108 protein-coding genes and 4 pseudogenes (1 of these 112 running past the window's edge) are annotated in these 115044 nt (G+C 68.8%); 42 read left to right on the top strand and 70 right to left on the bottom strand.

What is annotated here, in order from left to right; genetic code table 11:
- From ACIP94_RS14760 to ACIP94_RS14745, 4 genes and pseudogenes are all read left to right on the top strand, one after another.
- Positions 1 to 152, top strand: a pseudogene (locus ACIP94_RS14760) (MFS transporter) (its annotated part extends 64 nt beyond the left edge of the window); the annotation flags it as partial.
- Positions 153 to 566: 414 nt separating this feature from the next.
- Positions 567 to 758, top strand: coding sequence for a hypothetical protein (locus ACIP94_RS14755; RefSeq protein WP_037949248.1), 192 nt, complete (start codon positions 567 to 569; stop codon positions 756 to 758).
- A 525-nt stretch (positions 759 to 1283) separates the two neighbouring features.
- Positions 1284 to 1547 carry a hypothetical protein gene (locus tag ACIP94_RS14750; protein WP_402424629.1) on the top strand — a complete coding sequence of 88 codons (264 nt, stop codon included), beginning with the start codon at positions 1284 to 1286 and terminating at the stop codon, positions 1545 to 1547.
- Between the two features lie 100 nt (positions 1548 to 1647).
- Complete coding sequence (locus ACIP94_RS14745) at positions 1648 to 2238, top strand: hypothetical protein (RefSeq protein WP_402424627.1); 591 nt, start codon at positions 1648 to 1650, stop codon at positions 2236 to 2238.
- 166 nt (positions 2239 to 2404) lie between these two features.
- Here the strand turns inward: ACIP94_RS14745 and ACIP94_RS14740 are convergent, their stop codons facing one another.
- A complete protein-coding gene (locus ACIP94_RS14740; RefSeq protein WP_402424624.1) occupies positions 2405 to 3346 on the bottom strand; it encodes a PIN domain-containing protein in 942 nt (313 codons plus the stop codon).
- A gap of 197 nt (positions 3347 to 3543) precedes the next feature.
- On the opposite strand from ACIP94_RS14740, the gene ACIP94_RS14735 reads away from it, so the two are divergent.
- Positions 3544 to 3675: a hypothetical protein gene (locus ACIP94_RS14735; RefSeq protein ID WP_402424621.1), complete on the top strand. Its 132-nt coding sequence runs from the start codon at positions 3544 to 3546 to the stop codon at positions 3673 to 3675.
- Here the strand turns inward: ACIP94_RS14735 and ACIP94_RS14730 are convergent.
- The 8 genes from ACIP94_RS14730 to ACIP94_RS14695 form a co-directional block, all read right to left on the bottom strand.
- Positions 3672 to 4331 carry a hypothetical protein gene (locus ACIP94_RS14730; protein ID WP_402424618.1) on the bottom strand — a complete coding sequence of 220 codons (660 nt, stop codon included), beginning with the start codon at positions 4329 to 4331 and terminating at the stop codon, positions 3672 to 3674. The genes ACIP94_RS14735 and ACIP94_RS14730 overlap by 4 nt on opposite strands.
- A gap of 219 nt (positions 4332 to 4550) precedes the next feature.
- On the bottom strand, positions 4551 to 4697 hold the full coding sequence (locus ACIP94_RS14725; RefSeq protein ID WP_402424615.1) for a hypothetical protein: 147 nt from the start codon (positions 4695 to 4697) through the stop codon (positions 4551 to 4553).
- Between the two features lie 146 nt (positions 4698 to 4843).
- On the bottom strand, positions 4844 to 5827 hold the full coding sequence (locus tag ACIP94_RS14720; protein WP_402424612.1) for a hypothetical protein: 984 nt from the start codon (positions 5825 to 5827) through the stop codon (positions 4844 to 4846).
- A gap of 346 nt (positions 5828 to 6173) precedes the next feature.
- A complete protein-coding gene (locus tag ACIP94_RS14715) occupies positions 6174 to 6437 on the bottom strand; it encodes a hypothetical protein (RefSeq protein WP_402424609.1) in 264 nt (87 codons plus the stop codon).
- 479 nt (positions 6438 to 6916) lie between these two features.
- A complete protein-coding gene (locus tag ACIP94_RS14710) occupies positions 6917 to 8077 on the bottom strand; it encodes an SAVED domain-containing protein (RefSeq protein WP_402424606.1) in 1161 nt (386 codons plus the stop codon).
- 133 nt (positions 8078 to 8210) lie between these two features.
- Positions 8211 to 9956 (bottom strand): ThiF family adenylyltransferase, encoded by a 1746-nt coding sequence (locus ACIP94_RS14705; RefSeq protein WP_402424604.1) that lies wholly within the window; start codon positions 9954 to 9956, stop codon positions 8211 to 8213.
- A complete protein-coding gene (locus ACIP94_RS14700; protein WP_402424601.1) occupies positions 9953 to 10963 on the bottom strand; it encodes a cyclic GMP-AMP synthase DncV-like nucleotidyltransferase in 1011 nt (336 codons plus the stop codon). The genes ACIP94_RS14705 and ACIP94_RS14700 overlap by 4 nt, the downstream gene beginning before the upstream one ends.
- Before the next feature lie 157 nt (positions 10964 to 11120).
- Positions 11121 to 11396 carry a helix-turn-helix transcriptional regulator gene (locus tag ACIP94_RS14695; RefSeq protein ID WP_402424598.1) on the bottom strand — a complete coding sequence of 92 codons (276 nt, stop codon included), beginning with the start codon at positions 11394 to 11396 and terminating at the stop codon, positions 11121 to 11123.
- Positions 11397 to 11984: 588 nt separating this feature from the next.
- On the opposite strand from ACIP94_RS14695, the gene ACIP94_RS14690 reads away from it, so the two are divergent.
- Entirely contained in the window at positions 11985 to 12881 is an 897-nt protein-coding gene (locus ACIP94_RS14690; RefSeq protein ID WP_402424961.1) for a DUF5655 domain-containing protein, read from the top strand.
- A gap of 281 nt (positions 12882 to 13162) precedes the next feature.
- On the opposite strand, the gene ACIP94_RS14685 is transcribed toward ACIP94_RS14690, so the two are convergent.
- The 29 genes from ACIP94_RS14685 to ACIP94_RS14545 all read right to left on the bottom strand — a co-directional run bounded on the left by ACIP94_RS14685 (position 13163) and on the right by ACIP94_RS14545 (position 57630).
- Complete coding sequence (locus ACIP94_RS14685; RefSeq protein ID WP_402424595.1) at positions 13163 to 16327, bottom strand: RNaseH domain-containing protein; 3165 nt, start codon at positions 16325 to 16327, stop codon at positions 13163 to 13165.
- Between the two features lie 201 nt (positions 16328 to 16528).
- Positions 16529 to 19822, bottom strand: coding sequence for a hypothetical protein (locus ACIP94_RS14680; RefSeq protein ID WP_402424592.1), 3294 nt, complete (start codon positions 19820 to 19822; stop codon positions 16529 to 16531).
- Positions 19813 to 21018: a hypothetical protein gene (locus tag ACIP94_RS14675; protein WP_402424589.1), complete on the bottom strand. Its 1206-nt coding sequence runs from the start codon at positions 21016 to 21018 to the stop codon at positions 19813 to 19815. The genes ACIP94_RS14680 and ACIP94_RS14675 overlap by 10 nt, the downstream gene beginning before the upstream one ends.
- 146 nt (positions 21019 to 21164) lie before the next feature.
- Positions 21165 to 21956, bottom strand: a complete 792-nt coding sequence (locus ACIP94_RS14670) for a hypothetical protein (protein ID WP_402424586.1) — start codon at positions 21954 to 21956, stop codon at positions 21165 to 21167.
- Between the two features lie 11 nt (positions 21957 to 21967).
- Positions 21968 to 22138: a hypothetical protein gene (locus ACIP94_RS14665; RefSeq protein WP_402424583.1), complete on the bottom strand. Its 171-nt coding sequence runs from the start codon at positions 22136 to 22138 to the stop codon at positions 21968 to 21970.
- A 430-nt stretch (positions 22139 to 22568) separates the two neighbouring features.
- Entirely contained in the window at positions 22569 to 23300 is a 732-nt protein-coding gene (gene drmC, locus ACIP94_RS14660) for a DISARM system phospholipase D-like protein DrmC (protein ID WP_402424580.1), read from the bottom strand.
- Positions 23293 to 25326, bottom strand: coding sequence for a DrmB family protein (gene drmB, locus ACIP94_RS14655; protein ID WP_402424577.1), 2034 nt, complete (start codon positions 25324 to 25326; stop codon positions 23293 to 23295). The genes drmC and drmB overlap by 8 nt, the downstream gene beginning before the upstream one ends.
- Positions 25323 to 29081, bottom strand: a complete 3759-nt coding sequence (gene drmA, locus ACIP94_RS14650) for a DISARM system helicase DrmA (RefSeq protein ID WP_402424574.1) — start codon at positions 29079 to 29081, stop codon at positions 25323 to 25325. The genes drmB and drmA overlap by 4 nt, the downstream gene beginning before the upstream one ends.
- Entirely contained in the window at positions 29078 to 33109 is a 4032-nt protein-coding gene (locus tag ACIP94_RS14645; RefSeq protein WP_402424571.1) for an Eco57I restriction-modification methylase domain-containing protein, read from the bottom strand. Before ACIP94_RS14645 ends, drmA begins: the two co-directional genes overlap by 4 nt.
- A complete protein-coding gene (gene drmD / locus ACIP94_RS14640) occupies positions 33106 to 36339 on the bottom strand; it encodes a DISARM system SNF2-like helicase DrmD (RefSeq protein WP_402424568.1) in 3234 nt (1077 codons plus the stop codon). Before drmD ends, ACIP94_RS14645 begins: the two co-directional genes overlap by 4 nt.
- A gap of 334 nt (positions 36340 to 36673) precedes the next feature.
- A complete protein-coding gene (locus ACIP94_RS14635) occupies positions 36674 to 37735 on the bottom strand; it encodes a Wadjet anti-phage system protein JetD domain-containing protein (RefSeq protein WP_402424565.1) in 1062 nt (353 codons plus the stop codon).
- The gene (locus ACIP94_RS14630) at positions 37732 to 42192 is read right to left on the bottom strand and encodes a hypothetical protein (RefSeq protein WP_402424562.1); all 4461 of its coding nucleotides are present in this window, start codon (positions 42190 to 42192) and stop codon (positions 37732 to 37734) included. Before ACIP94_RS14630 ends, ACIP94_RS14635 begins: the two co-directional genes overlap by 4 nt.
- Before the next feature lie 11 nt (positions 42193 to 42203).
- Positions 42204 to 43028 (bottom strand): hypothetical protein, encoded by an 825-nt coding sequence (locus ACIP94_RS14625; protein WP_402424559.1) that lies wholly within the window; start codon positions 43026 to 43028, stop codon positions 42204 to 42206.
- Positions 43025 to 44572: a hypothetical protein gene (locus ACIP94_RS14620; protein WP_402424557.1), complete on the bottom strand. Its 1548-nt coding sequence runs from the start codon at positions 44570 to 44572 to the stop codon at positions 43025 to 43027. The genes ACIP94_RS14625 and ACIP94_RS14620 overlap by 4 nt, the downstream gene beginning before the upstream one ends.
- Positions 44573 to 44882: 310 nt before the next feature.
- Entirely contained in the window at positions 44883 to 46010 is a 1128-nt protein-coding gene (locus tag ACIP94_RS14615) for a DnaB-like helicase N-terminal domain-containing protein (RefSeq protein ID WP_402424554.1), read from the bottom strand.
- Positions 46010 to 47281 carry a DNA cytosine methyltransferase gene (locus ACIP94_RS14610; RefSeq protein WP_402424551.1) on the bottom strand — a complete coding sequence of 424 codons (1272 nt, stop codon included), beginning with the start codon at positions 47279 to 47281 and terminating at the stop codon, positions 46010 to 46012. Before ACIP94_RS14610 ends, ACIP94_RS14615 begins: the two co-directional genes overlap by 1 nt.
- A gap of 130 nt (positions 47282 to 47411) precedes the next feature.
- On the bottom strand, positions 47412 to 49205 hold the full coding sequence (locus tag ACIP94_RS14605) for a type IV secretory system conjugative DNA transfer family protein (protein ID WP_402424549.1): 1794 nt from the start codon (positions 49203 to 49205) through the stop codon (positions 47412 to 47414).
- Positions 49206 to 49239: 34 nt separating this feature from the next.
- Positions 49240 to 50025, bottom strand: coding sequence for a DUF317 domain-containing protein (locus ACIP94_RS14600; protein ID WP_402424546.1), 786 nt, complete (start codon positions 50023 to 50025; stop codon positions 49240 to 49242).
- Positions 50026 to 50027: 2 nt separating this feature from the next.
- Complete coding sequence (locus ACIP94_RS14595; RefSeq protein ID WP_402424543.1) at positions 50028 to 50552, bottom strand: hypothetical protein; 525 nt, start codon at positions 50550 to 50552, stop codon at positions 50028 to 50030.
- A gap of 71 nt (positions 50553 to 50623) precedes the next feature.
- A complete protein-coding gene (locus ACIP94_RS14590; RefSeq protein ID WP_402424541.1) occupies positions 50624 to 51445 on the bottom strand; it encodes a DUF317 domain-containing protein in 822 nt (273 codons plus the stop codon).
- Positions 51436 to 51792, bottom strand: a complete 357-nt coding sequence (locus tag ACIP94_RS14585) for a hypothetical protein (protein WP_366841944.1) — start codon at positions 51790 to 51792, stop codon at positions 51436 to 51438. Before ACIP94_RS14585 ends, ACIP94_RS14590 begins: the two co-directional genes overlap by 10 nt.
- Before the next feature lie 29 nt (positions 51793 to 51821).
- A complete protein-coding gene (locus ACIP94_RS14580; protein WP_402424535.1) occupies positions 51822 to 52622 on the bottom strand; it encodes a DUF317 domain-containing protein in 801 nt (266 codons plus the stop codon).
- Complete coding sequence (locus ACIP94_RS14575) at positions 52619 to 53002, bottom strand: hypothetical protein (protein ID WP_402424532.1); 384 nt, start codon at positions 53000 to 53002, stop codon at positions 52619 to 52621. The genes ACIP94_RS14580 and ACIP94_RS14575 overlap by 4 nt, the downstream gene beginning before the upstream one ends.
- 476 nt (positions 53003 to 53478) lie before the next feature.
- Positions 53479 to 54234: a hypothetical protein gene (locus ACIP94_RS14570; RefSeq protein WP_402424529.1), complete on the bottom strand. Its 756-nt coding sequence runs from the start codon at positions 54232 to 54234 to the stop codon at positions 53479 to 53481.
- Between the two features lie 25 nt (positions 54235 to 54259).
- On the bottom strand, positions 54260 to 54961 hold the full coding sequence (locus tag ACIP94_RS14565) for a hypothetical protein (RefSeq protein ID WP_402424526.1): 702 nt from the start codon (positions 54959 to 54961) through the stop codon (positions 54260 to 54262).
- Between the two features lie 13 nt (positions 54962 to 54974).
- Positions 54975 to 55826, bottom strand: a complete 852-nt coding sequence (locus tag ACIP94_RS14560) for a relaxase/mobilization nuclease (protein ID WP_402424523.1) — start codon at positions 55824 to 55826, stop codon at positions 54975 to 54977.
- The gene (locus ACIP94_RS14555) at positions 55823 to 56611 is read right to left on the bottom strand and encodes a hypothetical protein (protein ID WP_402424520.1); all 789 of its coding nucleotides are present in this window, start codon (positions 56609 to 56611) and stop codon (positions 55823 to 55825) included. The genes ACIP94_RS14560 and ACIP94_RS14555 overlap by 4 nt, the downstream gene beginning before the upstream one ends.
- Complete coding sequence (locus ACIP94_RS14550; RefSeq protein ID WP_189925631.1) at positions 56608 to 57033, bottom strand: hypothetical protein; 426 nt, start codon at positions 57031 to 57033, stop codon at positions 56608 to 56610. The genes ACIP94_RS14555 and ACIP94_RS14550 overlap by 4 nt, the downstream gene beginning before the upstream one ends.
- Positions 57034 to 57132: 99 nt before the next feature.
- A complete protein-coding gene (locus tag ACIP94_RS14545; protein WP_189925632.1) occupies positions 57133 to 57630 on the bottom strand; it encodes a hypothetical protein in 498 nt (165 codons plus the stop codon).
- 951 nt (positions 57631 to 58581) lie between these two features.
- Between ACIP94_RS14545 and ACIP94_RS14540 the strand changes: the two genes are divergently transcribed.
- Positions 58582 to 58971 carry a hypothetical protein gene (locus ACIP94_RS14540; protein ID WP_366841935.1) on the top strand — a complete coding sequence of 130 codons (390 nt, stop codon included), beginning with the start codon at positions 58582 to 58584 and terminating at the stop codon, positions 58969 to 58971.
- Positions 58972 to 59534: 563 nt separating this feature from the next.
- On the opposite strand, the gene ACIP94_RS14535 is transcribed toward ACIP94_RS14540, so the two are convergent.
- The 16 genes from ACIP94_RS14535 to ACIP94_RS14460 form a co-directional block, all read right to left on the bottom strand.
- Entirely contained in the window at positions 59535 to 59993 is a 459-nt protein-coding gene (locus ACIP94_RS14535) for a hypothetical protein (protein ID WP_402424516.1), read from the bottom strand.
- Between the two features lie 44 nt (positions 59994 to 60037).
- On the bottom strand, positions 60038 to 61144 hold the full coding sequence (locus ACIP94_RS14530) for a hypothetical protein (RefSeq protein WP_402424515.1): 1107 nt from the start codon (positions 61142 to 61144) through the stop codon (positions 60038 to 60040).
- Positions 61137 to 61880 (bottom strand): glycosyltransferase family 2 protein, encoded by a 744-nt coding sequence (locus tag ACIP94_RS14525; protein ID WP_402424512.1) that lies wholly within the window; start codon positions 61878 to 61880, stop codon positions 61137 to 61139. The genes ACIP94_RS14530 and ACIP94_RS14525 overlap by 8 nt, the downstream gene beginning before the upstream one ends.
- 48 nt (positions 61881 to 61928) lie before the next feature.
- Positions 61929 to 62444 (bottom strand): hypothetical protein, encoded by a 516-nt coding sequence (locus tag ACIP94_RS14520; protein WP_402424958.1) that lies wholly within the window; start codon positions 62442 to 62444, stop codon positions 61929 to 61931.
- Between the two features lie 140 nt (positions 62445 to 62584).
- A complete protein-coding gene (locus tag ACIP94_RS14515) occupies positions 62585 to 63379 on the bottom strand; it encodes a hypothetical protein (RefSeq protein WP_402424509.1) in 795 nt (264 codons plus the stop codon).
- 291 nt (positions 63380 to 63670) lie between these two features.
- Positions 63671 to 64444 (bottom strand): hypothetical protein, encoded by a 774-nt coding sequence (locus tag ACIP94_RS14510; RefSeq protein ID WP_402424507.1) that lies wholly within the window; start codon positions 64442 to 64444, stop codon positions 63671 to 63673.
- A 30-nt stretch (positions 64445 to 64474) separates the two neighbouring features.
- The gene (locus ACIP94_RS14505) at positions 64475 to 65329 is read right to left on the bottom strand and encodes a hypothetical protein (RefSeq protein ID WP_402424505.1); all 855 of its coding nucleotides are present in this window, start codon (positions 65327 to 65329) and stop codon (positions 64475 to 64477) included.
- Positions 65319 to 65567, bottom strand: a complete 249-nt coding sequence (locus ACIP94_RS14500; protein WP_402424502.1) for a hypothetical protein — start codon at positions 65565 to 65567, stop codon at positions 65319 to 65321. Before ACIP94_RS14500 ends, ACIP94_RS14505 begins: the two co-directional genes overlap by 11 nt.
- A gap of 104 nt (positions 65568 to 65671) precedes the next feature.
- The gene (locus tag ACIP94_RS14495; protein ID WP_402424499.1) at positions 65672 to 66361 is read right to left on the bottom strand and encodes a hypothetical protein; all 690 of its coding nucleotides are present in this window, start codon (positions 66359 to 66361) and stop codon (positions 65672 to 65674) included.
- The gene (locus tag ACIP94_RS14490; protein WP_402424497.1) at positions 66264 to 67778 is read right to left on the bottom strand and encodes an ATP-binding protein; all 1515 of its coding nucleotides are present in this window, start codon (positions 67776 to 67778) and stop codon (positions 66264 to 66266) included. The genes ACIP94_RS14495 and ACIP94_RS14490 overlap by 98 nt, the downstream gene beginning before the upstream one ends.
- A gap of 28 nt (positions 67779 to 67806) precedes the next feature.
- On the bottom strand, positions 67807 to 68259 hold the full coding sequence (locus ACIP94_RS14485; RefSeq protein ID WP_402424494.1) for a DUF6238 family protein: 453 nt from the start codon (positions 68257 to 68259) through the stop codon (positions 67807 to 67809).
- A gap of 55 nt (positions 68260 to 68314) precedes the next feature.
- Entirely contained in the window at positions 68315 to 69787 is a 1473-nt protein-coding gene (locus tag ACIP94_RS14480) for an SCO6880 family protein (protein ID WP_402424491.1), read from the bottom strand.
- Between the two features lie 81 nt (positions 69788 to 69868).
- The gene (locus tag ACIP94_RS14475; protein WP_189925650.1) at positions 69869 to 71251 is read right to left on the bottom strand and encodes an ATP-binding protein; all 1383 of its coding nucleotides are present in this window, start codon (positions 71249 to 71251) and stop codon (positions 69869 to 69871) included.
- Positions 71252 to 71288: 37 nt separating this feature from the next.
- Complete coding sequence (locus ACIP94_RS14470) at positions 71289 to 71984, bottom strand: hypothetical protein (protein ID WP_402424488.1); 696 nt, start codon at positions 71982 to 71984, stop codon at positions 71289 to 71291.
- A complete protein-coding gene (locus ACIP94_RS14465; protein WP_006143162.1) occupies positions 71984 to 72298 on the bottom strand; it encodes a DUF6112 family protein in 315 nt (104 codons plus the stop codon). The genes ACIP94_RS14470 and ACIP94_RS14465 overlap by 1 nt, the downstream gene beginning before the upstream one ends.
- A gap of 144 nt (positions 72299 to 72442) precedes the next feature.
- A complete protein-coding gene (locus tag ACIP94_RS14460) occupies positions 72443 to 73576 on the bottom strand; it encodes a C40 family peptidase (RefSeq protein ID WP_402424485.1) in 1134 nt (377 codons plus the stop codon).
- Between the two features lie 515 nt (positions 73577 to 74091).
- On the opposite strand from ACIP94_RS14460, the gene ACIP94_RS14455 reads away from it, so the two are divergent.
- The 19 genes and pseudogenes from ACIP94_RS14455 (at position 74092) to ACIP94_RS14365 (ending at position 88174) form a co-directional block, all read left to right on the top strand.
- Positions 74092 to 74847, top strand: coding sequence for a site-specific DNA-methyltransferase (locus ACIP94_RS14455; RefSeq protein ID WP_093721462.1), 756 nt, complete (start codon positions 74092 to 74094; stop codon positions 74845 to 74847).
- 253 nt (positions 74848 to 75100) lie between these two features.
- On the top strand, positions 75101 to 75643 hold the full coding sequence (locus tag ACIP94_RS14450) for a DUF4913 domain-containing protein (RefSeq protein WP_402424955.1): 543 nt from the start codon (positions 75101 to 75103) through the stop codon (positions 75641 to 75643).
- Positions 75640 to 76125: a hypothetical protein gene (locus ACIP94_RS14445; protein ID WP_402424482.1), complete on the top strand. Its 486-nt coding sequence runs from the start codon at positions 75640 to 75642 to the stop codon at positions 76123 to 76125. Before ACIP94_RS14450 ends, ACIP94_RS14445 begins: the two co-directional genes overlap by 4 nt.
- A gap of 18 nt (positions 76126 to 76143) precedes the next feature.
- Positions 76144 to 76840: pseudogene (locus ACIP94_RS14440) on the top strand (hypothetical protein).
- 16 nt (positions 76841 to 76856) lie between these two features.
- Positions 76857 to 77597 (top strand): hypothetical protein, encoded by a 741-nt coding sequence (locus ACIP94_RS14435; protein WP_402424480.1) that lies wholly within the window; start codon positions 76857 to 76859, stop codon positions 77595 to 77597.
- A gap of 180 nt (positions 77598 to 77777) precedes the next feature.
- A complete protein-coding gene (locus tag ACIP94_RS14430) occupies positions 77778 to 78071 on the top strand; it encodes an SH3 domain-containing protein (protein WP_061915846.1) in 294 nt (97 codons plus the stop codon).
- Between the two features lie 95 nt (positions 78072 to 78166).
- A complete protein-coding gene (locus tag ACIP94_RS14425) occupies positions 78167 to 78649 on the top strand; it encodes a hypothetical protein (protein WP_402424478.1) in 483 nt (160 codons plus the stop codon).
- On the top strand, positions 78646 to 79089 hold the full coding sequence (locus tag ACIP94_RS14420; RefSeq protein ID WP_402424475.1) for a hypothetical protein: 444 nt from the start codon (positions 78646 to 78648) through the stop codon (positions 79087 to 79089). Before ACIP94_RS14425 ends, ACIP94_RS14420 begins: the two co-directional genes overlap by 4 nt.
- A 10-nt stretch (positions 79090 to 79099) precedes the next feature.
- Entirely contained in the window at positions 79100 to 79513 is a 414-nt protein-coding gene (locus ACIP94_RS14415) for a hypothetical protein (protein ID WP_006143149.1), read from the top strand.
- A 42-nt stretch (positions 79514 to 79555) separates the two neighbouring features.
- Positions 79556 to 80398 (top strand): winged helix-turn-helix transcriptional regulator, encoded by an 843-nt coding sequence (locus ACIP94_RS14410; protein ID WP_189925663.1) that lies wholly within the window; start codon positions 79556 to 79558, stop codon positions 80396 to 80398.
- On the top strand, positions 80395 to 80898 hold the full coding sequence (locus tag ACIP94_RS14405; protein ID WP_334540751.1) for a regulator: 504 nt from the start codon (positions 80395 to 80397) through the stop codon (positions 80896 to 80898). Before ACIP94_RS14410 ends, ACIP94_RS14405 begins: the two co-directional genes overlap by 4 nt.
- Positions 80895 to 82130 (top strand): MFS transporter, encoded by a 1236-nt coding sequence (locus ACIP94_RS14400; protein ID WP_402424472.1) that lies wholly within the window; start codon positions 80895 to 80897, stop codon positions 82128 to 82130. The genes ACIP94_RS14405 and ACIP94_RS14400 overlap by 4 nt, the downstream gene beginning before the upstream one ends.
- Positions 82131 to 82162: 32 nt before the next feature.
- Entirely contained in the window at positions 82163 to 82465 is a 303-nt protein-coding gene (locus ACIP94_RS14395; protein WP_040896681.1) for a hypothetical protein, read from the top strand.
- 213 nt (positions 82466 to 82678) lie between these two features.
- Positions 82679 to 83905 (top strand): ATP-grasp domain-containing protein, encoded by a 1227-nt coding sequence (locus ACIP94_RS14390; RefSeq protein ID WP_402424951.1) that lies wholly within the window; start codon positions 82679 to 82681, stop codon positions 83903 to 83905.
- On the top strand, positions 83902 to 85047 hold the full coding sequence (locus ACIP94_RS14385) for an MFS transporter (RefSeq protein WP_402424469.1): 1146 nt from the start codon (positions 83902 to 83904) through the stop codon (positions 85045 to 85047). The genes ACIP94_RS14390 and ACIP94_RS14385 overlap by 4 nt, the downstream gene beginning before the upstream one ends.
- Positions 85044 to 85664: an HAD-IA family hydrolase gene (locus ACIP94_RS14380; RefSeq protein ID WP_402424466.1), complete on the top strand. Its 621-nt coding sequence runs from the start codon at positions 85044 to 85046 to the stop codon at positions 85662 to 85664. The genes ACIP94_RS14385 and ACIP94_RS14380 overlap by 4 nt, the downstream gene beginning before the upstream one ends.
- A gap of 30 nt (positions 85665 to 85694) precedes the next feature.
- The gene (locus ACIP94_RS14375) at positions 85695 to 86564 is read left to right on the top strand and encodes a DUF317 domain-containing protein (RefSeq protein WP_402424463.1); all 870 of its coding nucleotides are present in this window, start codon (positions 85695 to 85697) and stop codon (positions 86562 to 86564) included.
- Positions 86565 to 86594: 30 nt separating this feature from the next.
- Positions 86595 to 87080: a hypothetical protein gene (locus ACIP94_RS14370; protein ID WP_402424461.1), complete on the top strand. Its 486-nt coding sequence runs from the start codon at positions 86595 to 86597 to the stop codon at positions 87078 to 87080.
- A 53-nt stretch (positions 87081 to 87133) separates the two neighbouring features.
- The gene (locus ACIP94_RS14365; protein ID WP_402424459.1) at positions 87134 to 88174 is read left to right on the top strand and encodes a SpaA isopeptide-forming pilin-related protein; all 1041 of its coding nucleotides are present in this window, start codon (positions 87134 to 87136) and stop codon (positions 88172 to 88174) included.
- Positions 88175 to 88455: 281 nt separating this feature from the next.
- Here the strand turns inward: ACIP94_RS14365 and ACIP94_RS14360 are convergent, their stop codons facing one another.
- Complete coding sequence (locus ACIP94_RS14360; RefSeq protein WP_402424456.1) at positions 88456 to 91032, bottom strand: GIY-YIG nuclease family protein; 2577 nt, start codon at positions 91030 to 91032, stop codon at positions 88456 to 88458.
- A gap of 492 nt (positions 91033 to 91524) precedes the next feature.
- Here ACIP94_RS14360 and ACIP94_RS14355 point away from each other — a divergent pair, with 492 nt between their 5' ends.
- The 5 genes from ACIP94_RS14355 (at position 91525) to ACIP94_RS14335 (ending at position 94004) form a co-directional block, all read left to right on the top strand.
- The gene (locus ACIP94_RS14355; RefSeq protein WP_073947923.1) at positions 91525 to 91878 is read left to right on the top strand and encodes a DUF317 domain-containing protein; all 354 of its coding nucleotides are present in this window, start codon (positions 91525 to 91527) and stop codon (positions 91876 to 91878) included.
- A gap of 106 nt (positions 91879 to 91984) precedes the next feature.
- Entirely contained in the window at positions 91985 to 92275 is a 291-nt protein-coding gene (locus tag ACIP94_RS14350; protein WP_402424452.1) for a hypothetical protein, read from the top strand.
- A gap of 15 nt (positions 92276 to 92290) precedes the next feature.
- Positions 92291 to 93112 carry a DUF317 domain-containing protein gene (locus tag ACIP94_RS14345; protein WP_402424449.1) on the top strand — a complete coding sequence of 274 codons (822 nt, stop codon included), beginning with the start codon at positions 92291 to 92293 and terminating at the stop codon, positions 93110 to 93112.
- A gap of 261 nt (positions 93113 to 93373) precedes the next feature.
- The gene (locus tag ACIP94_RS14340; protein WP_402424446.1) at positions 93374 to 93529 is read left to right on the top strand and encodes a hypothetical protein; all 156 of its coding nucleotides are present in this window, start codon (positions 93374 to 93376) and stop codon (positions 93527 to 93529) included.
- 7 nt (positions 93530 to 93536) lie between these two features.
- A complete protein-coding gene (locus ACIP94_RS14335) occupies positions 93537 to 94004 on the top strand; it encodes an NUDIX hydrolase (protein ID WP_402424443.1) in 468 nt (155 codons plus the stop codon).
- A gap of 10 nt (positions 94005 to 94014) precedes the next feature.
- On the opposite strand, the gene ACIP94_RS14330 is transcribed toward ACIP94_RS14335, so the two are convergent.
- Positions 94015 to 94626: an HD domain-containing protein gene (locus tag ACIP94_RS14330; protein ID WP_386360055.1), complete on the bottom strand. Its 612-nt coding sequence runs from the start codon at positions 94624 to 94626 to the stop codon at positions 94015 to 94017.
- A 347-nt stretch (positions 94627 to 94973) separates the two neighbouring features.
- Between ACIP94_RS14330 and serS the strand changes: the two genes are divergently transcribed.
- Positions 94974 to 96290, top strand: a complete 1317-nt coding sequence (gene serS / locus ACIP94_RS14325) for a serine--tRNA ligase (protein WP_402424440.1) — start codon at positions 94974 to 94976, stop codon at positions 96288 to 96290.
- Between the two features lie 45 nt (positions 96291 to 96335).
- Here the strand turns inward: serS and ACIP94_RS14320 are convergent, their stop codons facing one another.
- A complete protein-coding gene (locus ACIP94_RS14320; protein ID WP_402424437.1) occupies positions 96336 to 96854 on the bottom strand; it encodes a hypothetical protein in 519 nt (172 codons plus the stop codon).
- Positions 96855 to 97841: 987 nt separating this feature from the next.
- Here ACIP94_RS14320 and aspS point away from each other — a divergent pair.
- Complete coding sequence (gene aspS, locus ACIP94_RS14315; protein WP_402424434.1) at positions 97842 to 99164, top strand: aspartate--tRNA(Asn) ligase; 1323 nt, start codon at positions 97842 to 97844, stop codon at positions 99162 to 99164.
- 128 nt (positions 99165 to 99292) lie between these two features.
- Positions 99293 to 99862 (top strand): nucleotidyltransferase domain-containing protein, encoded by a 570-nt coding sequence (locus ACIP94_RS14310; RefSeq protein ID WP_402424431.1) that lies wholly within the window; start codon positions 99293 to 99295, stop codon positions 99860 to 99862.
- Between the two features lie 240 nt (positions 99863 to 100102).
- Here ACIP94_RS14310 and ACIP94_RS14305 read toward each other — a convergent pair whose 3' ends face one another.
- The 4 genes and pseudogenes from ACIP94_RS14305 to ACIP94_RS14290 all read right to left on the bottom strand — a co-directional run bounded on the left by ACIP94_RS14305 (position 100103) and on the right by ACIP94_RS14290 (position 102824).
- Positions 100103 to 100516, bottom strand: a complete 414-nt coding sequence (locus ACIP94_RS14305; RefSeq protein WP_402424428.1) for an NUDIX hydrolase — start codon at positions 100514 to 100516, stop codon at positions 100103 to 100105.
- Between the two features lie 155 nt (positions 100517 to 100671).
- Positions 100672 to 101559 (bottom strand): annotated as a pseudogene (locus ACIP94_RS14300) (hypothetical protein); the annotation flags it as partial.
- Between the two features lie 4 nt (positions 101560 to 101563).
- A protein-coding gene (locus ACIP94_RS14295; protein WP_402424425.1) for an IS5 family transposase occupies positions 101564 to 102390 on the bottom strand; the annotation gives its coding sequence in 2 pieces (ribosomal slippage) (positions 101564 to 102030 and positions 102030 to 102390; 828 coding nt in all).
- A gap of 65 nt (positions 102391 to 102455) precedes the next feature.
- Entirely contained in the window at positions 102456 to 102824 is a 369-nt protein-coding gene (locus ACIP94_RS14290) for a hypothetical protein (RefSeq protein ID WP_402424423.1), read from the bottom strand.
- A 737-nt stretch (positions 102825 to 103561) separates the two neighbouring features.
- Here ACIP94_RS14290 and ACIP94_RS14285 point away from each other — a divergent pair.
- The gene (locus ACIP94_RS14285; protein WP_402424421.1) at positions 103562 to 104416 is read left to right on the top strand and encodes a hypothetical protein; all 855 of its coding nucleotides are present in this window, start codon (positions 103562 to 103564) and stop codon (positions 104414 to 104416) included.
- Here the strand turns inward: ACIP94_RS14285 and ACIP94_RS14280 are convergent.
- Entirely contained in the window at positions 104407 to 104634 is a 228-nt protein-coding gene (locus ACIP94_RS14280) for a hypothetical protein (protein ID WP_061915924.1), read from the bottom strand. The two genes, ACIP94_RS14285 and ACIP94_RS14280, sit on opposite strands and share 10 nt — an antisense overlap.
- A 157-nt stretch (positions 104635 to 104791) precedes the next feature.
- Here ACIP94_RS14280 and ACIP94_RS14275 point away from each other — a divergent pair, with 157 nt between their 5' ends.
- From ACIP94_RS14275 to ACIP94_RS14245, 7 genes are all read left to right on the top strand, one after another.
- A complete protein-coding gene (locus ACIP94_RS14275) occupies positions 104792 to 105001 on the top strand; it encodes a hypothetical protein (RefSeq protein ID WP_055493664.1) in 210 nt (69 codons plus the stop codon).
- Positions 104985 to 105500 (top strand): DUF6879 family protein, encoded by a 516-nt coding sequence (locus tag ACIP94_RS14270; protein ID WP_055493665.1) that lies wholly within the window; start codon positions 104985 to 104987, stop codon positions 105498 to 105500. Before ACIP94_RS14275 ends, ACIP94_RS14270 begins: the two co-directional genes overlap by 17 nt.
- Positions 105497 to 106330: a helix-turn-helix domain-containing protein gene (locus ACIP94_RS14265; protein ID WP_402424416.1), complete on the top strand. Its 834-nt coding sequence runs from the start codon at positions 105497 to 105499 to the stop codon at positions 106328 to 106330. Before ACIP94_RS14270 ends, ACIP94_RS14265 begins: the two co-directional genes overlap by 4 nt.
- Before the next feature lie 412 nt (positions 106331 to 106742).
- A complete protein-coding gene (locus tag ACIP94_RS14260) occupies positions 106743 to 106880 on the top strand; it encodes a hypothetical protein (RefSeq protein WP_006143122.1) in 138 nt (45 codons plus the stop codon).
- Positions 106881 to 106894: 14 nt separating this feature from the next.
- Positions 106895 to 108082 (top strand): JmjC domain-containing protein, encoded by a 1188-nt coding sequence (locus ACIP94_RS14255; RefSeq protein ID WP_365730567.1) that lies wholly within the window; start codon positions 106895 to 106897, stop codon positions 108080 to 108082.
- Positions 108079 to 108984: an aldo/keto reductase gene (locus tag ACIP94_RS14250; protein WP_402424411.1), complete on the top strand. Its 906-nt coding sequence runs from the start codon at positions 108079 to 108081 to the stop codon at positions 108982 to 108984. The genes ACIP94_RS14255 and ACIP94_RS14250 overlap by 4 nt, the downstream gene beginning before the upstream one ends.
- Complete coding sequence (locus tag ACIP94_RS14245; RefSeq protein WP_402424409.1) at positions 108965 to 109819, top strand: hypothetical protein; 855 nt, start codon at positions 108965 to 108967, stop codon at positions 109817 to 109819. The genes ACIP94_RS14250 and ACIP94_RS14245 overlap by 20 nt, the downstream gene beginning before the upstream one ends.
- Before the next feature lie 21 nt (positions 109820 to 109840).
- Here ACIP94_RS14245 and ACIP94_RS14240 read toward each other — a convergent pair whose 3' ends face one another.
- The 8 genes and pseudogenes from ACIP94_RS14240 to ACIP94_RS14205 form a co-directional block, all read right to left on the bottom strand.
- Positions 109841 to 110191: a helix-turn-helix domain-containing protein gene (locus ACIP94_RS14240; RefSeq protein WP_402424406.1), complete on the bottom strand. Its 351-nt coding sequence runs from the start codon at positions 110189 to 110191 to the stop codon at positions 109841 to 109843.
- A gap of 152 nt (positions 110192 to 110343) precedes the next feature.
- A complete protein-coding gene (locus tag ACIP94_RS14235) occupies positions 110344 to 111042 on the bottom strand; it encodes a hypothetical protein (RefSeq protein WP_402424403.1) in 699 nt (232 codons plus the stop codon).
- 82 nt (positions 111043 to 111124) lie between these two features.
- The gene (locus ACIP94_RS14230; RefSeq protein ID WP_399878982.1) at positions 111125 to 111580 is read right to left on the bottom strand and encodes a hypothetical protein; all 456 of its coding nucleotides are present in this window, start codon (positions 111578 to 111580) and stop codon (positions 111125 to 111127) included.
- 83 nt (positions 111581 to 111663) lie between these two features.
- Positions 111664 to 113385, bottom strand: a complete 1722-nt coding sequence (locus ACIP94_RS14225; RefSeq protein WP_402424400.1) for a relaxase/mobilization nuclease domain-containing protein — start codon at positions 113383 to 113385, stop codon at positions 111664 to 111666.
- 59 nt (positions 113386 to 113444) lie between these two features.
- Positions 113445 to 113963 carry a plasmid mobilization relaxosome protein MobC gene (mobC, locus tag ACIP94_RS14220; protein WP_234377038.1) on the bottom strand — a complete coding sequence of 173 codons (519 nt, stop codon included), beginning with the start codon at positions 113961 to 113963 and terminating at the stop codon, positions 113445 to 113447.
- Positions 113964 to 114169: 206 nt separating this feature from the next.
- A complete protein-coding gene (locus ACIP94_RS14215; protein WP_234377039.1) occupies positions 114170 to 114310 on the bottom strand; it encodes a hypothetical protein in 141 nt (46 codons plus the stop codon).
- Between the two features lie 88 nt (positions 114311 to 114398).
- Complete coding sequence (locus ACIP94_RS14210) at positions 114399 to 114590, bottom strand: hypothetical protein (RefSeq protein ID WP_073946777.1); 192 nt, start codon at positions 114588 to 114590, stop codon at positions 114399 to 114401.
- Positions 114587 to 115044: pseudogene (locus ACIP94_RS14205) on the bottom strand (hypothetical protein); the annotation flags it as partial. The pseudogene ACIP94_RS14205 and the gene ACIP94_RS14210, both read right to left, overlap by 4 nt.

Raw genomic sequence — 115044 nt, 5'->3', positions numbered from 1 at the left:
CGCTGCCCGCGCTCTGCGCCACGCAGATCACCAGCTGGGGGATCGTCTACTACGCATTCCCCGTCCTGAACCCCCAGATCGCCGCCGCCACCGGATGGTCGACGACCGCAACAACCGCTGCTTTCTCCGGCGCCCTCCTCATTTCTGCCCTCACTGAGACCGCCCCGCCCCAGCGTCGTTCCCCGTGGCGCTCGGGCGGGGGCACAACTGCACAAAGCCCCCGGTCAGTTGGCCGGGGGCTACTTGCTTGCGATCAACAGCGGCGCGGCCTTACTCTGTCGGCACTACGAGGCCCCGCTAGCGTGGGGCCTTGAACCCCCGGATGTGGTCCAGCCGGGGCTCTTGAGTGTCGCGCTAGGCAGCAACCCGGCTCGACGCAAATGGCAAAACCCAAGGGTAATTTCCGGGTTTGTTGCGACGCGGACCAACGCGACTGACTCGACCGTGACTCCTCTGGAGGAAGTGCGTCTTCGTGACGTGCTTGCTGGAGGGGTTGACATCTACGACGTAGGTGGCCGGTCGAGCGTCGCAGGGCTCACCGACCGGTCCCAGAACTGGAGGAATTGGTGAGCGCCAACCAGAAGAGGGTCTTCGCTTACGCCCTCTGCTTCCCTGTCGCGTTTGTCGTCGGGGGATGCTGCGCGGGCGTGGCCGCCCTGTTCGATGCCTCGCCCTTGGGCATCGTCTCGGCCGGCATCGCGGGCTTCATGGCCGTCATGGGTACCGCGATCAAGCTGATCGGCCCGTTCGACTTCTGAGCAACAACGAAGAGACCCCCTGTCCAGCGCGGACAGGGGGGTCTTCGTGCGTCAGGTCAGCCTCCGAGCTTCTTCTGGAGCTTGCCTGCTGCTTCATCAGCTTCGTCTGCTTCTTCGTCTGCTTCTTCGTGGCTTTCGCGTAGGCCGCAGTGCGCTCCTTGTCCGAGCGGAAGTCGATGGCGCCGAGAGTGCTACTTTGGATGTGCCCCACGGCTTACCGGCCGTTTGGGGCCACCCTCGCCGCGAAGTGGGGGTGTTGAAAGCGATCGAGGTCTTAGTCCAGCCGACGACGCTTTAGGGCACTCCTGCCCGACACGGGAGGTTTACCGAGGTTAAGCGGCGCCAGTGCAGCCGCTGTGTTAACCGAGTACCGGCGCTTGAGGACTGAAGCGGCAGGGCTCGACCCGCTCCTAAAGTGCTGCGTCCAGTGACGTGGCAGCTACAGGGAGCGCTACGTCACTTGTCTTGGGGCAGGTGGCTGGTCGAGGCCGTCGCGCGCTCACCAGCCACCGGAAGGGAAGTACGGTGAGCGCCAACCACAAGAGGCTCATCGCGGTCGCGTTCTGTCTGCTCATCTCCGCCTTCATCGGCGTCGTCTGGGGCGTGCTCATGCGAGTTCTCGGTGACCCGGTTATCGACTGCGTCAAGAGCGGCGGAGGCTCGTTCGGCACCAGCGCCATGCTGGGGACTGCGGTTATCCTGCTGTTCCCGTTCAAGGACGACGTTTCGGGCGGCATCGCCAGGCAGGCACCCCCGACCACGGATCGGGAGGGGGCGCCTGGTGCCTGAACTACCGTGATGGGGATTCTTGAAGGCTCTGGCCGCGGTTTCGTGAATCCCCAGGTCAGCAGTGGGAACGCGGGATCGTTTCGGCAGCGTACTTCCTGCCGTGGCGAGCAAGGCGGTTGAGGATGTGCTGTTTCCCGGGATCGATGTGCGGGTGGAGGGGGTGTACGACTCCTCCGGCATCCTGGTGGTGGAGGCGGTGTCGACGGCCCGTCCAGGCCGGTGCCTGAACTGTCGCAAGCAGGTCCGTCGCCTGCACAGCACGTATCTACGCACCCTGGATGAGCGGCCGTTGGGCTCACGCCGGGTCATCGTCCGGCTGCGGGTGCGCCGGTACTTCTGCGACCGGAAGAGCTGTTCCCGTACGACGTTCGTCGAGCAGGTGCCGGGGCTGTCCACGCGCTACCACCGTTCCAGTACCGGGCTTGCGGACTGGCTGCGGTCGATCGCGATCGAGCTCGGCGGCCGTCCCGCCGCACGGCTGTGCCGTCGACTGCGGCTGACCGCGGGCCGGACCCGGCTGCTCAGGCTGCTGACGGCGCCGGCGGTGCCGGACCGTGCCCCGAGGGTGCTGCGGACTGCATCCTGGAACGACGAGTGCTATGCCGTGGCCACCAGTCTGCGCCACTTCCTTGAGCAACTTCGCGATGTCATACGTCAGTTCGCCGCCACAGGGAACCCCGGGACTTTCTGAACTTCATGCACCGCCTGTCCACACACGTCTTCCGTGGCTTCGCGGAACCGCGGCCAGAGCCTCGAAAAACGGTTCTGACCGCGGCGCCGTGAACGGTCCACTCGGAGGCGTGGGCCGATGAAGCACCGGTCGTAGCCGTCACGGAAGGCCGCGGTCCCGGGCGGGACTACGTGTCGTCACCGTCCTCAGGGACGTCGACGCTGATACTCGCGAGATTCGCCTCTCGGTGCTTCGCACCGAAGCCGTCCTCGGGGATCAGGTACTTGTCCGGTGGGAAGCCCCAGGGCAGGCACCAGGTCATGGCCTTGCCGCGCATCCCGTTGTCGCGCGTGATGACGGTGATCTGACGCGGTGCGATGGCCTGCTGCAGGTGGGCCGCCCGGGCCACGGCTTCGTCGTCGTTGTTCGGCAGGCGTAGGTGCCCAAGCTCGTCGCGTAGGACCTGGACCTCGGTGCCGTCGTGCAATTCGAAGCGACCTTCGGTGGATAGCCCCTTGAGGACGTCGCCCAGCAGCTCGTAGACCCCGCGCGCCCGTTTCCTGATCTTTTCGCTGCCCTCGGAGTAGGACTTGGTGTCGATCTCTTCCACCACCACGTGCGGGATCACCAGCGTCGCTGGGCCCTTCCCGCACACCCGAGACCACGGGATTTTGTCGAAGCGCTGACAGTGCAGCAGGGTGTTCGCGTCCACGACCAGCACACGCTGCCGGTAGCTGCGGTACTCCTCCACGGTCTGCCGCATCTGGTTCTGCAGTTCCATGAAGTACGTCGCCAGCTCGTCCAACTCCCAGTGCAGCAGCAGCGCGGTTCGGTAGGGCGTCAGGGGGCTGTGCACGATGTGGCTGTAGTGCTCGCCGCGCAGCCGCGCTGGCACCGCCGGGTCGGCGAAGACATCCGCCAGTTGCCGGGCGGTCGTCGCGGTCCACTCGGTGTACTGCCGTAGCGTCACCACCAGGTCGGGCCCGGCCAGCTTCGAGGGTTCCACGCCCGCCAGCATCGGCTGGGCGAAGTTCGGGACGGAGCTGCGGACGTCGTTGAGGCCGCCCTGGACCAGGTCGTCCAGGAACCTGATCGCCTTCTCGCAGGTGACCCCGGGCCGCAGCAACATGGACGACTCCCTTGCTTTTCGGGCTGCCGCACCGTTGCGGGCGACTTCGCCAGCCACATCGTGGCAGCCGAGCCCGGCAGACGGCCACCGAGATCCGCGAGCCTTGAGAGCGATCAGGGCTGAGTTGGTTCGCTGGCCGAGCCTCTAGCCCCTCGCGCACCAAGGCTCTGCAGCGCGACGTCCTCTGCCGGCATGGTGTGAGTGCCAGTGAGGTCTTCGACCACGACGAGGTCGAGTTCGGCGGCACGCTCCCACATGTACATCTGCTGCTCAGGGGTCAGGCCCAGCGCCTTGTCAGAAGCGATGAGTTGGAGAGCGGCGGCGGCTAGTCCTGGCGCAGCCGCAGCCGCAGCCATGGCCTGGCGCATGGCCTCGTCGGCGGCATCGGCCGCAGGCAGGTCAGCGGCGTAGCGCGCGGCCATCCCGTGGACCTCGACCGCCCGAGCGCTGATCCGCTCCAGGGCGGCGTTCGCGCAGGCATCGCCTTGGTCGGCGCGCAGCACGGGTCCACCCGGTGGTGGCCCGCGGTCGCGGCGGCCGGTCGCGGCGGTACGTGCTCGGGACCGGATTCCTGGGCGGGCTTGGGGTGGGTGGCTGCAGCGACCCTCGGGGAGCGGCTGCGCAGCTTGTCCACGCGTTGGCGCACCCAGGCGTTGACGCGAGGGCGGGCGGTGGCGAAGCCGCGGGCTGCCGCGTCATAAGCGAGGTCCCCCAACAACTGGACCACCTCGCGGGCGAGCAGATCCGCGAGGTAACGGAGGAACTCGTCGTCGTGGGATCGGTGGTCGTAGCCGTCGTGGTAGCCGTCGGCGTACCGGTCGGGGGCGTCGAAGAGTTCGGCCTGGCCGATGAGCGAGTTGTCCCGGTCGTCGCGTACGTTGCCGCGCATCGCATTGGAGGAGGCGCGGGAGTAGTCGAGGTGGGTGCCGGCGGGATACACGGCCACCACCAGCCTGCGGTTGGGCGGCCGTTCGTTGTCAGACATGCAAGCACTGTAGGAGGCGGCACTGACAGCACGGGGGGGCGAAGCCACCATCGCGTGAGTGACGCCGAAGGCGCCCTTGGCGGGGAGCCCCGGCTGGACACGGGGGAGGCGGGCGACTCCGCCACCTCAGAACACTGCCGTCTTCCGATCGGGAGCAAGGGCTCGGCAGGCCAAGCCAGAAGTCCAAGATCATTCACGAAATCGCGGCCAGAACCAAATTCAAATAGCCCCATCAACCCGAACCGGGCAGGCGCCGGTCGCGCAGTCCTCGTCCGTGGAGTCCTCGATCGAGGTCAGCTCGTAGGCCGCGAACTCCTCGGCGGAGATCCGCTCGTACGGCGCCAGGGGTCGGGTGCCGTCGACCATGATCGTGGTGCCCTTCAGGGTACCGGCGCGTCGCCGGGTCGGTTAGCGCTCCTCGGTGGCCCGCTCGGTATGGAGACCTCGTGGGCGGGCGCCCAGTCGAGCAGACTGGACGCCCGTTCCAGCAATGGCTTGGGTTCGGGCGACCGTCAGCAGCAGAACCCGCGGGTCGTGGCCCGGGGCTCGACGTCCGTGTAAGGCTTGAACCACTCGTCCCACAGGTCTTCTTCGGCCACGTCTGCTTCCAGGAAGTCGTGCGCCCTGTCGCTGACGTCGAGCAGCCCGCTCTCATTAGCGAGGAACTCCCAGTCATAGTCGAACCGAGAGGTCGGAAGGGTCTGATAGACCTCGTCCGCGTGGACGGACTCGATACTGAACCCGCCGATGCCATCCACGGCGTAGCCGAATAGCACGCTCTCGGCCAGACAGCGCGGCTCCGGGATACCGCCGGCAAGTAGATCGGCCGCGAGGTCGTCGTACGCGCGAGCGCAGTGAAGAAGGAACCAGTCCGACTGAGTCCCCGCGCTGACCGGAACGCTGTGCTCCCAGAAGTCGGGGTCATAAGCGGCACGGTACGTCTTGTCCGCAAGGTCCCTCAGCTGCCGATGGAGAACGAATGCGGTCCTGGGCGTTACCCCAACGCCGCCGCAGTCCCCACAGCCGCGGCCCCGGGGGGACGAGCCGCAGACGGCGCACTTCGCGCAGTCCTCGGCAACATTGCAGCCGCAGCTTAGGCAGCTCCCGCAGTCGGATGCGCTGAAAAGCGAGAACACGGCCGCGTTGAGCCGTCCCAGGTTCTCCGTGACGGCCCGCGCGGCCCTGCGCGCAGCCCGGGCTCGTGGAGCGTCACGATGTGTGTCCTCGATCTCATCCGCGATGTCAGTGATCGCCTTCCTGAGGGGGCCAGGCAGGGAAGCTGAGCACCCGTGAACCTTCGCGAGGGCACCTGCTCCTCCCTGGAGAACCGCGTTGAGCGTGGCGGCGAGCAGCTGGGATTCGTCGTGATCCTCGAACGTGCCGATCTTCGAGAGTTCCGGTCCGCGGGGCGTCCCCTGCATGCTGAAGAGGATGGCACCGTTGCCCTTGGGCTGGGTCAGGAAGAAGAGATGCGACGGTGCGGAATGTGCCGGCATGGCTGAGCCTCCGTGTGGTGCGCGGGCAACGAGTGCGGGCACGGTAGGGAACACCGCCGCAGACTCGTGCCTGCTACGTGAAAGATGAGGTGAGAGACAAGCCGGTGGCCCGGGTGCGTCCGCAGACTCCTTGGCGAAAGCGCAGCTGGTGATCTGGCTACGAGCGAGATCCCGTTGCTGGCACGCGGAAGCCTGCCACAGAAGGTGTCGGGGATTCCAGTGAGTTCGCGAAATCCTGAAGTCGGGGCGGGGGTTGCCCGGCCCCTCAACTCCTGCCCCTGCCTACCTGATGTCCTGGTTCCAGGCGCATCTCCGTCCGTTCAGCCTCGTATTGCAGACCGTGTGTTCACAACGCCAATATGAGCTGCCGTTCTCTAGGCGGCGCAGTTCGATGCTGGTGCCGCGCCGCCGCGCCGCCGCGCCGCCGCGCCGCCGCGCCGCCGCGCCGCCGCGCCGCCGCGCCGCCGCGCCGCCGCGCCGCCGCGCCGCCGCGCCGCCGCAGCGGCCGCACTCGGACGGCCTGGGCCTGGTCCGTGCCGTCGCGGATGAAGACGGTCACGCGCACGCTGCGTCCGACCCGCTCGCGCAGCAGCGGCGGGATGCTGCGCACCCGGTTCAAGACCAACGCCCACAGCCAGACCGACCTGCGGGCCGCGCGGAGTCGGGGGCGTCAAGAGGTCTCGGTGCCGCGGTCTGTTCGCCGCCCTGCAGGTCTTCAACCTGATCAGAACGGTACCCAGCAGTCTCTCGCTATAGGGGTGTCTGTGAGAGCGGAGTGCGACGAGAAGCCCCGCAGGTGCGGCCGGCGGGGCTTCTGAGTAGGTGGGTTTCCGTGTCCGCCGCGAGCACCGTTGACTCGGGCCCTCCTCTCTCGAGCACCCGAAGCAAGGCCACGGAGACGACACGCGTGTTATGGCCGATGCGCAGCATGCGGCCCGGGAACTTTCTCGACCAACCAGGCCGTATCCTTCACCCCTGCAAATCTCAACGCCTTTGGAGATGTCTGCAGCATCGGAGCGCCCGCCGGGCATTGGCGGAGACGGCGGTCGCCAACCTCTCAAGCAGATTTTGCCGCCTTGTGCGTGATCGTCAAGAGATGCGCAACGCTGCCGTGTACTGGCCGGCGGTGCGGTCATAGATGACCAGGTCGGGGTGAACGTTGGCATCGTGGACACGGCCGAGCGTCACCGCAGCTGACACGGGGATAGCTGCCAGTATGTGCAGTCGTCGTAGGTTCTTGTGGTTGGCCTCCAGCTCGGAGAGCAGTTGCCGGAGCACCGAGGTGAACTCGTTGAGCGTGGGAACGGAATTGATTACGTCGACGGACGGGATGACGTCGTGCGGGTGAATCGTCCAGCGCGGAAGCAAGGCAAGCTGTTGGGGTAGCTCTTCTGCCTGGATCGATCCGGAGATGTTCAATATCAGCACTCCGTCAGAGGCGTCAGGGGCAGGAGAGAGAGGCGGCTCGGTGACGAAGCGCACCATCCGGTCCGTCGTGTCGGGCCAGGACCAGGATTCCGTGCTGCGGTGCCGTTGGTAGATGGAGACGGTGAATGTGTCGTCCAAGCGGGAGCCGAAATAGGCAAGCAGTGGCAAGCGGGCGAAGGCGAAGGCACTCACGTGGTGCACTGAGTCCTCACGCAGCGCTTCCGCCAGCTTGTGTTCCAGGACCCGATCGATTTGCTGCTGGCACTGTTCCCAGTACGCTGGCCCGCCGGCCTTCTCACCGGGTATACGTCGTAGATCGATCTCGAAGCCGTCGCCGTGCAGGCTGAGGGGGAAGTCGGGGAATCGCTCTTCGGAGCGGATGACGGCCTCGGCGGCAGTGGGCTTGGTGAGTTCGACTTCCTGGCCGCGGACTTGTCCGATCAGCCGGATTACCACGGTGCCGGTTTCCGGGTTAAGAGCGGTCAGCCGCCGGATCCACTCCTCCCGATCGCGCTTGATGCGCCGGAGCCGTTCGACCGTCATGACGTCGAGAGAGCCCTTGCGGTCGATTTCGTTATGCTCGCCGCGGCACAGCAGCATGAGGTTGTCAGCCAGGTCGCGCTGGTCCTTCGGGAGGGGGTCCATGCCGCGCGGTGACTTCGGCGTTGCGTCCTGCCCCACGATGTGGGCGAGCTCTCCGAGGGTGAAGTCCTGATAGGTGAGCTTTCCCTCGAGAAGGTAGGTTCCGCAAAGTTCACATCGTCCGCCGGCGCGGACCCAGACCTTGAGCCGCTCGACGTCGGGGATGGACTTGCGTGCCACAGGTCGACTCCTCTTGGCGCAGGCGGGGGTTGAGTGTGTCGTGGGCCTTGGTGCGGGGACACCGGTCTGTTGCTGTGGTGCCGTGCAGCGGAAGTATGGGGTATGGGCGCTCGGTCTGGCCGCATCGGCCGGGCTAGGGGACATGGGGAACGTAGTGATGATGCGGTCCGCTGCGGGCGTGTGGAAGAGCGACCAGGTGGGTTCCCGACTTCGACGCGGCCAGCTGCATGCCGAGAAACGTGGTGAGCGTGGCGGCGACGGCGGCGAGGTCGGCTGAGGATCCGTGGAAGGTGGGAACGGAGCAGCCGCGGGTCGGTATGAGTTCGTCGTCGGGCTCTGCTTCTTGCCACAGGGCGTGGTACAGCTCGAGTTGGTGGTCGTCGAGTACCGAAAGGCCAGCCAGGGAGTCCAAGCTGTGGGGGCCTTGGAGGGTTCCCGGTGCGCAGACGGTGAGGATGCCAAGTGTCCCGGTGCGGGTGTCTGTGGCGATCTGGGCGAGGGTTGCCTTGCGGTTGGGTGTGCGGGCGAGGACATCGAGGCATTGCCCGATGGCCAGGCTGACCGTGGCGTCGATCACGAGGTCGGCGTGGTTCATGATCTGTTCGGCGTCCTCGGGGACGAGGCCCTCAGCGATCTCGACGGTCAGGCGGTCGTCGATGTTACGCAGTCGGTCAGCCAGTGCGGCGGCCTTGGCCGCGCCGAGGTCGGTCTCGAGGAAGTTCTGCCGGACGAGCAGCCCGCCGGTGACGACGCTGGGGTCGCACAGCGTGATGCGTGCTGCTCCTGCGCGTGCGATGAACTCGGCGGTCCAGGATCCGATGCCTCCGCAGCCCCAGATGTGGATGTGCTTGTTCTGGTAGCTGTTGACGGGGCGGTTGTCGTCGCGGCGGGTTGTGACGGTATGCCGTTCGTCGGACACTCGGCACCACTCGATCGGGAGGGCCGGGTTGACCGCGCTGGGTGTGAGAGTGCTCAGGCAACCGGGCTGGCGCCTTGCGAGGCTGCGGAGTTCGTTGGCGGCGCTTGCGGGGATTCGGCCCGCGAGCAGATGGGGTGGGCCGCCGACGGGGTGGGGTACGGCCAGGAGGAGGTATTGGGGTGTGTCCTCAGCGTTTCTCACCACGCTGGTCGCGAGGGAGGTCAGCACGGCCGGCGCGAACGGCCTGGCGGTGGGGGCACGGCTGGCGAGTGGCGCATCGATCTGCCGGAGGAGTTCGACGAGTGTGGTGCCGGCTCCCATTGGCAGGGGCGCGGGGAGGATGATGACCGGCAGGCGTGCCGTGGGAGGTTCTTGTGGAGTGAAGGTGAGGTCCAGGCGCTGAGCGGTCCTTGGGATCAGGTATGCGGCCTGGACGCACTTTCCGAGCACGGGTTCACGCACAACGATGGTGGGTGTTCCTGCGGACTGATGCAGGACCCCGCCGACCGCGTGATAGAGGGCGGTTGAGGCGTTGAACCGGTTGCCGGCGGCATCGCCGAGCCAGGCCCACAGGCGGTTTAGGCTGGAGCGGATGCCGCCTGCCGGGTTCCATTCTCGTGCCGGGTCCAGGTACAGGCACAGCCGGTGGCCCTGCAGGACGTGGGGGTATCCAATGAACCGGGTGTGCGTGACGTCGACCTGCGGGGGGAGCAGCGGGGAGGACGGGACGCGGAGAACGAACCGCTCGTGCGGCTGAAGCCGAATCCCTCCCTCCACCGAGACGGTCCCCCTCGTGTCGATCTCGATCGTGATTGCCAGGGCGCCGTCGTCCGTACGGTCAGGCACTCCCACCACGCGCAGGGTGTCCGGCTGCTCGGCGCCGATCGCGCGGAGATCCGCGAGCGCCTGTCTCTGCCACGGTGTGGGAGCGCCGAACCGCCCGGGCTTTCGCTTGCTCATCCAGCGCGCCCCGACCGCCCCGTCGTCGTCACGGCGGCCACGGACGCGGCCGCGGCGGGGAACTTCGCGCTGCTCTGCTGGGCGTCGGGCTCCTTGAAGCCCGTGCCGAACAGACCCTGCCACAGCTCGATGCTGGTCTCCTTGTCCGCATGGTGGTAGGCAGCCTCGATCTCCTCCGTGTGCACGCTGATCCGCTCGCGGAAGTAGGCGTAGGTGTCCTGGGTCCAGCGGTGGTCAAACGTGACGCCCGACCCGGAGGGGTCGGCGATGGACGGCTTGTTGGGGTTGGCCTGCAGGTAGGTGTTGAGGTCCTGGACCAGGTGGAGCAGGGTCGTGGGGACGTTGGCGTAGTAGCCCGGATCGATCAGCGTCTTGGCGTCGCTGACCTGGTTTCCGAGCAGAGTCGTGAGGATGATCGACCGGGTTCCGGTGAAGGAGTTCTTGTGGTCGCGCAGGTACTTCAGCAGCCGGATGACCCTGCGTAGGTTCCCTCCGGTGATGTCGTCCTGATTGCGCATCCAGGCTGTGAAGCCCTCGGGGTCCGTCGCCTCCCAGCAGTTGTCGTCCCGGTTGACGATGACGTCGCGGCCGTCGCTGAGCTGGACGTACGGGACGATGTCCACGTGCATCAGGTTCTTGTATTCCAGACGCACGCAACGGCACTTGCGCGAGTGCGGCATCTGGCGGTAGCGGCTGTGGCGGTCCAGTGCCGCGTAGACCTTGTCGATGTAGGTCTTGGGGTTGCCGTGCCAGTCCGGGTTCTCCTCCATCAGAAGGAGGAAGTCGGCATCGAACTCCTTGTCGCCGACCGGGTTGATGATGGTCCTCTGCGCCCACGAACCTTGAGGGATCTTGTCGAGGACGAGGTGTCCGATCTCCTCATCCGACTTGAGGGCTCGGTAGACGCTGTCCACTCGGTCGTCGAGCATGTCGAGCTTGGGCCGGCTCAGGTTGACCGCGTCCGTGAGGAGCGTGTTGAAACAGGTGGTGAGCTGCACTGGCGCCATCCCGTAAATCGTCTTCACTGAAGATGATGACACCGTAGCGTGGGGGTACGACAGCGACGGTGACACGGCGGGCCAGTCTGCCTTCAGAGCGGGGTAGTGAAAGGGCGCGCTTGGAACGACGAAGCCCCGCCGGAAGCGGAGCCTCGTCGAAGCTGGCTTAGGGCGTGGGGCGGCATCCGGCGCGGGCATCGTTATACTCCGGATCTCCGCTTTCGAGGACGCGGAGTAGGGACGCCGTGACAACACGGGTCTTACGGCCGATGCGTAGCACACGGCACGGAAACTGCCCGTTGCGAATCAGATCGTATCCCTTGGCCCGTGAGAATCCCAGCGCCTTTGAGGCGTCCTCCACGCTCCCCGTTCCGCCCCAGGCGGCGCGGATGTGAGCGGGGCTATAGCGAGGGCCCAGAGTCTCTTCGATGTGCGTGTGCATTTCGATTACTTTCGTCTTGGCGGGTAGCCCGTGCCGGACCTACGGACACCGCATGCGTCCGTCATCGCGGTGACCGCCAATACTCCGCGTTATCGCCGGTTTGGCTAACCGGCGATTTGGGGCTATGTTGCCTCGCTCGCCGTGGAGGAGTTCCCTCTGACAGCGTGAGGCACGATGCCGGCGAGGAGTCGGCAGAGTCCAGCACTTCACTGCAGTGCCCAGCACTGTGACGAACGGTTACCACGGATGAGTTTGGTGTTGCATGGGCCGCAGTTCGCCCTGTTGCATCACTGCAGGTCAATTGAGGTCTGGCCCTTCGGGGTCAGGCCCCCCTAAGTTTCACCGTGCTGGATGGGGCTGGATTTTCTGATTCCTCGTCACCTGCCGCCAACGCCGCATCTCCTGTACTGTGCTGAATTCGTGCTGGACGCCGACGAATCACGGGTACCACCGGCCTGCGTGCTGCGCGCCGGGGCAGCCGAACCAGTCGATCGGGCCTCCGGCACACGTTCTTCACGTGACTCGCGCCGGTTGCGGAAACAAATCTCTGCCTGTCTGACGTTGTCGATCTCCTATGCGATAACGGGGGTGGTCGGCTTGAAGTTGTTCCGGACGGATGCATCGCAATGCGGAGTGAGCGAGGTCATGCCGCGTCTTGCTGAGGTCGAGGCAGATGTGCAGGGTCTCGTCGAGGCGCACATGGAGACGCTGCTAGGCGTCCGATTCCTGGCGAGCGAGTACGGCACCGGGCCGGTCCACAAGGGCCGGATCGATTCCCTCGGGCTGGACGAGAACGGATCGCCGGTCATCGTCGAGTACAAGCGCGGCGTCGACGCCGGCGTCATCAACCAGGGCCTCTTCTACCTGGCGTGGCTAATGGACCACCGTGCCGAGTTCGAGTACATGGTCCGCGACCGGCTCGGGATGAGGGCCGCGTCCCATGTCCTGTGGAGCAGCCCTCGCCTGATCTGTATCGCCGGCGACTTCACGCGTTACGACGTGCACGCCGTGCACGAGCACCGGCGGTCGATCGACCTGGTTCGCTACCGACTCTTCGGGAGTGACCTGCTCGGGCTTGAGACCGTGGCGTCCGGGAGCGGCGGCATGCAGGTGGCACGCCGAGTCCGCCGCCAGGCGGTTGCCCGGGCGACAGCCGACGTCCAGGATGCGTCGATGGTTGAGCTGGCGAGCGCGGTCGATGAGGCACTGCTCGGGCTCGGGGGCGGTGTGAACCGCGTCGAGCGCAAGACGTACCGGGCGTACCAGCGGCTGCGGAACTTCGCCTGCCTCTGTCCGCCGCAGCGGAGCAAGCTGCTGGTCTACCTGAAGGTGGACCCGAAGGACGTCGACCTTGTCCCGGGATTCACCCGGGATGTCTCCGGTCTCGGTCACCACGGAACGGGTGATCTGGAGGTGCAGTTGCGTACGCCGAGGGATGTGGAGCGGGCGCAAGATCTGTTCCTGGCGAGTTACGCGGCGGCGTGATCGCTGGCGGTTTCCTCGGTCGGGCCTGCTCGTGTGGGCGGTCGGGACCTCGTCGCGTGATGGACGCGGGGACAGGACGTGGCGGTGGATTACCAATGATGCGCGGGGTCGCCGGTTTGGCTAACCGGCGATCCCTCGCTATGTTGTGCCGCCGCCTCGGCCTCCTGGAGTGAGACGCTCTGAGCGATCGTCGCCACGCCTAGCAAGGTTGCCGCCGAGGCGTATTTCACTACGCTGGCATCCCCACGATTGGGTGCCGGGCTTCCGCCAAGGTGGCTGAACTACTCCTGGTCGGCGGTCGCTTCCGCCTCGTTGTCCTCCTGGGGGGCGGTGCGGCGGTACTGGGGGTGGTCGAGGTCCATCTGCTGGGCAGCGTGGAGATGGACGGGGTATCGGGTTCGGTTGCTCCATGCCAGGGGGCGGTTGCACAGGCGCGCGGTGAGGTTGGCGAGCACCTCCTGGTCCACCCCCGGTGCCAGGGGCAAGGGGTAGATCTCGGTGCCGTTCATCGTGTACCAGTTGGCGGCGACCTCGTTCTTCGAGATGTTGCCTTTCTCCTTGGAGCCGTGGTCGGCGGTCCAGCGGGTTTTGTCTCCGCCAAGACGGCCCGCGCCGTTCCCGTCGTACTGGTGAGGGACGTTCGACAGAATCCAGGTGGCGGGGCCGAGGTCGGTGTCGAGCCGGTACAGCGACGTCGTGGTGCTGTTCGTGCCGATTAGGTTCCCGTCCGCGTCGAACCGGCTGACGCTGATCGGCTGCGGTACCTCGTCCGCGCTCTTGTTGATCCGGATGACGGCGATGGGCCGGTCCTGGTGGCGCAGCGTGCTGCCGGGAAGCCAGGTGTCTCCAGGTTCTCCGGGCAAGCCCTGCTTGTTGTTGTGGAGGCCGCCCCACAGTCTGCGGGTTCCGACTCCGTCCACTGTGACGGTGTAGGGGAGGCGGCCGATGTGGATGGTCAGGTCGGATAGGGCCTGGTCGATCTGCTCGGCGACCTTCTTGTAACCCTGGTTGTCGTCAACCAGCTCGGTCATCTTGCCGGTCGGGTAGTCCAGGGCGTGGAAGGCGGCGATGGCGTCGTTGTAGTGCTGCCACTTCGGGCTGGTGTAGCTCCAGCCGTGGAGGGTCCAGGCACCTCCCTCTGCGGCAGGAGGTACCAGGGCGACTGCGGTGATGCAGATCTTCGCCTTCTCCTTGGGGTGCTGCTTGCTCTGCCGGCGTACGTGGATCCCGACGTGTGCGACGCCATGAGGGGCGAAGGCGCCGATGGGGTCGATCAGGGCCGTGTCGATGCGCTCGTCAAGGATTCCGATGTTGCGGTGCAGGTCAACGAGGGAGTAGAGCGCCTGGTGGTCCTTGCCGTGGTCTCGCTTGCGCTTGGTCGGCTTCATGTCGGCGATGTACTGCGACACGATGCCCTTCTGGGCGATGATCCGGCGTCCCTGGTACTTGGCGTCTGTCTCGTCGTTCTTCGGCCGCTGGCGCCGGTCTCGCCGGCTCTCGGCAGCCTCCTCCTCGGTGGTGTCCTCGATGGACTCGGCCGTGTACTCGGTCTCCGCCCAGACCGCTACGAGCGTTCCCGGTTCTCGGCGAAGGAAGGGGAGTTCGTCGACCAGCCCGGCCCGGCCTTTGGCGGGGCCGTGCGCGAGGAAGGCGGGGGCGTGGTGGAACACGACGCTGACAGTGTCGTCGTGCAGCGGGACGGGGACGCCGTCGGCGGGGTCGATGCTCGTGGCGGGCAGGCTGTAGGCGTCACACAACCCGTTGATCATGCGGGTGCGGTTCTCGTCCTTGGTCCACAGGCAGACGATCCGCAGGTGTTCGTACCCCATGGACGTGAGGGAGCGGGTCACCTCGGTCGGGGCGGGGAGGGGGTTCTTCGGGTCGTTGCGGGGGAACCCGCGGGTGCTTAGGTGAATGTCGAGGCTGCTCGCGGCGTCGCCGAAGATGTCGCGGATGTGCCGGTCCAGCTCGCGCATGTGGTGCATGCCGACGCCGCGTCCGATGGGGAACTTGTAGCTCTTGCCCTGAACGGGGCGGATCTTGCTGTCCGGGCCGATCGGGGGGAGTGCTTCTCGGATCTCGCCCTCGCCGCTTTCGGTGTCGTGCGTGGCGGCGTCGTGGTCGGCCTCGGCCTGGGCCCGGTTCTGGATGAGGCTCAGGGTGGTGTAGTCCATGCCGAGCTTGGAAAGGATCTGGAGCGCCATCCGGTTGATCCGACGGATCTTGCCGCGGCCGTCCAGCTCGACCTCGATCAGCGGGAGTTCGGGGTCAGCCTGCTCGACCAGCACCTTCCGCGCGTAGGCCATGTTGGACTTGAGGCGTGTCACCTGGGAGGAGGCCAGGATCACGGGGTGGGAGAGGTTGGGGAGGGTCTTCATGGACAGTCGGATGCGTGCCACGGCGTGCGCGGTGCCGTTCTTGTTCGACCAGGGGTGGCCCCAGGCGATCAGGCCGCCCTCGCTGTCCGGGCGGAGTGTGATCTCCTGCCCGTCAACCTTCCATGGACGTGCGGCCAGGCGGATCGACAGGTCCCACGTCACCGTCCGGTACACCCAGCCTGGTGCGTCCGGCTGGCCGTTCTCGTTGGTGATGAGGTAGTCGGCGAGAAGGCGGTGTTCCTGCGGGGTGTTGGCGACCTTCACGGCCAGCGGGTCGGGATTGTTGAGGCTGATCTGGTCGATGTGGGTGCCCATGGCCATGCCGACCATGAGGGTGAAGGCGTCGCGGAGAGTGTCGTCGTCGATCTCGACTCGGGTGACGAGGACGCCCGCCCAGGGATCGAAGTGGACGTAGCCACCGGTCAGGCAGCGCAGCGCGGTCGTGACGATGGAATGGGGGGCCTGGACCTCTTCTCGGCCGGCGAGGTCCTTATACGCGCGGTCGAAGCCTCTCCAGAGGTTCTTGAACCCGTTGTCGAACTCGCGGACCACGACGGTGGCGCCGCCGAGGAGTCGCGGGGTGCACAGGTACGCGGCGACGTTCAGCCGCTGCTTCTTGTTGACCTTGGATGGTTGTCCCGTAAGGGGCTGAGCGGTCATCGGGGTGCGTGCTCCGTTTCTGGCCGTACGGCGGTACGCCTGGATGGGGGAGTGTGAGGCAGAGGGGGGACTCTCGTCATTGGGCGGCGCGTCGGCCGCCGGCCGTGATTTGCGGCCGATCAGGCAGTCGTCTTTGGTGAGGTAGCTGCCGAGATGATGGATCCCCATGAAGTAGTGGAAGCGCAGCTTGCCGGCCATCGCCGGGGGAAGAGCGCCGTAGACAGGGCAGAGGTGTACCTGATCCTGACCGGCGAGAAGAGCTTCGGCTACAGAGGTGAGTTCCTGCGGCGATCGTGCTGCGGGCTTCTGGAGCAGGCGAATGATGTCCAGGGCCTGCGTGTAGGTGTAGTCCGTGCGCCGCTGGAGCTTTCGGGCATCCTTCTGCAGCGGGTTTTGCCGCTTGGGCATGTCTGTTCCCTCGCGCGGTATCCCATGCTTCCCGCCGAGACGTTGACGATGCCTGGCAGTGATGTGCGTGCCCGAAAACGGGACTTCATCGCGCGGGTCCAACGGGGCCTTTGGCCAACGGTCGCTGCATGGGAGCTTCCGTCATTCGCCTGGGCAGTGCGCGTCCAGCCGTGCGCCACCATAGCACGGCTGGACGCGCGATCAATGCCCTTCCGATTCCTCGGAGTTGATTCCGGCGTACGCGAGGAAGGCGGCGAGCGCTTCGCGATAGATCGCATCCATTCTCTGCCGGACGTCCGGAGTCCACTTTTCGTGCATCCGGCGCAGGATGTTCTTCAGGTCGGACTTCCACGAGTCGTTATGGAAGGCGTAGTCCACAAGGTGCAGCGTCATGTCCGTGCCGCCGCGGCGGGCCCGGCCGGCGAGCTGGATCATGTCGACGATCATGCCGGCGACGATCTCCTCCTGAAGGGTCTTGTGGGCACTGACGAACCCGGGCGCGGAGCGCATGATCAGACGGAGCCGGGACCAGGCTGCCTCTCGTGCCTTCCGCAGTACTTCCAAAGGGTCGCCCGCGGGAGTGACGGCGTTGATCCCGGCAGCGTTGATGGAGGCGTACATCTCCGGCGGGTCGGTGAGCAGCGCGAGAGGCCGCGTGCACAGGTAGACGCTGGTGATCGCTGACCGGCGGCCGATGACGATGTTCAGGCCGCGCGCGATCCTCGCCATAGGGACGACGAGGATCTTCCCGCGCTTGGGGAACGTGGTGAATTCCTCTGGTGTCAGCTCGATGACGCCAGGAGGGAGCTTGATGGCCTCCCGGAGCCGGTCACGCCGGTACTTGTCCGGGGGGACAGCGACGCACAGGCCGTCGCGGTAATCGCCGGCCGCGTAGATGCCGGCGGCGATGTGACGGCAGTGCTCGTAGGAGTTGACGACGACCGCCACGTGCGCCCGGTCGGGGTCGCTTTCGAGGAGTTCGGTGAGCTCGGGGTGAATCCTGTCGGTGTAGAGCTTCTCCCCTAGCGCGTTGAGAGCCTTGTTCTTAAGGTGCTGGGGGAGTCCGGAGATCTGGATGTCGCGGTTGAGCGCGTCCTTGAGTGGCGCCTGCATGGCGCTGATGCTCTCCGGGTCGGCGTCGGTCATCCACCACTTCACACGGCCGTGGACGTGTTCACGTACGGCCTGGGGGAAGTACGCGGTTGCCGACAAGCCCATGACCGGACGCTCGACGCCGGCCAGCACGAGAGACACGATGCCGCCGAGCTGTGCGGTGTAGGCGTGGGGATCGCCGGAGATGCTCTGCGAGGTGAGTTCGGCGGACTTCTCCGGGTCGTCCAGGCCGGTGACCCGGTAGCCGAAGACGCCTTTGCCGAGCATGCCGTAGGGCAGGATGCCGGACGCCACGCCGGTCTCCAGCTTCTCTCCGAGCTTCTGCGCGGAGGGGAGTCCCGCGGCCTTGAACTGAGCGGTCTTCCCTCGGAGGCGCTCAAGGGTCATGTCCAGTTCGGCCAGCCATACGCGGATGATCAGAAGCTCGATGGCCTCGCCCCGGTCATAGCCGTTGGGGACGGCGTCCTTGAGGATCTTGTCCATCTCTGATCGGGCCTGGGTGAGGAGGTCTTCTCCCCGTGACGCGAGGAGGTTCCCCAGCACCTCCCGAACCTCTTCCAGGTGCGGTTCCAAGGGGGTGTCGTGGATGCGGTCCGGGGGAAGCGTGTCCTCGGACGATTCCGGGTGGACGGGGTGCAGGGCGTTCAGTTTGTCGAACAGCTCGGTCGGGATCTCCTGGGCGTCGGTGACGTCCTCCTCGGGGAACAAGAGCGTGATCAGTCGCCGGTCCCGTGACCCAGACAGGTGCCACATGCTGCTGTTCGAGCCGTGGGTGTCCTTCGCCTCGTCCCGTCCCTCGTAGTAGCGCAGGTGAAGTTCGTCGGTACACAGCGCGGCGAGGAGGAATTCCGCCAGGTAGCGGGCGTGGCTGATGGTGGGACACAGTTCCTTGATCGCTTCGGACGACATGATCCGCTGATCGTCGTCCAGGTCGCGAAGTGGAACGCCCTTGCGCTGGCGGGAGTCAAGGATCAGCTCGCTGGAGCACATATCGACCGCTACCGACTGGAACTGGTCGACCTCGTCGATCAGGACCGCGTGTGAGCGGCGGAACGCGAACTCGGCCACGGACAGGTCGCCCGCCTTCCTGCCGTCGAGCATGACGCCGATGTGGAACCGCCCGGCCATGAAGTTGTGGTGGTTGGTCACCACGACCGCGGCTTCGCACGCCTGGCGTTGCTGCTCGTATTTTCCGCAGGTCTGCATCCACGAGCAGGACCGACTCCCCGTCATCGGGGGGATAGGGCCCAGGTACCGGCACGACTCGCTGCCCGGAGGGTACGGGTGAGTGCTGGTCGTCGCGTGCTTGAGAGCGCACCCGTAGGAGAGGGTGTCGATACGCCACAGCGTCTCGTCGTCCTGGCCGATGAGAGGGCCTTCGATGCGGGAGACCAGCTTCATGGCCCGGTCGTGGAGCCGGGAGGGCGACATCAGAGGAGCGCAGGTCTTTGTACTGCCGAGTGCCCTGAGGTCCTCCTTGATCTCCCACGCGGCGGACAGGGTCGCCTCGACGGTCGGAAGGACCAGGGTGATCGCGTACCCGTTGACGGCAAGCCAGGACGCCGCGACCCTCACAAGGACGCTCTTCCCGGTTCCGGTAGGGGCGTTGAAGATCTCAATGGGCCCGGCGAGGAGCACCAGGGCGTCACCGACGCTGATGTCGTCGGTCGTGTGCAGCTCGTCGAAGAGCTTGGACAGGACGTCGAAGAGGTACCCCTCCTTGCCGTGCTCCTTGTAGCGGACCCGGTCGACCTTCCTCGCGTGCTCCAGAAGATCAGGGGTGGCGATCTTCAGATCCGGCTCGTAGGGGAGAGTGTTCACCTCGGGGAGGTCATCTAGATCCTTTCCGCTCGTGAAGGTGCCGGTTGCCGGGATGACCGCCCGGCCGACGATCTCACCCTTCCCTGATGCGTACCGCTTGGCCGTCAGCCACGTCCCCGGGCCGGCCGGGGGATGAGCCCTTCTGCGTCCGTACGACTTCGACAGCCTCTCCAGCATGCGGTCGACGTGGGCGAGGAGATCGCCGCCGACCCGCGGCCTCGCGAACACGGCGCTGCCGGGATCCCCCACCGCCTCGAATGGGATACCGCCGTCCGGAGACTGCTCCGTCAAGCAGCCACGCACGAACCGGGTGAAAACCCCCGATGAGGCGAAGTCCTGCCGCCCGTACCGGATGACGCCGGCGATCCGCTGCTTGTCCGCGAGCGGCATCTCCCGCCACTGGTCCCACAGGTCCAGGTGGCCGGTGAAGAAAAACGACGCGTGACGGAACGACGCCACCAAGTGGCCTTCATCGTCCTTCTCCGGGAAGTAGTGCGCGGCCAGGGCCAGCGCGGCGGACGCCGAACCGACACCCTTCGACAGCTTCCTCGTCACGCCCACGTCGCACCCGCTTCCTTGCACACCCGCGCGCCGAAGTCCCCAGCGGTCGCCACCCGCATCCACTTCCGGCTGACGTCCTCCAGCATCGGGACTGTGTCGTACCGGAAGTCCGGAACGACCAGCCAGTCAGCGCCGCCCCCGTCACCCCGGTCGGCGGTGATCTTGTCGGCGAGGAGTGTCGCGTACGTGTAGTCCTTCACATCGACCTTGAACTCAGTCCTCGCCCCGGGCTTCCCTGTCACCGTGACGAGCAGGTCGTAGGTGTCCATATCCGGCCACAGTGCCACGGCCACCCCGTTCTTCTTCAGGGCCGGCGTCGACAACGCGTCATACAGGCCCAGCTCGGGAATGCCCGGGATCGTGGTGCACCGCCACACCCCCCGCACCAGGGCCCTGTGCCCCTTCTCCGGGGTCGGCTCGGGGATCCGGTCCGTAATGTCCTTGAACAGGACGCTCGCATTCCCCTCGGGCTTCAACGGCCTGCCCACGGGCCGCAGCTCCGGCGCCTTGCCGCTGTCCGGAACTGTGAACTCGTACCGCGCCCCCTGCCGAGCGTGGGGCCGGTGGAAGCAACGGACCTTCCCCACAGCGCCCCGCTTCTCGCCATGCAGCGTGCTCTTCATAGGCCACGAGCAGAACGGGCACGCGAACCACCACCGTTGGTCATAGAGCGCGTCGAACCGGATAGGTTCGTAGAACTCGTCGAGCTTCGCGGGGAGATCGAGACGGCGGAGTTCGCCGGCAGGCCCAGCCGGAGTCTTGATCAGAGCGGACCGCCATGCGCAGTAGGACTCTTGCGAGCGGCCCTTCAGCAGCTCCCGGTGCACCAGTGTCTGATGCAGCTCGTCGCTGACCCGATCACCCATCGCTGACCGGCCGTTCCACGACGCCTTCTCGAGCGCCTCCAGGACGGTCCGCTGCTCCATCTCCAGATCGTAGGAGTCCTCCTCGAACTCACCGTCCTCGGTGATGGCGTAGAAGCCCGACATCTCGCCGGCGTCCACGCCGTCAGGCAGGAGCGCCGACAGGTCTTCCGTCAGCATCTCCCGGAACTTGGTGAAGGTCAGGGGCTTTCCGGGACCCCACGCCCAGAGGATTCTCGCGTGGGCGTCCATCATCTCCTTGAGGCGGACTTCGGGGTCTGTGCTGCTGTCGCACCCGGTCAGTGCCCTCGCGGCCATGGCAGCAGCGGTCATGACGACATGCCGGACCTCGAAGTCATGCAATGAACTGACGGAAGTAGAGCGTGTGTTCACGTCATCGACCTTAGGTGTGCACCAACGCCCCGCAGTCATCTGAGTGATGATTCATCAGTTCGAGTGACGGAGTGTGCAGCAGCCTCCTATGCAAGGTCCACAATGGGGACGTTTGGGTACATGCCTCGATAGGTGTCCCGATATTCGGTGATGTGCTGGCGTCCGGCGTCAGTCAGGTACCACCGGTACTCTCGTACGAACGCCTCCTCGCCTTCCCCTTCAGTCACCGGGAACTCGTCGATCAAACCCCGGCTTCTGCCTCCGCGAGGCCCGTGCGGTCGGTACCCCGTTCCCAGGTAGAACTTCGACCTCCCCCACATATCATCATCTGAAAGGCCGTCCGGTTCGGCAGAAGCCACTTTCAGCAGACTGGACCACAGCCATTCTGAAAGCAGGTGCGCCGGCCGCCGTGCCGAAGGTGCCTCACCGAGACCCGCTCGCGCGCAGGCTCGGCCCAAGCGGGTGAGTTCCACGAGGACCCGTGGAACGAAGCCCAGGGGGAACACCTCGACCTGGTCCTCCGAGACCACGACAAGCCCGCGCGTGGCCAGAGCCTTGAACGTCTGGCCGGCACCAGAGTCATGTTCCCCCAGTACCCGTAGGCGGTCCTGAAGGGCCGTGTACCCCGTGAACTCCGGGTCGGCTTTGATCGTGAACGGGACCTTTCGCCACTCCGCCGCGGGAATCCGCCTTCCCGAACCGGCCGCCCGCCCGGCCGTCACCTGACGCTCAACTTCCTGGTCCTCCTGGTAGCAGGCCGTCAGATAGATGCGCTGCCGCTCATTGAGGTCCTCCCAGATCCCCGCTGCCCGTACGGATGGGCGTTTCCTTCCCTTGGAAGGGGGCTTCGGAGGCACGTCATCCGGTCGGCTCCGCATCCACGCGTCCATCAGAACCCGGGGCGGCCGTACATCCGGGCCAGGGCGCCGGCAAGCAGCCCCGAGGTTTCCGGGTCCCGCAACATCTTCCCTGCCACCTTCCACCCCTCCTCCAGGTCCCGGATCTTGTGGTAGCCGAGTTGTCCGTGGCTCGCCGGGTCTCCCCGTAGACGAGCTGCCACGCTCGCTGCTGTGAGGCCGGCCGACCACCGAAGATCAACCAGGGACGCTCTTCCGTGTGGGCTGGCGATCAAGTGGTCCGGGGCGTACCCCAAGGCCAGGGTCAGATCCCCCAGACGAGACACCGAGGGTGAATGCACGGCCGCCAAATGTAGTGGATCATCCGGGCAGACACCCCCATCCGTTCTGCCATGTCCTCCGGGGACAAGCCACGCTCCTTCCACATCTTGGCCAGTTTCGTCGCGTCGATCTTCCATACCGGCTATGGGACGCACCCAGGGAACCGCGATGAAGCCTTCGCCGCAACCGTCCTCAACACCCATCGGCGGAGGCGAGCCCGTCGTGGGCGACGGTCCCGACGGAGCTCGCCGCCATGCTTCGCGGCCCAGGCTGATACGGCGAGCACGTCGGCCGACTGGCGGGAAGCCGACGTCACACGCGTTCGTACAGGGAATCCTCCGCCTCCCTCAGCTCGCGTTCGACGGCCTCGGTGAGGTTCGGGTTGTCGATGAGGACGCCGAACTCGACGTTGTTGTTCTCTGCGCTCCAGGAGAAGTTCGCGCTGGTGACTAGGAGGAGGTGGTGGTCGATGGCGAGGAACTTGGCGTGGTTGCGGACGTAGCCGCCGTCGAATTCCTTGGTGCGCCAGACCTCTGCCGGGGCCAGGTGCTCAGCTACCTCCGAGGTCGTTGGTGACCAGTGTTGTCCGCTGCCGTCGGCGGCCCGAGTGTCCATGTAGACGCGGACGGCAACGCCGTCGCGCTGCGCGGACGTTCGAAGTGACGTCCAGAGTGCCGAGCTGCGCTGGAAGTTGAAGGTCGAGCAGGTGATCGCGTGGCGGGCGCTATCGATGAGGCGGGTGACCGAGGTGGTAAGCGGTCCGCTCTGGGCGAGGTGTCCGGGCATGGTCCACAGCGGTGACAGTGCGGTCGGAAGTGCTCGTGCCCCCTCGATCGCCCTCAGGACCAGAATCTGTTGGGCTGCCGTTCCGGGACCGCCGCCGACGGCCTCCAGTAGCCGCCGGACTTCTGCTCGCTGGCCGACCGCGACGACCTTGAGTGCGGTCGTCAAGGTGTCGCCGTCGGCCAGGCGGTCGGCTATGTCCTTGGCCTCGGTTCCGGTCAGGAGCCGGCCGAGCCGGCGTGGCGCGTCCGCGTCACTCATGGGCCTGGAAGAAACCGAGGTAGCTGCCGGGCAGGTCGAGCAGGAACCGGCGGTCGAGGAAGCGGTTAGCGCGCTCGCAGGAGGTCTCCGAGGCCATGACGCAGCAGTGGCAGGCGGCGCCGTGGAGGAAGTCCTCGGGATCCTGGGGAGTGCGCTTGGAGCAGATGGGGTCGGAGGAGCAGCGTGTGGCCTTGCGCAGTGCGCTGTTGACGACCCGCTGGAGGCGTGTTGGCTCGCTGAGCTGGACGAGGCCGCCGAGGGTGCCGTCGCTGTCGGAGGCGGTGGTGCAGATGAGAAGGCCGGCCGCGGGGTCGCGGCCTTCGGCGGCGGGCCAGGCGTAGAGGCGTTCGCTGAGGCTGGCAGCCGAGTAGCCGCAGGTGAGGGCGAGTTCGCGGATGAGGATGTGGGCGAAGGTGTGGACGAGCCAGTAGCGCGGGGGCTTCAGGCGGCTGTCGGGGTCGATTTGGCCAGCGGTGTCGGAGAAGCGGCGCTCGAAGTTTCTGCGGTGTGCCTCTCGATGGAGTTTCCAGAGGTCGGTGTCCAGGACGTGCTTCTCCCATGCGGCGACGGCGTTCTCGTCGAGCTGGAGGAAGATGCCTTCGCCGCGGTCCTCGGTGGCCACGGTCCAGCTCGGCCGGGATGTGCGCGTCAGTGGGGCCAAGCGGCGCGGGAGGTCGCCGACGCGGTCCATGTCGTCGATGCGGGTGAAGCCGACCAGGGCATTCACCTTGCGGAGGCGTTCGACCGCGAGTACACGGGTGATCTCAGGCTGCAGGGCGTCGCCCCGATTACGGGTGGCGAGGGTGAGTCCGCTCTTGGGGTCTTCGACGCGGGTGCCGACGATGTCACGCAGCAGGTAGCGCCATTCGGGGACGAGGAGGTCGACCGGGTCCCAGTCGCGGAGCTTCTCCTCCTGTTCCTCCGGGGTGTCGGTGGGGGCGGAGGCGGCCTGCAGGACCTGCTCCAGGTCGTGGTCGGACAGGCCGGTGACGTCGACGCCGCCGTCCATGCCGAGCAGGTCCCGGATCATGCCCAGGTTGTCGCGGTATTTGGCGAGCTTGTCACCCAGCGCGGTGCGGACCCGGTCGGCCAGGTCGCTGGCCTTCTCCTCCTGAGACTCCGGCATCACGATGATCGACTGGGTGGCGGGGAACCACAGGTTGGAGGCGCCGACGAGCATCAGCCGGGTCTCGTTGCGGCAGCCCTTGGGCTCGAAGGCGTCCAAGTGGGGGTGGCGTCCGCGGCACTGCGGGAGTTTCGCCCTGCCAGCCTCGCCCTGGGCCTCATTCATGGGCCGCCGCATGTCGCAGGACGCGCAGTGGATGACTGCCGAGGCTCCCTTGCCAGCGGTCCGGTCGACCATCTTCAGGGCGGGCAGCTCCGCCTTGCTGCACGGCTGTCCGCGGTGCACCCACAGGTCGTACGGAAACTCGTCCAGGTGCCCGTCGACACAGGCCAACAGATACCGGGCCGGGATGGCGGTGCGGCGCATCGGCTTACGAGCGCCGGCGCCCGCGCGGCCCGTGCACTTGGCGTGCTCGAAGACGGCCAGGTCGGTGCGGAAGGGGTGCGTGTTGCGGTAGTCGAACTGGGTGAGTAGTCCGAGCATGTCGCAGCCCGTGCAGCGCAGCCATTGCGGGAAGACCCGGGAGGGGACTCCGAGGTCGTTGCCTTCGGCGGACCGGCTGTGCTTCTTCGGCTGCCAGGGATACGGCCGTAGCTGCACGTCGGGCGAACGCAGCATCATGCGGACCACGTCACGCAGGCGTGGAGCGTGGATCTGCGGGGGTGCGGAGTCGCGGCGCCGCCAGATGCGATCCCAGTCGTCCAAGCCGGTGGGCATGATCGTGAACTGCGGCAAGTCCATGATCGCGCCGGGGCCGTAGGTGTACAGCAGGGAGGAGGGGCGGGCCGAGCCGACCTTGGCACGGTTGTGCTTGGTGGCCTTCTCCGCCTCCTGCTCCAGGTCGCCCAGCGGGTCGACGGCGTGGGCGACGTCGTAGACGAAGCGCGTCTCGTCACTCACGAGTTGTCCTCCGGCATCTTCCACTGAGGGGCATGGTCGGGTGCGCGGTACACCAGTCGCTCCTTGATCGGGCTCACCAGTAGGTTGATCTCCGGCTGCACCTCGCGCATCGAGTTCGCCACGATGAACGGCGCGGCGTCACGTGTGTCGATGCCCGCCTTGGCGTTCTCCGCGCTCATCATCAGCGCGTCGTGTCGACCGTCGTCCAGAACCCTCTCGTACACCAGCGACTTGCGGTCCTCCATGAGGCTCTTGCGGCGCTTGCCCCATTGGTCCAGCCGGTTTTCCAGGCGCAGGCGGGCACGGGTGGCGGCGTCCTCGTCGCCGGCCCGCGTTACGCGACGGACGAGGGCGTCTACGAGTTCGCCCGCGAAGTGCTGCTCGGCTTCAATACGGGCCGCCCCGTCCTCCGGGGACAGCCCTTGGTCGGCCTTGGCGGCCTGCAGGACGCGGGCGGCGCTGACCAGCACGCCGTCCAGGCCGCGCTCTAGGGAGGTCACCGAGAACGGGGTCACCGACAGCGCCTCCACCTGGGCGTAGAACGTCTCGTGGTAGTGGCGGAACTGCTCGAAATGGGCGAGGTCCCTCGGCCGCGCCCAGTTCCCGAGTGCGACCACTAGACCCGGCCGGTCCGCGGTACGGCCGACGCGGGAGGACGCCTGGATGTACTCCGCGGTGTTCTTCGGCTGCCCGACCACGAGCATCAGGCCGAGGCGGGTCACGTCCACACCCACCTGGAGCATGGAGGTGGCCAGGACCACGTCGTACGGATTGACCTCACGCGTGGGCTCCGGCTTCTTCGCCTCCCGCAGCGCGCGCCGGTTGCGCTTGCCCGCGGTGGAGTCGAAGCCCGGGTCGAACGCTGCCGCCATCTGGTCCAGGGTCGCGGTGATGTCCGCGCTGGCCACGCGCGAGGTCAGCTCGGCGACGTGCAGCGAACCGTAGTCGGTGCCGGTGCGGCGGGGGAGCTTCGACCAGGGGCGGCCCTTGGCGAGCGCGGTCTGGATGTCGTCGCTCATGTATCGGGCCATGCCGGCGAGTTCACGGGTGGCGCTGAAGTAGCCGACCAGGGTCATGTACGGATCGGCCACGCGGCCGGAGCGGTCGAGAAGCAGCTGCCCGCCTGCCAGGAGTACCTCGGCGACCCGGATCTCCGCTGTGGTCAGGCGCACCCCGGTGGTGCTGATCCCGACGTACCGGCGTCCCGGGTGCTTCTGGGAGACCGGGATCTCCTTGGAGAAGTAGGTGTTCCCGGCGTCCAGGACCTGTGGCGGGAAGATGGTGACGTCGCGTCCGTACAGCGCGCGCACCTGCTCCGACGCGTTACGGGCGGTGGCCGTGGAGGCGACGAGCAGCGGACGCACCGGGCGCCCGTCCTTGGTCCGCCAGTCGGTCATCACGTCGATGGCCACCTCGAACAGGCCCACCGTCGTGCCGAGTGCCCCGGTGATCAGGTGCAACTCGTCTTGAATGACCAGATCCGGGGGCCGCAACCGCGTGGCCGGGTGAACGGGGGCCGCCGGCAAGCCGTCCTTCTTGGGATGCTTGCTGCCGTCCTTGATGCCGCACTGCTGATAGTCGGGATGCACAAATCCGTGCCGTTCACAGCGTCGCGAGACGTGCCCGAACAGCGAGGCGGCCTCGCCCTCTCGCGCCAGGCGGGCGAACTTGTCCACGGTGGCGATGACGAACGCCGGCGCGAGCCGGTAGATCTCCTCGTCCACGGTGAGCACCGGCAGCCCATCCGGGACCTCACCGCCGTCGGCGAACGGGCAGTCGGCCAGCTCGTCCCCGCAGTACACGTACACCCGGCGCAGCGCGGGTTCCGTGCGCACATCGCGCGCCTCAACGCGCGTCCCGCACCACGGGCAGCGCTGGATCTGCAGCACCGTCAGCCGGTAGCCACGGCCCCCGTGGGCCTTCTGCAACTGCTCGGCGGCCTCGTCGTACCGTTTCGGGCTCACATCGGTACCGACCCACAGCCCGATCCGGAACGGCTCCTCCCCCCACGTCGCCTCATCATCGCGCCGCGCCAGCTCCGCCGCGCACACCAGGGCGGTGGCGCGCTGGAACTGCTGGGCGGTGAGCAGGCGCAGCGTGTACCGCATGAGGACAGCGACCCCGGACCGCCCGTCCAACGGACCGTCGAAGGCATCCACGACGCCCTGGCGGCGACGGATCGCGAACGTGTACGCGGCCAGACCCAGATACGCCTCCGTCTTGCCACCACCAGTCGGGAAGAACAACAGCTGCGCCTTGGCTAGATCCCCCGACCGCTTCTCCGCCGCCGGGTCGGACAGCAACGGCAACTGCATGAGCACGAAGGCGAGCTGGAAGGTACGCCACGAATGCGCCAGGGCCCCCTTCTCCGCGAGGATCGCCTCACGAGCCTCGTCAATGCTCTCCTCCGGCCGACTCGCCCGCCGCTCCGCGACCTGCGACTGCACACGCTGATCAGCCATCACCCGGTTCATGAACCGGAAGCAGCGCAACGCCTCCTCGTCCCCGAGGAGATGCTTCAGACCCTCCTCAAGCTGGCGTTGCACCCGGCGCGCCTCGGTGACCGCGTCCAGACCCTCGGACCTCAGATGCTCCGGAAGAGCCTCGGCCCGCTGCTTCTCGCCGTCCAGCCAGGCCGTGTAACCCGCGACGATCGGCTCAAGACCCGTACGCAGCTCGTCGGTCGACGCCTCCTGGAGCTTGCGCATGTCCAGCAGGGCCGCGCCGATCTCCTCGGCGGCCGTCTGCGGCGTCTCGCTCACCGGCAACCACGTCGTCCAGACCTCACTGGCCCGGCGCGCTCCCTCGGCTACCTCCCAGTCCACCGAGCAGGTCCGGCCATGGGCGAACTCCAGACGATTGCGGTACTGAAGCCGAAGCCGCCGCAGCTCGTCGTCCGGCTCCTCACGCGTGTCCAGGAGTACATCATTGACCGGCAGGAACACCGCAGCTCCACCAGCCGACACCGACAGCTTGGTCTGATATAGCCACGCCTCGACCGGGATCTTGCGAGGCGTCTCCCGGTCATTGCACAACGCCACCTCGATCAGCCGGCAGCCACGCTCGGAGTCGTCATAACGATCCACCCGGAGCAAGACCTTGTCCTTGAGCACGATCTCGGTCGTACGGGACGGCTTCAGGGCGGCAACCTTGATCGCCTTCGCTATGGCGTGCGGAGTGCGCTGGAAACGACGGAGAGCCGGAGCGGGTGCCGCGCCCTCGCCCCCGCCGTCTTCGGTGCCCTCGCCACGCTTCTCCTTCACCGGCTCGTACGTGCCCCACGAGGCGGTCACCGTGAACTCGTCGAGACCGTCAGGGATCTGGAAGCGCAGCCCCATCGACGCCGGGATCATCAGCCCACGCTTCTGCGGCTGGTCCTCGACCTCGTCCTCATCCGAGCTCGCGCTGCTGTCGTCGACGGCGGTGAGCGGCACGCCCCGGCTCTCGGCAGCGTCCACGGCGTCGCCCACGTCAGTTGCAGCGTCGTCCGATCCAGCCTCGCCGGGGTCGTCGTCGCCAGCAGTGAGCCGCACGGGAGCGATCCGGCCGATCAGGTACGCCGAGTCAGGGACCCCGTCGAGGATCTCGTCCGGGCCGTTGGCCGGGCCGAGGAGCTCACGCTCCAGGATGTCGACCAGATTCTCGCGGGCCGTCCAGGAACGGTCGTCGGGGTCGAGAGCGAGCCGATAGGCCAGGGCCTGGGGAGTGCCCGGTGCCGCTGCGGGTTGGGCGCCGTCACGCCGGGGGGTGGTCACTCGTCGCCCTCCTCTTCCTCGGTTGCCTCATTGTTGTCGGTGGAACTGACAACACCCTGCGAGGCAGCGCGACGATGGTTTTCCTCGAGGAGGCGGTCGAGGATCTCCACCCGGGCAGTGGGGCTCACAGTCCAGCGCTCGATCTGGCGGTAAGTGTGGAAGCCGTGGCCCAGTGGGACGTCGTCCCAGCCGTAGGCGGCCATGACCGCATGGTCGAGCTCGACGTGAATCTCACGGAGACGAGCGACGTCGGCGTCCAGAGAGCCATCAATGTTTGAGTCGTTCACCAAATGGTAAAGCTTGGTCAATCCCAGGCCGCGACGGAGCATGATACTTCGCCGCTCCGAATCAAGCACCCTCCCCATTTCGGATAGCCTATCGCTACATACCGGGCGCGGAAAAGTTTCAAATACGTCCGACGGGGTGTAGCGAATGTCTGCCCGCATGGTCGACCCGTACATAATCGCCCACAACTGATGCAGACTCGAAGACAGAACCGCCTGATCAGAGAAGGACTCTGTGGCAAAGACGACGGTGGCCTCACTAGGGATGGGCCCCTTTGGGACCCTGCAAGGCATAACAGTCACGGAGTGCCTCGTCAGAACGAGCATTTCACTCAACTCCGAGATCGCCGCCCTCATGGCCGGACGCGCCCTGAAAAACAACCACCATGGTGCATCTCTCACCGCCTTGGACTTTCGTGCCCGCTCCCCCTTGACTTCTTCCAGGATCCGATTGAACGGTAGAGCGTATTTCTGGGCGGAAGACTCCGTGCGATCATTGAAGTCGATAATCCAGCGGGAGGGCGACGAATCTGGGCGAGAATTCAAGTCTTCGCCGTTAAGGTACGGGAACAGGACCTCGGCATTCTTGGCGTCCGCCTTCAGCCAGTCCGCAGCCTCCTCCTGCGTGATTACGAAACCGCCGCCATAAGGTTTGCATCCTTCAAATGTTACGCCTCGATTCTCGAGCAATTTAACAGGATGCCCCTCGACTCGACCGCTTGCCTCCAGTAGGGTCGAGATACGCCTGACCGGGACGCCATCCGCCATTCGCGGCACCTCTGCCGGGACCTCATTCATACTTCCCCATACTGCCGCATACTCCAAGTTGGCACTTACGGCAGGCCATGGACGACTCTGTGTTGCCCGGGTAATAGTGAACCCGTTGCTAACGATGAGGTCGAGACCCGTCTCTCGGGTGTCACCCTGAGCAATAGTATTGGTCGCAATTAGCCCGAGGTTGCCCTTCGAAGCCAAGATTTCCTTAGCGCGAAGGAAGAAATAAGCCACAATATCTGCGCGGCCGCCACCGCGTCCACCTGCCAGTACGTTGCTGAACCAATCCCGAACGTTTCCGCCCAGCGCTCCGGAAATCTTAGTCCCGCCCAGGAACGGCGGGTTTCCGATGACCGCGTCGAACCCACCCCGCTCCATCACATCTGGCACGGCCAGGATCCAGTGCAGTGGCTTCCACCGCTCGTAATCCGTCGCTACTGTCGGAGTGAGCCCGACCTCCTGGATGCTGTCGAGCATCATCCGGTCCGCGCCCCCGCCGTCTGCCGGGTACGCGGTCTCCACCGCGATGCGCAAGTTCTCGTATGCGGCTTTCAACTGCTTCCCTGGCTTTCCGCCCCACCGCAGCCCGGACGCGATCACCCCGTCCGCGACGTCAGCAAGCTGCGCCGTCAGTTCCTGGTACCGGCGGAACTGCCGTCGCTTCGTAGCGGCCGAACGCTGCGGGTCGTTGTCATCGACCTCGGTGGCCAGTTGGCGACGCAAACGACTGGCCTGGTCCAGGATGTCGTCCACGTCCAGGGCGAAGATGCTGAACTGGTTGCCGGCCGCGGCGGGGTCGATGTGAAGGCGGCGCAGCTGGTCGGCGTTGGTCAGGCCGAGCAGGGCGTTGCCGTGGAGCACCTTGTCGTCGACAAACGAGAACGGGAGCTTCGGGTCCAGCGACACCAGCCACAGCGACAGCTTGCACATCTCCACGGCCATGCCGTTGATGTCGGCGCCGTACAGGCAGGTGGCGACGACGGTCCTTATGGCGTGGACGTGCAGGTCGTGCGGTGTCCTTCCACGTGCTTCGCCTTGGCGCTGCCATGCCTCGACGAGCCGGTCGGCGAGGTAGCGGGCGGCTGCGACGAGGAAGGCGCCGGAGCCGCAGGCGATGTCGGCGATGCGCAGGTCGAGGATCTGGTCGGAGTCGATGGGCCGCCAGCCGTCCTGGTCGGCGGTCTGGTGTGGTCCGGGCGAGTAGACGAGAGGTTCCAGCGCGTACCGGACGACTTCCTCGGCCAGCGAGCGGGGCGTGTAGTGCGCGCCGGCCGAGGCGCGCGAGGGGGTCTCCACCAGCAGGACGCCGCCGGGCTCGACCACCAGCGGTCGGTTGCGCAGGTCTCGGCGGATGATTCCGATGTACGGGCGCAGTCGGTCGCGCAGTTCGGGGTCGTCGGTGACGTCGCGCAGGGCGATCTCGGTGTCGTCGAGGGTGTCGCCCGTCTTCAGTGCTTTGGTGAGGGCGGCTTTGCTGGACGGCTTCGCGGCTGGCTGGTGCTGCTTTATCCAGGCGAGGATCGCGTCGGCCAGCGCGGTCTCGGTGTGCTTGGTCTGGCTGAGTTCTTCGAGGGTGGCGAGGGGGATCTCGGGTTCGGATCCCGCGCTGCCGGTGAGTCCGACGATGATCTCTTCGGCGGGTTCGCAGGAGTAGCCGAGCAGGCCCTCGTAGATGTAGCCGATCTGTTCGACGTCGATGTCGCGGAAGGAGATCCGTCGTGCTCCGCCGGGCAGTTGGGCGATCTGGACGGCGCGCAGGACTTCGAGCATGACGCGGTCGCTGACCGTGATGGCCAGGGTGTCCTGGGAGTCGCAGGCGGTGAGGAAGGGGAAGCGGGCTGGGTCGAAGAGGGAGCCGCCGTACTCGGGCAGGCGCAGGTCTTCGAAGCTTGCGCCCCTGTACAGGGCCTGGGAGGTGGCCAGGAGCCGGTGCCAGGTCAGGAACGTGGCGTCGATGGCCTGTTCGCCCTCTTCCTTCTCACGGGCGTCGAGGCGGTCGAGTTCATCGCTGATGCCGTATCCCATGGCGAAGAGGCGGCTTTGGGGCAGCAGTCCGCGTTCTTCGGCGAAGAGGAGGAAGACGACGCGCATCATGACGGTGACGGCGGCCTCGTAGACCTCGCCTCTTGCCGCCGGCAGCGGGTCGGGCTCGCCGCGTCGCTGTGCGTCCAGGGCGCCTTCGGACAGGGCTTGGACGATGAGTTCGACAGCGCGGCGGACCTGGGTGCCGAGTGCTTCGGTGATCTTCTCGGCGGCGGTGACGGACTCGCCGAAGAGTTCCGTCAGTCGGTCCTGTTGTTTGCCGCCCACCAGGCGGCGGCGCTGGAGGAGTTCGATGAAGGCGTTGCGGGTCTGGGGCTCTTCGATCCAGGTCTGTGCGTCGACGATGCCGGAGGCGACCATGGTCTGGGGGCGGGCGCTGACGATCGCCCACCAGCGGCCGTCGGTAACGACGCCGATGGGGACGCCGGAGGCGCGCAGCAGCTCTTCCATGCGGTCGATGGGGCTGGCCGACCAGCCGTCGGTGAGCGGGTCGCGCAGGGAGTCCGTGGGGTCGGTGATCAGGACGAGGGCGCCGGTGGTGTCGCCGTGGACGAGGGCTCCGTCGGCGCGCACGGTGACGGTGTAGTCGGGTGAGCGGACCTCGGCGGCGGCTGGGGCGGGCACGGTGTACGAGGCGCCCCAGCGCAGGCCCTGGCGCAGGACGAGGTCGACCCAGGTGTCGCGGGCCTCGCGGTACAGGGCGAGAGCGGCTTCGTCGCCCGGGTGCTCGTCCCAGTTCTCCCATGCCTTCTCGAAGGCGGGCTTGGCGTCCTTGATGGCGTCGAGCGCCCGGGAGTCGGGCTGGGGGATGCCCTGAGGGTAGACGCGTTCCAGGGCGGGAACGGCGAGGAAGGGGCCGTCGGCGTCGACGAGTTCGAGCCAGGCGCGGTGCAGGGCGGCGGCGGTCGGGGGGTAGCGGCGGCTCATGCCTTGACCATTCCGTTCTTCGCGTCTTCGGGGGTGAGGGCGAACACGACCGCGGCGGCGGATACGTAGGGCTTGATGTCGCTGTAGCGTTCCAGGATCGAGGCGATCTCGCGTGCCTCCTCGTCGTCCAGGCTGTCGAGACGCTCGTTCATGTGGTGCAGGTCCCGGCGTCGCTGCTTCTGCTGGTCGTCGGTGAACAGCAGCTCTTCCTCGGCGCGGATCTCCTGCTCCAGGCGGTCACGGGACTCGCGCAGGTTGAGCCGGAAGGCGCCGAAGATCTCGTGGGCGCGCTTGATGTCGGCTTCCCGGCGCTGGGTGAGTGCCTCGGTGACCTTCTCCTGTCGGCTGGCGCTCTTGCGTTCCATTGCGGTCAGAAGGCGTGTGCGCAGCCGGGAGCCGTCGTCGTTCCACTGCTCGGCGAGGTGTGCACGTACCTTCTCATCGGCGAGGAGCAGATCGGCGGCGTCGAGGGTCTCGTCGAGGACCTGTTCGACCTTGGACTCGGCAAGGGCCTGACCGCGCAGCCGGACGCCCGTGAGGAACACCTCCTCGTGCAGACGCAACCCGCCGCGTCCGACCAGGACGAGCCGGGAGACGGCGGCGACACAGGACTCGGGAAGGCCGGGGGCGATGACGGCGGTGACCCGGTTCACCGGGGAGTCCGTGCTGAACAACGCGGAGCGTAGGGTGCGGGTGGCGCGCTGCATGAGGGCGTGCCCGAGGTGGATGTGGACCAGGTCGGTGCGGTGTTGCGCGGCCTGGTCGTCGAAGGTGATGGGGCGCGGGACGCCAGGCTCGAGGCGGGTGTCCAGGCCACGCAGGGCGGGCTGCCAGGAGCGGCTGAGGTTCGGGATCTCGAAGACCTGTGCTTCGGTGCGGTCGTCGCCGATCTCGATGAGCGGGGGCTGCGAGGTCAGCGTGAGTGCCGTGTCCACCACCCGGCGGGCGTTTGCGGGCGTGAGGTGCATGGCGGCCTTGCTCTCGTGGTACGTCTCTGAGAGCTTGGTGAGCTGGCGGTTCAGCTCCATTCCGCCGGCCAGCACGCGGGTGATTACCTCGTTGCCGTCGTCCGGCGCAGTCGGCCGGGCCTTGCGCTTTGTACGGGTGGGGGCGAAGTGTTCCTGCACCTCGGCGTCGATGACCTGGTTGACCTTGCCGAGGTCCTTGGTGGCCTGCCCGACCTTGGTCGCGATGATCCCCATGAATTTCATGTCCGCGTCGTACGTCGTGGAGCTGGAGACCGGCACAAAGTGGAAGATCTCCGGGTGTTTGGTCTGCCCGTACCGGTCGATGCGGCCGATGCGCTGCTCCAAGCGGGACGGGTTGAAGGGGATGTCGAAGTTGACCAGGCGGTGGCAGTGGGTCTGCAGGTCGATGCCCTCGCCTGCGGAGTCGGTGGCGAGCAGGATGCGGACCGGGTGCTTGTCCGGGCTCTCGGTGAACCGGGCGCGGATCTTCTCCCGCTCCTCGGTCGGGGTCGAGCCCTGGATGACCTCCAGTACGTCGTTGTAGCCGCGCTGCCGCAGGACGCGCTCGATCCATTCGAGGGTGGCCGCGTACTCCGTGAAAACCACGACACGTTCATTGGTCCAGTGGGTGCCGTCCGGCCGGCAGACCGCGGCGAGGAAGTTCAGGAGTTCTTCCAGCCGGGAGTCCGGCTTGTGCTCATAGCGGCGCCCCCACTCGATGAGCGAGGCGATCTCGCTGCTGGTGGCCGCGACCAGAGGGTCTGAGCCCTTGGAGTGGCGCAGCGCGGTGAACTCGGGGTGTTCGGCCGCGCCTTCTTCTTCGTCGGACTGGCCGCTGCCCAGCACCTCTGTGTAGTACTGGTCTTCGTCGTTCATCCGAAGCTGCCGGTCGCTCCCGTCCGCGCCCTCGTACAGCTCAAGGGTGCGGGCGAAGGACCAGGGGCTGGACAGGAAGCGCTTCTTCAGCAGCATCGCGACGATGTCGCCGCCCGAGCCCTTGCCGTTCGCCCGGGCACTGTCCGCCAGCAGCCGCTCCAACCTCGCGAACTGCTGCTGCTCCTCCTCCGACGGCGTGAACGGAAGGGGCTTCACCTGCCGGGTCTTGAACCCCTTGTCCGGCAGATCGGTCTTCAGCCACCGCACCATCACCTCCTTCAGTGCCTGCTCGTCGATGCTCGCGCCGCGGGTGAACCGGCGACCGTCGATCATCTCCAGGAGGGCGGTGAAGGACTCCGAATAGCCGTTGTGCGGTGTCGCGCTCAGGAACAGCCGGTGCTCGCACGCTTCCGCGAGCCGCATCGTCGCCGTCGTCCGCTTGCTGTCCACCGCGTATCCGCGCTGCCCCGGTGCCGTCGTCGGGCTGGCCGGCGCCACATGGTGCGCTTCGTCGACCACCAGCACGTCGAACGCGTACCGTTTGGCCGTGTTCGCGCTGCGTACATCGGCCAGCACGTCGCGCAGCAGGCGCTGTGCCCGCAGTGACGGCAGCCACGCCATGCTCACGATCACGCGCGGATAGAGCCGGAACGGGTTGGCGTTCAGCCCGTGGCTCCGCCGCACCTTCGCCATCAACTCGCTGTTGACGATGACGAAGTCGAGGCCGAACTTCTCCCGCATCTCGTCCTGCCACTTCAGCGACAGACTAGGCGGGCACACGATCACCACGGATCGTGCACGATGCCGCAGCAGCAGCTCCTGCACGACGAGCCCGGCCTCGATCGTCTTGCCCAGGCCGACGTCGTCCGCGAGCAGCAGGTTCGTACGCGAGGACTGCAAAGCCCGGCTCAGCGGTACCAGCTGGTATGCCTCCACGTTCGCGCCGCTGCGGAAGGGGGCCTGGTAGGAGTTGGCGTCCGCCGAGGTGACCGCACCCCAGCGGACCGCGTCCACGAACGCGGCGAGGGTGTTCGGGTCGTCGAACGCTTCCGCCCGCACAGTCTCCGGAAGGCCCTGGTTCGGGGCGAGGGTGTGCCCGACCTCCAGCTCCCAGACCACCGTCAGCTCTTGCCCGAGCCGGTCCTCGTCCAGCGACTGCAGGCTGACCACATGGGTAAGTCCCGGCATGCCCTCGTCTGCGGGGCTACGAGGAAGGCCCTGCTTCTGGATATCAGACACGGCCCAGGTGGAGCCCCGGACCTTGACGACCTGTCCCGGCTCCGGGACCGGCGGAACGGCCGCCGTGTTCGGGGTGCTGCTCGCCGATCCCTGCGGATACTCCGTCGCCGTCGCCACCTGGGCAGACTCCTTCACCAATGCCGTCACTGCCGGAGCGTAACCACCTAGGCACATGGGGATAGCATCAGGCCGCAGGGGGTCACAGAAACACCAGTATCTCCGACCTGGCTACGGCCCGCTGCAAGTCTTCAGGACTCGCGAACACCGTGGTCAGCGGATTACGGAAGGGTCGTCTTGGCGAGGGCTCGTCAGTGCGGGCTTCCGCCCGCACCCCCGCGCGATCTCGACCAAGACACTCGGGTTGGGTCCCCCTGCTGGAATAGATGCCGCCCTGCCCTCGATCGTCACTTTCTATCCCTCACCCATGGGGCGGGACCTCCGGTGGTGTACGCCGGGGTCGGCGGCGGCCGTCAACAAGACGTCAAGTGCGCCAACTGGAGTCGATTGAGAGCTGGTTGCGGTTGGTCGCTTCCTGCGCGAGGCGCTGGCCGGCGGTGAGTAGATCGTGGGCCTGTGTCGACAGGGGCGCGGGCAGCCAGGCAGTGAGCGTCTGGGCACGGTCGTCGGCAACGAGAGCGGAGGGCGTGGGGGTGTGGCCGAGGAGGAGTCGGTAGAGGTCAGTTGCCGGTTCAATCGGGGGCAGGCCGTGCTGGAGGGCGGTGAGGGATGCGCGAGCAGGGATGGCCAGGCCGTCGGCGTCGAGGTCGCCGTAGTAGAAAATGCGGTGGATGCCGGATAGTTCTGTGAGGCGGCTGACAGAGGCTTCGAAGGAACGTCCGGCCCCGAAGGCGATGAAACGGATGCGGCCGGGCTGCTTGGCGATCAGGTCGTGGAGGGTGGCATAGGTGTCGCTGTTCTCCACCACCAGAAGGGTGTCGCCGTCGCCGACTTGGTGGTGGGCGAGCGGGGGCGGCTGGCGGTAGGTGGCCAGCTGATCGAGGGTGAGGCGCCCGGGGGCGAACAGCGCGCCGGAGATGAGGGCGTCGAGACGTTTCTCGTCGCGGAAGATCTCGTAGGACCGCTCGCGCAGCGGGATCGGCGTACGCCGGTCGGGGGCGTTGCTGCTGTCCCGGAACCAGCGGTTGCACGCCAGGAGGTCCTCGGTCTGTGCGGCGGTGAGACGGGCGGTGTAGGCCCAGTCGAGTTCCGGGCGCCACGAGACGGGTTCACGCGGTGCACGCGGCGTCGCCTGGGTGGTGGCGGGCAGACGTACTTGTTCGGGCAGGCGTGGTCGGCCGGCGTCCCAGTGGGCTCTGCTGGTGGGCAGGTTGAGGAGGCGGTGGTCGGCGAGTTCGTGCAGGAGTGTGGCGAGCGCGGTGCGCGCGTGCTCGCCACTGGCCAGGCCGGGCAGGGCTGCGGTGAATGCTTCGACGAGGGTGGCGCGGGACACGGTGGCCTTCTCGGCCCGGGCCTGCAGCGCGGCGCTGAGGCTGGCCGCCGCGGGTGACAGTGGCGGGAGCGGAGGGGGAGAACCGGCGGTCATTGAGCGGGGGTCTCCTTCGTGTACAGGCGTGCGGAGTGGAGGTAGCCGGACGGGACGGCGGCGCTGTCGTCGGGGACGATGCGAGGGGAGGGGACGAGGGCGTGGCGGATGCGCTCGTCGAGGCGGATCAGGGACAGGCCGGCGCGGGCTTCGGCGTCGTTGCGCAGCGGGATGCACATCGGGAAGCGGGCGGTGACCTCCTCGTCGCTCAGGCCGGTGGTGTAGATGAGCTGGATGCCCAGGGCGGCGGCCATCTCGAACTGGAGGTCGACGAGGTAGGTGGCGTTGGCGCGGCCGATGGGGTTGTCCAGGAGCAGCAGTCCGCCGTTGCGGGTACGACTGCGGGGGCCGGGTGAGGTGCGCAGCGCAGCGAGGGCGCAGTAGAGGAGGATGGCGCCAGTGAGTTCCTGACCGCCGGAGAAGGTGGTGCCCATCTTCTCCACGGGCACGCGGGTGATCCGCTGGGCGGCGTTGGGCTTCATGACCTCGGCGGTGAATCCGCGCGGTACGGCCTCCTTGAGGCAGCGCAGGACGACGTCGATGCCTTTGAGTTTGCGGGTGCGGGGGTTTTGGGCGAGGGCATCGACGGTTTCGCGCATCGCGGCGGCGAGGGGCTGCTGGTCGGGTTTCTTGTAGCGGATGGTGAGGAATTTCTGTCCGGCCCAGGGTGCGTCGCCGTCGGGGAAGGCGGAGAAGCGGCTGGCCTGGTCGAGGCGGTGCAGGAGATCGGTGACGTGGGCGCCGAGCTGGGATGCGAGGGCATCGCGGGTCTTGGCCATGGCATCCAGGTCGCTGGTCAGTGCGGCGATGCGGGAGCCGAGCGCCTGGGTCCAGTTCTCAGCCAGGGCAGGAATCTTCGCGCCGCCCAGGGCGGAGATCTGCGTGCGCAGCGGGATGTCGAGTCCTTCGAAGCGGACGTCGGCGGCCTCCTCTTTGAGGCGGCTGACGCCGGTTTCCAGAGCGCGGTCGGCGTCGCGGGCAGCCTGGTGGCAGGTGCGGTATTCCTCGGTGGCCTGCCGGGCCTCTGTCTCGGCAGCCTCGGCGGTGCCCGGATAGGGCTCCGCGGCGGTGGGCAGGTCGAGACCGTGGGCGGCGCTTTCCAGGCGCGGCAGGACGGACCGGAACGCCGCAAGGTCGCGGCTGCTGTTGGTCTGGCTGCGGCGGGCGCCGTTGTAGCGTTCGGACGCGGCGCGCTCCGTGGTACGGGCTTCCTCCAGCTCCCGTGCCGCGCGGGCACTCAGGGCGGTGGCATCCTCCAGGGTGGCCGGCGTCCAGGCGGCGGCCTCCTCGCCGGTCAGCGGTGCTGCCGCGGCGGCGGACTTAAGGTGATCGGTGCGGACCTTCAGCTCGCTCTCCTTGTCACGCAGTGCGTTGAGCCGGCCGTCGAGGTCGGTGAGCTGTCCGGCCACGTCGCGCAGGATGGCGTGGCGTTGGACCTCGTCGGTGGCCCGCGGGTCCGCGCTGAACTTCTGGGCGAGCGCCTGAATCGGCCCGGGCACCTGGTTCCATTCCCTCTGGCACGTCAGAAGGTGTTCTTCGGCGCGGGCGGCGCGCTGCTGCTGGTCTTCCCCGACCTGGACGGCGCGCAGCTCGTCCAGGGCCTGCTCGTAGCGGTGCTTGAGCACGGGGAGAGGCTCGTGCGGTGCGTCGGGTTCGATAGCCGCGTCGCCGCGGGGCGGGGCGGGGACGGCCCGACGGCTCTCGGCATGGCTGTCGGCCTCCTGCCGGGCGGCTTCGATGGCCTGGGCGCGGCGCAGCAGCTCCGCTTCGGCCCGCTTGCACGCGGCACGCAAATCGTCGGCTTCGGTCCGCCACTCCTGGCACTGCGCGGTCAGGGCGGAGATGCGGTCGCGGGCCTGGCCGGCCTCGGTCTCGGCGCCGGCCAGTTGCCGGAGGACGTGCAGGGCGCGCTGGGCTTGACCGGCCCGGTCGACGAGGACCTCGTACGCCTGCTCCGCCTCGTGTAGGGCCGCGTCGTGACCCTCGGCCGCGTCGCGGGCCTCCTGGGTGGCGGTCTCGGACGCGGCGGCGGTGGTCTGCAAGTCGTTCAGCTGGGCGAGGCGGTCGGGGACGGGCATCTGCGCGCAGGCTTCTAGCCAGTTGGCGAGGTGGCGCTCCAGCTCCCGGGCCTCCGCCAGGCGCGCATCGAGGTCTTGCAGCTGGCGGGTGGCGGCCGTGATGCGCGCGGTGACCTCGCCTCGTTCGCGTTCGGCGGCGTCTTCGTCGTGCAGGGCGGGGGAGGGCTCGATTACGAAGCGGTCGTCGTCGCAGGAGCCCGGGCGCAGCAGGCGCTCGCCGGTGCCCACGGTCACAGCGGCGGCCGGGAGGGGACGGGTTTGTTCCATGTGGCGGCGAGCGGCGTCCAGGCCATCGGCGCCGCCCACGATGATCCCGCCGACCAGGTCGGGGTGCGCGCGGATGACCTGGGGATGGGCGTCGGCGGGCACGTTGTCGTGCATCCACCGCCAGCCGGGCCAGGCCGAGATGCCGTGCGTGACAAGGTCCTCACACAGGCGCCGCACGGCAGCGCTGGCCGGGTGCAGGCCCCCGCTCGTATCGAGCACGTCGAGCAGGTCCTGGTCCTCGCGCAGGCCGAGGCGGGTCCCGGTGAGCGTGGTCTCCAGGTTCGCGATGCGGCGTCCGGCGGCCTCCCCCAGCACGGTGGCATGCTCATGGAGCCATTCCAACGCGTCGACGGCGCGCAGCTCGTCGGGCGTGGCTTCGAGGAGGTCGGCGCACAGCGGCAGGGACTGGACCGCCGTGGCCTGCTTGCGCAGCCGGTCGGTCTGGGCGAGCGCCGCATCAGCCGCGGCACGGTCGGACAGCGCCTGCTGCTGCGTGTCGGCCAGGTGCCGGTGCGCATGGTCCCGCCCGGTGCGGGCAGTCTGACGTGCTTGTTTGGCCTCGTCCATGAGCTGGTCGAGGTGGCGGGTGTGCGCCTCGGCGCGGGCTGCGGCGTCCCCGGCTAGTTCGTCCGGCTCGACGAGCCGGTCATGGCGCGCCCGACCCAGCGTGGTGGTGAAGGAGTCGATCTGCTCGCGGAGCGTGCGGAGATCGGCCTGGGCCGCGCCGGTGTCTTCAAGGAGCTGTTCGCGGCGGTGCTGCCACTGCTCGATGTCGGTCTCGGTCTGCTGGTTGGCCTCGGCCAGTCGGCGGACCTTGTCCTGGGCGGCGGCCTCGGCGCGGGCGTACCCAGTACGGAGGTCGGCTGCTGCCTGGTGGACGGCCCGGAGGTAGGGCGCGGCGGTGCGCTCTGCCTGGCTGAGGGCTTCCTGAGCGCGGGTGTGATCGTCCACAGCATGCGCATGGCGTAGCGCCACCGGGACCGTCTCCCAGCCCGACTTTTCGGCTTCGGTCTCCTTCTTGTCCTGCTCGGCGCCGCGCTGCTTTGCCCGGACGGTGGCCAGTTCGAGGGCGCTGGCGTGATGGCGTACGTGGTGCACGCGCTGCTCGGCCCGCTCGGCTGCCCGCTTTGCCTCCTCGTGCGCTCGGTAGGTGTCCGTGATGGCGTCGGCGTGGACCGTGAGCGCGTCGGACAGTTGCTGCTCGCGGAGCTGGACAGTGGCGGTCAGGTGCACGAGCCGTTGCTGCGCGCTCTCGGCGGCGTGGGCGGTCTTCTGCCGGGTCTGGTGAAGGATGGCGACCTCCCCACAGGCTCGCTGCATGGTCAGGGCGAACTGTCGTTCCTTGTCCCATGCGGCGCGCTGGTCGTGGGCATGGGCGTAGGAGTGGAAGGCGGTGCCCAGCTCGGCGTACTGGTCGTCGTCGGTGGCCTTGCGCAGCAGCCAGTCCACAAAGGCGTCGGATGTGGTGGTGGTGAATGCCGCCGCCGCGTCGCTCTCCTTGGCGTTCATCCGGCGCTGCACGTCGAACAGATCGGGCTGCAGGCCCAGGGTGCGCTGGTGTTTCTCCCATCGTTCCTGGCCGTCCTCGATGCGCAGTTCCAGGGCGTCGACGCGGCGCTGTACGTCCCGCAACTCGGTGCAATAGTCCTCGAACGGCAGCCAGTGCCCGTCGCAGTGGAAGGGCAGACGGTCGGCGTCCAGGGCGGCGGCCGGGTGGAAGCTGTAAAAGCGGCGGTGCAGTTTCCCCTCGCGGTCCGGCGCCAGGATCTGGGCGGTGACCAGCAGGCGTCCGGTCCTCGCGTCGGCCCATTCGAGAACCACGTGAGAGGGCTGTGCCAGGGACACCGTGAAGTTGCGCAGGGTCTCCACATCCTGGTGGCGGTGCGGGATGGTGGTGCAGGTGATGCCGGTCAGCAGTACGCCCTTGCCGCCGCCGTTTTGCAGCATGATCAGGTTGGCCGGGGCCGGGCGGTGGGTGACATGGCCGGCGGCCGGGATCAGCGAAGCGGTTTCCACCTCCGGGCCGGCGCCGGAGAAGTCCAGGGCGACGTCTTCGTACCGTGCGTCGACCGGGCCGAAATTGCGCAGCAGAATCCGATTGAGTTCATACATGGCAGGCGTCCTTACGGCAGGTCAGTGGGCAGCGGCGAACCCGGCAGGGTGTCATCGGCACTCAGAGCGCTGTCTGCCGCCGACTCGGAGGTGGTGGCCTGGTCGCGGGAGGGCAGGGCGGCCACGCCCAGGGCCGCCAGTTCCCGCAGCATGTCGCCGGCGGCCTGGTCGCGGATCTGCAGCCGGTACTTGACGCTGGTGGCGTAGGTGCCGGCGTCCTCGTCGCTCACCTTGCGCACGAAGCCGTGCTCGGCCAGGTGGGTCAGGGCCCGGCGCACCAGGGAGTAGGTCACCGTCCTGGGAGTCTTGTCCGCCCGAGTGGTGCCGGTGGCGTTGCGCCGCAGATAGGCCCGCCATAGTCCCTCCAGGCCGGGCTGGTCCGCCGGGGGATCGGTGTCGGCGTCGGTTTGCGCAAGCCGGTGCTCGATGGCCCGGGCCAGGGAGCGGACCTCCTCGTCCACCTGCTTGACCGAGACTCGGGTGACGTACTCGTCGTCGTCGAGGTCCTCGGGCCGGGGGAAGGACAGGGCGGCGATGGCGAGCTGGGCCAGCAGATACAGCGGCCGGTCGGCGGTCTGAGGGACCAGGTCGGCCACCGAGACGGCGAAGTCGGTCTCCGGGGTGGTCCCCAGAACCAGGCCCGGCATGCGGTGGACCTCCAGCACCGTCAGGTCGAAGCCCTGGGCGATCTTCCGTACGATCTGGGCGAAGTCCGGTTCGGTCTCGAAGCGCCGGACCAGCCGCGCGTACTCCCCGGAGCGGGCCGGTGCCTTGCCACGGGCCAGGGCCAGGGCGACCATCCGGGCGGCGTCCGCAATGTCCTCGTGCTGGCTCACGCGCTCTCCTGGTCACGGTCGGGGATGGGCGTCACCGACGACAGCCGGTTGTCGTCGGTGGGGGCATCGGATGGTCCGGGTGGGACCGAGGGCTGCGATTGGGCGCGGATCAGCAGGAAGTCGCTGCCGCCGAAGCGTTCGTCCACCAGCTCGGTGCCGTCGTCGAGAGCCACGACGGCAGGCTCACCGACGGCCAGTTGACGCACCGGCACCCGCCGGAAGAGCTGCTGCACGCGCATCGCCAGGAGTGCGTCCGTGCCGGATTCAGGACCCATGCCGGAGCCGGGCAGGCGGGCGGAGCCCAGCAGCGCGGACAGCCGCACTCCCTGGTCGGTGGCCGTGTCCAGCAGGGCGTCCACCGCCTCGTGCTGCGCGTCGCTGAACAGGGCCGTGTGCTCGCTGTCGCCTGGGTCGTCGTCCTGTGCAACCGGTACCAGGTCCCCCGCGGCCGATTCGCTGACGCGGGCCAGGGCCTCGAAATAGTCCGGCAGATACATCACGCGGGGCTGCTGCGGGCCCAGGACGGCCCTGGTGAACGCCTCCAAGGGTTCCAGGCAGGCATCCAGGGAAAATTCCATCACCGGCTGCAGGAGCTGCTCGTGCATGTGCACCCGGGCGTGCAGCGTCGGGGCCACAAACACCTGGCGGTCCTGTTGGCGCCGGTACTCCGGGCCGACCTTCAACAACATGTCGATAAGCACCGAATGCCGTTGCATGCATTCGACGATCAGCGCCCCCAGCCCCTCCAACTGCCGACGCTTGTGCGCGTCGTCAGTGACCTCCAGCAGCTGGTCGACTCGCTCCTTGAGCTGCTGCTCAGTCGCGGAGCGGCTGCGGACGTGCTCCAGTGCATCGTCGACGGTCTCCTTGACCTCAGTATCCCAGTCCACCGCCCGCACGTTCCGCTTCATCGCCTCGATGCGCCCATGGATGTCCTTGGCGTAACGGATGCTCTGCAGACGGGCCGTGTGCGCGATCTGCCACGCCTCGCCGATACGGGCACGCTTGAGCAGCGCCTCCAACTTGGCCTCGGCAGCAATCTGTTCGGAAGCGATGTCCACGTCGATGGCATGCACCAGCACGGTGATCGCCGCATCCGTGGCAATCAGCGCCGCCTGCCCCACATGGTCAGGCACCTCCTTGAGGATCTGGAACGACGTCATACGGGTCTGGAACCCCTCGTCCATCACGCTGCCGATCGCGTGACGGAACGCCCGGTCGCGCTCCTCGGTGTTGATCAGCCGTTCGGTCACCCAGCGCGCGACGGCCCGGTACTCCTCAGCCGGGCGTCCCGGCAGCTGCAGCGCGGCGAACTCGGACACATGGTCCACCACCGTCTCCTGGCGGACCGCCGTGCGCATGTCCGTGCGCAGCGTGACGACATCGATCGCAGCCAGCGCCAGCTCAGCCAGGCGGTAGCCCTCCCACCCCCGCTCGGCCTTGGCCTTGCTGCTGTCGAGCGCCAGTAGCGGGCGGACCACCGCCAGCGCCTTCATGCGTGAGGTAATGCTCTCGTAGACCGCCCGTGGCTCCTCAAAGATCACCCCGAAGGCTCCAATCGCCCTTTTTCCACTTGGTGTTCACGCTAAAACGCGGCACTGACATTTGCGCTGGGACCGAACCAGAACGGCCGACAGTGAGAGGGGAGAGAGGCGCGCACCTCCCGTGCGCGCGCGGCGAGCATGGCTTGGGCGGTTCGGTGGTGGGTGCCCGTTAGGGAGGCGGTAACGGCGCTGGGGTGGGCGGGTGGGTGTCGAGGCGGACGTGGGCCTTGAGGGGGCTCTGGTGCATGGGGTGGGCTCGATTCGAGTCCGGGGCCCCTGCCCCTGGGTTGGCCGGGCCCGGAGGGTGAGGTCATCGGTGGGTGCGCGCGGTGGACAGGGCTGGCCGGTGTGGTGGGCCGGCCCGGGGAAGCGGCGCGGATCGTGCGGGTGCACTTGTGGCGGACGCGGGGGTGGGTGAGGTGGCGCGGTTCCAGCGGGTACGCAAGGCGTTGAGGTCGGCCAGGGCGCGGCGGCTGCCGGTGATGAGCTGGTGGGGGGTGTTGGCGGGGTCGTCGGTGTAGGCGGTGATCCGGTCGGCGACCGTGTGGGCGCGGGCGAGGAGGGCGCGCTGAAGGATCTTCTCGCCCCAGTACTCGGGGGAGCCGGCGGGCGTGGAGACCAGCGCCATCAGGTCGCGGGGGGTGAGGGAGTCGGTGAGGAGTCCGTGGTGCTGGGCCTCGCCGAGGACGGTGATCGGGTCGACCATGTCACCGCGGTGGACCAGCGCCGTGACGGACTGCCAGACGGCGGCGTGCAGCGGAAGGATGAGGTCCTCCGCGGCCAGCCACCGCATCTGCTGCACATTCGCCGGGTAGGCGGTGGCGGTGGCCAGGAGGAGACGTTCTTCGTCCAGTTCCTCCTCGCCAGCCTGCCGTGGGACATCCCCGCTGTGTGTGGTGCGGGGGAGGGAGCCGGGGTGTGGGGCGAACTGCCCGGCGAGGTCGTCCAGGGCCCGGCCGAGGGCGTCGGCCTGCATGAGGGTGGCGGCTGCCGGGTCGGGCCCGGCTGGGTCGGTGGCGGTATGGGCGAGGCGTTCGGCGTGCAGGCGCAGGGTTCGGCGGGCGTGGTCGGCGCGGATCATCCGGGTGTAGGCCGCGGCGTGCTTGGGCTGTGGGCAGAACTGGATGAGGGCGTGGAGGTAGGAGGCGTTCAGGCCGGGGGCGTGGGGGCGGGCACGCTCCAGGACTTGGTTGAGCCAGGCGGTGTCCTTGGCGTGGTCGTCGGGGTCGGGCGGTGGAAGGGTGCGGATCGCGGTGAACAGGTTGGCGTGGGCGTGGTTGTCGAAGTGGTCGGCGGCCAGGGTGCCGGTGTCGGCCAGACGTGCCGGTTCGAGGAGGAGGGCGCCGAGCAGGGCCTGTTCGGCGTAATGGACCGGCTTCGGCGCCGGGACGCGGTCGAGGTCGTCTTCCTCGTCGGGATCGGGGGTGGTGTAGGGCATCAGGCTGCGAGGGTGAAGTCGTCGGGGCTGAAGGGCTTGTCGAGGAGTGGAGCGAGCAGGTGCGCGGCCATCTGCGGGGGGACGGCGTTGCCGATCTGGGAGAACTGCTGGCCCTTGTTGCCCTGCCACGGGTAGTCGGCGGGAAAGGTCTGCAGGAGGCCGGCCTCCCGGGCAGTGATCCGGATCGGCTCCGGCACCGCCGGCGCGTCCGTGTCGTTGGCCAGAGCCGACGCCGGTTCGGCAACCCAGGTGCACTCGTTCGCTCGGTGTCCGAAGAACAGCGTGCCTGCCGGCTCGGACAGCGGGCGGACGGTGGCGTTGGCCTGGTTGTTGCTGCGTAGGGACCAAGACCATCGGTGTGCTTCGGCGGTGAAGGTCGGCACAGGGGCGCTGGCGGCGCGGTTTTCACGGGTGCCGTGCTTGGCAGCCCAACCGGCTTGTTCCCGGCGGGACTGCAGGACCACTCCGTCCGGCTGGGGTACCCAGGTGCCGCGCTCCCGGGCGTCAGACAGCGTCTTTCGCGAGCCGGAAGGGAACGGTTCGGGTCCGCCGCCGGGCCCGCCGCCAGCGCAGACGGTCGGGACGGGCCGGTCGGTCGCGCCCCATCCCAGGGCCTCGGCCATGCTGACCCAACGGGCACGACCCGGACCGAACAGGGATTCCGGCTCCTCGACCTGGGAGTGCGTCGGCGTGGGAGGCTGTGCCGTACGGACGCGGGAGGCGAGCAGGATCGCCCGCCTTCTCGTCTGCGGAACCCCGAAGTCGGCGGCGTTGAGGATCCCGCACCAGACCGAGAAACCCCATCCGCGCAGGACGGCCGCGTACTGCTTCCACAGCGGCAGGACGTCCGGCACCTCCTCCATAGCCACCCACTCAGGCTCGCCGACCGTGTTCAGCGCCTGGAGGTAGCGAATCGGCTCAGCCGCCAGCAGCGACCGCTCGTCACGGCACGCGGCGAGGAGGCGTTCGCGGGTGTCCCGCCCGGCGGCCAAGTCCTCGACCGCCGCGTGCACCAGCGGCTGATCCACCAGACCGAGGCGCTTGCCAGCCATACTCCACGCCTGGCACGGAGGGGAAGCGATCAGCCCACTCGTGCGGCCGATAAAGGGCCCCGTCGGATACATCGCCACGTCGGCCCGGATTGTCAACTGACCAGCGACCGCGCGCGTTTTGCAGGCCCACTCGTCCCACTCCAGGCCCACATCGCGCACTCCGAGGACACCCAGTGCTCGGCTCCAGCCGCCCGGCCCCGCGAAGAGGTCGAGTATCACGTGGCCAGCCCCAACTTGTCCCCCTTCGAAGCACCCGCATCCCCGCGGCAAGTGACGAGGCCGTGCTCGGGCCAACATCTGTCCTCGGCGCCCGTCTGCACTTCATCGGCTTCGTCCAGGCGTGTCCTGCTCATGCTGCCGATCCAAAGTTGGCTTGGCTGGGTGCGTGCTTCGTGATTGCACGGGCGGTGATCGCCGTGGAGGCACGGGCAGAGGCGGCGGCCAGTTCGCCGGCTCCGGGCTCGGCGTACCAGGGGCGCAGGTCGAGCATCGCGGCGCGCATGCCGGTGGCGAAGACCAGGGCGGTGCCCTTGGGCAGGGCGCGGATCGCATCGGCGGGCAGGATCCGCTCCTGCCGCATCGACACGGACGTCGACTTCCCGGACTCGGACGTTGAGGTGGAGGTGGTCTCGACGTCGTGGTCGCCGATCAGCCGGGACAGCTTGTCCGCGAAGTCCGGGTCGTCGATACCGGATCCGATGACCTTGACGGTCGCGGCTGACCACATGGCGTCCATGCCCGCGTCTCCCCAGACCTTCTGGCCCTGGCGGTAGGACTGCAGGATCGTGATCGGGATGATCCCGCGTGAGCCGAGGTGGGAGTACAGGTCCGGCAGATCGCTGATCTTGCAGACGTTGGCGGCCTCGTCCAGGATCGCCAGCATCGGCGGGTCGAGCCGACCGCCGGCCCGTTCGGCCTGGGCGGTCGCGGCCCGCATCACGGAGTCCGCGCACGCCGCGATCAGCGCTGACGCGCCTCCGCCGCCGTCCTTGGACAGGAGGTAGAGGGTGTCGGTGGAGGTGACGAACTCGGCGGGCCGGAACTCGGCGACGTCCTTCTGCGGGGTGACCCAGGCGGCGATCTCGCTGTTCAGCAGCGCGGCGGCGTACTGGCGGGCGGTCTCGTAGATGCCGTCCCGGGTTTCCGGCGGTCCTTCCACGGTGCCCTTGAGTTGGGCGGCGACGGCGGTGAATCCGTGGTCGCGGAGGATGTCGAGCGGGGTGCGGTCGGCGGGGAAGGCCAGCCACTGCATGACGTCGGTGATCGGCCGCTCGTCCAGGGCCGCGGCGAGGAAGAGCTGGGCGAGAATGTTGGATCCGGCCTTGGACCAGAAGTCGCCCTGCTGGCTGGCGTCCACGGAGGCGGCGAGGAAGTGGCCGGCCAGCCGCCCGGCGCCGTCGAGAGTTTTGGCGTCCGCCAAGGGGTTCCACCACATCTCGCGTGCTGCGTGCGCGATCTGCTGCGGGTCCATCGCCCACACCTGCCCGACGCGCGCGCGGGCGTCGTAGGTGGCGGTGAACGCATCGCCGGCGGCCTTGTTCGAGGTCAGCAGGACCGGGCCGGGCGCGGCGAGGATGGAGGGGATCGCGAGCGAGGTGGTCTTGCCCGAGCGGGGCGCCATGATGGCGACGGCCACGTCCTCGTAGCCCATGCGGATCTCGTGCTTGGTGCCCTGCAGGTTGCCGAGGAGGATGCCGGTGTCCCGGGCCTCGATGTGCTTGGCGTCCTTCAGGCTCGGGCGCAGGGAGCGGGCCTTGTCGGTGATCGCCTTGGCCATCAGCGGTTCGATGTCCCGGGCCTTGGCCATGCCGGTGATCTTCTTCTTCCGGCCGCCGCTGCGGTTCTTGTGCCGGGCCCACAAAATGCCCGCCGCTGTCCCGAGGGCCAGGAACAGGAGAACGGGCACGATGCGTGCCCCGATCAGCAGGGGCGTTTCTCCCGCGTGGGGCCAGAGGCGCTCGGGGTGGAGCAGGGCGTTGGTCGGTTGGTACGGCGCCCAGCCGGCTCCGGTGAGGGAGGCGGTGATGTTGCCGGACAGCCAGGCGAGGTGGGACAGGGGGACGACGACGGCTGCGGCGCCGATCAGGAGGCGCAGGACGATGTCGTATCCGTCGGTGGAACTGTTGGAGGAGGCGGGGGGCAAAGAGTTACGTGCCTTCCGGGCGGGGGCGGGGCATTCAGCGGCTGCGGCTCTTCCTGGCCGGCGGCTGGCGCGGCGAGCTTGGAGTCGTCGGCGGAAGGGTGCGGCGGGCCGCGAGGGCGTGGACGCGTTCTTCCAGGGCGGCGGCGACGTGCACGGCGAGGACGTCCGTTGTCCGGCGGGTGACGACGTCCGGGTCGCGGGTCGGAAGACTGCGCAAGCTGTCGGTACGCGCTGCGGGGTGGGGATCGGTGAGCGCGGTGGTGAACGCGGCGACCAGTCGTGCAGGGGTGTGTTCGCCGAAGCGGGCCTGCCACACCGGCTTTCGCTCCGGGCCGAGGGAGGCGGTGACGAACCAGGCTCCCGGCTCCTGCGCGGTTCCCAGGCGCTGCACGTAGGCCGTTCCGTCGGGCGACACGAGGCCGTCAGCCCCGATAGTGGGGGGCTGCCACGCGCTCTGCCGAAGCGGTTCGTACGGATCCGAGGGTGTGCTCGCGGCGGGGGCGGGGTCGGTGAGGGCGTCGGTGAAGGCGGCGATGAGTTCGACCGGGGTGCGGGCGCCGAAACTCGCGTACCAGGCCGCCCTGTCCGGTTCCGCAGCATGGTTGAGGGTCCACCACTGTCCGTCAGGGTCGGGTTCCAGGCGCAGGAGAGCCTTCTGGTCCGGGCTGGAGAGCATGACGCGGGGCATCAAGGGGTCGTTGCCGTGGCTCCAGCCGCAGGCGCGGTGCAGGGGGACGGTGATCCATGCGGGGTCACCACCGCCGGCCAGGTGGCGCGGCGTGACGAAGTCGACCTCGACGGTCTCGGGGGTCTGGGGCATGCTCACTTCCGTGCCGCAGCTCGCCGGTCGGGCGCGGTGGCCGGGACCGGGGTCGGTGTGGGAGCCAGGGGTGAAGGGGCTTTGCGGGCGGCTGTGTTGATCTCGCGGAGCGCCTTGCCGTGGGTGGCCCAGTCGTCGAGGTAGTTCCACGATTCGGCGCGATGTTCCGCGAGGGCGTCGTCGAAGTCGGCGGTGCCGGGCTTGGCGGTAGCGGGGAGGGCGTCGCGGGTGACCAGCCATTGATCGTGCAGTTCGTCGAGCCGGTCGATGGCGTCGCGCAGGACGCCCAACTGGTAGACCCAGCGGCTCTGCACGGCATCCTCCGGCAGGTCAGCCAGTTGAGTCTCGGCCGTGGCCAGCAGGTGACGGGCGCCGTACCGGAGCGGCTCGAACGCCTCGGCGGTGTCGGCGTCGCGCTGGCTCGCGCGCCTTCCGTAGGCGTGGTCGTCGTAGGGCCAGCCGTCGAGGTCGGTGTGCTCGTCGGAGTAGGTGTCCCAGGCGTCGAGGAACTTCTTGCTGTCGTTCACGTAGGCGTCGAGGTGGCGGAGGAAGGCGCGGTGGGCGCGGTGATCGGCGGGAATGGGAGGGTCCTGTCGGTTCAGCGGCGGGCGGCCGACTGGGCGGTGTGGGCCTGCGCCGGGGTCTGTGCGGGTTTCGTCTGCTGCCGCAGGGCGGAGCGTGCCCTGGCACGGAGCGACTCGATACGGGCGGTGTGGGCGTCGACCACCTGCTGTGGGCGCAGCGGGCTGGGCTCCTGCACGGCGTTGTAGTGGCCGGTGCGGTCGTACATGCCGCGCTGGAGCGGGCTGCGGTCGGCCAGCGCGGTGAGGAACGATCCGACGAGGTGGGCCGGGGCGTCCTCGTCGAAGTAGGCGTGCCAGATGCGCGGGCCGGGGAACTGCCCGTCGCCGGGCTCGCAGGTCTCAACGTGCCAGGACGACCGGCCACTGAATTCGCTTAGCGGACGCAGTTCGATGTGGCACATGGAGTCCGGCGACTTCGTCGTGCCGTCTGAGTCGCGGTGCCAGCCTGCCGAGGTCAACGGCTGCCACGGGTCTGACTGTTGGGGCGGCGGGGCGATGAGGGCGTCGGTGAAGCCGGCGAGGACCTCGGCGGGCACGAGTTCACCGAATTCGGCGTACCAGCCGGGCTCGGTGTCGGTGGGCTCGGCCCGCAGCCGCCACCATGCGGAGGTGGTGGACTGTGGGTCGAACTGGAGGCTGTGGCGAAGGTCGGGACTGCGCAGGACGATCTCGGCACTCAAAGGGTCGGAGACGGCGCTCCATCCGGCGGCGGCCAGGCCGTGGGTGACGTGGCGGGCATCCCCGGGGCCGGCGAGGTGGCGGGGGCTGGTGTCGAAGGGGATCTGCCAGGCGTGCTTTTCGGTGAACCCGGCGAGCTGCCGTTCGCTCAGCGGCACCGACCGCACCCCGGCTCACTCGAGGCGGCGCTGACGATCACCTTGCGCAGCTCGTCCAGGACGTAGTGGAGCATGTACTGGTCGGTCTGCACCCACGCTGCGGCACGCAGCTCGGTGACCAGATCGCTGATCTTCTCGCTGTGCGGTGTGTTCGGGTGGCTCTGTACGGCGCGGGCGAGGGCGCGCAGGGTGTCGCCGAGCTGGATGGGCAGGCCGGTGTATTCGTCGAGGAGGGGCTCGACGAGAGCGAGCGCCTCCTTGGGGTCGGGGTTCTCGCGCAGGTATTCGGTGAGACGGCAGAGGGTGTCGGTCGCGGCGCGGATGGTGTCCGGGGTGAGTGCGGGCATCGGGCTCCTTGGGGTGGTGGGTGTCGTGGTCAGCGGCGGGTTCGTGCGCCGGCGGCGGCGTGGGCGCGGGCGGTGGTGCGCGGTCCGGTGCTTCGGGCGCTGTTGCGGGCCCAGGTGGCGGCTCGGGCGGCCGTGATGCGGGCCTGCTGCCAGGCGCTGAGTTGGGAGGGCTTGACGGATACCGACCAGGTGCGGATCTGCGCGCTGTGTGGGACGCGTCCGCGCGGGCGCATCACGGGGTCGGGGCTGGCGAGTTCGGTGGAGAAGGCTTGCACGAGGTGCATCGGGGTGTTCGGCGTGAAGTTGGCCGTCCAGCCGTTGCCTTGTTTGTCCTGCGCTCCGGTCCACCACATCGCCGTGCCGTCGGGGTTCTGGCGGTACTGCAGCCAGGCGGTGCCGTCGGGGCTGGTCGCGATGTAGTTTTCGCCCTCGAAACGCGTGTGCCAGTTCTGCTCCTGCAGCGGGGCCCAGACGTTGGGGGCGTGTGCGGAGCGGGGACGTGTGAGGGCGTCGGTCAGGCCGGCGACGATCTCCACCGGGGCCTGCCGGCCCAGGTGAGCCGACCACTCGCCGTTCGCCCCGTCTGCCCGGCCGTGGATGGTCCAGCCGCCGGGAAGGACGTAGGGGTCGTAGGCGACGCGGACGGTGCGGTCCGGGCTCTCCATGTGCAGGGGGCCGCCCGGCTTGGACTTGTCCCGCCAGCCCGAGGCGCGCAGGAACTCCGAGACGTGCCGGACGTCGCCGCCGCCGGCCAGGGCACGGGGCTGGACGAGGTAGTGCTGCTCGGCCTGCTCGCCGGGCCCCCAGCCCTGCCACTGCTTCTTCTTCACCGACGCCGCCGGACGACGAGCGGTGCGGGCACTGGGGGCTTCGCCGCAGTGGTGGCGGGCTGGGTGCAGACGTGCTGCAGGGTGTCCTTGTGTTCGTCCAGGTCGAGGGTGATGTCGTGCAGTTCGTTCGAGGCACGGCCCAGAGCGAGCCACACCTCTGCGGGGAGCGCGCCGCGCTCTGCCTGGTCCTTGGTGAAAACGCTTCCGGTGGCGACGAGGTGGGTGACGCCCCTGAGGACTCCGCTGTCCGGGTCGAGAACGCGGGCGATGACTTGCGCGGCCTGGGGCGGAGGGAGCTGGGAGAGGTGGTCGGCGAGCTGGCCGAGCTGGCGGGTGATCTCGTCGGCGAGTCTCAACGGGTAGGGGGCGGGGTGGGACATGCTCCTCCGGGGCGGTGGACGGTCAGTGGTGGTGGCGCTGCCCGACGCGCTGTGCCTCGGTGAGGACGGCCTCCGGGCGGGCGCCGGCCAGAGGGGAGGTGTGGTCGGGGCCGCTCGGTATGCAGGCGCGCAGATAGCGGCGGAAGAGGGCGGTGGCGAGCCGGGGCTTGAGCCGGTTGCTGATCGGTGGGGGAGTGCGGGGTGCTACGGGTTTCTCCGGGAGTCGGGCTGTGTGCTGGGCGGCCCCGGTGGGGTGCCGGGGCCGCCCGGGCGTCTTACGGGGTACGGGGCGGGCCGGCGCGGAGTGCGACGGGGAGCCGGCCGGTGCCGGTTGCTGTGCGGCGGGACAGGGCCGCTCGGGTGCGGAGGCCGTGCATGGCCTACCGGTAGGTGGCTTCGTCGAAGACGTCGGGCGTGCTGTTGACGTCGTAACCGGTCAGGAGCAGGGCGGATGCCGACGTCGGCCTCCGCCTGGTTCATCGAGTCCTGGCGGTTGGCGTACGGGTGCTGGCCGGTACCGGCGGTATGGGTGGGGCGGAGGTGGGCGCGGTCCGTCCGGCGGGGTGCTGGAGGGCAGTGCCGATGCCGAGTGCGTCGAGCTGCGGGCCGATCTCGCGCAGGGCGCGGGCCTGGGCGTGGGTGTCGTCGCCCTCCAGGCGGTAGATGCCGCTGTGCGGGTCCTGGACGAAGCCGTGGGCGATGAGGATCGTGCCAGCACGGTCGTCGGCGGGGGCGGTGGCGACGCTGCCGTCCGGCTGCCAGGTCAGGACGATCCGGTCCGGCTGGGAGGGCTGGATGCCGCCGAGGGCGTTGTGCCGGACCTGTGCGAGCGCACGGTCGTAGCGGGCGAGCAGATCGTCGGCGACCTGCTCGGCACTCAGGAAGGGGTCGTCTGCCAGGGCGATGCCGTTGGGCTCGGGGACAGCGCGGTACGCCTCGTCGGGCAGGGCGCGCGGGGCGACGGCGGCGAGAAGGAAGCCGTCGCGTCCGTCGTGCCGGTCCAGGAGGGCGAGCTGGGCGCCGTCGGGGCGGCTGAGGACGGCTGCCTGCGTCAGCGGGTGCTCGGCGAGGGAGGCGGCGACCATGTCCAGGTCCCAGATCCGGTCGGCGAGTTCGGCGAGGTCGTCCTTGGCGTCGGCTGGCAGGTGGGTGCTGGTCCAGGTGTCGGGGAGTTCACCGGCGAGGACGTCGGCGTACGAGGCGAGGCGCTCGGAGGTGTCGTGGTCGTGCATGGTGTCCTTGGGCAGTTGCGGGGGCTCAGCGGCGCAGGCGGGTGGCACCGACGGGTGGCGGTGCCGGGGCCGGCAGTGCACGCGGCGGGGGTGGGCAGGCGCACACGGCGGAGCGTTCGGGCTCGTGGTCGGGAACCCGCTCGGCGCAGGCGCGGCGGCCGGGGTGAGGGGCGCGCCGGTCGGCCAGCCGTTCGCGGGTGTGCGCGAGGTCGGAGTGGATGACGCGGACGTATTCGTCGGCGAGGTAGCGCAGGCGCCGGGCGGTGTGCGGATCGGTCACGTTGCCGAGTTCGTCGAAGAACTCCGCCAGAGCGCCGAGGGTTTCCTCCAACCCGGCGAGGATGCCGTCGTGGGGCGCGGTGAGTTCGGTGAGGATGTCGGCTGCCTCGGCGGTGTCGGTGGCTTCGCGCAGGCGTTCGGCGAGGTGGGAGACCGAGGTACCGAGCGTGGGATAGCGCGCGGGGCGGGCGTCGGTGTCGAAAGGTTCGTCGCAGTCGACGTGGTACCCGGCAGCCCGCAGGCGCGCTACGGCATCGGTGGCGAGACGGGACTCGTCGTCCTCGGTGAGGCCGGCGGGGGCGCGGTGGTAGGTCTCGTGGAGGCGGACGACCGCGATGAATCCCGCGCGCTGGAGAATGCTGTGTGCCTCCAAGTCCCCGCTGCGCGCGAGGAGTTCGCTGGATTTCGAGTCGCGGCGGATGTCCATGAAGCGGCCGGTATGGGGCAAGAAGGCGTTGCTCCTACGGAGATCTGTGGGCGGTGTGCCGGGCTACGGGCGGTGCAGCGGCGATCCGGGACCGGCGGACCAGGTGGGCCGCGGTGGTGTCCAGGTCCTGCTGGATCGCGTGGAGCCGGCGGGCGATCAGCTCCAGACCGTGTGCTGCTTCGATGCTGGCGGCTCCGGGCTGGCGGGCGATGCGGTGAGCGGTGTGCTCAATCAGTCCGCGGACCGTGGCCAGCGGGCCGGCCTGCTCGTCGGCGAGCTGCGTAAGGACGCTCGCGAACTGCGCGGATGCGGTGGGCGCCGTACGGACAGCGGGGCGTGTCGCGGGTCCGGTGCGGGCGGGGATCAAGTTGAGGTCCTGTTCGATGCGGCGTGCCTCGTCCGCAAGGCGCCGCAGTATGTCTGAGGGCGGGGTGCGCCAGGTGCCGTCGAGGTGGATCAGGTTGGCGATCAGGTCCAGGCGCCCGGGCTGTGCCTGGACGGCGATCCACCGCCAGCCGTGCTCCGCGGCGCCGGGTATCTCGATACCGGCGGCTCGCGCGAACCGGTGAGCGGTTTCGGCCCACTCGGGACCGGTCAGCTCCCGGTCGTCCGGGTGGAGGTGGATGTCGAGATGGAGGATCGCCCGCCGGTCGTCGTCCGCACTGGCAGTGAACGGATGCTCCAGGTAGGGATCTTCGAGGTGCTCGGCCCACTGAACGGACGTCCAGGTTCTCTGCTCGTCATCCGGGGTGTAGTAGTCCAGGCCCGGCCAGTGGGCGACGATGGTGTACTCCGTCAGACCCTCGTTCGGGGAAAGGGGCCGCCCGAGTGCCTCGGCGAGCGGGTCGCGCGGCGAGTGGGTCCGCGCGTGCAGGCGGGGGATCATGACGGCACCCCGCTCGACGTGCGGGTGGGCGGCCGGTGCTGATGAAGGTCGCGGGCTGTGCAGAGCAGGGAGCGCTCGCGGACCAGGTCGGCGTGCACCGAGGTGTCCCCCGGCGGGAGACAGTCGATCGCCCTGTCGATGGCGCCCAGCCCTTCGTCGTACCGGCCCAGCCGCCGCAGGGCACCCGCCACGCGGAAGAGGACGATCGGGTCGCTGCCGGTGGCGAGGGCCGGTCGGGAGCTGAGGGCCAGGAGACGCTCCGCGCCGTGGTCCAGGTCCTGGCCGAGCCACAGCCCGTGCAGCAGGACGTGCAGGGTCTTGGTGTGCTGCCCGGCGTCCGCGAGGACCTCGTCCATGACCGCGAGGCCCTCCGGGCGGGACTGGCCCAGCAGCGCGAAGGCGTACAAGGCCCGCGTGTAGCAGTCCAGCGGCTGACGCGCGGTTTCCGCGAGTTGTTCGACGAGGCGTTGGAGGGTGGGGCAGCGGAAGTCGAACCGCAGGGCGCACAGGTACAGATGAGCCAAGGTGCGGGCGGTGATCGGGTTAAGGCCCATTGCGGTGACGTCCTGCGGGGACAGCAGGGCCAGGACGCTGTGTCCGGCCGACCGTGCCGCCCAGGCAGCATCCGCGCACACCTCGGCCGAAGTTCTCCAGTCGGCCTCGATGTCGCGGAGGTCTTCGGCCAGGTGAAGCGGCCAGGAAGAATCGACCGGAGATGCGGTGGCTCGGGCCCTGGCTCTGTCGAGCGCGGCGGAACGGCCGGGACGGTGCGTGGGGGAAGTCATCGACCACTCCGGATGTCCGCGATGTGCACGAGCTGGCCCAGGGCGGTGGTGGTGTACCAGCCGCAGTCGATCAGCTCGTCGCGGTCGGTGAACCGCGTAAAGAGGGCATCCTCCATGGCGCGCAGGTAGATCAGGCAGTCCGGGCAGCGGCGCGAGAGGTGCACGAGGTAGCGGGGGTGGGCGGTGACGTAGGACTGGGCGCCGCCGGTCGCATCACGCAGCCGCCAGCCGTCCTCGTCGGTCGGGGTGTGCCAGGACGGGGCCACGACGCGCATCGCATCGCCCCACAGTTCTCCGCCAGCCATCCCCTTCAGGACGACGACAGTGTCACCGGCCTGGAAGTGGGCGTGGGTGATATCCCGATCGGGGGTGAGCGGGTCGGGCGTCGGTGCGAACGCCGAGGTGGGCGGAAGCTGGGACATGAGTTCCTTCCACGCAGATGCTGGCGGGGTGGGAGCATCAATAGTCCGGAGGAACGCCGGTTTGGCTAACCGGCGTTATCCGGCTATGTTGCCCCGCCGTCAGCGGAACGGGTTCTCCGTCCCGCGGTCCGCCTCACTGGCTGCGTCGAGGAGTTCGAGCAGGTCGGTGCCTTCGGCGTCGCGCTGGTCGATCCACCATCCGGCACGGGTGATGGCGCGGGCCTTCTCCTCCAGCTCCGCCCAGTCCGCCTCGTCCCACGTGCCCTCGATGACGAGCTCGGTGTGCGCGGATGTCATCAGCTGGTGGCGGGAGCGTTCGCCCCAGTCCAGGGCCTTGGCCGGGCCCTCCAACTGCGGCATGTCGAACTGCTTCGCCCACGTGAGGGCTGCCTCCTGCTCCTCGGCCCGCTTGGCCGCGAGCCACTCCTCCTTGGACCCGGTGTCGGCGTCGCGCGCCACCTTCCAGCAGTCGGTGCAGTTCTTCGACGCGAGCCAGCGGGCGAAGCCTGCCCGCTTGTCGGCAGGGCGATTGGACAGGTCATGATCCACACGGTGGGAGCAGGCGTGCTCCACGGTCCAGTGCGTACGCACAGCCATAATTCGATCTCCTCAAAGGGGTTGCAAGGTGGGGGTTGCGCCCTGATCAGGGCGTCTTATGCCGGCCTCGAAGCAGGCACCGGCGCCAGCCGCACCGCGACTGCCCGCGGGGCCCAGACGTCGGCGCGCGGCGAGAAGGACGGTGAGAGCGAAGGCCGCGCCGGTGCCAGGGAGCGCCGGGTCGGCGAGCGGCTGCTTGGCGAGGTGTCCGGCGAGGGCGGTGCGGCGGGCGGGACGCTTGGCCAGGAGCACGGCCACCAGGAGAGGTGTGCCTGCAACGAGGCTTCGCGCGTGAAGACCAGGTAAGTGGGAGTCGCTGCAGATCGGCGCTTGGGCTCCCCCGAAGCGGTCACCAACTTGTCTGTGTGTCAGTGGGGTTGGCTACTATGGACGTGGTCGACGAGATCCTTGAAAGGCATGGTGCATCGGTGATGATGGCCAACCGCTACGGCGCTCCATCCGAGGAGCGATAGGCGCGCCTGGCCGGCGCTTCCCTATCGCGACGCCCGCTGGGCGGCGACGCTGTGACGTGAATCCAGCGCAGGATGCACCCTGCCCTGATTCAGGTGACGGCGCTCCGACGGAGTATGGGAGGGCCCTACTTGTCTGCCACCACTTCTACCTGTGACCACCGCGTGTATCACGTTGTCGTCGTTGCTCTGGTATCCGTCATCGCTGGGCTGGTTGCGGGGATCGGCTCCGCTGTTCTGGGGCAGCCTGCCCTCACCGCCGTCGCTTCTGGCGGGGCCGTCCTTGCCTTCACCTACGGCGCCGGCATGACCGCCGTGTCACACGTGAGTAAGCGTCAGCAGTAGCCGCTGCTCCGGGGCGGCTGGCATGGCCGCCCCTAGACGATCTATTCCAAGGGGTCAGTGATCGTAGGCGATGCTCTTTAAGCATGTCGTCGTTCGTCTCCGCAGGCACCCCTTGGAACACCACCAGGAGGAACCAGTGTCATACCCGCAACCGCTCACCCCCGAGGGGAAACTCGCCGACGCGAAGAAGCAGCTGGGCCTCCCGCGAATCGTCGTGATCTGCGGCTCCACCCGTTTCATGACCGAGATGACCGAGGCCGATCTGCGGGAGACGAAAGCCGGCAAGATTGTCGTCAAGCCGGGCTTTGACATGAAGTCGCCGCACGAACTTTGGTCCGATCCTGTCGAGGCCGAGGCGCTGAAGGTTCGACTCGACAATCTGCACCGAGCGAAGATCCGGCTCGCTGATGAGGTGCTCGTAGTCGGCGACTACATCGGAGACAGCACCCGAGCCGAAATCGCCTACGCCCGGTCGCTGGGCAAGCCCGTGCGGTTCACGCACCCCGAAGTCGATCCCGACGCCTGACCGCCCGCCCCCGCACCCTCAGCAGGCACACCTTGAATTGATCATCTAGGCGGTGGGCGCTCAAGGCAGCTCAAGATCGTGCTTGGTAGTTTGCGATGGCAAGGTTGATCGCGTATTGCTCCATGTGCTCGTCTTCGTAAAGACCAGGTAGGACATGGGCTTAGCGGTGTCGGGCGGTGGTGCTGGCACGGGTGGCGGCGTGGGCGGTGTGGTGTCCACGGCGGGGCGCGGACGGGCGCGCAGCACGGGGGTGCGGTGCGGGGCAGGACGGCGACGGTCGCGCCGAGGTCCTCGGCCGCCTCTTCGACTTCGCGGGTGAGGATCCTCGGCGTGCGGGGCGAGGTGGGCGGCGTACGCCTCCACCGCGGCCTTGTCGCGGTGGGCTCGCGCGGCTGCCGCGGCGCCCGCGTGGACGGTACGGCCGTAACGGTCGCGTGTCATGTCGAGCGCGGCCTCGGTCTCGCGGTCGATGACCGCCATCCGCAAACGGAAGTCACGTGGCCCGTTGGTCGGTTCGGGAGCGGTCGGCAAGGGGCCGTCGGGGGCCGGACGGCTCGCGGGTGTCATCGGGACCGCCCGCCGGTCGCGGCCGTCAGGTGGACGGTCGGAGCGTAGGTGGGCTTCGGCGGGATCGGCCGGGCCGCTGGCGGGGAGGTGGTGGGCGGTGTAGAGCGCTGCGTCGTCCGGCCGGCGGCGGCCTGGGCGAGACGGCTGCGGCGCTCCCGCAGGCCGTTCGGCCGGGCGGGGTGTGCCGGGCCGGCCGAGAGGGACGGGTCAAGGCAGATGTCGGCCTGCACGGTGTAGCCGTGGCGGCGCAGGTCGTGGACGGCTTGGCGGGTGCGGCGGACTCCGTCGCGCTCGGGCTCGCTGAGCCGGTACAGGCCGGGTTCTCCGGGAACGGGCTCGAACTGCTCGCGCTCCAGGTACCAGTGGGCGAGGTGCGCGGGCATAGACGCGGTAAAGGAGGCGACGAAGCCGTGTTCCTCGTGGTCGCCGAAGGCGAAGTGGGTGCCGGGTTGCAAGGGGGCGGTGTTCTCCTCGGGGCGTGGGGCGTGGGGCGGAAGGGTCAGGGACCGCGGTGCGCGGGCCGGGCCGTGGTGAAGGGGCGGGCCGGCGCGGCGACGGGCAGGGCCGGGCGGCGGTGGGGTGCGCTGATGCGGGCCTGACGCAAGAACGTTTCGCCGTCAGTGAGCCAGGTCTCGATGGCCGACCACGCGCGTGCTCGGCGCTCCTGCTCCGGCACGAAACCGCCGTGGACGATCTCGTCGACCAGGGTCTCGGCATCGATCACGGCGTCGGCCAGACGGGAGAGGGCCGCGGCGTCGTCGGGCCACGGGCTGCTCGCGGGTCGGCACCGGTCGAGCAGCGCCGGGGCGTGGTCGACGACGGTCAGGAAACGGCGCCAGGCGTGGTCGAGGAACAACTCCGTCGCGGCGCCGCGAGCGGCGGCGCTCAGCGGGGTGGCGTCGCTGTAGCGTCCGGAGGCGTTCATGGCCTGCCAGGTGTCGTGCTCGCAGCGGATGTCCCCGAGCACGGCGGCGATGGCCGCCGTCTGGCGGGCGTGGACGGCCTGCTCGTAGGCGGGGAGGTACCGGCCGGTGAGGGCCTGGGCAGCCCGCCCGGCAAGCGGCGGCAGGACGATGCTGCGCGGGGCGTGGGGATCGCCGTAGCCCCCTTCCAGTCCCTCGGGCGAGAAGGCTCCGACCAGGTAGTCGAGTTGACGGCCGGGACGTTCGATGAACAGCAGCGCGGTGCGCTGCACCGCGTCGGTGAGGAGCGCGGCGTAGGGGATTCGCTCGGTCTGGACGGCGCGGCCGAGTTCGCCGCTGTCCCAGATCCAGGGGATGAGGTCTTCCTGCCAGGCGGGGTGCGAGTAGATCTCGACCGAGGCGTGCCACTGGCCGGGCAGTAGGCGCGCGAGGTCGCGGGCGGCGTCGCCGATGAACCGGCGGCTGCTCGTGTGCACGCTGGTGCGGTGCCGCTTCGCGCACGTGACCAGGTCGACCACGGTGGTCTGGGTGCCGTCCGCGGGCAGGTGCCAGACGCCCTCGTCGTCCCGCTGGAAGCCGCTCTCCGCGAGGGCGGTGTGCGCCCAGGCATACCGCTCGCCCGAGGCGATGGCGACGATCCCGGACTCCCGGCTGTGCGCCAGGATGATCTGCGCCTCAGTCACGGACCAGGTCCTCGCCGCCGCGCAGGACGGCGCGCAGGCTGCGGCCGTACGCCCAGGCGTGCTCACGGGCAGCCGCCTCCAGCTGGTCATATCCGACCTGGGCTGTCATCTGCCCGTTCCACTTGCGGTATCGGTACACGGGGACCGGCAGCAGGATCCCGGGCGCGAGAGCGGTGACGCCGAGGGCCGCGCAGTAGTCCTCGCCCTGGACGAGGCCGCCCATCGGCGCGGCGCGCACGAGGTCGGTGCGGGCGAGGATCGTAGTCGGCCCGATCGGGATGGTGTCCGCCGGTGACTTCCAGTACGTCCACACGTCACCGGCCTCGTGCTGGCCGGGCGGCGTGGGGCAGCGCCACAGGGTGGTCGAGCCGTCGGGGTGCTGGTCCTCGCTCCAGCCGGCACACCAGCCGACCCCGGTGGACTCCAGGGTGTTCAGCCGTAGAGCCATCGCATCGTCGGTGAACTCGTCATCGTCATCCGCCCAGTTGGTGTACGGGGTGCGCACACGGCCGAGGGCCAGGTTCCGGGCGCAGGCGGCGCCGACCGGCCGGGGAAGCGCAAGCGTGCGAACGCGGGCATCCTGTGCGAGCGGGGCCGGCAGGCGGTTGGGCGAGGCACCGTCGAGCGCGATCACGGCCTCCCATGGCACGGACTGCCGGGTCAGGCTCGCATGCATGGCTGTCAGGTAGTCGAGCCGGTCTTCGCGCAGGCGGCTGGCGATGACGACGGTGATCAAGGGCGTGGTGCGCGGGGGCAGGGAAGGCTCCGGGAAGACGAGGGAAAGCTAGCGGCGGGCGGTGGGGCGCGAGGGGCTGGCCTTTGCCGGGGCTGCGGCAGGAGCGCTCGGACTCGGCGTGCTGCGCGATGCCCGGATAGCGGGCGGGGAGTCGCGGGAGGACCAAGCCGCCGGGTGGTCGTTGAAGGCGGTGCGCGGGTCGATGGCCCAGCTCACGATGGGGCCGATGTCCTCGTGCAGGAGACTGATCACCTCGACGCCCTCCTTGTGCAGGACGTACCCCCACTCCATGTCCTGCGCATCGGCGGTCTCGTCGGTGACCGACAGGCGTACCGGCGGCGAGCCGTCCGGGGTGACCAGGTGGTCGAGGGTTCGGCTGGGCCAGTGGTTGCCGCCGGTCAGCGCGGTCACGAGTGCGGGCGGGGCATCGTCGAGGAGATCGGTGCCGAGTTCGTCCCAGCCGACGGCGACGTCGTCGATGAGGTGCCGGCACATGGCCTTGATGTCGCGTCCGAACTTGTACTGGTAGGCGGCCAGGAGCAGGGGGAGGTGGTGGCTGGGCACGCCGTCGAGCTGGACGTGGATGCCGGTGTAGCCCGTGCCGACGGTGGGGCGGGCGATGAAGGAGCGAGTGGACAGGGAGCTCTCCGCAGCAAGCGGGGGCGGGAAATGTTCGGCGGCCATCAGGTGGCGCGCGGGTGCGTCTACACGCGGTCCGACCAGGACGGGACCGGCGGGCCGGAGGCATCGGTGCGGGCGCAGGTGTAACCGATCAGGCGGGACAGGGCAGCCTTCGCGGGGACGGTGGCGGCGTCGTTGCACACGAACGTGTACCTGATGGAGGTGCGGGGCACATCGTGGAGCCAGGCCCAGTCCTCCTTGCCCGGGTTGATCTGCAGGCCGGAGTGCGCGACGGCGTCGGTCTGCGTGTGCATGTGGGAGAAGAGAACTAGCGCGCCGCCGTCGGTGGTCTTGAGGGCGTAGGCGTCCTTGTAGCGGTTGTCGGCGCCGGCGAAGACGGTGGTGCCCTGGTCCCCGTAGCGGGTGCCGGTCTTGTCGTGGACCTCGATCTGCCGCTTGCTCGCCGTGGTCGGCGTGAAGACCTTCGTCCCGGTGTGCGTGCCGCCGGTGGCGAAGTTGTCGAGCACCGCGGCACGCAGAACGCCGGCGTCGGCGGCGAGGTGCTTGTTGCCGTCGGCGGCGACGGCCGTCGCGTACCCGTCGTGGTCGAGTGCGATGTCCGGCAGTTTCGGGCTGTCGAGGTCGACGACGGAGACCATCTCCCAGCGCTTGTGCTGGGGTCGTTCGGCGAACACCGCCAGACGCGAGGGGGCCTTGCCCTTGTCGTCCGAGAGCGCGGCGGCGAACCAGCGGTCCTGTCCGGCGGCCAGTCGCGGGATGTACAGCTTGGTGCTGGCGGTGTCGTAGGACCAGGGCTTGTAGGGCGTGCGGTCGGCCGCGGGAAGTCCCTCGGTCTCGGCGTAGTCCGAGACGGACATGGCGTACAGCGGGCCGTCCTCGATGGTGCCGAGCAGGGCGCGGTTGCGATCGGCGTTGGCCTCGTTGTTGATCTGCGAGTAGTGGGTGATGACGGCGCGGGCCTGGGCGGCGCTGAGGGCAGGCGCCGGCTGCGGCGCGCTGCTGGCGCTGGGCGTCTGCTTGGCGACGGCAGCATCGTTGTCGGTGGCACAACCGGTGAGCGCCAGGGCGAGGCAGGCGGCGCCGACGAACAGCGGCAGGGTGCGGCGGGCGATGCGGATGGAGACTCCAAGGATCTAGGGGCAGGGGGGTCAGCGCGTACGGCGGAGCGGGGACACGGCCTTCGCTGAGGCCGGCAGCAGGGCGGCGCTGGTGGTGGGCGCCGAGTGGCGCAGGTTCACGCCGATGCCCTTGGCCGTGAGCTGCTGGACCACGGAGTGGACGCGAAGGGCACGACGGGTGTCCCCGTAGGCGGTGGGCAGGAGAAACGCTGCTTGGTGCGGGTGGTACTGGAAGCCGTGGGTGTACAGGGTCATGCGGGCATCCACCGGCACGCTCTCGTACGGTGCGCCGAGGGCTCCGTCGCTGTACAGGGTCAGGGTGAGGACCTGGTCGACCTGTGGTGGGGCGGGCCGGTGCGGAGGCTGGGGCTGGTGCTCCGCGTTGTTGAGGACCGCCCGCAGGGCCTGTTCGTAGCGGGGTAGCAGCCGCCGGGCGATGCGTGCTGCCGCCCGCGCGGGGTCCTTGGGAACGGCGATGCCGTTGGGTTCCGCGACTCCGGCGAAGTGGTGGGGCTTGATGCGCGCGCCGTCGGGGGCGAGCGCAGCGACGACGAACTGGTGCGGGTAGCGAGGCCGGTCGGTCACGTAGAGCCGCTGGTCGGCCGGCCCGTGGAGCACGGCGTCGTGGGTGAGGACGTACTGGCTGACGGCGTAGTCGACGTGGCCGGTGTCCCAGAGCTGTTCGGTGCGGGGGAACTGGTCGGCGTACTGCGAGTGGCGCTGGTACTGGCTGGTCCAGGTGCCGGGCAGGCGCGCGGAAAGGCCGGCGGCGAAGGCGGCCAGGTCGGTGCGGAGTGAGGTCATGTGTTCCGGGAGGGAAGCGATGGTCCGGGGTCAGCGCGTGTGCCGCGGCTGTGCCGGCGGGAGCACTCGCGGGGGCAGGGACGGTGTACGGGCCGGGCTGGAGGGCAGTCGCGGTGCCGACGCGAGCGGAGTGAGGGCCCGCATCCTGTCCTCGGCCACGTGCAGGACCTCTCCGAGGTTGCGGATCTCGGCGGCGGCGTCGGCGAGGTCGTACGACAGGTCGAAGCCGTCGTCCTCCTCCGCTTCCTTGGCCTTCTCCCCGGCTGCTTCGAAGAACTCGCCGAGCTGCGTCAGCAGTCCGTCGGTGGGCTCCAGGATCTGGTGCAGCAGGGCAGCGGCATCCGCATGCGACTCCGCTCCGTTGAGCCGGTCGGTCAGAGCGCGCAGCGCGTCGCCGTAGACGTAGATGGGAGCGTCGTCGGGTGTGCCGGGGACGCCCTGGGCCTGGGGCGGGGGCGTCGGCTGGGCTGAGTGCACGTGTGGGCTTTCGCCGGGCAAGACGGGGTGCGGCAGCAGTCCGAGCTTGGCCAGGCGGTGGTTGATCGCCTCGATCAGGGGCTGGGCGCTGCCGCCGTGGCGGGCTTCGGGCCGCTGGGGAGCGCCGGGGTCGTCGGAGGGGGCCGAGTCGTAGAGGACCTCGAACAGCGACGGGTCGTCGGGGTGCTCACGCGTCGCGATCCAGCCCTCGGGGTCTCCGGGCGGGCGCTCGGAGGACGGCTCCTGCGGCGGACCGATGATCAGGTAACTGTCGTCGGGGAGAGAGACGCGCACGATGTAGGCGCTGAGGCCGAACTCGATGTCGCACTGCAGGCCGCGCGCCCGCAGCGGCGTGGTGATGTGCAAAACGCGGCGGGAGTCTGGGGTGCTCGCTTCGTCAACGGCCACGGTTCCTCCCGCGCGAGGAGGCGGGCGATCGGTGCGGTGGAGGCGTCCGTCCAGCCGGGGTGACGCCCGGCTGCGACTCCTGACTGAAGCCGAGTTCGTACTCGTCGTGGGCGGCGATCAGGTCGCGTTCCATCTGGGCTTCCTCGTCGGCGACCTCTGCCATGAGGTCGTCGACTTCGGCTCGGCGTTGTTGGTATTCGGCCCATTCGGTGGCATTCAGGTGAGGGGGACGTTTCAAGAGGACTCCGTGTGCAGGCGGTGGCGGTGCCGTGTCGATCAACAGTGGTGGTCCCTCGCAATCGCGTTTGCGAGAGTCGGGCGGGACTGGAATCGCAGAGAGAGCTATCGGCGGGGCGCGGTGCCGGGGGACGGAGGAGCGGGTGGGACACCTGCGCTGGCCCCAGGCTGGCCGCCGGTCGGTGTCGCGGGGGTGGGGGCCGGGTCGTAGGCGGCGCGCAGCCTGCTCAGGCTGGCCTCGTCGGCGAGGGCCAGGACCGACAGCGCCCGGCTGGCCGCCGTCATCAGCAGGTTTGAGGGAGATCCCTTGGCCGCACCGCGGTTTTCCCGCCGCCACCGGGCGGCGGCGACGAGGTAGTCGCTCACGGCGCGCAGTGCAGGTTCGGCGGCGTCCAGGAAGTGGTCGGTGACTGCTTCGATCTCTGCCGGAGTCTGAGCCGCGGCGAGGGCGTCCAGGTAGGGGGTGAGGTCGGGTGCGGGCCAGGGCTGGTCCGGCAGCGGATGCGCGTCGCGGAAGGGCTGCGCGTCGCGTCCCGCCCACCGCTTCAGGTCGCCGCGGGTGGCGAGGTTGTACCGGGCGGCGTGGATCTGGTCGGCGTCGCGGCCGACGTTGTCGTACAGCTCGAAGTCCGGGTCACGCGGGGAGATACGAAAGTCCTTCGATGGGGTGTTGTCAGGATTCGTGAACTCGACGCTTTCAATGCATTCGGGCGTCGGTGTCGAAGAGCGCCAGCTCGTGGGGATGCAGCAGGTGCTGGACGATGAAGGATCTGCCAGCGACTTTCCACAGACCACGGCCCCGGTTGAGGTGCGCGATGGCGTCCATTTCCACGGAGGTCAGGCCCAGCAGGGCGGCGGCGGCGTGGAGTTGGTCGGTCTCCTGGCGGTAGATGATCCGGGTGCTGCAGTCGGCGAGGAGGCCCTCGGCGAGGGCGCGGCCTTGTGATCCGGCGTCGCCGGCGGTGAGCAGGTCGGACAGCCGGTGGATCACCATGAGGTTGGCGATGCCAAGACCACGGCTGAGCTTCCACTGGGCCTGCATCCGCTGCAGCAGACCGACGTGCCGCATCAACCGCCACGCCTCGTCGTACACGATCCAGCGCCGGCCGCCGTTCGGATCGGAGAGGGCGGACTCCATCCAGGCACTTGCGCAGGTCATGGCCAGGACGAGGGCGGTGTCGTCGCCGGATCCTCCGAGCCGGGACAGGTCGATGGTGAGCATCGGCGCGCGCGGGTCGAAGGCGACGGTGGAGGGGGCGTCGAACATGCCGGCCAGGTCACCGTGGACGAGGCGGCGCATCGCGTGGGCCAAGTCGCGTGCGGCGTCGCCGAGCTGGCCGGACATCATGCCGGCGGCTTCGTCGAGCGCACTGGGGGTGTTGAGGGTGGCGGCGACGTCGCCGAGGAGCGGGGTGCGGCCGGTGGCGGTGGCACGGGTGACGACGGCGTCGAGGGCGACGTCGAGGGCGGTGTGCTCCATGGGCATCAGGTCCCGGCCCAGGACGGTCCGGGCGAGGGAGCCGAGTAGGAGCAGGCGCCGTTTGCGGATCTCGCCGACCCAGTCGGCCTCCGTCACGCTGTCCGGTCGCGGGGCCGCATCCAGGGGGTTCAGGCGTCCGGGCAGTCCGGGGCCGAGAGCGACGGACCGGCCGCCGAGGGCTTGCGCCACCGGCGTCCACTCGCCTTTCGGATCACAGGGGACGTAGACGCGGTAGCCGAAGGCGACCGAGCGCAGCGCGAAGGACTTGGCGAGCGCGCTCTTGCCCTGGCCGATCACTCCGGCGAGCAGGAGGTTGGGGTTGGTGAATCCCTCGACCTTGCCGTACAGCGCGAACGGGTCGAAGACGAACGACGCTTCCGCGTGGACGTCGCGGCCGATGTAGATGCCCTCGGCGCCGAGCCCGCCTTCGGCGAGGAAGGGGTAGGCGCCGGCGGCCACGGCGGTGGTCATGCGGTGGGCGGGCAGCTTCAGCCGGTTGTTGCGCGCGGAGGCGGGCCCGGGCCGTCCGCTCGGGGGGTAGAGCGGAGCGGGCATCTCGTGCTCGGCTGGTGTGCTCTCGGCCTGGTGGGCGGTGGCTTCGGCGCGGGCCTTGGCGGTGGCTTCGGCGAGCTGGCGGCGGGCTGCCTTGCGGCTGGCCCGGTCGGTGCCGTGGGGGGTGAACAGTGGGCTGGCGGAGGCGCGGCGGGCGCGGCGAGCGGGCCGGTGGCTCATCGGAGGCCCTCGATTCTGCGGGTGGTGCTCATCGCACGCAGGCCGTGGTGTGCGGGCGGAGGTCGGTGGGGGTGGTCTTACGCCGGATGCTGTGCCCGGTGGCGAGGTGGCGTTGGCAGATGGTCACCACGGGCGGCCCTTCGGGCAGCCTTTCCGGATGGCACGCGCTCGTCTCGGTATCTGCTTGCGCTGTGTTGCCGGGCAGCAGGTGGAAGGCGGAGTGGAGCTCGGTGGTGGCCTGCCACAGGCGGGTGTGCGCGGTGGCGAGGTGGCGGCCTGCTGCAGGATGCGGGGGCCCTGCTGCCTCGGCCAACTGGTCGATGAACCGGTGTAGTTCGGTGAGGTGGGCGTGCAGGGTGTCGAGGTGCCCGCGATCCGGGGGCGCGGCACGGTTGAGTGCACGAGCGTGGTGGCGGACGCCTGCGGTGGCGGCCCGAAGGTAGGGGTGCGCGTCGGGCGCGCTGGGACGGGGATGGATCAATGGGAGGTCCTTGCCGCCAAAGAGGCGGGAGCGGGGTGTAGGGGCGAACTGGCAGCTACAGGGTGGTGCGGGCCAGGGGGAGTGCGGCAACGGCGAACGCGTCGGGCTGCTGGTAGTTCAGCCGTCGCAGGTCGACGCCCGAGCTGACGGCGTGGGTCTCGATCTGGGCGCAGGCGGCGTCCAGGAGGGCGTCGGTCTCGGCGGTGACGGTGACGAGGCCGGTCAGGGCGACGTCCGCGTGTCCGGCGATGAGCTGGCGCTCACGCTGTTTGACGTCGGCGTACTCGACGGAGTCTTCCTCGCTGTCGACCTGCCCGCGGCGGGCGCGCTCGTTGGCGTCGGCAATGATCGCGGCCTTCTTGCGCTGGACGTCCCGCAGCGCGGACTCGAGCCCCTGCGGTACGTAGATGAGGGACAGGCTGCGTCGCACGCCGGCCGTGAACATGAGGCCGTGCATGAAACCGGCGTTCGTCTCGGTGCGGGGCCAGTTCTCCACCCAATACGTGGCGTGCCGTGCGCTGTCGGTGGCGAGGCGGTCGTACTCCTCGACCTGGACGACGGGACCTGCGGCTGGGGGATCGGCCTCGGCGCGGCCGGTGTCGGACCACTGCTGGAGTGCGGCGAGGGCCCCCGGGTCGTAGGCGGTGCGGATGACGGCGGCGATCTCCCGCGCGGTCAGCCAGCCGGTGACCATCAGTCCGGCGTTGCGGGCCGCCTGGGCGATGGACGCGGTGGTCTGCTCCATGACGGTGAACGCCCCGGGCAGCCCGCCGCCGGCCTGCGAGATCAGCCGCCGGGCGGCCTTCAGATCGAGGGAGATGGCGAAATAGGTCTCGTGGGGTGCGGCGGCGGGACCGGCCGAGGCGACCAGTTCGGAGTAGATCTGTCCGGCGGCCGGTGTCTGGGGCTGCCCATTCTGGGCCCAGTGGCGGGTGAGGGTGTCGCCGCTGTCGGGGACGGTGCGTTCCAGCACCTGCACGGTGGCGATGTGCCCGGTGCGGGCGATGCCCGCGAGCGCGCGTCCCCAGCTGCCCACGTTGTGGTTCTGGGTGGCGGGGTCGAGGAGGGCGAAGGCGCGGCTGCTGACCCGGGCGATGGCGGTCAGGGTCTGCCGGTGCGGGTCGTGCACGGCCGCGGCGCCGTTGGCGGAGTCGCCGGGGGTGACCACCTTGAGGGAGGCGGCCGTGCCGGGCAGGTGGAGGACGCCGTCCTGCCGGGGCCGGGTGACGGGCCGGGCGAGCCAGAGCGTCTGGCCGGTGCGTCGGCGCTGTGCGTAGCGGGCGACGATCGGCGCCCAGTCGATCAGGGAGCGTCCGTGCCGACGGATCACCACGAGCGCACCGGAAGCCGCCCACAGCGGTGCCAGGGCGACGGCGCCGACCAGCCCGGTGGAGACCACCGTCATCAGCAGCAGCGCCAGCGTGCAGGAAACAAGGACGAGTTGGGGCAGGGAGAGGCCGAGGAGGATGCCGCGGCGGGACCGGTGCGGAAACTTCACCGTGACCGGGGCGACGGAGAGATCAGTCAAGGGGCGGGTCCTGAAAGGCGCGGGTGGAACCCGGGGACGGGAGGTGGCGTGCACGTCCCGTCCCCGGTAGACGGCAGGGGATCAGAGGCCGGTCGCAGGCGGCGGCGGTGAGGCCGTTCCGCTGGGCGTGGCGTTCTGTGCCCCGGGGGACGGTGGTGCGCCCTGCGGCGGCGGGGTCGCGGTCGGCGGCACTGACTGCCAGCCGCCTTGCTGGCCGGACGCGGCGCTCGCGCCGGATCCGCCCGGCCCCGGGCTGCCGCCCACCTGGCCGCTGGTGTCGTCGGAGACGCTCGTCGGCGCGGGCTGGACGGCCTTCTCCAGGCCGGACTTCATGGCACCGCCACCGGGCGAGCCGCCCGTTCCGCCACCCTGCGAAGCGTCCTTGCTGCCGCCGCTGTCGCCGGTCGGGTTGGCGGCGATGTCGCCGGGGAATCCGCCTCCGCCTGCGGCGTCGGGGCCTTGCGCGGCGGTGACACCCGCTCCGGCTGCCGCGCCGCCGGTTCCGGCGGTGGCCGCTGCTGCCGCGGCCTTGCGGGCGGCGTTCTCGGCGTGGGCCTTGGCGATCTGCGCTCCGGCGCCGCCAGCGCGGTGGATGGACTCGCCGTCGGTGCCGTCGGCCGCCCAGTGCACGAACTTGAACACGGCATACGGGCACAGCAGCACCAGGATCATGATCACGATGCCGGACATGACGTCGGCGAGGGCGGCGATGCCGTCCTTGGCGTCGGTCTTGCCCATGGAGGCGATGCCGAGCACGAAGATCACAGTCATCAGCAGCTTGCTGACGACCAGGGTGGCGGTGGCTTCGATCCAGCCCTTGCGCCAGCGACGTGCGACCTCCCAGCCGCCGCCGGCCGACGCGAAGACGGCCAGGGTGACCATGACGAGGATGCCGACCTTGCGGACCATCATCACGCACCAGTAGAGGAAGGCGCCGATGGCGGCGCCGAGACCGACGACGACCGGGACGAGCCAGCCGAGTCCGGCCAGGGATCCGATCTGGCTGACCTTCACGATGCGGCGCACGGCCGACTCGATGCTCAGGTGCGCGGTCTTGAACAGGCCGTCGCTGACGGCGTCGACGACTTCGACGGCGACCGTGGTCAGGGCGATGGCGCAGAACGCGAACAGGACCCCTGACATGGTGCCGGTGAACGCCTGGGTGAGGGCTTGTCCGTCGCGTCTGACAGCGGCCCGGACGAGCTGTGCGCAGAAGGTGGCGACCAGCAGGACCAGGCCCAACGGCAGCAGCATCTCGTAGTTGTCGCGGAACCATCCGGCGTTCAGGTCGACCCTCGTGGTGGTGTTAACCGCCTTGGCGGCCAAGTCGGCCGCTGCCGCAGCCAGCTCACCTGCGGACTTCGCCATCCAGTCACCGATGGCCTTGCCAGGGTCCGAGGCGAAATCGACCGCGTCGCCGACGGCACAGAGCTTGTCCGCCAGGGGGTAATCACAGAAACCCACGGGGAATTACTCCTCCTTGTCTCGTGTCAGGCGCGGGTCACTGCGTGACGCTCGGAGCGATGGCGGCCAGGGCACAGTCGTGGCCGGGGCGGCACTGCACGGCGAGGGTCACGGCGCGGTCCTCGGCTCCGCCGCCGCCCTTCTTCCAGGCGATCTGCTGCTTGCCGTTGACGGTGACGACGTAGATGTACGCCTCGGTGATCGCCGAGGGGTCCTCGGCGAGGGCCTGCTTGAACGCGCCCGGGTAGTGGCCTTCGGTGACGCGGGCGGTGGCGTGCTGGTCCTGGTCGGCCATCCGCGACCACAGCAACGGATCAGGGACCTGGCCGGAGACGGACGCCCAGTCGGCGTAGGTGGGCTCCTTGGTCATCCACTCGCGCATGCCGGCGAGCTGATGGTCGCGGCTGGTGTCGCGGGTGTCGTAGGACCACAGCATCTGGGCTGCTGCCTTGGCGTACGCGACCGGCTCGGCGATCTGCGGAGGCTTGGGCACGGAACCGGAGTCGGCCTCGGGTTTCGGGGCGGGGGCCTCGGAGGAGGACGGGCTGTGCGTCGCGGCCGGCCCGGCAGCGGTCGGATCCCGGTGGGCGTTGCCGCTGCCGGACAGCCAGGCGACGGCTGCGGCGATGGTGAGCAGGACGGTGACGACCAGAGCGACGATGGCGACGCGCCGGTTGGCCGACCAGCCGACGCCGTAAGAGGACAGCGAGAGGGTGGGGAATCGGTTCCGCATCAGTGGACCTGCGAGCCGAGGGTGGAGAAGAACGCGACGATTCCGTTCGCGGCGCCGAGGCCGAGGGCGGCGCCCGCGGCGACGACGGCGCCCTTCTTCCCGTTGGCCTCGGCCTGGTGGCCGCCGGTGTGGTGGCCCCAGGCCCACACGCCGAGCGAGACGGCGAGGGCGCCGACGACGGCGATGATCCCGAACATGTTGATCGAGTTGACGACGTTCTTCAGCACGCTGAGCCCGGGCAGGCCGCCACCCTTGGGCGAGATCCCTGGGTCGTAGGCGAGCTGGATGACGCGGTCTGCGAGAGGGAGGGACATAGGTGTGGCGGGGCTCCTTGCATACGCGGGCCAGACGAGGGGCCGGCGAGAAGAGGGGAAGCAGAGGGGGTGGGGAGATGCGCTCGGGGCGCGGGAGATCGCCGCGGCGGCGGCCCGCCCGGGCGGTGCCCTGGCGGGGTGGCGTCAGATGACGCGGCGGGCGGCGAGAATCGTCCAGTCCTTGATCGGGGTGATCCGGACCGGCTTTGATGTGCGCGGTGCCTCGATCACGAGGCCCTCGCCGATGTACATGCCGACATGCTCAGGCCGGGCGGCGGTGCCGCGGCTGAAGATGAGGTCACCGGGCTTGAGCTGGGCGGGCGAGACCGCCTTGCCCTCGTTGATCTGCGTGTACGTGGTGCGGGAGAGCGTGACGCCGGCGTGCGCGTACGCCTGCTGCATCAGCGAGCTGCAGTCGCAGCGACCCATCGGGTCCGGGCCGTGGGCGTTGGTGCAGGATCCGCCCCACTGGTAGAGGGTGCCGAGCTGGTGCATTGCCCACTCGATGGCCTTGCGCGCCTTCGGGTCGGCGTCCTTGGGGATCTTGTATCCCTTCGGGACGCTGCCCTCGGGGATCGGGCCGAAGCCGGAGCCGTCCTGGCCCGGAGCGCAGCCGGTAGTGCCGGCTCCCGGGTCCTTGCCTGGGTTCGGCTCCTTGGCGTCCTTGTTGTTGCCGGCGCCGGGGAAGGTCTTGGCGATGGCTTCCTGCAGCGCGGTGGCCAGGTGCTCCCACTGCGCGTAGGCGTCCGGCAGGCCGGACTGCTGTACTGCTTGGGCGGCCTGGGTGACGGTCATCTGCTGCCAGCCGTTCACCTTGAGCAGGTGCTTGTAGAACTGCTCGCTCGCGTACGTCGGGTCACGGATCTGCTCGGCGGTGCCCCAGCCCTGGGAGGGACGCTGCTGGAACAACCCAAGGCTGTCCCTGTCGCCGTAGTTGAGGTTGCGCAGCCTCGACTCCTGCATCGCCGTGGCGAGCGCGATGACCTGGCCCTTCTTGGGGACGTCGAGGCTGATACCGGTGGCCACGATCGTCTGGGCATTGGGCACCTGCTCGGCGGGCAGGTCCAGGCCCTCGACGTGGACGTTCTTTCCGGACGCCCCGTCGAGGATCTTGGTGACCTGCTCGGCGACCTTGCCGGTGTCGATGTCGTTCAGGCAGATGAGGGAGCTGCTGCTGCTTTGAACGGCGTCCGCGGAGGACGCCATCATCATGCCGGTGCCGGCGAGCAGAAGCGGGGAGAGGAAGACGACGCCGATGCCGGCGGCGAGCGCCTTCAACCGGAGCGGACCGCTCGTGGGTCAGCGAGGTCGGGCAGGGGTGGGTAGCGAGACGTCATGAGCGTGTCCTTCGGGGGTGCGGTGTCCGGCGTGCTGCGTGCGCGAGGCGTGGTGGAAGGGCGCGGCGGCCGGGGTGGGCGATCAAGGCGGACCGATGCGGGGCGAGTTGCCGCTCGCTCCCAGCTGGCCGGGCCGTGAGCTAGGTGTGCCGGGGCAAGGGGGTACCTCCGTGAGGTGTGGCGGGGGAGTAGCCAGCGGCGGTGTGCGCCGGGCGGTTCAAAAACAGTAGATGCGGATTGGCGGTTGACCAAAAAGCTGTCGCGAGGTGCCGGAATCCGGCACCCTCGCACGGCACTTCTTGGTCGTCGGCGGATTCGCCTCTACAGTTTTTGGACTCCCCTCGCCTCCTCGGGCTGCGGCCCTGGGCTTCTGCACGCCCACTTCCGGCCTGCGAGGACTCCTGTGCGAGGCGGCTAGTTCCCACCGTGAATCCGCACCCGAATAGGGGCCCCTCTTTGCCTTTTTCCCTTCACCAGGGCGACGCCCTGGCCGTTCTCTCCGGCCTTCCGGACGGCTGCGTCGACTCCGTCATCACCGACCCGCCGTACAACAGCGGTGGCCGGACCGCGAAGGAGCGCACCACCCGCTCCGCGAAGCAGAAGTACACCTCCGCCGATGCCAAGAACGACCTCGCAGACTTCACCGGCGAGAACATGGACCAGAGGTCCTACGCGTTCTGGCTGACGCAGATCATGACCGAAGCGCACCGTCTGACGAAGACCGGCGGGACCGCGCTGCTGTTCACCGACTGGCGTCAGCTCCCGACGACGACGGACGCGATCCAGGCTGCCGGGTGGCTGTGGCGCGGTGTGCTGGCCTGGCACAAGCCGCAGGCCAGGCCGCAGAAGGGCCGGTTCACCCAGAACTGCGAATTCATCGTCTGGGCGTCGAAGGGGGCGATCGACGGCTCCCAGAACCCGGTCTATCTGCCCGGCATGTACTCGGCGTCGCAGCCCTCGGGCGCGCAGCGCCGGCACATCACGCAGAAGCCGGTCGAGGTGATGCGCGAGCTGGTCAAGATCAGCCCCGAGGGCGGCACGGTCCTCGACTTCTGCGCCGGCTCCGGCTCCACGGGCGTGGCCGCTCTGCTGGAAGGCCGGGACTTCATCGGCGTGGAGAAGACCGAGCACTACGCGTCGATCGCGGCCGACCGGCTCACCGAGACGATCCGCGAAACCCTCACGCAGGACGACGTGGACCTTACCGGCTGAGCCCCGTCCTTGCCTGCTGCCAAGGCGACCGGCTCCCCAAGCGTAGCCGTCGGCGACATACCGCCGTAGTGGCCGTGCAGCTCGCCGGATGGGCCGCGCGCAGACGCTTCCGTCCTTTTCTCATTCCGTGTCTCGTAGGAGGCCGAGCTTTTCAATGCCCGAATCAACAAAGTCGCCTGACGATGGCGAGTTGGAGCCGGTTCGTATTCCGGATCGACAGCTGGAGGGAATCGAGGCGAGCGTGCGGCGGCTCATGGAGCAGTCGGCGCAACAGGCTCAGCAGCTCGACCACCTCGCGTCCGCCCCGCCGCCCAGCGGATCACCGTTCGCGGCCTTCGGCATGCCAGGACTCGGTGGGCCGCCTCCCGCCGCTCCACCGGAGCCCCGCCCGATCCTGGAACTCGACGGAGAAGAACGCGAGGACGAACTCGACGCCCTGTCCGACTGGGTGGATGACTTCTTCCTCCCGGTGTACGGGGCGGAGGTCACCACCGCGGCACCCTGGTGCCTGCAGTGGCAGGAGCACGACGACGTCGTGGCCTGGCTCCACGCCCTGTGGCTCGCCTACCAGCAGCACAAGGATCCCGAAGCCGGGCAGTCCGGCCTGTTCGTGTGGCACCGGGACTTCCTCACCCACGCCGTCGCGGCGATCCGCGCGCCGGGTGGGCCGCTGTCGGCCTGCATGACCTCGCCCGACCGGCCCGCGCACCGCCTTCTGCCCGGCCCGCCGCCGTCCGTGCGCACGGAGACGGCGAACACGACACAAGTCGCCGAACCGGACGAGCCGACGTCATGACCGCGGGAGCGGGACAGCCCGCCTTCGCACTGAGCTTCGACCCCCGCGCGCTGACCGATCTCCTCCAGGCCCCCAGCGACATACGCGACCTCACCCTCGCCTACCTGCAGGAAGTCGTGAACGCGCAGCGCTTCGGCCTGCGTCTCGACGGTGACCTGGAGGGATTCAGGAAGCTGTTCGTGGACTCGCGCAAGGACTGGCGTGTCGTCTACGGCGTCCGCCCGGCACCCGCGGAGTCCGCGCATCCCAAGGAGATCCACGTCGTCGCCATCCGGCCGCGAGCAGGCAACGACGTCTACGACGAGGTCGGCCGCCGCCTGGGGATGACCCGCCGGCCGCTGAGCGCCCGCACCCACGCGGCACGCTTGCGTTCCCCGCAGCTGACCACCCGCGCTCCCGAGCCCCGGTCCGGTCCGCCGCCCACCGCACTGCCGGGGCTGCCCCGTCCCGCCCCAAACCCCGCGCACCGTCACACCCGCTGAACGTACAGAGGTCCGCCTATGCCCCCTCCACCCGCGCCGGCACCCGCCCGGCGTGCGGTTTCCCCGCTCGACCACCGCCTCGAAGCCGTCACCGGGCACGACATCGACACCCTGTGGGCCTACCGCGACCGCGAAGTCCTCGACGAGCAGCACGCCCAAGTGGTCGACCGGCACCGTGAACTGGCTAAGGCCCAGACCAGCGTCACCTTCTACCTCCGGCTCCTCAACCGCCTGTCCAGCGGCGAGTTCGACGTCGACAGCGCTCTAATCACGCGCCTCGACCGCACCGTGGACCAGCTGGAAGAGGCCGCCGCCGCGCGGGACGCCGCGGCTAGGAAGGTGCTCGCCGCCCTGGAGCCCATCGAAGCCGCAGCGGTGGCTTCCGCGTGCGACGCCCGGCAGCTTGACGGACGACCAGGCCGCGCTGCTCGCCATCGCCGGCGGCGCCAAGCTCTACGAACACCTGCTGACCGGCCGGATGTCCGTCACAACCGCCTCCGGTACCCGAATCCGTCATGCCACCCTGCAGCAGTTGGAAGATGCCGGCCTGGTCGTCCAGGACACCGGCCACCCCGTGCACGCCGGCCAGCCGGTCGCGCTCACCGACGCCGGACGGGCCGCGCTGTTCGCCGCCCGCCGGGCTCCCACGGTGCAGGCGCCGAAGGTCCCGGCTCGCCCCGGCGCATCGTGGCTCACCCCGGCGCAGCGGCGCTGACCTCACCGAAAGGCTCTTGTTGTCTCCGACCGACCCGGCGCCGGGCCGGAAGTCCATCCCCCAAGTCGACTTCGATCTGGACGACCTCGACGCCGACGAGGAGAAATACCTCGACTTCTACCGCGAGGTCGCCGTCCACGAGGACATGCTCGTTCCCCTCGCCGAACACCACGACGGCCCGCACAGCTACTACGTCCTGTTCGACCGCACCACCACCTGGGGGCACCCCGGCATGCCGCAGGTGCTCGCCGTGCATCTACAACGGGACCGCGAGAAGCGGACGTTCAGCTTCGAGCATGCCCCTCTGCCGCTGCCCGCGATGGCGCAGTCCTGGCTCATCCACCGTGGCTGTCCGTCCGATGCCATCGCCCTCGCCCCACTGGGCCCGCCGCCAGCGGACGAGGCCACGTGCGCGCTGGAGTTGCGCCTCGCCGGCGACGGCGACCACTACGCCATGGGCTACTCCTACACCAGCGACGACCCGGACGACATGGTCATCGTCGTGGCCCTGCGTGCCCTGGACGAGCGAGCTCCCTCGCCGTTCCGCGTCGTGGTCGAAGAGGTCGACACTGAGACGTGGACGCACACCCTGCGCGAGGGCGGCTTCGACACGCTCGGCGAGGCACTGCAGTGGTGCGACGACCGCCTCGCGGGCGAGGCCGGCCCTCTTCCGCCGGTCCGCCCGGCAGCCGCAGTTAGCCGCCCGGCCGGCTTGCCGAAGGCTCCTGCCCCGCGCCCGCCCGGCCGCTCACGCTGAGCGTCAAAGCCGACCAGGGCGGCGCAACATAGCCGACGATCGCCGGTTAGCCAAACCGGCGAATATCCGGACTCTTATACAGCCGCCGGGACAACACCCGCGGCACCTTCCCCGCAATCCCTATGCCTTCACGGAGGTTTCTTCCGCATGCGCTCCACCCGAATTGCCATATCCGCAGCCATGCTCGGCGCACTCGCTCTGCCTGTGCTGTCCGCCACCACCGCCAGCGCGACCCCCGCGAGCAGCTGCTCGTCCCAGCCGCCGCTGCCGTACGAGGTACACACCAAGGCCGTGACCATCCGGTCCAAGGCCACCACGAAGTCCACCGCGCTCGGCGTGCTCTACAAGAGCCACAAGTTCACCGTGCACAAGAAGAGCGGCAACTGGCTCTACATCACGGACAAGACCACCGGGGTCAAGGGCTGGGTCTCCGGCACGTACGTCTACCGCGACGTCCGAATGTGCCTGGACTGACAGAGCCCAGCAGGTGCCCGTAAGCGGCTCAGCCACCGGGTACGGCAGCCCCTCCCACCCCAGGGATCGGCCTTTCCAGAACAGGAGATTTCCCTTTGCCCGATGGCATATCCGATGAATCTGAGGATGTCGTGGGCGTGCTCACCGAACGGATCGAAGCGCGCTTCGACATGGGCATGGACCAGTTGAAGGCCGCGGTCGCCGCCGCGCCGACCGCGAATCCCGATGCCACCGACGTCGTCAAGTGGCATGGCCTTCTCGTCGAGGCCCAGTCCGTGCTGGAACGTGCGGAGGACGATCTTGTTGCTGCGCTGCAAACCCAGCCCAGCGAGATCGACGATCCGACGATGGGCCTCGCCCACCGGGTGAACGCGGCCGTCACCGCCCGCGACGGCCGAGCCATGGTCGTGCGGTGGCTCCTCGACCCGGACGCCCCGGGGAAGAAGGACCTCGCCGCCCAGCGCCTCGCCCGCCTCCGGCCCCGCACCGGCCCGGCGGTGCAGACCAGCGTTCCCCAACGGCCCGCCGGCACAGCCGCACCGGCATCGGCGTGGCGGCCGGCAAGGACCGCCCGATGAACCGGGACAAGGCCAGCACCATGGACGCCGACCTGCAGAAGGTCTTCGGCAACCCGCTACCCGAGCTGTACGAGACGGCTGCCAGCCCAGGCGCCTCGCCCGCGCTCGCCCGTGCCCTGGAGCTGCGTTCGTTCCTGGCGCTCACCGAGGAGCAGGTCGCCCGCGTCCGCGACCGCGTCCACGCCGACATGGACCCGGACCGCGACATGGGCGAACTGTCGGCGGACAAGCTCCGCTTCGACGCGCAGTGGCTGGAAGCCGCACTGGAGGCCCGCGACGGCTACCGCGCCGCCCTCGGCGTACTGCTGCGCACCATGCCCCCGCCTGCCCAGCAGGCTCGGCCCGTACGAACGGCTCAGCTCAGGGCCACCGCAACCCTGCCCCCGTCTGCCGCCCCGGCACCGCAGCGTGCCGGGGCGGCCCGGGCCCGCCGACCGTGAAAGCCCACGCTTGCCCCACCTCACGTCCACCGACATAGCCGGACGGATCGAGGACTTGTACGGCGCGCCGCTCGCCGACCTCGAAGCCCACGCCCAGGACCAGCCACCCGGCATGCTCTCCGCCCTGCTCGGCATGCACGACGACCTCGCCCTCGCCGAGCGCAGCATCGACGTCCACCGCGACCACCTCGCCCGGCTCATCCACCCCGAGCGGCAGATCGACCCGCACGAGGTCTCCCACCTCCTCGACGGTGCACGCCGGCTCGCCGAAGCCGTCGCCGTCCGCGACGTCCAGGCCAAGTCGGTCGCCGCCGTCCTGCAGAGCCTGGCCCGCGTCCCGGCCCCGACGCCTGCCCCGCCGGCTCCCTCGCCTTCCGTTCCAGCTCCGCCTCTACCGGTGCCGAGCCCGGCACACAGCCGCTGACCCAGGCGATCTCTCTCTTTCCTTCACCCAGGAGTTCCTCCCTTGGCCATCACCGCTCTGCCCCCTGACACCGACGCCGACATCGCCCGGGTAACCGAGGCCCTCGCCATGATCACCCCACGCTGGAACGTGAGGATCCTCCTGGCCCTCTCCGGCCCGCCGCTGCGCTACAGCGAGCTGGCGGCCAAGGTGTCCTGGCTGCAGAACGGCCAGCTCCACCCCAAGCTCAAGTCTCTGTGCGACGCCGGACTCGTCGAACGCACCGAACACACCGCACGGCACGTGAGCTACCGCCACACCGAACGTGGCGCGGCCCTGCTGCCGGTCCTGCCGGTGATCGTCACCTGGGCCGAGGAACACCTGGAGAAGGCGGACGGTCCGCTGCCCGCGATCGAGCAGATCGAGGACGGCCTCACCCTGCTCACCCGGCGCCACGCCGCCGCCATCCTGTGGGTGCTCAAGTCCCGACAGGAGGTCAGCGGCCGGGCTCTGGCCCGGATCGTGATGCCCAGCAGCGACTGGACCAACATTTATCCGCCGCTGCGGCAGCTCGTCGCCGACGGCCTGGTCGACACCGACGGCATCGGCCAGCCCTACCGGCTGTCCGCAGCCGGTGACGGCCTTGGCCCCGTGCTCGGCGCCCTGTCCGCCTGGTCCGCCGGGCAGAGCCTCGACCAGGCGGCCCAACACCCGGTCTGGGGACACCCGCAGGCGAAGCCCGCGCCGAGGCCGTGGCTCAGCAGCCAGCCACGGCCGACCCCCGCGGCGCTCCCACCCGCTCGCACGACCGCATCCTCTCCGGCGTGGCACCACCGCGATCTCTTCTCGCACGGTACGACCGCCCGCCCGAAGGCAGCCATCCCGGCGGGAGGCCCGCGCCGATGAGCACCCCCTTCACCCCTGCCGAAGTACGCCACGCCGTCGAACTTCTCGCCTCGCGCTCCTTGATCCGCCTGGTCACCGAGATCGACGACAACGGCGCCATACCGCCGCGACGGCTGGCCGGCACCCTGCCCGACCTCTCCACGCACCAACTGCGAAGCGCCTCCGACACGGCCCGCGCCCACGGCCTCGTCCGGATCGCACCCGGCTCCGGTCTCGAACTTACCGAGGCAGGAGCGGAGTTGGCCGACCTGTATGACGCGATGGCTCGCTGGGCCCGGCGTCACGCCGTCCCGGCCCCCGTCTGCGAGTTCAGCCGCCGTATCCGGCACGTCCTCGACCTGTTGGCACCGTCGCTCTCCACCGAGCGCGCCGACGCTCTCTCTCCGCTGACCGGCGACGGTGCCGAGGCGGGGCTGGCCCGTCCCCGCACCCTCCTGATCCAGTGGCTGGCCGACAACCCCCAGGTGGCCAGGGTGCCCGAGCCTGAGCCGGTCGCGTGAGCGCAGCGGTCACACCGCGGCACGCACGCCACACCGGCGGGCTGATGCGCAGCATCTACCTGCCGCGCACGGCGGACGCGTTGGCGTTCGCGATGTCCACCTACGGCATCCCGCTGCTTGTCCTAGCCACGACGCGATCCGCTGCGCTGACGGGCGCCGCCTTCGCCCTGGAGTGGATTCCGCGGCTGGCCGCGTTCGGGTGGGCCGGCTCGGTCGTTGACCGGCGCGGTGCCTCGGTGGTCTTCCACCTTGCCTCCCTGGGGAGGGCGCTGGCCCTCGCCGCTGGCGCGGTCCTGCTCCACCTCCACCCGTCCGGCACCGTGGCGGGCGCGACCGTGATGGTGCTGGCGGCGACGACCGGCGTGCTCACCGAGTTCAGCTATATCGCGGCCGAGACCGCGGGCGCCGCCGCCGGACGGCGAGCAGGACGGCGGGCCCACCGTGTCCAGGCCGTCCTGCTTGGCATCGACCAGACCGCAACCCTGGCCGGGCCGGCGTTCGCCGCAGTGCTCCTGCTCGCCGGGCCGCCGCCGATGCTCGCAATGATCAGCGTGCTCTCCCTGCTGGCTGCCATGCTCGCCCTGCGCACCCCGCCCTCGCCCGTGGCACCGGCCCGCGCGCCGAAGGGGCAGTCCGGCGCCGGACTGCTCACCGGGTGGCGCACCATCCGCTCGCTGCCCGCGCTCGGCTGGCTGGTGACCGGGCTGACCCTGTCCAACCTGGCCACCGGCCTTCTCCAAGCGGCCGGCCCCGTGATCGTCGTCAAGCACTTCGGGCAGTCCACCACCGCCGTCGGCCTCGTCTGGTCCGCCGCTGCCGCAGCGACGCTCCTCAGCGTCACATTCTGCCGGTTTGCGATCGACCGCCTCGGTCTGTGGCCGGTCGGCGCCGCCTGCGCCGCCCTCGCCTCACTCGGCTGTCTCGCCGCCGCCCAGGCCCCCGACTACCGGTCCTACCTCGTCCTAGTCGCGGTCCTCATGGCGGGCGAAGGAGGCATGACGGTCGTCCTGCGCACCCTGCGCTCCCGCCTGATCCCTCCGGAGAAGTTCGGCAGCACCCTGTCGGCGACCATCCTCATCCTCCTGCTGCCCTTCCCCGTCGCCGGCGTACTCACCGCGCTCACCCCGCCCGACGCACTGGGACACGTCATCACCGCATGCGCCGCCCTGCAGGCCATCGGCCTGTTCTGCTCCTTCACCCGCCTTCGCACCGATCCCGTCCTGCGCACCTGACCCTGCTGCGTCCTCAGCCTGTGGAGAACTTCATGTCTATCGCCGCCCTCGGATCGCACCGCGCGACCGGTCGCACCATCACCGAGCAGTTCCACGCTTTCGACGCCCACAACCCGAACGTCTACCGGGCCCTGGAACGCATGGCCGCCCGCCGTCTGGCCTCCGGCGCCACACGCGTCGGCGTGAAGGACCTCTTCGAGGACCTGCGCCGCCAACTCCCGTACGGGGTCGCCGGGCTGAACAACAACTTCACCGCCCTCTACGCCCGTCGGCTGATCAGCGAAAACCCGCACTGGGCTGCGGCGTTCGAGTTGCGCCGCCGTCGTGCCGACTGACAGCTCTCGGTTTCCTCCCGCCTAAGCATCCTCGGCCGGCACCGACTTCGCCGCTCTGCTCCGCCGGCCCCGCTCGCGGCGGCTGCTCGCCGGACACTCAGCGGCCCTGCGCCGCAGAGGGCCGCCGTCCACATGTCCCTGCCCCCTCTTTAGATTCTGAGGAGCCTGTTCTTGCCCGACCGTCCTGTCGTCCTGGTCGTCGCCGCATCCGACATGGAGGCCGAGGCGTACCGCGGGTACTGCCTTCAGTCCGTGGCCGCCGTCTACGACGTCGTCCTGATCACCGGCGAAGAGCCCTCGTGGGAGACGCCGTACCTGCGGGACTGCGTGGTCGTGTCCGATCCGACCGACCAGGCGGCGCTGTCCGCCGCCGGCCGGGACCTGGCCGACCGCTACGACCTTGCCGGCGTGTTCACCTGGACCGAGTGGTACCTCGTCCCGGTCGCCCGCCTCGCCCGCCAGCTCGGCCTGCCCACCACTGCCCCGGAAGCCATGCAGGCATGCCGCAACAAAGCCACCTCCCGTACGTTGTTCGCCCGGCACGGGGTTCCGTCGGCAGCCTCGGTGAGCGTGCGCACGCGTGCCGAGGCCCAGGTGGCGGCCGAGCGGATCGGCTACCCGGTCGTGCTGAAGCCCGCCGCGCACGCGGCCAGCATCGGGGTGATCCGCGCCGACACCCCCGAACAGCTCACCGCCGCCTTCGCGTTCGCCGACCAGGCGGCCGGGCTGGGACTCGAGTCCACGAGCGTGCTGGTGGAGGAGTATCTCGACGGACCCGAGGTGTCGGCCGAGTGTGTCACCTACGGCGGTGAGACCACCGTGGTGGCCGTCACCCGCAAGACGGTCAGCGCCCCGCCGTATTTCGAGGAACTGGCCCACTCGGTCGACGCCGCCGACCCACTGCTCGACGTGGTCGCACCGGCGGCACGCGCCGCGATCCACGCCCTGGGAATCACCGACGGCGTCTCCCATGTCGAGATGCGGCTGGTCGACGGCCGGCCGCGGCTGGTCGAGGTCAACGGCCGGATCGCCGGTGACATGATCGGCCATCTCGTCCAGCTCGCCACCGGCATCGACCTGCCGCGCACCGCCGCCGACATCGCCTGCGGCCGTGCCCCCGACCTCACCCCGACCCGGTCCTCGGCCGCCGCGATCCAGCTGCTCTACCCCGACACCTCCGGCACCCTGCTCCGCCTCGGATTCGACGGCGTCAGCCCGCGCTGGCTGGAACGCGTGCACTTCCAGCACCAGGTCGGTGACCAACTGCTCCTGCCGGCCGACGGCGGCAACATGTTCACCGCGCGCATCGGCTACCTGATCACCACCGCGCCCACCGCGGACCTCGCACAGGCCCGCGCCCAGCAGGCTGTTCGCCGTCTCCAGGTCGACCTGGCGCCCCGCGCAGCCGACGAGACTGTTCCGGGTGGCCGCCCCGCATGAGCCGCGCCAACGCTTCCGTTCGCCGCAGCCGTGTCCTGCTGACCGGTTACTTCCTCGGCCTGGGCGTGGTGATGGCGGTCTGGGGCGCCCGGATGCCAGCCGTCCAGCAAGCCGCCCACCTCACCACCGCCGGCCTGTCTCTCGTCCTGCTCGCCGCCGCTGTCGGCATGGTCGCCGGACTGCAGGCCGGCGGCCGACTCGCCCGGCCCGACCGCCTTCCCCTGCTCCTGATCGGCGGAGCTGTCGCGCTGGCAGCAGCCCTCGCCGTGCTGGGGCAGTGCCGGACGCTGACCTCGCTACTCGCGGCGGCGATTGCTTTCGGTGCCGCGCACGGTGTCCTGGACGTCGCCGCCAACACCGCAGCAGTCCGCTGCCAGAACGCCGCTGGCCGACCGGTCATGTCCTCCCTGCACGCCGCGTACACGATCGGCGCCCTGGGCGGTGCCGCCCTGGCCGCCGTCACTGCCCGAACAGCCCACAGCACCCTGTTCCTGGCGACCGGCCTCGCGTTGACCGCGACCGTGCTCGTGGCCGGTCCGCGCACCCTGGCGCTCAGCGGCGCCGACCAGCCCAAGTTCCCCGGCCCAGAAGCGGTCGGCCGGGGCCCGACGGGAGGTGTGTGGCTGTTGGGTGCGCTGGCGGCTGCGAGCCTGCTGGGGGAGGGGGCGGCAGCCGACTGGGCCGCAGTGCACCTGCACACGCTGCACGCCACAACCGCCCTCAGCGCGACAGCGTTCGCCCTCTACAGCACAGGCATGGCGATCGGCCGGCTGACCGGCGACCGGCTCACTTCCGCCATCGGCGCGCCTGCCCTGGTTCGTACTGGCGCGGCGCTCGCCGCCGTCGGACTGGCCACCGGGGTCCTCGCCGACAGCGTGCCTGCGGCGCTGGCCGGCTGGGCGGTCTTCGGGCTCGGCCTGTCCGGCACCGTCCCCTCGCTGATCACCGCCGCCGACCGACACGGCCCGAGGGCCGTCGCCACGGTCTCCGTCACCGGCTACCTCGGCCTCCTCGCCGGCCCTGCAGTCATCGGCGCCCTCGCCAGCGCCACCACCTTGCCTACGGCCCTGCTGCTGCCCGCCCTCCTCGCAGCCGCTCTCGCCGCCCTCACCCGCCGAGCCCTGGAGAACACCGCCCCTTGACCCGCCTCACCGGCCCTGACGCCGTCATCCTTGACTACAACGGAGTCATCGGCCTGCAGCCCTCCCGCGCCCAGTGGCTACGGCTTGCCCGTACTGCTTCCTGGCCCGAAGACGATCTCGCAGCATTCCAGCGCGCCTTCTGGAACGCCCGCGACCTCTATGACGCCGGCCAGCTCAGCGACCTGGCGTACTGGGCCCGCGTCCTCGGCGCCCACCCCGGCCCCCGCCTGCTGCGCGAACTCCTGGCCGCAGACACCGACATGTGGACCGCGACCGACGCCAGCGTCGTGTCCGTCCTGCGCCGCGCCCATGCCACCGGACTGCCGATGGTGCTGTTGTCCAACGCACCCGCCCACCTCAGTACCGTGCTCGACACCCACGACTGGCGCCGCATGATGACCCAGGCGCTCTACTCGGCCCGCCTGCAGCTGTGCAAGCCTGCCCCGGCCACCTACCAGCAGGCGCTGCACGCCACCGGGGTCCGTGATCCACGACGCGTGCTGTTCGTGGACGACCGCCCCGACAACTGCCAGGCCGCCGCCCGCTTGGGCCTGCGCAGGCTGCACTACACCGGCTCCACCGACGCCCTCCGAGCAGCTTTGCTGCCCGCTGATTGACCCATCCGCCCCGCCGCCACTCAGGAACCCGTGTCCCTCCACGACGACCTTCACGCGCTCGACGGAGACGTCTTCGTCTCACCGCGCCGTCTCGCCAGCAGTACCAGTACCGGCGACCTGGCCCTCGCCCCGCTCCTCGACCATGGCTGGGACATCCAGCACGACGACCTCGGCAACGTGTACGTCAATGCCCCCGACCGGCGCGTGCGCCTTGGCTACCTGCCCGAAGGCGAGGACGACGGACTCTGGCGCATCAACGCCTACAAGGATCCATTCGGATCGCCGACATGGGGCGTGTGTTTCAACGACCGCGTCCCCACCGAGTTCGTCCAGGCGTTCACCACCGCGCTCGCCACCGCCTACGAGCATGGGCCGGACGCCTTCCTCGCCAGGCCGGTCACCGGGATCGACGAGCACGATCCCTTCCTCGCCGTCGTGCCTCTCCTGCAGCAGGGATGGGAGATCGACCGTCCCCGCTGGGGCGTGTTCGCCGTCCAGGCCCCGGACGGCCTCGCCGGTCTGGAGTTCACCACCGGGGACCTCGATCGGGAAGCCGAGCTGACTACCCGTGACGCCCGCTGGCAGCTGTGGGCGGGCAAGTCCATCGACCGGCCCGTCTGGTACGCGACGGCCAGCACCGACACCCCCGTCGCCCTGCTCACCGCAGTCATCCGGTGCGTCGCCGATCCGACCCCGCTGCCCCGGTGGCGTCAGGACACCCTCAGCTACATCGAGGGCATGGCCCAGCTCACCCCCATCATCCCGCCACAGCCGCCGGCCCCAACCCCGCTTGACGTGCAGCGGGCTGCCGCATCCCGCCGTCCGGCAGCGCTCCCTGCGGCCAGCGTCCCGCGCTGGAGCACCACCAGCCGGCAGGCCCTGCCCGGCCCGCGCCGATGAAGCCGGCCCGTCCCCGACCGGAGATTCCTCTTGTCCCTGCACGCCGCCGAGTTCTTCGCCGAGCTGTGCCTTCCCTTCGACTACGCCGTCGTAGGCGCCACCTACTTCGCCGCTCCGGTCCCGGGCGCACCGCTGCGGCTGCGAATCGACTTCACCGCCACCATCCACGCGGACACCTACGGCGGTCTTCGCGTGGCGGTCATCCACCCGGACCGCGGTGAAATCGACGCGGTCGCCCTCAGCTTCCTCGATCACGGCACCTTCCACCGCCGCGACGAAGCCAACAACACCCGGCCGCACACCAAGCAGTACGGCACGTTCAGCACCTACCGCCACCCCGGCCGGCCACCGTGGGAGGGAGCCGTCACCACCGGGCTGCGCGACGCCATCGAGCAGTACACCGCCGTCTGGTTCCCCGGCGCCTGGGCCGCGTCCACGCCCAGCCGCGCTGCCGGCCGTTCCGCGCACCGGGCGACCGTCCCTTCGGCCACCCGCAGCGGGGCCCGCACCCGCTGAATCCCCGTGCGGTGACCGACCTTCCACCAACTGATCAAGGAGTCCCCTTCCTCGTGCACGCTCGTTTCATCCGTGGCGCCGTCCGATCCGCCGCCGTCGCCGCCGCGGTGACCGGCACCCTCACCTGGGCGCCGGCCGCGAACGCCCAACCCTCCGATCCGAACCCCTCCGCCTCGGCCGCCGCTGCCGACACACCGGCCCCGGACGCGGGCAGCGTTGAGATCACCACCAGGGACGCGGCCGGAGATGTGCTCCCCGGCGCCGCGTTCCTGCTGCTCGACTCAGCCGGCCAGGAGGCCGGGCGCGGGACAACCGACGCGCAGGGGAAGCTGACCTTCCCTGACCTCGCGCCGGGCGTCTACCGGCTCAAGGAGACGGCCTCCGGAAGCCCGCTCCACGAGGTTGTCGCCGACCAGGACGTCATCGTCACTCCCGGCGCGACCACGCGGCTGACGATCACGGACTCGTTCAAGGTCGCCAAGGTGCTGCTGCAGGCCAAGGACGACAAGACCGGCACACTCCTGCCCGGCGCAACGGTGAACATCGGCACCGGCACCTCAACGCTGCTCACCCTGACGACCGGGGACAAGGGCACGGCCTCCGGGGAACTGCCGGTGTCCAGCCGGAACACGGAGTTCTGGGTCAAGCAGGTCAAGGCACCCGCCGGATACGACCTCTACAAGCCGTCCAAGACGTTCACAGCGGGCCCCGGCGCCCCTGTGACTGTGACCGTCACCAACACCAAGACCGCCACCAGCCCGAAGCCCCACCTCTCGGACAAACCGACGCACAAGCCCACCGGCAAGTCCACCCCTGCGGACACGCCGGGCAATGGGACCGGCGGGGCCAAGCCCTCCGCGCCGGGCACCGGCACCCCGGATGCTGACTCCTCGTCCACCGCAGCCGCAGTCCCGGTCGGCGACTCCTCGCCACCGACCCCGACAGGCTCCCTCGCCCACACCGGTGCCGACGCTGCGCCTTGGATCGCCGCAGGCGCGGGGCTCCTCGTCATCGCCGGCGCCGTCACCGTGGTCGCTGTGCGCCGTCGTACGGCTGCCGAGTCCGAGCCCGACAACAACAGCCAGACCAACTAGCCATAGATCACCACCGTCAGCAGGTCCCCGGGGAAGTGCATCCGGGGGCCTGCTGTTGTCTTCGACGCCGAACAGCTGATCACACATCTCAGAGGGAGGATTCGTCGTCGACGGACGGCAGTTTGTCCTTGGGGTGACGTTAGTCGCTGGAGTCCCGCTGACCTGCGCCGACCCGGATCGGTTGGCAAAAGAACTTGCCGAGCCTGCTTGGGATCTGACAGGAATTCAGTGCATACGCTGGGATTTGGTCACGTCGAGCTGGCTCCTGTGCCTCACGGTGTTCAGGATCGGTCTCGGCGCACGTTCCTGTGTCGTCGTTCGAGTTGGGGGAGCCAGCGCTCGGGCGGCTGGGGATCCGTGGCCGCTACCGCCCACCCGTCTTCTTCTTGAGGATTCCGGGGCGCCCAGCTACGCGGTGGGTCTAGTGCGAGGACGTCCCTAATGAGTGTTCCCATGGCGTCGGGGATGTCCCGGTCAAGGTCGTTCAGCAGGAGAGGAATTCCCAGCGGGCCCCGTCGGATGGCTGCCGTCCGGTAGGTGACCTGGCAGAAGGCGTCCGCTTCGAAGACGACGCCGCGGGCGTCGGTCGACCCCTCTTCGTCCGAGAACCAGAGCAGCCGGTCGCCGGCGACCAGGCGTTCCCGACCGTGGAGCATGCCGTTCCGTGCGGTTTTTTCCCTATTGAGGAATGGAACGGGGTCCTCGAATGCACCGGGATCGTTGTCGCTGATGCCGGCCACATGCCCGGGGTCGCGCGTGGCGTGAATTTCCAGTAGATCACCGTCCGCGTGGGCCTGCCAGAAGTCGAGGACCTCGGCGGACGAACTGAGCAGATGGGGGTATGCCGTGAGCGCGAACAACTGCCCGGCTCTCAGTGGCAGGACGACTCGGTCGTCCGCGCGCAGGCGATGAATGACAGGTGTCGGCTCCCAGGTGGTGATCCCGGTTGCCTCACCCTGGCAATGGCGGATCGCCTCGATAGCCGTCTCAAGGGTGACGCGGAAGAATTCCCTGTCTGCGTTGACCCGTTGGGCAGTGAGGAGGCGATGGACAGCCCGTTCCACGTCTTCAGGGCGGGACGAGAGAGCCCTGAAAAGCACCTCGTAAGGGAAGGGGACCGATGTGCCGTACAGCTCCTTCGCGCGGTCCTCTGCGAGCCGGTCCGAGTAGCCGATCTTAAGCATGTCCGGGAAGGCAGGATTCCGCTGGACGTACACGAATCCAGTCGTCCGAGGGGGAGGCAGGGGAGTCCTGGTGCGCGTCTCCCGCGAGCCGCTGGATTGCTGGCGCTTCTTGGTGCCCCTGGAGAATCCAGAGAGCTCCACCGGCGGGTCGGCCTTCAGCGCTACGAACCCGCCTTCGAGGTCGCGATGGGACGATGCGGTGATGTGCCGTCCCGAGGAGAAGTGCTGGACCCCCGCGGGAGGCAGACGCCGCAACGCCTCCACGAGCGGCTCAATCCCCTCATGCTCGTCGAGGTCACTGTCACGGGCGCCCGGCAAGGATCGTGTCAGTGCTTCGATGGCCCCTTCCGTGACCAGGCCAGCGAGTTCCGGGCCGATGGGCGCGTACAGCGTGCCCAGGTGGGTGGACTCGATGTCCCATTCGTCTTGCTCGTTGTGTGATTCGGCATAGAGGTCGATGGGAACGCCGGAGCTCTTCGCTATGAGGAGCAGCTCGCAGGCGTGGGCTGGGTTGTCCAGGTCGAAGACGAAGTGAGCGCGCATACCCAGGGACTTCGTTCTGGGCTTGCGGCAGATGAGCAGAAGTCGACTCGCGTGTCCGGGATCCCTCTCGAAACCGAGGGGCAACACTCCCTCGCTGAGTGCGGCGCGGGCGGCCTCCGTCTCCTCCCCGGTTCGTACGATGATGTTCCACCAGGGCAGAGGGCCGTATGTGCCGTGTACCGCCTGGGCGTCGGGGACACAGGAGCTAACGGGGTAGCTGTCTCGGAAGTGGAGCGACCGGTTCAGGAAGGTCAGGATGCAGGCGTCCTGGAAGCGTTCCTGCTGTGTACGGGGCCGTAGCAGGTCGCGCTCGGTGGCGCTAAGGCAACCTATCGCTTCTACGAGCGCCTCGAGTTGCTCATCGACCACGTCCAAGGCGCGAGTGAGGACCGACCGCTGAGCATAGTTCAGCTTGGGGTGGCGGATCGCCTCGCGAAAGTACCCTCTAGCTGCGGTGCAGCTGGCCGCTTGTGAGCCCAGCTCCCAGAGATGCCTGACACCGCGGGCTGGAAACTGCTTCATCCATAGCTCTTGAGCCTCGTTGCCTTTCCCAAATAGGACACGTGACACGACATGCTGGACACGAGGGTCGGGCTCCGTTTTCAGCCGGGACCAGATGGTGTCGGAGCACGCCTCCAGGGGTGCGAGTGAGCGAGGCACCGCAGCTTCTACGGTGCGAGAGGCTTCCACGCCCCAGTGCCGGGCCAGGTCTCTGACTACCTGGGCAGTGGTGGCCGCGCGGGAACGCCGACGGAACCAGGGGTCCAGGAGAAGGGCGTACGCGCTTTCCAACTCCCCGGCACGTAGGCCGAGGCCGAACAGCAGGACGGAACCCGTTACTCCGTCGTATTCCACACGCTGGCGGACATGCTTGACCAGGCTGGCGAACTGATCTGTGTCGGGCTTGGGATCGGCGAAGACCGGGTGCTCGGCCAGGAGTCCGGTGATGTGCGCGGTAGATCGGCCACGCGCGTCCAAGACGGCGATCTGCAGAACCAGAAGGGCCCGTATCAGATTCAGATCGTTCGTGTCGCCGACGATTCGCGCCGGATCTAGCAACGGGTGGCGGCCGCTGGAGGTGGCGATCCTCGTGCAGATCTTCTGGATCCACTGCTCGCGCAAGTCAGTCAAGCCAGTAGCGGAAGGCACAGCTCTAATCCCCCTGTTGACACGGACGATAGTGGAACCCTCTCCGAGATCCGTAACGGAGACCGTCCCACCTCACGGAAGCGCTTCTGGCGCATGGTGCCGTTGATCTACTGGATCTGCGGGCGACCTTGCAGACGCCGTACCCGTGAGCTCTGGTGTCTGGGAGGGCCAGGGCCAGGGTGCTCATCATCCTTGGCTGTCGCATCAGCGGAGTGTATGAGGTGCCACTGACAAGACCTGTGCCGACAGGACATGGTGCCGTTCCCATTGACCTCTTCGGCGTGGTGTCGGCATGTGGCGGCGTTGGAAGCCCCCACGACTGGGTTCGCTGCCAAACGCCTCGATTGAATGACAGGAGACAGCAGTTCGCCGGGGGCAGACAGGAAAGATCGCGGAAAGACTGGCCAACGTGCGCGAGAGCATGCCAACGTAGACGACCTTGCAAGAAACCCCAGGTCAGAGAGGTGATTGCCCGTGACCGTGGCTCCCGTCGGCCCTGGATTCTCCACCACTGTCGAAGCCCTGCGGCTGCACGAGTGGCAGCTGGGTCCTGGACAGCCCACGCTCGTCATGGACCAGTTCTCCGCTGAGGACTTCAACCTCATCGTGGACGACCGTGCGGACGTGCACGTCAGCTCCAAGGACGGCCGGTTCTACCTCGGCTGGTTCCCGCTCGGTCGTCCCGGCACGGACGGCGAGGGATGGAAGATCGCCGTCACCGGCACCGCCAAGGTTCGCGGCTACCAGATGTCCTTCGACACCGAGACGCCGGCCGACATCGTCGCCGCCGCTGTGGCGCGCGTGCTGGAGACCTCACGCCCCCTATGAGAGCGCGGAGACAGACAGATAGTCCCCGCCCCGCACGCGGTCGTCTGTCTGCCGCCGCCGAACGTTTCCACTGCTCCCCGTATCCCTCTACCCCAGGAGGCTGTTCGTGACGACCCCGGAGATGACTGTCGGCGATCTCATCGACTTGCTGTCCGGCTGCGACCGGAGTGCCCCGGTACGCCAGGCCATGAATCCCTTCTTCCCGATGGCACACCGCTTGGCGCAGGTCGTGCAGTCCGTGGACGAGACCGGACGGCCCGTCGTCTACCTCGCCGAAGGCCGGGATCCGGAAGCCCAGCTTGGTCATCTGCCGCCCGAGGTCGCCGTCGCCCTGACCTGGCACTCTCCCGTCCAGGCACCCCCTCGCAGGGAACGCCGCACCGCACGCGGCAAGTAGACCCGCACCGAGCCCTTGGAGGCGCCCCTGAACCCCGACATCCCCCTCGATCCGCCGGCCAGCAACAGCGCCCAGCGCGCATACTGGGTCGGTCCCCGGCACCTGGCCGGGGACGACGGACACCTCTACGACTCCGTCGCCGATACGCTCGCCGGCCTTGGCTGGTCGAGCCTTGCGATCGTCCGCGGACGCCAGGAACCTGACGAGGCGCCGGAGGACCGTCAGGTCCTGCGCAGCACCGTCCTGCACATCAGCCCCGACACCCTCCGGTGGGCCCAGTGGGTCCTGGCGGACGAGCCGTTCCACCTCGGCGAACTGCCGATCTCCTGGCAGGTCTGCGCCCGCGCCGATACCAACAGTCCGCTCGCGCAGTGGTCGGCCTACTTCACCCCAGACGTCCCCGGCGAGGTCCTCACCGACTTCCTCGTCGCGCTCGATGCCCGGGACCAGCCCGCCGTGTCCTTCGCCGGGCCCGAGCTGGTCCTCGACGCGGTCACCGCCCACGGCTGGCTCCGCGACATCGACCAGCCCCACGCGGCAGCGACGGACCCGACCTTCACCTCCCACCTCAGCCTCGGCGAGGTCCCGCCCCTCATCCAGGACGCCGACCCGCGCACCCTGGTCGCCGAGGCCGACGCTGCGGGACCGGCCGGATGGCAGGCATGGGCCGAGCCCGCGCTGGGCACGCAGTGCCTGTGGGCGGCGTCCTTCGCAGCCAGCGTCCCGCACGACCTGGTCGCCGCGTTCGCCGCCTCGCTCAGCTCTACCGCACCGGTCCTGCGCCGGGTGCTGCCGGCGAGCACGCGGGACCGGCTCCTGCGCGACCCGGCTGGCTGAACGCCGGTGTCCGTCTTTCATTCGACGCATGAAGCCCGGCCTCCCCGATTTCGGGAAGGGCGGGCTTCATGCTGCTGTGTTTGCCGGTGCGCTGAGGGGTTCGGACCGTGACAGCACTATGTGACGACAGCGGCGACAGAACCCGTAATCCCCACCAGCAGTGCCATCTTGCCTGCCAGACGATGCGTTCCACGATCTCGCCACGATTGTCAGACCGGAGTGCCATCGTTCGTCCATATTCACCCTTACGACGGCCACGTCATGGTCAACCCGCACATCTGGGGCCAGCCAGCCAGCGCCAACCCGCTACTCCAGCTCCGCAACACCGACGGCGGGGAGTGGTTCCAGCGGTACGGCGACAGCTTCGAGGCCGTGTGGGCATCCGCGCGCCCCTGGGCGCCCGACAGACAGGAGTAGCACTGCCGTGGGCAGGACCGAGTACTACCACGACCCCAAGGCCCCCAAGGCCAACACCCTTATTCCCGCCAGCAACCTGCTCGTGGTCAACGACGAAGGCGCCATCCTTCTCCAACGACGCCGCGACACCGGCCAGTGGGCTCTGCCCGGAGGAGCCCAGGACATCGGCGAGAGCCCGGCGCAGTGCGCCGTCCGCGAGTGCGAGGAGGAGACCGGCATCGTCGCGGAGGTCACCGGCTTCCTGGGCGTCTACTCCAACCCGGAGCACATCATCGAGTACACCGACGGCGAGATCCGGCAGCAGCACGAGGCCGTGTATATCGGCCGCCCCGTAGGGGGCAAGCCCACCGTCAATGAGGAGGCTGACGGCGTGCGCTGGGTTCACCCGGACGACCTGGACAAGCTCGACATCCACCCGAGCATGCACGAGCAGATCGGCCACTACCTGACCGGGGCTTACCCCTACCTCGGCTGACCGCTCGGACTTACAGCTCCACGCCGGCCTCGACCGCTGCCGCCCGCACCCGATCCACACTCGCGTGGATGTGCGGGGCGGCCCGGCGGATGAAACGCCCGACCACGCTGTCCTCGCCGTAGCGGCCCAAGATCTCCTGCAGCCGCTCATGGGGCGTCGTCCGTCGGCCGTCCGGCGTCGTGGTCATGTCGCAGTAGACCAGCGCGTCCACGAGGAGCGGATCATCCAGGAGGGGGAACTCGTCGGCCAGCTCAGTCCGGAGGCCACGCTCCGCGGCTTCGAGCAGCGCATACGAGTGGTTCGCGACCAGGCGGACAACCCGTCCCTCCGCCCCGTGCACGTCACGGAGGTACCGTGCTCCGTCCAGCGGATGGAATCCGGTAGAGGCGAGCGGGGGCGCGTAGCCGATGTCATGCAGCACCGCAGCGGCTTCCAGCACCTCGGCGCTGTTACCGGCCAGCGGCGCCAGCGTCTGGGCGCAAGCGGCAACGCCCTGCGAGTGTGCCCACCTGCGCGGGAGGCTGCTACTCAGCAGCTCACCAGCCAGTTCGTACGCCCAGTCAACCTTGGTCGTTGCCACCTGGGGAGGATATGGCAGCAACGGCGAGGAGGTCTTGGGCATCCGTGGCCGTGAGCAAAGGGGAAGCCTGGACGCTGCGGGAGCCGCCGAAGCGATTCTCGATTGCGGACCTGATCGCCGCGTACTTATTCTTCCGGGCAACGCGTTGACGGAGACGAGTAGCCAGGGATCACGCGAGCCGAGAGAGCTGCTGGCAGCTGGGAAGGCAGCCTCGCGCCCCAGGTGAATCCCCTCCCGAGTGCGGGGAGGAACGGCCTCAGGGAAGGTCCAATACCCCGCCGGTTGACCCCCGTGACCGGGTCGTGAATGAGGCCACCATCTGCTGGTGGCGAAGGCGCGGTGGCACCGCGAGTTGCCCCTTCTCGCCCGCGCTCCCAAGGGATCACGTCATGATGACTGATCGAACGGAGCACGGCAGGATGATCGATGTCACCCTGATTCGCCAGAACCCAGCCCATGTCCAGCAGGCGCTAGCCAAGCGGGCGGTCCACGTCGACCTCGACGAGTTTCTTCGACTGGACGACGACTACCGACAGGTGCGGGCTGAGATGGAACGCCTCCGTGGGGAGCGCAAGAGGATCTCGGGCGAGATCGCGAAACGGCAGCGGGTTGGCGAGGGCGTGGCAAGTCTGCACGGTGAAGCGTCGGCCGTGGGCGAGCAGCTGACCGCCGTCGAGGCGCGGCTCATCGAACTGGAGCAGGCGCGTCAGGTCTTCCTTGATCCGCTGCCGAACCTACCCGACGCGGACGTGCTGGCCGGGGGCAAGGAGAACAACGAGGTCATTCGTGAAGCCGGCCAGCGTCCGGAGTTCGGTTTCACGCCCAGGGACCATGTGGAGCTCGCTCGAACTCTGGGCTTGGTCGACTATGAGCGGGGCACGAAGCTCGGCGGCAGCGGCTTCTGGATCTACCGGGGTGACGGCGCGCTCCTGGAGTGGGCGCTGCTGAACCACTTCCTGGAGGCCCATGTGCGGGACGGCTATGAGTTCGTGTTGCCACCGCACATCCTGACCTTCGCGGCCGGGTACACGGCGGGCCAGTTCCCCAAGTTTGCGGACGAGGTCTTCGCCTTGGAGCAGGGGGAGCACGGTCCGGAGCGGTTCCTGCTACCGACCGCGGAGACAGCGTTGGTCAATCTGCACCGGGACGAGACGCTGCCCGAGTCGGAGCTGCCTCGGAAGTACGTGGCGTACACGCCGTGCTACCGCAAGGAGGCCGGCGGCTATCGCACGGCTGAGCGGGGGACCCTGCGCGGTCACCAGTTCAACAAGGTCGAGCTGTTCCAGTTCACCCGCCCTGACGCCTCGGACGCCGCACACGAGGAGCTTCTCGCCAGAGCGGAGGACTTGGTAAAGGGACTGGGCCTGCACTATCGGATCACGCAACTCGCGGCCGGGGACACCAGCGCAGCGATGGCCAAGACGTACGACGTCGAGGTGTGGCTGCCGAGCATCGAGGCGTACGTCGAGGTCAGCTCGGTGTCGAACGCCCGCGACTACCAGGCGAGGCGTGGCAACATCCGCTACCGGCCCCGACAGGGGAAGTCGACGTTCGTCCACACGCTGAACGGCTCAGGTCTGGCCACGAGCGGGCTTGTGCCCGCGCTGCTGGAGCAGCACCAGCGGGCCGACGGCACGGTGGAGGTACCCGACGTGTTGCGCAAGTGGATCCCGGGCGGCGTCCTGACAGCATCGCCCTCGGCCTGAGCTGAGCGGCCTGTCTGTCGAACACTGAACGGGTGGGGCCCCAGGTCAGAGTGCCCAACCACGCCGGTTGGCCAGCCATCGCAGTGTGACCTCTCCACACCACGTCTGGTGCTGGCGAAGATGCGGTGACCAGTCTGCTGCGGGCTGTCCGCCGGAGGTGAGGAAGAAACCGGAGAGAGCGGCGAGCGCCGCATCCAGTTGTTCGTCGGCGACTCCGCGGGCGGTGGGGTGCTGGGTGAACAGGGTGGTGGCGTCGTGTCCGTCGGCGTAGGCGGTGGCCAGGAGCAGGACGAGGTCGAACCAGCTTGCACCCAGGCAGGGCCAGTTCCAGTCGCAGATCCACGCGGCGCCGTACGCATCGATCAGCACGTTGTCCTGTCGTAGGTCGTGGTGGAGGACGGCATTGCCTGCGACGGCCTTCCGCCATCCGGTTTCCAGGCTGGCCAGCACGTCCAGTAGGTCGAGTGGTACCCAGGAAGGCAGGGCGTTCGTGGGCGTGGCGCCTCGGGCGAGGTTGCGCCAGTCGGCGAAGTCACCGCCGTCACCCACCGGCTTGAGGCCCACATGCTGGAGTGCTGTGGGTGGGGTGGAGAGTGCCTCTGCTGTGATCCTGTACGCGTCGAGAGGTGGCCGTTAGCTCATCAGGCTTCCACGGTGTGGTGGGCATGCGGCCACCGGGGACAGCGTCGATGCCGAGAACGACCCATCCGTCGTGCTCCTCAATCCACTGCAGGCGTGGCGCCGGAATCTCTGCCGGGAGCGCCTGGTTGATCAACGCTTCCCTGCGGTAGGAGTCGGCCACCACGCTGTTGTCCAGGCTCTTGACCGCCTTGACGAACAGAGGTCCGAAGGCCCCGCGGAGTACAGCGGCGAAGCCGCTGGTAAATCCGCTCCCTGTGCTGCACCCGGCCTCTACTGAGCCTCCGAGGCGTCGGGTGATGAGCTGGCGAACGTCTTGTGGGAGGTCCTTCCAGTCTGGGCGTACCGCTGTGGCGCTGTACTGAAGGCGCGAGGTGATGATGTCGGGCATTCCGTCAGGATGGGGGAGCTGTGTTTCCCGGCGCCACGAAATTGTCACGCGGATCCGTGTCCGTCCATTCGCTGACTGAGCATCGTAGGCTGCGCCCCGGGTAGCGTCATCATCAGTACGACTACACCTCCTCCTTCCTGGCGCCGTTGATCGTCGGGTGGCCGCACCTGCTTCCGAACGTGCCCACTGGCACGATCACGATCTACGCAGAAATCTCGCTGTCGTCTCGAGGCCCTGGCTCGCTATCCTCCGTCACAACGCGATGACGGAGACGAGTAGCCCGGGATCACGCGAGCCGAGAGAGCTGCTGGCAGCTGGGAAGGCAGCCTCGCGCCCCAGGGTGAAGACCCTCCTGAGTGCGGGGAGGAACGGCCATGTGGTCCAATGCCCCGCCGGCTGGCCCCGTTACCGGCCACGAATGAGGCCGCCACTGTCGAGTGGTGGTGAAGGCGTGGTGGAACCGCGAGTCCCCTTCTCGCCCGCGCCCCCAAGGGATCACCATGACGCCCTGGAGGGCTACGATGATCCATACGACCGATCGTGTACTGGTATCTGACCTGCGCGAGCACTTGGGTCGAACCGTTTCCGTGTCAGGCTGGGCGCACACTCTGCGCCTGCTGAGTAAGGTCCAGTTCGTCGTCGTACGCGACCACACGGGCATGGTGCAGGTCACCCACCGGCGCGGCGGCGCAGGCGACGACATCGAGGCCGCCCTGCAGCAGCTCACCCCGGAGTCCGCGGTGCGGATCACCGGCCGCGTCGTCGAGAACCCGATCGTGAAGCTCCACAGCCTGGAGATCATCCCGGAGCGGGTCGAGATCCTGAACCGGGCCGCGACACCGCTGCCCATCGACGAGCACACGGGCCTGGAGCACCGCCTGGACTGGCGGTTCTTGGACGTACGCCGCCGTCCCGCAGCTCAGCTGATGTTCGCCGTGCAGACCACCCTTGAGCAGAGGATGCGCGAGTACGCCTATGCCCAGGGCGCCACGGAGATGCACACCCCCAAGCTCATGGGCACCGCCTCGGAGTCTGGCGCGGAGCTCTTCGAACTCGGCTACTTCGACCGCAGCGCCTATCTCGCCCAGTCGCCACAGTTCTACAAGCAGATGGCGATCTCGGCCGGAATCGAAAAGGTCTTCGAGATCGGCCCCGTCTTCCGTGCCGAGCCGTCGTTCACCTCCCGGCACGCCACCGAGTTCACCGGCGTGGACGTCGAGCTGGCCTGGATTGACGGCGTCGAGGACGTTATGGCGTTCGAGGAGCAGATGCTCGCCCACGCCATCGCCAAGGTCGTCGGTGCACACGGCGATGCGGTCCGGGAGCAGTTCGGCGTGGAGATCACCGTCCCCACGACGCCGTTCCCCCGCGTCAGCATGGCGGAGGCGCAAGAGATCCTGCGCAAGGGCGGCTGGGACTCGGAAGGAACCAAGGAGGACCTGGACCCGGAAGGCGAGCGGAGCATCAGCGCCCACATCCAGCAGGCCACCGGCCACGAATTCGTGTTCATCACCCACTACCCCGTGGGCATCCGGCCCTTCTACCACATGCGGCCGGCCGACGACCCGAGCGTGACCCTGAGCTTCGACCTGCTCTGGAAGGGGCTGGAGATCACCACCGGTGCCCAGCGCGAGCACCGCTACGACGTGCTGCTGAAGCAAGCCGCCGAGAAGGGCGTGAGTCCGGAGCCGATGCAGGACTACCTGAACGCGTTCCGGTACGGGTGCCCACCGCACGGCGGGCTGGGCATGGGCCTTGGACGCGTACTCATGGTCTTGCTCGGACTGGAGTCGATCCGCGAGGCCACCTTCCTCTTCCGCGGACCGAACCGGCTCACCCCATAGCTGGCCTCTGTGTATGGCTGGCCTACATCGGATTTCCCTTCCGGGGTCGCGTTCACTGAGAGCATGGACAGGTGAGTATTGAGGGAGTGGGGCGCTGGGTGCCGGCTCGTCCCGAAGATATAGCTGTCATGTTCGCTGCGGCCGACTTCCCGTGGTGGATCGCTGGCGGGTACGCGATCGAACTCGCCGTCGGCCGTGAGCTACGCCCGCACGGCGATCTCGATGTCCTCGTCCTCCGACGGGACCAAGCTCGCGTGCGCGGTCTCTTGACCGACTGGGACCTGTACGTGGCGGACCCACCTGGCATGGGGCGGCTGCGCCCGTGGCGTTCTGGGGAGACTCTTCAGCCGCCCCTCCACGACATCTGGTGCCGACGCACGCCTGAGGCGCCCTGGTCCGTGCAGCTCATGCTGGACGAGGCGGAGGGCACCCATTGGGTCTCTCGGCGTACCCCACGGATCCGGCTTCCGATCGAGCGGTTGGGACGAAGAAGCGGGACTGGCATCCCCTACCTGGCGCCCGAGGTGCAGCTCTACTACAAGGCGAAGGCGACGCGGGAGAAGGATGAGACAGACTTCGAAGCGGTACTGCCGCTGCTCGGCGAACCTCAACGCATTTGGTTGGCGAACGCTATCGCAGTAACCGTGCCGGACCACCCATGGCGGCAGCGTCTTACGCCACCGGACGCAGACAGATGAGACGTCGGCCGCCGAGCGCGGTCCGTGGGTGACACGAAGGTGGTACGAGAGTTGTACAACCTGAAGCCCTGGCACTCCATGAGTGAACACTTGGTCGACGAGGCAATGGCGACGCCACGCTAACCAACCGCAGGCAGATCAGGCCGATTTCAGTGTCCACGACCAGTTCCTTAGCTCGTCGGGAGGGCGGTCTGATTACCCGACGCTGCCTCGTCCTCCTCCGCAGGACGCACCGAGGTGTTACCGGCTCAGTGCGGCGTCGAGATATACCTGCACCGCGTCGAAGAGGCCGTACGGCACGTACGCGGGAATCTGGGCATGCCGGACCCATGCCACCTCAGCCAGTTCATCCTCGTCCGCGACGTAAGGAGCGCCGGACTCTACGACACAGGCCACGTAGGTCATCTTCCGGCCAGTCTTGGGGTGAACCCGTTCTCCGAGGACCTTGAGAGCGGTCACCTCCATGCCGACCTCTTGGCTCGTCTCTCGCACGGCTGCTTGTTCAGGGGTCTCCGTCGCCTCGATCTCGCCCGCAGGGAACTGCCACGACAGTTGACCTTCCGCGACCCGGCGACGAACCATGAGCACGGCGCCGTCCTGGACCACGATCGCGGCTGCGATGCCCGGTCGCTCTTGTGCCGTTTGCTCGGTCATACGTCTTCCTCCAGTGCTGCCAGCATCGGCGGGTAGATCGTGTCGGCGGACGTGAAGCGGCCCTGTAGGTTCTCAGATCCCGTGTCATTTTCTCAGTCGCGATGTCATGTGACTGGCCGAACTGACACGGGATTGAGAATCGCTGGCCACTGCCGTCACTCGTTTGAGGACTCCGTTGCCAGCGGGATACCGCACAGCGGGCAGCCGTTTGCGTGGTCGTCCTGACAGACGTAGCCGATGGCGCCATCCACGCACCATTCGGCGGCCTCCTCGGACAGCAGGTCGGGCCCGGCAAGGAGCAGCCGACGAAATTCCGTGGTGTCCGCAATGTCGGCCGGCCGGTTGGTGAACCACTCGTCGAACCAAGGCTTGTCCCGGTGTATGCGCCAGTGCGCATTCTCCCGGTCGTCGACAGCCGTAAGGAACCGATCGACGATGCGCCCCCAACTCGGTGCTCCGAACCAGCCGTTGTCGAACGCACACAAGGATTCGACCAGGGTTCGCAGACCGAACTCCTTCTCGCTAAGGCAGTACCTTCGCCCCCATGAGATCGCGACCTGTGCCATCTCCGCGAGTTCTACGCGCGGATCATCCTCGTGTGCCGGGTCGTCAGGGTTGTGGCAGGCCAGCCCGAGCTCGAGCACAGACTGCCCGGTCGGTAGAACCCGGGACGGGTTGACGATCGCGAGACCGAGACCGATCCAGTCGACATGGTCGAACGACAGCATCGAGCGCACGAGTCGGGTGGTTGCCGCGTTGATCCGCATCATTGTGCCGTCGTGCAGCGGACTCTTCCCGGCATGCCAGTTCTCGACGGGTGTGTTGCGCCACACGGCGAGCGTGATGCGGGTGGCAGCGAGCCACAGCAGGGCGTCGTCGTCGAGGTGCCCGAACCGCTTGGCGCACTCCTGGGCGCCGTAGGTGATCAACTCTTCCGGTTTCGGCCACCTGTGGCTGTCGGGCCCTTCAGGCCCTTCAGGCGCGTACTCGTAGTCATCGGCGTACTCGTCGAGGATCGCGCTCAACTCGGCTGCGCTGTAAGAACTCCTAACAAAGTGAGAGGTTGACCAGTCGGCGCCAGCAGATGATGCCGCAGGCCAGGCTGAGAAACGCTTCGTGGATGTCGTCGCGGATCTCCCAGCGGATGCGTAACCGACGGAACCAGTGCAGCAGCGCGAAGCTCTGTTCGACCACCCACCGGTGGACGCCCAGACCTGAGCCATGGTCGGTGCCACGACGGGCGATGACGGGGGTGATGCCCAGGGCCTGGACCTGCTTGCGGTACTTGTCGTGGTCGTAGCCGCGGTCGGCATAGAGCGCGACCGGTCGCTGTCGGGGCCGCCCTCGCCGGCCGCGTACGGGCGGGACGGCCTGGATCAGGGGGATGAGCTGGGTGACGTCGTTGCGGTTTCCGCCGGTCAGCGATACCGCCAGCGGGATGCCGTGCCCTTCGGTGATCACATGGTGCTTGGAGCCTGTTCGGGCACGGTCGACCGGGCTCGGTCCGGTTTTGGGCCGCCTTTCATGGCCCGCACGTGGGAGCCGTCGATCACCGCCCTCGACCAGTCCAGCGCGCCGACGGCGTTCAGTTCGGCCAGGAGCGATTCGTGCAGACGCTGCCAGACACCCGCGTCGTTCCAGTCGCGCAGGCGTCGCCAGCAGGTCATGCCGGAACCGAAGCCCAGCTCCTGGGGCAAGAACTCCCACGGAATGCCCGTGTACAGCACGAACAGGATGCCCGACAGCACTTTCCGGTCGTCCAGACGCTTGCGCCCCGGGTGATCCGTGCGGCGCTGCACGACCGGCAGCAACGGCTCGATCCGCGCCCACAGCTCATCCGACACGATCCACGGAGGCTGCTCACCCCTTCTCATGTGCAGGCTAACAACCCATCAGACACCAACATTCCAAGGCAAGTTGCAGCATTCTGTTAGGAGTTCTAAGCCTCGCTGTATTCGGAGCTGTCCGGCTCCTCGACGGTGTACATGTCGTGGTCCCAGGAGACGTACACGTCGCCCCAGAGCACGACGTCATCGCACTCGCTGGCGTTGTCCGTCACAACCGGCCTGATGGTGATCGGGGCAGTACGCCCGTCGGTTCGCTCGCCGTCCTTCTCGGCAGCCCATGCAGTGATGACCACGAGCGGCTTCGGAAGGAGAGGACCGACCTCGGTGATGCTGAACGGCTCGTCGTCGTCATCGGTGTCGAACCGGCTGTTGACGAACGCCACCGCCTCGGAGGGCGAGCTGACGATGGACTGGGTACCACTCTCGTTGTCAACCACTCGCCACAACGCGCTGTTCTTCACGATGCTCTCCGATCGCGGTGAGTGCACCCGGGGCGGGTGCGATGCGCCGGGTCGCTCGGCACTGACTCCAATTATGGGCTGATCAAGCCGTCCGGAGTCCCGCAGGCGCTTGTCAGCGACGACGCTCGGGACGTTCGTGTGCAACGAAGGTGTGTGAGTGGGTGGAACGGATGGTTGCCGATGCAGGTTCGTGACGCCCCGGGCCGCGTTGCAGCCTGCTGGACAGCCTGAGGAAATGACACCGATCTGAGACAGCCGCCTGCCGACACAACGTGAGACTCAAGGGAAATATCCAGGTCACAGGGTCGGCCCCTTACACTGAAATTGAGAACCTACAGGCCCGCCGCATTCTTCGCCACCCAAGCCGCTCTTCAACCGCGTCATTGTTCGTTGCGTCCCCTGCCAGGTACACGCAGTGGACACCCGTCGCCGGATGGATCCGCTCAACCAGACCGCGCCGTACAGCACAGCACACGCCCGTCTAATCCAGCGTCTCGCGGGCCGTCGCGGTCCCTCCTGCCGCAGATCATCCCGCCGCAGCTGTTCCTCGCTCCGTAGAGGGGGGAAGTTGCCGCAACCGATCTCGTCCTTGGCGAATGCCAGGCGCTCCGCCTCTTCCCGCTCGATCAACTGCCGCACAGGATGCCGCACATCACCCACTACATTAATCAACTTACGGGTGCTTTCACCTGACGGCAGGTCGCCCCTACCCCACAGCGAGGGCCCAAGGAGTCCAGATGACGCTCTCTTCGCCTGGTGCACGGGCCGTGGACTTGCGTGTTGAGCCGGTTGATGACGTTCTCGAACACGTGGAGCGGTCCCTTCAAATGCAGTTGCTCCGTGACACCGTGGTGTGCAAGCGGCGCTCGGTTGGGGCGCGGACGGACCGTGGAACGTGGGTGAGGGTTGAGCGGCGCAGCTTCGACCGGATCGGAGCACAGGGCTGGAACGGCACCGAGGCCGCAGCGGTCTTGCATGGAGTGTCTATGCCGAAGTGGTATGCGGGGCTGGCGTGGCGCGAGCGGGACGAGCCGGTGATGTGGCGGGCAGACGAAATGGTGCTGGTCACCGCCTCGCCCGTTGGGCACGCCGCTCTGGTGATCGAGCATCCTCAACTGTCGGACGGCTGGTGGGCGGCACTCAATGCTTCGCTGGACGCACTCGCCGCGCAGCGCACGCACCGCCTCGCCACTCCGGACACAGAGACGGCCACCCAGGAACTGGTGACTGGGACGATCCGAGCAGTCTTCCCCGAAGTAGACGCCACCGTGGATGAGTGGACGCCGGCACATGCGGATCTGACGTGGGCGAACGTGACCGGGCCCGAGTTCTGCATCATCGATTGGGAGGATTGGGGGATGGCGCCGCGCGGACTGGATGCGGCCACCCTCTGGGGGAACTCCCTCGCCGTCCCTGCCCTGGCACAACGAGTGTGGGCGGAGCGTCGGCCAGACCTGGAGAGCAGGTCTGGCCGGCTGATGGCCCTGTTCTTCTGTGCGAAGGTCGTAGGGCCGCACGCCCATCCCCAGGATCCCCGCTTGGAGCCCGCCCGGGAGGAGGCGGCGCGGCTCATCGCCGAGCTTCACTCCTGACGGCGGTTGCGCAGGAGGCTGCGGTAGTGGCGGACGGCCTCCTCGTCCACCGCGAAGCTCTGGGCGTTGGTCAGCTCTCGCAGGTGGTCGGGGTTGTCCGTGCCGACCGCTACCGCGTTCACGGGCGGGAGGTGGTAGGCGGCCCTGAAGGCAGCCTGCACCGGGGTGGCCTGCTGCCGGGAGCAGGTAGGACGGGGTCCCTCAGTCAGCCCCCGCACCCTGCCGCTCCTCTTCCTCCCCTTCGGCTGCGCCCCTCCGGCCGCACGGGTTTATGCGAGGACACGCATAGTCGTGTTCGTGCATAGACGCTGCGCCCCGCCCCCTCTAACGTCATGGGCGGGCGGCCCAATCGGGGCCAGAGCAAGGGGGTTTGGCATGTCCGAGCGTTCGGCACTCACCCGGCTCACGGGCAATGGCAACGGCGAGTGCGGAGAGAAGGACTGCCCGAACGTGTACCGCACGGCCGCGGGGTCGTTCGTGGTGCAGGGTGACGTGTCCGACGCCTTCACCCCGCCCGCCGGGGAAGGGCTTGTGGAAATCCCGGAGGCGGTTCTCAGGGAGGCGTTCCGTGCACTTGGATGGTGACGCCTGGAACGACTGCTTCGATTCCATGGAGCGTGAGGCGTGGAGGCTGGAGACGCTGCCCGTCTACACCATGCCCCAGGAAGCGGAGAAGTTGAAGCGATTCCTCGCCGGGGAGAAGTCGCCGGACGATTACACATCGGCCTGGATGGATGAGGTCCGGCAGTGGGCCTCGGAAGGAAAGAGAGTCGGCAGGGTGCACGTCGTGACCCGCCCGCTTTCGGACTACCTTCGGTTCGAATTCGAGTACTACTACCGGCACCACGTGAAGGCGGGCGAGGATATCCGTATCCTCGACCTCACCGACCGGGAGAACCCGGGACTTCCAGATCAGGACTTCTGGATGTTCGACGAGTCCAAGGTGGTCCTGATGAACTACCGGGCGGACGGGACACAGATAAACCGGGAGCTGTACGAGGGCGACCCGGAGCCCTACCGGCAGTGGAAGCGGATTGCCATTGCCAAATCCGTGCCGTTCCTGGAGTACGTGAGCAGCGGGTGACGTTCGATCCTGAGCAGCTCGGGCAGCCGAAACAGGAACTGGCGGCCCTGCTGAAAGAACTACGCAAGCGAGCCGGCCTCACTGGGGACCGGCTCGCTCGGCGTTGCAACATGTCCCAATCGAAGATCAGTCGGATCGAGAATGGGAAAGTTCAGCCGAGTCTGCTGGATCTGGAAAGGATCCTCCGGGCCGTGGTGGCTCCGCCCGAGGTCATCGAGGAGGTCGTTGCCCTCGCGAGGCTGGCCAACACCGAATGGCAAGACCTGCGCTCGCTCCGGCGTAGGGGCCTGGAGAAGAAGCAGACTGAACTTGCCGCCCTTGAATCCTCGTCCACGGAGTTCCGCTTCTTCCTGCTCTCGATGATTACAGGACTGCTGTCCACCCCTGAGTACATCCGCGCCAGCCTTGCCCATTCTCCGGCCGATGTCACTAAGACGATCGCGAGGAAGTTGGAGCGGCAGGAGGTTCTTTACGACACGAAGAATAGGTTCACTTTCATTCTCACCGAGCAGGCTGTGAGGTGGCCACTCCTGCCCCCGGCTGCGATGGCGATGCAGATTGACCGGCTGGCCTCACTGACCCACCTTGCGAACGTGAAGCTCGGCGTCATCCCCATCGCGGGATACAAGCCCATGGCTCCGATGGACACCTTCACCATCTATGACGACACCCTGGCCACCGTGGAGAACACCACCGGTGTCGTGATCCTGAGAGATCCACGTGACATCGAAATGCACTTGGAACTGTTCTCCACGCTTGAGGGTTATGCGCTGTTCGGGGACGAAGTGCGAGCCTTGTTGGCGGAGTGGTCCGCCGCCTGCCGTTCATGATCTTTAGTCCATGACGGGAAAGAACTACACAGCCGTCGCTTTGTAGGCCAATGATTTCCCCCATGGCAGCGACCGGGCGAAACGAAAAGTGGGTCCGCTACGGCGTGGGGTGGCGGCTGGGGTACCGGCGGAGGTTCGGCCCTGACGCTGGTGTGCGCTCATGACGACCGGGTGCATGACTCTCCGGGTGTCATACGACGGGGGCCGGATGTACGACTCGGTGCGCATGGTGCGGGTGAACCACCGCAACGCAGTGATCTCGGGTTCGCCGGCCAAGTCCCCGCCGTGCGGGTGCCCGCGGTGCACGGGGCGCCCGTCGTCGCCAAGGTCGGCGTCTGCCGCGCTCGTCGCTGTCCCTTTGCTTCCTGCCGGAATCCCGGTGGGAGTCCCCGAGAAGAGAGAGGTAAGTCCGATGGTGGAAGAGAACACCACGTCGGCCGCCCCCGAGGGGGGTGGACTGCTCGTCGCGAAGCGGAAGATCGTGGCCGCGCGCACGCGTGCCGAGCAGGAGTCGGACGTCAGCAGTGGCCGTTCCGACGGCAACGACTGACGGGAGCGCCCACGTTGCTTGATGCAGCCTCGTGGGCGGGGCGTCTGGGCGGGGACAGGTTCCTCGCCCAGACGTACCACCGCTCGTACGCGCACTTCCCCGGGGTCGCCGACGTGGCGGGTCTGTTCTCCTGGGACGACCTGAACCGGATCATTGCCACGCAGCGGCTGGAGCCGCCCCGGCTGCGCCTGTCGGCTGACGGCGAGATGGTGCCGCTGCACCGCTACGCGATCCCGACAACGAACCGCCGCGCGGTCACCTGGTCCCGTATCCAGCCGTCCGACTTCCACGCCCAGCTCAGGGACGGGGCGTCGCTGGTCCTCGACGCGGTGGAGAAGATCCACCCCGCCGTGGGGGCGGCTGCGGAGGGGCTGGAACGCTTCCTCGGGACTTCCGTGCAGGCCAACGTGTACGCCTCGTGGACCGAGCGGGAGGGCTTCGGCCGGCATTGGGACGACCACGATGTCGTCGTGGTGCAACTGCATGGCTCGAAGCGGTGGCGCCTGTGGGGGATGACCCGTGAGGCGCCCACCTTCCGGGACGTGGAGTCGCCGGAGGAGCCGGAGGGCGACCCGGTGGCGGACCTCGTTCTGTCCCCGGGTGACGTGCTCTACCTGCCGCGCGGGTGGTGGCACTCGGTCACCGCCGATCAGGGGACGGAATCCCTTCACCTCACGTTCGGCATGGTCCCGCACACCGGCGCTGACCTGATGCTGTGGGTCGTCGATCAGCTCCGGGCGTCCCTCGCGCTGCGCCGGGACATCCCGCGCTTCGGCTCGCTGGCGGAACAGTCGGACTTCATCGACGCCGTACGACGTGAGGTGGCCGACATGATGGCGGACCCCCGCCTCGTGGAGCGGTGGGCGGAGTCGATCGACACGACAGACCTGGGCCACGCGATTCCGTCCCTGCCCTACGTGGACGGACTCCCCGCACGGAGAGAGATCACGGTCAAGCTCACCGCTCCGAGAGGTCGCCTGACGGCCAACCGCGAACAGGGCACGGTCACCTTCTCCGCGGCGGGTACCGCGTGGGACTTCGCTGAGTCCGCGGCGCCCGCGCTGGGCACGCTGCTGACCAACCAGCCGACCACGCTCGGGGAGGTGGCCGACTCCGCCGGGCTTGAGGTCAAGGAGGTGGCCGAACTGGTCTCCGTCCTCATCGACGGCCACGCCGTCGCAGTCGTGGGGACGGCACTGTGACCGCCGCGCTCTGCCTGGGGACATACCGCGTGCGTGCCGTCAGTCAGGCGGCACGCGCCGCCCTGGCCGCAGGTAGCCCCTGGGTGGACACGGCACCCAACTATGGTCGTGGTCAGGCGCATGAGGAGCTGCGCCCGGTGCTCGGGGAATACCCGACCGTGCGGGTAGCCACGAAGACGGGGTTCTTCACGGAGGAACAAGGCCGCAGCGCCCTGGCTGAGGGCGTGCTCACCCGAGAAGAGGCGGCCGGTAGGCACAGCCTTGAGCGAGGCTTCGTCCGCTGGCAGACGGAGCGATCCTTGGCCGAGCTCGGGCGCGTGGACCTGGTGTTCGTGCACAACCCCGAGCACCACGGGCACGGCCCTGACCGCGCCGCTCTGCACGGGCGCGTGCGGGAAGCCTTCACGGCGCTGGAGGAATTCGCCCATGCGGGCAGGATCGGCGGGTACGGCGTCGCCACTTGGTCGGGCCTGACCTCCGGAGCGTTCAGTGTCGCCGAGTTGCTCGCGCTCGCACGCCAGGCGGCTGGTTCCGCCGAGCATCACTTCACGGGCATGCAGATGCCCGTCAGCCTGATCATGGATGCCCCGATCAGACAGGCCCTGAACGGCGGCGGACCACTGGTACAGGCGAAGGACGCCGGGCTGATCACGTTCGGCTCCGCTCCCCTGCACGGGGGCGAACTCCTCGACGCCATGACACCCGAACTGGTGAACCTCATCCGCCCCGGCCTGTCGGCCGCAGCCGCTGCCATGCTGGCCGCTGGCTCGTGCCCCGGCCTCGATGTCGTCCTCACCTCCGCGAGCACCCGCGAGCACTGGGACGATATGGCCAAGGCTCTGGCTGCGCCGCTGACGGCCCATGAACTCAGGAGGGTGACGGATGAACTCGCCGGTGAATGAGGAGGTACGAGCCCTGATGGAGGCAGCCCACGACCGGGCGGCCAAGGCACTGGGCCTCACCTGCACGGGTCCGCTGGCGTGGGGCTTCCTCGGTGTCACCCTCGGACGCCGAGCGGAGGACCGGTGGCTACGGGTGAGCCGGACGGCGAAAAGGAACGCGGGCAGGAAGCAGGGGGAGGGCATCGTCGGGGCTTCCCAGCTCCTACCCGAAGGCGTCCCGCGCCCCCGCCTGCATGGGGTGCACGACTGGACTGACGGCGAGTGGGCCTTCGAGGCCGAAGTCCTGGACTACCTGACGCAACCCGTGGTGTCCCCGGACAGAGCCGACATCGACCACGATCCGGCGCTGCCTGACGAATGGTGGGCGGACCTTCGCCAAGCCCTTGCCCTGCTCGCTGAAGCGGAGGGTGTGAAGACGACCGTCCGGGACGGATGGATCGAACGAGCCTTCCCCCAGTTCCTCGGCATCCCGGCCCCCGCCAACGTGGAGCGGGTGACCGGTCACGGTGACCTGCACTGGGGCAACCTCACCGCCGAGCCCCTGTGCCTGCTGGACTGGGAGCGGTGGGGCCTGGTGCCCTTCGGCTATGACGCGGGGCTTCTCCACGCCAACAGCCTGCTTGTACCCGACGTAGCCGCCCGCATCCGCAAAGAGTTCGCCGCCATCCTCGACACCCCCGCCGGTCGAATCGGGGAACTCGCGGCCCTGGCCGAGATGCTGCAAGCCGTGGCCCGTGGCTGGTACCCCGACCTTGCGCCCCACCTTCTCGCCCGAGCGGAGGCACTCACGGGAGTGCGCCCGCCCGTTCCGGTGCACTCCGAGGTGAGCGCCTGACTGCGCCCCTGCGCGCCTCTCTCAGGCCCTCTCTGCCAGGTGGTCGTAGAGGGTGGCGCGGTGGACTCCCAGCGCCTTGGCAATGCTGGTGACGCTCTCGCCCTTGTCGCGTCGCGCACGGGCTATGTCCAGCTTGCCGTCCCCACCCGGCCGCGGGGCATCACCGGAGGACCCAGCGTTGTCGGACCGGAGACTGTCGTACCGGCTGTGGACGGCCGTGAGCTCCTCGGTCGATCGCACGTCGCTGTGGACGTACACCTGCGGGCCTTCGCTGCGGATGCCGGTGTCACGGGCCTGCAGTACGAGGAGCTGCGAGCTGTGTACGAGGAGGCCGCCGCCGCCCTCGGACACGAACCGGGCGGGATGGAGCACGCGGTATGGCGGTTCAAGTCGAGGGCCGTCTGACCCGCCACCCTATGCCGGCCGCTGCTCGGCGACGCCCAGCACGCTCACCCGGATGCTCTGAATCCTCGGATCGACACGGCGCCTCGACCGTGGTGGTCGAGAGCGCCGTCGCGGGCGCGTCAGCGGGTTGCTGTCGCCTTGGCGAGGGCCTTGTCGAGATGCTGGCCGACCAGGGCTGGCGCGCCAGAGACGATGAGGAGCAGGCTTCCCTCACGTATCGCGGTCTGCTTGACGACGCTGTCCTGCCCACCGGAGGTGAAGGTCATCAGCTGGCTCCACTGCTGGCCGCCGAGCCGGGGCGCGGTCGTCTTCTGTGACGTGACGTTGATGACGGTGCTGCCGGAGACGACTTGGTAGGTCGGGCAGCCGGTCATGGCGTCGAAGATCCGATCGATGCCGTCGGACAGCTTCGCGGAGGTGTCGCTGTACAGCTCCTCGGAGACCTGCGAACCGGCGCTGCCGCCGGTGTAGGTGAAGGACACCTTCGTCTTGTTGGGGAAGTCGAGGGAGCCGCTGGCCGCCGCGTCGCCGCCCAGCTTCTCCAGGGCGGGGCAGCCGGTGACGGTGACGTCGTCGTGGCTGGAGGTGTCCTCCGGATTGCGGGTGTAGTCGGACCCGAGGTCGCTCTCGTCGAGCAGGCGGGGCTGAAGCGCGGCCGACGACAGCGGGGCGTCGCTCTGCTTGTTGGTGGCCGGGTGGTCTGCGGAGGCGGAGGACGGGGAGGTGGACTTCGCCTGGCTGGTGCCGGCGGAGCAGGCGGGCAAGGTGAGGGCGGCGGCGGTGAGGCCGAGGGCGGTGATGGTGAGGCGAACGCGCATGGGCGAACTGACCCCTGTGGTGCTCGGTGACGGTTGGACAGTGCGGGCCCGTGGGCCCGAGAAGGGGCCGAAAGAGTGGAGGTCAGCGGTGGCCGAGGTGCCGCAGGCAGTCCTCGAACGTGGCGTGGATGGCATCTCCCGGGCCGGAGTGTCGGTTGAACCACGCGGTGTCGAGACGGGTCTCGTGCTGCTCGTGGCCGGCCTGGCAGCGCAGCCAGACCTGGCCGTGGGTGGAGAGGATGAGCCACTCGCGGTAGGCGCCGCACTCGGCGCAGGCGACGACCTCGCCGTCCAGGACGACCGGCCACGGCCAGGGCATCACCCGGCCGTCGAGCTGGTCGTGGCTGGGGACCCGCAGCTCCGGCGGGAGGAAGTCGTCCACAACCGGCGCCGGCTCCGCGAGCTGATGCTCCTCCTGCATCTGCAGGACCGGCGGCACCTGGTCGGCCATCCGCAGCCACGCCTCGCACGCTTGGCGCTGCACCTCACTGAACTCTTCCTCTTCCGCGCGGCGGCGTCGTCGTATCCGGTGAAACACCCGGTGTCCTCCCTCGTCTCGTCCTGCACGCGTCATGATCGTGCGCGAAGTCCGCTGACCTGTTCAATTCACAAAGTCCACAGTCACGACCGGCCACGCCCAGGCCGGGCCTGTCCGGGGATGTGCTGCCCGGCGCGCTGTGCCGAGCGCTGTGAGGCGTGAGCGTCGGGCACCATGCCGGTGGTATCCGCAGGCAGGTCCGCTGCCCGGCGCAGCCGCCACACCAGGACGTCGCTGACGGACTCCGCCGTGTCCAGCTCCCGCCGACCCGCGGCGTCGGCGAGCAGGGCGGCCGGGTCGTGGCCGGCGGCTTCGGCGTCGGCGAGGGTGGCGGCGAGCGCGTACCAGCCGGGCTCGGCGAGGATCTGCTCGGCCAACTCCGGCAGCGCTGTGCGCAGCACCGTCGTCTGCCGCTGCCGCAGCGCCCGGCCCAGGCGCCGGCCTCGTTGGTAGAGGGCACCGAGGGGTTGAGCGGCGGCGGCCTGGTAGGCGGCGCGCAGATGTTCGGCGGCCTGGCGGGCGGCGGTGGCCTGCTGGGCGTGGTTCTTCTTCGCGTGCCAGTGGGCGGCGGCGGTGATGAGGAAGAACAGCATGTCGATCGCCATCGCGGTGGTCGCGCCGTCCTCGCCGCGGCCCAACGCCGGACCGCTATAGACGAGGTCACGGGCGGCCTGCCGCAGCGCTCGGTCGTGGCCACGCTCGGCGCGGACGTGGGAGCGGGAGGCCCGCTCGAACGCGAAGGCGGCGTCACGCAGTTCGCGCCTGGTGCGGGCCGCGGAGGTCTTCGCGAGCGCGTCCAGGACCTCGCCGGCAGCGGCAATGTACGCGGCGGCGATGGCGTCGTCGCCGTGCTCGATGACGAGCACCGCGTTCCACGCGGCCGAGGCCGTGTGTCGGCGGGCGGCGGCCGGGTCGCTCGGCGCCGCAGGGGCGGGCACATCTGCCGGTGTGGCGTCCTGGTCGCGAGTGTCGGCGGACCAGCGCTCCCGGATACGGGGCAGGGACAGATCGGGGGCCAGGCGGGCGCCGGGGTAGAAGACCGGTTCGCCGTCCTTGTTGCGGTCGTCGGGCAGGGCGACCTTGTAGCCGAGCAGGTCGCCGGAGGGGGCGACGCGCTTACGGATGATCAGGCCGGCGGCGGCCAGCCGGTCGAAGAACTCGGTCTCGCTGCTGGCGCCGGCCACCGCGCGGCGCACGGTTTCGCGCAGTTCCTCCCGCGCGGTGCGCTCGCGGCCCTGACGTTCGGCTTTGTGGCGCTCGACGCTGGTGGGGCGTTGGGCCGCGGTGCCGTCGCCCTTGTTGAGCCGGCGCAAACCCAGCTCCGCTTCCAAGGCGCGGGCCTGGGCCTGGGCGCGAGCGGCGTCGTGGTCGAGGTCGGGCTTGTAGCCGTCCTCACGGACGAGCGTGGCGACGATGTGAATGTGGTCGTCGGCATGCCGGACGGCCACCCACCGGCAGCCCGCGCCCTGTTCGGGGTAGTCGATACCGGTGGCGGCGACCATCCGGCGGGCCACCTCGCCCCACTCCTCGTCGGTCAGGAGCCGGTCCTCGGCACTGTTGCGGACGGACAGATGCCACACGTGCTTCTTCGGCCGGTCGGCCTGGTCGATGTTCTCGACGGGTTGGTCCAGGAGCTGCTGGAGCTGCTTGAGGGTGGCAGACGGGTCGCGGCCGGGGTCGGGAGCGTTGTGGTCCCACGAGGCGACCAGGTGCGGGTCGATGTGCTCCTCGTGCTTCCCGGGCCCGTAGAGGTAGTAGAGGAGACCGATGGTGCGCTGCCCGCGCTTTTGTATCCGGGGGATCATGCTGCTGTCCGAGGTCGTCGCTGGGAGTGGCGGGATGCGGGGCGGTAAGGGGAGCCAGCTCAGCGCTGCTCCAGCAGTCGGTCTGTGGCTGCCTGTACGCGGGTCACGGCGCGCTGGACCGCCGCGACGACCGCGTCGATTTCGGCTGGCTGGCCGCCGGAGTTGATGGCCCGGGCTATCTGGTTGAGGTTGTTGCCGACTTGTCCGAGGTGCCGGCGTGCGGCGAACAGCTCGGCGATCAGCTCGCGGTGGCCGGCGATGGCGGCGGCGGTGCTGTCGAGGTCGTGAGCGGCGGCGAGCCCGCTGCGGGCGAGGAAGCCTGGCAGGCTCGTACGGGTCGCGGTGGCGGCAGCGCAGAGCAGGGTCTTCTCGTCGCCGTTCAGGCGGACGCTGCAGACGTAATCACGCTTGTGCGAGGGCGGCTTGGGCGAGCGCTTGCGCGAGGTCTTCTTCGCGGCGCGCGGCTTGTGCAGTGAAGGCGTCTCCTCCGGCTGCGATCCGCCCTCGGTCGCTGTCTCACGGACCAGCACCCCCCGGTGCTGGTCCGCTCTCGCCACCCCCGGGGCGGGCTTGGCCAAGGCGCGCTTCCCCGACGGGGAAGAGTGTCTTGGCCGATAACTTGCTCGCCCCGAGACCGAGTTGGAGTTGGGAGCAGGTTCCGGGGCGGTGCCGGTCTGGGTGGGGTTCGTCATCAGGATTCGGGCCTCGTGGAGCGGGTGTGCTGTTGGATGCTCGCGGCCAGCGCGAGGACGTCGGCCGGTCCCGTAAGGACGCGGACGGATCCTTATGAGTGGCCCTGGACGAGCCACTGGCCGGTAGGCGCGAGGACGGCGGCGTGCAGGAGTCTCCGGCGGACCAGGACGTCCGCCCAGGCGCTGGCCTCGACGACCGTGGCCTCGGATGAGCGAACAGGACGCGGAATCAAGGCGTGTCTCCTCAAGCGGGGCGGGCGGCCCGGCACGGAGCCGGGCCACCCTTTGCGATTAGGGGGCCTTGAGTGGGGTTTTGCCGGTTCAGCCGCACTCGGGGCAGCGACCGACGTGGCTGTTGAGCGCGCGGGCCATCCGCTGCTTCGTCGAGGCAGCCTGCTTCGCGCTGGACTTCGCCGCCGGCCTGCCCTCGTGCCGCTTTGAGTGGGCGAGCATGAAGCCGATCTCCCGCTCGTACTCCGCACGGACGGCGTCGAACTGGTGGCAGGTCTTCATCGGGCGGAGCTCCTTGTCGTCGTGGTGGCGTCACTCCGCAGTTCCTGGAGGACGAGGCTCAGCCGGTCGTTCCGGCCGCCCTTCAGGCCCTCACGGCGGAGAATCTCCCGCAGCTGGACCCGGGTGACGGACTCGTTGCCGTCCCGTTCGAGCAAGGCAGAGACGTGCGGACGGACCTGCTGGACGAGCTGGTCCACCGACTGCTCGAGCTCCCGCGGCGCGCGCTGCGTCTGCGGGCTGCGGGACCGGGCGCGCTTCCCCTTGGTCTTAGTCCGGGGCTTCGTGGCCGTCTTGCTCCGCAGAGGCACCGTGTGTCCCCGGTTCCTGGTGGGCTCGGTCCCCGTGTCGGTGTCGTTCGGTCCCCGGTTCCTGGTGGGCTCGGTCCCCGTGTCGGTGTCGTTCGGTCCCCGGTTCCTGGTGGGCTCGGTCCCCGTGTCGGTGTCGTTCGGTCCCC

Origin of the sequence: Streptomyces sp. NPDC093261 (genome assembly GCF_044753645.1) — a bacterium.
Taxonomy (GTDB): Bacteria; Actinomycetota; Actinomycetes; order Streptomycetales; family Streptomycetaceae; genus Streptomyces.
The sequence above is the reverse complement of the archived record's forward strand: the minus strand, read 5'-3'. Positions and strand labels throughout refer to the sequence as shown.

What these genes read in the sequence shown, in the direction of transcription:
- ACIP94_RS14740 (WP_402424624.1), bottom strand. Translation starts at nt 3,346, where the DNA reads ATGTTGCTGCGGCCCGGGGTCACCTGCGAGAAGGCGATCAGGTTCCTG.
- ACIP94_RS14730 (WP_402424618.1), bottom strand. Translation starts at nt 4,331, where the DNA reads ATGTCTGACAACGAACGGCCGCCCAACCGCAGGCTGGTGGTGGCCGTG.
- ACIP94_RS14725 (WP_402424615.1), bottom strand. Translation starts at nt 4,697, where the DNA reads ATGGTCGACGGCACCCGACCCCTGGCGCCGTACGAGCGGATCTCCGCC.
- ACIP94_RS14720 (WP_402424612.1), bottom strand. Translation starts at nt 5,827, where the DNA reads ATGCCGGCACATTCCGCACCGTCGCATCTCTTCTTCCTGACCCAGCCC.
- ACIP94_RS14705 (WP_402424604.1), bottom strand. Translation starts at nt 9,956, where the DNA reads ATGAGCAAGCGAAAGCCCGGGCGGTTCGGCGCTCCCACACCGTGGCAG.
- ACIP94_RS14700 (WP_402424601.1), bottom strand. Translation starts at nt 10,963, where the DNA reads ATGGCGCCAGTGCAGCTCACCACCTGTTTCAACACGCTCCTCACGGAC.
- ACIP94_RS14695 (WP_402424598.1), bottom strand. Translation starts at nt 11,396, where the DNA reads ATGCACACGCACATCGAAGAGACTCTGGGCCCTCGCTATAGCCCCGCT.
- ACIP94_RS14685 (WP_402424595.1), bottom strand. Translation starts at nt 16,327, where the DNA reads ATGCCCAAGCGGCAAAACCCGCTGCAGAAGGATGCCCGAAAGCTCCAG.
- ACIP94_RS14675 (WP_402424589.1), bottom strand. Translation starts at nt 21,018, where the DNA reads ATGACCGCTGCTGCCATGGCCGCGAGGGCACTGACCGGGTGCGACAGC.
- ACIP94_RS14670 (WP_402424586.1), bottom strand. Translation starts at nt 21,956, where the DNA reads ATGCGGAGCCGACCGGATGACGTGCCTCCGAAGCCCCCTTCCAAGGGA.
- drmC (WP_402424580.1), bottom strand. Translation starts at nt 23,300, where the DNA reads ATGAGTGACGCGGACGCGCCACGCCGGCTCGGCCGGCTCCTGACCGGA.
- ACIP94_RS14645 (WP_402424571.1), bottom strand. Translation starts at nt 33,109, where the DNA reads ATGAGCCGCCGCTACCCCCCGACCGCCGCCGCCCTGCACCGCGCCTGG.
- ACIP94_RS14635 (WP_402424565.1), bottom strand. Translation starts at nt 37,735, where the DNA reads ATGACCGCCGGTTCTCCCCCTCCGCTCCCGCCACTGTCACCCGCGGCG.
- ACIP94_RS14630 (WP_402424562.1), bottom strand. Translation starts at nt 42,192, where the DNA reads ATGTATGAACTCAATCGGATTCTGCTGCGCAATTTCGGCCCGGTCGAC.
- ACIP94_RS14615 (WP_402424554.1), bottom strand. Translation starts at nt 46,010, where the DNA reads ATGCCCTACACCACCCCCGATCCCGACGAGGAAGACGACCTCGACCGC.
- ACIP94_RS14600 (WP_402424546.1), bottom strand. Translation starts at nt 50,025, where the DNA reads ATGCCCCAGACCCCCGAGACCGTCGAGGTCGACTTCGTCACGCCGCGC.
- ACIP94_RS14585 (WP_366841944.1), bottom strand. Translation starts at nt 51,792, where the DNA reads ATGCCCGCACTCACCCCGGACACCATCCGCGCCGCGACCGACACCCTC.
- ACIP94_RS14575 (WP_402424532.1), bottom strand. Translation starts at nt 53,002, where the DNA reads ATGTCCCACCCCGCCCCCTACCCGTTGAGACTCGCCGACGAGATCACC.
- ACIP94_RS14570 (WP_402424529.1), bottom strand. Translation starts at nt 54,234, where the DNA reads ATGCACGACCACGACACCTCCGAGCGCCTCGCCTCGTACGCCGACGTC.
- ACIP94_RS14560 (WP_402424523.1), bottom strand. Translation starts at nt 55,826, where the DNA reads ATGATCCCCCGCCTGCACGCGCGGACCCACTCGCCGCGCGACCCGCTC.
- ACIP94_RS14555 (WP_402424520.1), bottom strand. Translation starts at nt 56,611, where the DNA reads ATGACTTCCCCCACGCACCGTCCCGGCCGTTCCGCCGCGCTCGACAGA.
- ACIP94_RS14550 (WP_189925631.1), bottom strand. Translation starts at nt 57,033, where the DNA reads ATGTCCCAGCTTCCGCCCACCTCGGCGTTCGCACCGACGCCCGACCCG.
- ACIP94_RS14545 (WP_189925632.1), bottom strand. Translation starts at nt 57,630, where the DNA reads ATGGCTGTGCGTACGCACTGGACCGTGGAGCACGCCTGCTCCCACCGT.
- ACIP94_RS14515 (WP_402424509.1), bottom strand. Translation starts at nt 63,379, where the DNA reads ATGTCCGTCTCGGACTACGCCGAGACCGAGGGACTTCCCGCGGCCGAC.
- ACIP94_RS14510 (WP_402424507.1), bottom strand. Translation starts at nt 64,444, where the DNA reads ATGACCTCACTCCGCACCGACCTGGCCGCCTTCGCCGCCGGCCTTTCC.
- ACIP94_RS14490 (WP_402424497.1), bottom strand. Translation starts at nt 67,778, where the DNA reads ATGAGCCACCGGCCCGCTCGCCGCGCCCGCCGCGCCTCCGCCAGCCCA.
- ACIP94_RS14470 (WP_402424488.1), bottom strand. Translation starts at nt 71,984, where the DNA reads ATGCGGAACCGATTCCCCACCCTCTCGCTGTCCTCTTACGGCGTCGGC.
- ACIP94_RS14465 (WP_006143162.1), bottom strand. Translation starts at nt 72,298, where the DNA reads ATGTCCCTCCCTCTCGCAGACCGCGTCATCCAGCTCGCCTACGACCCA.
- ACIP94_RS14450 (WP_402424955.1), top strand. Translation starts at nt 75,101, where the DNA reads ATGGAGCAGTCGGCGCAACAGGCTCAGCAGCTCGACCACCTCGCGTCC.
- ACIP94_RS14445 (WP_402424482.1), top strand. Translation starts at nt 75,640, where the DNA reads ATGACCGCGGGAGCGGGACAGCCCGCCTTCGCACTGAGCTTCGACCCC.
- ACIP94_RS14430 (WP_061915846.1), top strand. Translation starts at nt 77,778, where the DNA reads ATGCTCGGCGCACTCGCTCTGCCTGTGCTGTCCGCCACCACCGCCAGC.
- ACIP94_RS14420 (WP_402424475.1), top strand. Translation starts at nt 78,646, where the DNA reads ATGAACCGGGACAAGGCCAGCACCATGGACGCCGACCTGCAGAAGGTC.
- ACIP94_RS14405 (WP_334540751.1), top strand. Translation starts at nt 80,395, where the DNA reads ATGAGCACCCCCTTCACCCCTGCCGAAGTACGCCACGCCGTCGAACTT.
- ACIP94_RS14395 (WP_040896681.1), top strand. Translation starts at nt 82,163, where the DNA reads ATGTCTATCGCCGCCCTCGGATCGCACCGCGCGACCGGTCGCACCATC.
- ACIP94_RS14390 (WP_402424951.1), top strand. Translation starts at nt 82,679, where the DNA reads ATGGAGGCCGAGGCGTACCGCGGGTACTGCCTTCAGTCCGTGGCCGCC.
- ACIP94_RS14385 (WP_402424469.1), top strand. Translation starts at nt 83,902, where the DNA reads ATGAGCCGCGCCAACGCTTCCGTTCGCCGCAGCCGTGTCCTGCTGACC.
- ACIP94_RS14340 (WP_402424446.1), top strand. Translation starts at nt 93,374, where the DNA reads ATGGTCAACCCGCACATCTGGGGCCAGCCAGCCAGCGCCAACCCGCTA.
- ACIP94_RS14330 (WP_386360055.1), bottom strand. Translation starts at nt 94,626, where the DNA reads ATGCCCAAGACCTCCTCGCCGTTGCTGCCATATCCTCCCCAGGTGGCA.
- serS (WP_402424440.1), top strand. Translation starts at nt 94,974, where the DNA reads ATGATGACTGATCGAACGGAGCACGGCAGGATGATCGATGTCACCCTG.
- aspS (WP_402424434.1), top strand. Translation starts at nt 97,842, where the DNA reads ATGATCCATACGACCGATCGTGTACTGGTATCTGACCTGCGCGAGCAC.
- ACIP94_RS14310 (WP_402424431.1), top strand. Translation starts at nt 99,293, where the DNA reads ATGTTCGCTGCGGCCGACTTCCCGTGGTGGATCGCTGGCGGGTACGCG.
- ACIP94_RS14305 (WP_402424428.1), bottom strand. Translation starts at nt 100,516, where the DNA reads ATGACCGAGCAAACGGCACAAGAGCGACCGGGCATCGCAGCCGCGATC.
- ACIP94_RS14285 (WP_402424421.1), top strand. Translation starts at nt 103,562, where the DNA reads ATGACGCTCTCTTCGCCTGGTGCACGGGCCGTGGACTTGCGTGTTGAG.
- ACIP94_RS14275 (WP_055493664.1), top strand. Translation starts at nt 104,792, where the DNA reads ATGTCCGAGCGTTCGGCACTCACCCGGCTCACGGGCAATGGCAACGGC.
- ACIP94_RS14260 (WP_006143122.1), top strand. Translation starts at nt 106,743, where the DNA reads ATGGTGGAAGAGAACACCACGTCGGCCGCCCCCGAGGGGGGTGGACTG.
- ACIP94_RS14245 (WP_402424409.1), top strand. Translation starts at nt 108,965, where the DNA reads ATGAACTCGCCGGTGAATGAGGAGGTACGAGCCCTGATGGAGGCAGCC.
- ACIP94_RS14235 (WP_402424403.1), bottom strand. Translation starts at nt 111,042, where the DNA reads ATGCGCGTTCGCCTCACCATCACCGCCCTCGGCCTCACCGCCGCCGCC.
- ACIP94_RS14225 (WP_402424400.1), bottom strand. Translation starts at nt 113,385, where the DNA reads ATGATCCCCCGGATACAAAAGCGCGGGCAGCGCACCATCGGTCTCCTC.
- ACIP94_RS14210 (WP_073946777.1), bottom strand. Translation starts at nt 114,590, where the DNA reads ATGAAGACCTGCCACCAGTTCGACGCCGTCCGTGCGGAGTACGAGCGG.